The organism is Arthrobacter sp. Bi83 (assembly GCF_918698095.1).
Taxonomy (GTDB): Bacteria; Actinomycetota; Actinomycetes; order Actinomycetales; family Micrococcaceae; genus Arthrobacter.
This window is the reverse complement of sequence record NZ_CAKKLY010000017.1, coordinates 1-86,148: the sequence shown is the minus strand read 5'-3', so window position 1 is coordinate 86,148 and position 86,148 is coordinate 1. Positions and strand designations below refer to the sequence as shown.

Below are 86,148 nucleotides of genomic sequence, written 5' to 3'. Positions count from 1 at the left end.
CCAATACCCCTGACCCCCCAGTTCCCCCCTTCATGACCCCATAGGGGGGATGGCGTGCCGAGATTTTCACAGGAGAACCGGCGGATAGTGGCGGGAGTCAGGCAGTGAAGCCGCTGAAAGGGGCGCTCCGATGAAGAAGCTGTTACTCCTAAGCCTTCCCCTGATAGCCATTGCCGGATTCAATGTCTGGAGCGAAGCCCTGGCCGAACCGACCCAGATCCAAAGGCCCGGCATTGTGGTGCCCAACGTGACCGCCATGGGCCCGGCGGCAAACGCGGACATACCCGCTGGCTCCACGGCGATGCCGGTTACGGCTTTACCCAAGCCCACCCGCGCAGCGCCGCCCCCGGGCCGTAAACCGGGTACCGCCGGCAGCAATACCGCTTTGGTCGCTTTCGTCGTGCCGGCCGAGCCCGCTCTGGCTGCTGTAGTCGGGTCGGCGGTCCCCCCGGCCAGCGGGACCAGCATCCCAGACGACAAGGGCGGGCTCAGGCGCGGCGGCGATGACGGGGCTGCCCGGCGCGGCGGCGGAAGCGAGGACAGGCCTGCCCGGCGCGGCGGCGATCACCACGGAGGCCGTGATGACGGCTAATCTCCCGGATCCGCTGGAGCGCGAATCGCAAGCCTCGGGACCCCGACTCCGCCAACTCGAAGCACCTGCCCGCCCACGCACACCGTGGGGCAGCCCGGACGGCCGTCGGGATCGGACGGTGATGCGACAGCAGGTCATCGATCTCATCCTGGACATCATTTCGGCCACGGATCCCCAATCCGCCGTCAGGCTCCGGCTGGTGCGCCATCTGGCTGCACACCCCGGCTGCCCGGAACAGGCCCTCCTGCGCCACCTCCTCGAGAGTTCGCGGCACTCATGGCCTCATACCGCATCCCCTATTGAAGATAAGTAGGCTTATGATTTATTCGGCTGCCATTTCCGGCGGCCCCGCGGGCTGGGGCAGAATGCCCCAGCGGCGGGTACCGGTCGGCAACGTAGGGAAACCATGATGGATTCGCTGGGCAGCAAGGTTGGTCGGCTGCGCGTTGGCACGCGACTTCTTGCCGCCGGTCTCGCGGTTGCCGCCCTGGCCGGCTGCGCTCCAGCCGCCCCGGACCTGGACTCCAAGACCGGCACGGAACTGCAGGCCCAGGTCCTGGCCGTCAGCACGGCGGCTGCGAACGAGGATCCTTCCACCGGGCTCCGGATCCTCGATGAGCTGGCCGAGCACCTGACCCGGGCTGCGGCAAATGGTGACGTGTCCTTCAAGCGGCACCAAAGCATCATGAAAGCCATCGACGCCGTCCGGGCTGACCTCCGGGCGGCGGTTACGGCCAAAGCCGCCGCCAGCACGGCTGCAGCAAAGAAAGCGGCTGCGTCCAAAGCGGCCGCAGATAAGGCCGCCGCCGCCAAAGCGGCAGCGGAAGCCGCCGCAGAGGCGGCCGCGGCCCAAAACGCCACCGCCCAAAACGCCGCCGCCCACCAGGCTCCCGCCGCCCTGACTCCCCAACCGGCCGTGACCACGCAGCCCGCCACCGACAACCGGGCCAAGGGCTCCAACAAGGGCAAAGGCAAGAAGGGTGGCTGACTCTCCCGGCGTACGATACCCGTGGGCCGAGGCGCTGCCTGCCGGCGCCAGCCTTGCCCTGGCGTCAGCTCCGGTGGTGGGCGATCAGCCAGCCAGCCATCTGCTGGGCGCGTTTGGACGCCAGGAAGTCACCCTCGGTGGCCGAAATGATGGAGCCCTTCATCAGAATGTGCCAGGAGCGGGCGAACTCCTCGGTGTCGCGCAGGCCCGCTTCCTCCGCAAGCGCCTGGAGGTGGCCGCGGATCCGGGCGAGGTAGCCGATGCTGGCTTCCCCCAGCGGATGCTCGGGGCCCATCTCAAGGAGGACGTTGATGAAAGTGCAGGCCTCGAAATCATCGCGCTGGAACCAGTCGCCGAACACGTCAAAGATGGCGAGCAGCCGTTCCTCGGGGCTGTTCCCGCGGCTCCGGGCTTCGGCGACAATGAGATCCACGGTCCATACCTGATCTCGGAGGGCCAGGAAGGCAAGAACCAGTGCATCTTTGGACGGGAAATGCCGGTAAAACGTGGATTTGGCCACGCCGGAACGCTCAATCAGCTCGTTGATGCCGACGTCGCGGATGCCACGGCGGGAAAACAGCTCGTAGGCAGTGGAGAGTATCCGGTGCAGGGGTTCGTTCTGCGCAGCACGAACACCTTGGGGCAGCAAGGTGCCCTCCGTGGTATCAGGTGTGTTCATTAGAGAAATACTCTACCTTGGGACTGGCCGAGACAGACTTGTCTGTCCTATTGTTTCTATCAGGATGAAGTGACGTCTTCGGGGCAACGTACCCCTGAGGGCGCCGCCGGCGGTACTGCAATGAAGCAGAGAAGAGGAGCGCACTGATGGACGATGACGACATCCGGGCCGTGGAAGAAGCCGCTGCCACGCTGGAATCCGAGAGTGCAGAGCACGAGCCTGCAGCGGTGACCCTGCAAACAGCCGTGGCGGCAGCGGTGACGCACGGCAAGCCCATCCGGGACGTCGCGGCCGCGGCCCACATGACAGCACTGGAAGTCCTTGACGCCGCTGACGCTGTCACGTACCCGCGGCAGGCGCTCCAGCCCTGGACCCTGGCCCAGTAGTAAGCCTCCCGGCGAACATTGGACCAGCCGACATTTGCCCGGTAAATATTGACCCGGTGAAAAGCTGATCCGATCCTGAGGAAATCCCGCGCTAAGCCTGATCCGCCCGCGCCACCCTTGATCCATCAGCCTGTTGGGAACGGCTCCCTCGGGGAACGCATTAAGAGCCGCAAGGAAGCGCGGGCACCATGAACAACGCAGCAACTCTCGAAGAAGTCACCGAGGTCGGGGGAGTTATCACGGATCCTGAACCCGTGGACTTCCACAGGCTCGGGCTCGCCGGCTGCATCGACCGGCTAACGGCACCGCTGCGCCGCCAAGGCACCTGCGCCCACTGGGAGACGCCCCATCACGGCGTGGAGATCTCGGCAAGCTGCGCCATCCTGCTGTACCAGTCTGCGCAGGAAGCCCTGAGCCACACGTTCCGGCACTCGCATGCCACCGACGTGACGGTAAGGCTCGCCGCCGTGTTCCACGGTATCCGGCTTACTGTTGCGGACAACGGCTGCGGATCGGGTCCCCGGTCGGCGGGGCACCGGACCGTGCACGCGGCGGTGCAGGAAGCCGGCGGGACAGTAGCCGTCGACTCGGAACCAGGATTGGGCACGGCAGTGACCGTGACGATTCCCCTGGACTGATCCGCCGGCTGAAGCGCCGGACCCGCTCACGTCCGCGCCGGACCTCGCCTAGGATTCTTTCCATGACAACGCGCAACGCCCAGCCGCCCGCGCTCCGGGCCTTCGACTCCCCGGAAATCCGGCAGGCCGTGGCCGAACTGCGCCTCCGGCTGTCCAATGGAACGCGGACCCTGCTCGGGGTGGCCGGTGCCCCCGGCTCCGGAAAATCCACGTTCTCCGCCCGCCTCGCGGAAACCATGGGGCCCGGATTGGCGCTCGTGGTTCCCATGGACGGGTTCCACCTGGGGAACGCCGTCATCGACGGTACGCCCTTGAAGGAGCGCAAGGGCGCTCCGGACACCTTCGACGTCGGCGGCTACTTCTCGCTGCTGCAGCGGCTGGCGCGGCGGGACGAAGACGTTGTCTACGCACCGGACTTCCGGCGCTCGATCGATGAACCCGTCGCCGCGTCCATCGCGGTTCCCGCGCGCGTGCCGCTCATCATCACCGAGGGCAACTACCTGCTGTCCGACGAGCCGCAGTGGCGCCACGTCCGGTCCCAGCTGGACGAGGTGTGGTTCATCGACACTCCCCCGGATCTGCGCCTTTCGCGGCTCGTGGAGCGGCACATCCTCTTCGGCATGGACCGCGCCGCGGCTGAGGCCTGGGCCGGCGGATCCGACGAAGCCAACGCTCGGCTCATTGAAGCCACCCGGCACCGCGCCGACCGCGTTATTCCCTGGTTCTGACCGCGTGGGCGGGACAGTCCCGGCCTACTTTTCCTCCGAGTCCCACATGCCCGACTCGTCCGCAGCTTCTTCCGGTTTGTGCTCAGCGTCCGGGGCGCCGCTTCCCACGTAGCTCGCCGGCACGGTACCGGCCGCCTGGGTCAGCTGCTCTTCACGGATGTTCCCCGCTTTGCCCGCCTCAGGGTGGGGCTGCCGGGGATCGACGGCGTCCGGGTCGCCGGGGCCTTCAAGGCCCGCGGATTCGTGCGTCGGGTTGTTGGGGTCGCTCATGGAACTGCCTTTCACTCGGAACTGCCGATCATGCGCCGCCTCAAGGCCCGCGCTTCAAGAAACGCCGCGTGCCCTTGGCGGCAGTGCAGCGGAACCAGTCTATGTGCGCCCAGGTCCGGTGCCCTGGGTTCTTCGGAGGGAGCTGACGAGAAGCCAGGCAGTCCAGACCACGATCAGCACGATCCCCGCCAAAGTCGGCACGGTGTTGCTGCTGGAAAATCCTTCTGCGCCAATGACCCCGCCCTGGACAACGTAGGCCACGCCGGACAAGGCCATGAGGTAGCCCACCGCCCTGGGAATCCGCCGCGCCGTCCGCACTGCGAAGCCGAGGAGCACGAGGGCGGCGCCCAGCACAAAGCTCTGGTAGCTTCGCATTCCCCACTCGAGCCACCGAATGTCCTCAGCCGCGGCGAACCGCAGGGCCTTCTCCGGCCCCTCCGCCGCGATCCAGGCATCCACCGAATGCTTGAGCGCCACGCCGTCCACCGCCTGGAGCCCGCCGTAGAGGGCAAGCGCTGCAGCCGCCGCCAGTGTTCCGAGGCGCGCCGTCCAGGGCGCATGGCCCGGCACGTCGTCGAGTGTGGTTCCCAGGACAAACAGCCCGGCTATGAGGACCGCCATGCCCGCGAACTGGCCCAGATGGACGCCGATCCACAGGTCGCTGGCCGCATACTCCGTGAAGGCGGCTACGTGGTCATTCGCGCTGGCACCCTCCGGATGAAGGATGCCGGCCGCCAGGGAGAGCACGACGCCGGCAAACAGCAGGCTTGCGGCCAGCCGGAAGGATGCTGCAGGTTCAGTCCGACCGGCTGCTCCCGGACCTTCCGCCGGAAGAGCGCGCCCGCGGGGGGCGGCGCCGTCGTCGTCATTCTTTTCCATGGAACTCACCCCCAACCGGAGGATCCCTGCTTTGCCAGTAGGTTACGCCTGTCGGTCGCAACAGACCATGCCCTGTAGATCCGGCGCCGTCCGCCGGCGTCATCCTCGTACTCTGTCCGTAAGGAGTCAGGCCTTGGCCGGTCAGGAACGCTATAGTCTTCACCATGCAGTCGGGTCTCATTTATCTGATCGGCCCCTCGGGCAATCCCAACTTTGGCGACGAATTCATTGCCGCCGCCTGGCTCAGGTATTTGGCGGTCGAGCGGCCCGACGCCGAGGTTTGGCTGGATTGCCCACAGCCAGGCCTCGCGCAGGTCCTCTTCGACGGGCTGCATCCGCGGCTGCGCGTAACGAACACGCTCTGGCGGCTGGTTCACGAAAACGCCGACGTTCCCATCGAGACCTCGGCGGACACCATCAGAGCCCGTGTCACCGGGCTCGGCTCCCCGTCCTACGATCTTGGCCTCCTCAAGTTGCGGGAAGCCGAATCGCTCCACCTCATGGGCGGGGGCTACATCAACGAGAACTGGTCGCACCATGCGGGACTCGTCGTCGCCATGCGCGCCGTCCGCGACCTGACGGGTGCACGACTCGTCGCGACCGGCCAGGGACTCATGCCGCTGGTGACCTCCGCGCCTGCCGAGATGCCCCTGTTCCAAGGATTCAGCCATGTCACGGCGAGGGATGAAGCCGGGGCAGCGGCCTACCGAGTCGACCGCGGGTTGGATGACGCGTTCCTCGGGGTGGCCGGGGAAGTCGCCCGCGCCCGGGGAGAGGCTGCGCTCTACGTGTGTATTCAAAGCGACACCGCCGATCCGGAGCGGTTCGAGACAGCCGTCGCGTTGGCGCGCACTGCCGTGGAAGAGGCCGCCGGCGAGGGCCGCAAGGCCTTCTACATCGAAGCCATTCCCGGTGGCGACCGCGCGGCCTACGAGCTTATGGCCGATCTCATCCCCGAGGAGCGGTTCCTGCCGTTCTCACACATCTGGACCCACGGCCTTCCGCTCTCGGACAGCCAGACCTGGATCACGAGCCGCTTCCATTTCCATCTCCTCGCTGCCGCCGCCGGCGCGCGCGGCATCGCCGTCGGCATGAAAGAGGGCTACTACGACGTCAAACACGAGTCGGTGGCCGCGCTGGGAAGCGGGTGGTCCCTCGCGATGGGTGCTGACGAGCCCGGGATGCCGCCGCACCGCGGATCCCTGCAGGCCGGCGTGGCGGCGCTCGTGTCGCAGAAGCACGCAGAAGCCGCGAAGGTCTACCCCCGGGCGGAAGACCAGCCAGGCTCACGTTCCGCCAATGCCGCCAAGCTCTTTGGAATCACTCTGGGCACGTCCCGGAGGAACAAGATCCGGCACGGAGCAAACTGACCGGACATGCTCGACTGGCTACCCGAGCTGGCACGCCCGGCCCTGACTACCCTGCTCCTCCTGGCCGCGTTTTTCCTCCCGGGAACCCTTGCGCTCCTCCCGCTAAGGACGGGATGGCCTGCCGCCGTCGCGCTGGGCCCGGCCGTCACCTTGCTGCTCTACATGGCGGGAACCTTCGCGGCGGCGGCCTTGCACCTCCCGTGGAACCCGGCAACCGCCGTCGGACTGGCTGTTCCGCTGGTCCTGCTCCCCTGGCTCATCGGCAGGCGCTATGCATTCCGCACACCGCTGGTGCCGCCCGCCCTCCCTGCATCCACGAAGGTCGGCGTGGGTGCCGGCCTGGCCGTCGGCTCGGTCCTGACCTGCCGGGCGCTGCTGCGCGGCATCGGAAACCCGGGGACAGCGTCGCAGGGGTGGGACCCGATCTTCCACCTGAATGCCCTTCGATGGATCCAGGAATCGGGCAATGCAACGCCGTGGGGCATTGCCCCCATCTTCGGAGCCGGCAGGCCGACCTATTACCCCTCCGGCTGGCACAGCGCGGTGGCCCTTTTCCCTGACGTGACCGCAGCGGCAAATCTGTCCTCCGTCGTCATCGGCGGCATCATCTGGCCGATCGGCCTGGCTTTTCTGGCATCGGCGGTCGTGCCGCGGCATCCTGCAGTCTGGGCGCTGACGCCGCTGCTGGGTGCCTCCTTCATCAGCTTCCCGTTCGCCCAGCTGCTGCGCAGCGGGCAGTGGCCCAACGGCCTCGCCACTGCCCTGGTTCCTGCCACCGCGGCGGTGGCCATACTGCTGCTGCGGCGGCTGACCTCCGGAGAGCGCGGCGTGACCACGCGCGGACAAAATATACTTCTGGGCGTCGTCTGCGCGGCGGCCCTGGGCGGTTGCGTTGCCGCCCATCCGAGCACCATCTTTGCCCTGGCAGTTGCTGTTCTTCCGTTTGTGGCGGCTGGCCTCCTCCCGCTTTTCCTGCGGGGACTCCGCCGCCGGCCCTGGATCACCGGGGCCGCCACTGCCGGGGCGGTCCTCGCTGCGGTGCTGTTATATTCGGCCTTGGCCGGCTTCAAACTGCTGGCGGGCGTCATGGCGTATCGCCGGGCGGTCCGGGCAGTGATTCCTGATTCCGTTAATCTTGCGCTGTTCGATCTTCCGCAGTTTCCCGCCCTCCGTACCCCGTCCCCGGATGACTTCAACCTCGTGGTGGGCCTGCTGGCCATCGTCGGCGCGATCATTGCCGTCTTCGTTCGGGAAGCGCGTCCGCTTGCCGTCTCGTGGTTGGCGTTCGTGGTGCTTTACGTGCTGGCGGCCGGACCCGAGAACGGCCTCAGGTGGCTGACCGGCTTTTGGTATAAGGACACGCAAAGGATCGCTCCGTTCATCGCCATGGCCGGGAGCATTCTGGCCGCGCTGACCATCGTCGTCATCACCGGGACCGTCATCCGGGCCGTGTCCGCCAGGTGGCCCGACGCCGCCGTATCCGGGCGGTGGAAGGTGCCGGCGGCTCTTTTCACCGGCTGTGTCATGGTCATCACCGGCGCGATCTATTTCAGTTCGGCGGCTTACCGGTCGGTTGACCGGGTCGCTGTGGCTGCGCAGAACTACGCCGTCTCCGCCAAGCCAGGCAATGGCGTCCTGTCCAGCGGCGAACAGGCGTTCATCCAGCGTGCCGGAGCCCTGCTTCCCGCGGATGCCGTGGTGATCGGGGATCCCTTCAACGGCGAAACGTATTTCTATGCGCTCACGGGAAGGCACGTCGTCTACACCCAGCTGGGCGCTGCGACGGCTTCGAGCGCAGCCAAAGAGCTGCTTCGCACCGGCTTCAACCGCCTGCACACTTACAAGTCAGTCTGCGCCGCCCTGCTCAAGGTGGGGGCGACGCACTTCTACCAGGACATTGCGGGCGGCTCGCACGGGAGCGCCAGCCTGAAAAGTTGGCCCGGCTTCTACAACGTCTCCACGGATCAGGGCTTCGAGCAGGTCGCTGCGGACGGCGGCCGGGCGCTGTACCGGATCACGGCCTGCCGGTAGGCAGGTTTCCGGCAGATACCCCGCCTGAGGATTTCGGCTGCCAGCCAAGCGCCGGCGCGACGTGCCTGGCGATCGTCCCCAGCATCTTGGCGTTGTACTCGACGCCCAGCTGGTTCGGAACAGTGAGCAGGAGGGTGTCGGCCGCCTGCACGGCGGCGTCCGCGGCCAACTGCCCGGCAATGACGTCAGGCTCGCCGATATAGCTCTTGCCGAAGCGGGCCAGGGCGCCGTCGAGGGCGCCCACCTGGTCCCGGCTCTCGCGCAGGGCACTGAGCCCGAAGTATTGACGATCCTCGTCATCGGCGAGGGGCAGCACGCTCCGGCTCACAGAAACTCGCGGTTCGCGGCTGTGACCGGCTGCCGCCCACGCCTCCCGGAATAATGCAATCTGTTCGGCCTGGAGTTCGTCAAAGGGCACGCCGGTGTCCTCCGTGAGCAGGGTGGAGCTCATCAGGTTCATGCCGAGTTGAGCGGCCCAGACGGCGGTCTTGCGGGTTCCGGCACCCCACCAGATCCGCTCTCCCAGCCCCTCCGAGCGCGGCTGGATAGGCAGCAGGCCGGTGGCCCCTCCGGCGTACCGGGGATCCGCTTCCACCACACCGGCACCGGCCACAGCCCTGCGGAATTCCTCCGCGTGCCGGCGGGCCATGTCCGCATCGGTCTCCCCGTCGCGCGGGAGATAGCCGAACGCCGCAGCACCGTTCTTCGCCGGCTCGGGTGAACCCCTGCTGATGCCCAGCTGCAGCCGGCCGCCGCTGATGAGGTCCGTGGCGGCCGCTTCCTCTGCCATGTACAAAGGGTTCTCGTAGCGCATGTCCACCACTGCGGTGCCCAGTTCGATCCGGCTGGTCCTGGCCGCAATGGCCGCGAGCAGTGGGAACGGGGAGGCCTGCTGGCGGGCGAAATGATGCACTCTAAAGAAGGCGCCGTCGATGCCGAGTTCCTCGGCCGCGACAGCCAGGTCGATCCCCTGCAGCAGGGCATCACGCGCTGTCCGCGTGTGCGAACCCTGGACCGGGCCCCAGTGGCCGAAGGACAGGAAGCCGATACGTTTCATGACCTCTGCAACGCTTTCGCGTCCGCTGCCATTCCTGCCGGAAGGCGCCCTTGGACGGCTTTCCCGCCGGGCGTTCGATCCGGATAGGTTGGTACCACCGGTAGAGGACGACCGTTCTCACCAGACCGAGAGGACTGCTGACATGGCTTACATCACCGTTGGACAGGAAAACAGCACCGACGTCGAGCTCTACTACGAGGACCACGGCACCGGCCAGGCGGTGGTTCTCATCCACGGCTACCCTCTGGACGGCTCGTCCTGGGAGAAGCAGACGGCGGCCCTGCTTGATGCGGGATACCGGGTCATCACCTACGACCGGCGCGGCTTCGGCAAGTCAAGCAAGCCCACGACCGGCTACGACTACGACACCTTCGCTGCCGACCTGGATACCCTCCTCAACACCCTGGACCTCAACGACGCCGTGCTGGTCGGATTCTCTATGGGCACCGGCGAAGTGGCCCGCTACCTGTCAATGTTCGGTTCGGCACGGGTAGCGAAGGCCGCCTTCTTCGGTTCCCTGGAGCCGTACCTCCTCCAGTCCGACGACAACCCCACCGGCGTCCCGCAGTCCGTGTTTGACGGCCTCGCCGAGGCGGTCAAGGCGGACCGTTACGCCTTCTTCACGGAATTCTTCAAGAACTTCTACAACAGCGGGACCTTCCTGGGAACACCCCGCCTTAGCCAGGAGTCCGTGAATGCCAGCTGGAACACGGCCTCAAGTGCGGGAGCCTTTGCCTCCCTGGCGGCCGTGCCCACGTGGATCACCGACTTCCGCGCCGACATCCCCAAAATCGATGTCCCCTCGCTGATCGTTCACGGCACAGCGGACAACATCCTGCCGATCGACGCCACCGGCCGGGAGTTCAGGAAGGCCCTGCCGGACGCGGAATACGTGGAGATCGACGGCGCCCCGCACGGCCTGCTCTGGACGCACGCAGCCGAGGTCAACGAAGCCCTGCTCGGCTTCCTTGGCAGGTAGCTCTATAAGGCCGGCAGGCAGATAAGAGCGCATAACGGCCGACGACGCCTAGGCCGTCGTCGGCCGTTCGCATTTGCCTCCAGGATCGCCCGCAACCAAAATCGGTGGAAAGAAGCGCTCAAACCGAGAGTCGGGCGTAAGATAATGAAGTACCGGATCCAAGGACAAAGCCTTGAAAATGAATCCGGCCCCTGGTCTCCCGTAGCTTACGGGAGCCCTTTTTAATAACGGGACACAAACGGCTGACTCAGCCTGCCAACGCAACGGGATCTGCCGGTGCTGCCCGTCCACAAAAAAATTTTGCATATCAATGCAGGAGTAGAAATGACTACAACTCCGACGATCCGAAGCCGCCATTCCTTCTCGGCCCGGTTCGCAATGATTACGACAGTTTCCTTGGGACTGCTTGCCGGCCCCGTTGCCTTTGCCAGCACGGCGACGGCAGCAGCGCCCCGCCATTCGAACGGGGACAACTGTAGCGTCACGGCCTACAGGCCGACTGCGGACCACGGAAGGAACAACAACAGGGACAAGAAGGACAGCAAGTCCGTTGATGTCAAGTTCGCGTTCAAGATCCACTGCGACAAGGGAACCCGGGTTTACTTCGAGCAAAAAATGTTCAAGGAAAACGGGCGAGACCATCGCATCGGGTCCGACAAGGGCTGGGTCTGGGTCGGCAAAGACAGCGACGAACATGTCTACAACGTGGAGAAGGTTCGTGCTGACCGCGGCGACAAGTTCGTCAAGGTGTTCCATGAAGTGAAGATCCAGTTCAAGAACAACGACAAGAAGCGCGATTCTTGGGGGTCCGACCGTGACACGAGCCCCACGGCTTACATCCGTGTCGACAACGGGCGTAGGTAACAGTCCGCGAGGGCTTTCCCACTGACTGTTTAGCGACTGGGAGGACGACGGCGGCACGCAAGTGCCGCCGTCGTCCTCTGTCTTTGTGCCTGCAAGCTAAAAGCGAACCTGCTACTTCACAGCGAACCGGTGGTGAAGTTCCAGCTGTACGTCGTCAGGCTGTTGCCGGCGAGGTCGCGGACGGCCTCCGGTCCACCCGTGACGGTAACGGTGTAGCTGGTCCTGGCGGCCAGCGTGGCGGACGGGTTCAGGATCCATTGGTTGGTGGTTCCGTAGCGGGAGACCGTCGCGGCCATCTTCGCGCCGGTGACCGAGTTCTTGACGTAGATGGTGCCGGTGCCTGCACCCTGGATGGCTTCGCCGAAAGTCACAGCGATATTGCTCGACCGCCGGACCAGGGAGGCGCCGGGACGGGGGCTCATCCCGGTGATCACAGGCGCCGGCCCCGTGGTGAAGGTCCAGCTGGTCGTGGCCAGCGGAGTACCCGCGGCGTCCCGGACGGCTGCGGTTCCGCCGAGCAAAGTGGCGGTGTACTTCGTGTCATTGGCAAGGCCGGACGCCGGGTTCAGCGTGGCCGTGCGCGTGCTGGCACTGTAGGTGACCGCCGCCGGGATGACGGCGCCGCCGGGGCTTTTCAGCATGAAGGAACTGCCGCCGATTCCCTGGACGGCTGTGCTGAAGGTGGCCGTCACGTTGCCGCTGACGGCCACGCCGGTGCCGTTGGCGCCCGGCGTGCGGGCGGTAACGGTTGGGACCGTGAGGATGCGGGCGGAGGGGTCCGAGTACAGCAGGCGGTTCGGTGTTCCGGCCCCGCTGCCCGTGATCGCCGCGGGAGTGGAGCCGGAGATCAGCCGGGCCGCCACCGCCGCGGGAGCCAGATCCGGCGAGCGCGACAGCACTGCAGCGGCCGCGCCGGCCACATGCGGCGACGCCATGGAGGTTCCGCTCATCGAGGCAGTCGCCGTCGCCGAGGCGATCCCTGCCGACGTGATTCCCACGCCCGGCGCGTACAGGTCAACGCAGCTGCCGAAGTTGGAAAACGAAGCCTGCCGGTCCGACGAGTCACTTGCGGCGACGGTCAGTGCGTCGGGCACCCGGGCCGGGGAGCTGTTGCAGGCATCGGTGGCGGAATTGCCGGCTGCAACCACCGCTGTGACGCCGTCGTTGAGTACGCCCTGTACTGCCGCGTCCACCATGGCGCTGGCGGTGCTGCCGAGGCTCATATTGGCAACGGCGGGCGTCCCGGCCTGGTGGTGGGAGGCCACCCACTCGAGGCCTGCGATCACGTCGGAGTTGAAACCGGATCCGCTGCAGTCCAGGACACGCACGGGAATGATGGTGGCGGCCTTCGCAACACCATAGGTCTTACCGGCGATGGTGCCGGCGACGTGCGTTCCGTGGCCGTTGCAGTCACCTGTTCCGCGTCCGTCGGCCACGGCCGTCCATCCCGCAGCGACGCGGCCGCCGAACTCGCTGTGGGAGGCGAGAACGCCGGAGTCTATCACGTAGGCACTCACGCCGGAGCCCGAACCAGCCGACGTGTAGGAACCGGACAGGGGCAGGGCGTGCTGGTCGATGCGGTCCAGTCCCCACGGGGCTGGCTGCTGGGTTTCGGCGGCCGTCACGGGGGCATCAATTTCGACGGCGGCCACCTGCGCGGAGCTCTTCAGCTCTGCGGCCTGGGCGGGCGTCGCTGTCACGACGGCGCCGCGAAGCGCCTTCGAGAATGTGCGTCCGACGGCGATGTTCCGCGAGCGCAGGGTCTTGGCTGCCCCCGCGACGTCCGTCCCGGGGGCATAGCGCACGAGGTAGCGGGCGGCTCCCCCGGCCGACCGGGAAACGGGCACAGTACCCGCGGTTCCCGCGGACACTCCCGCGGTGGTCACCGACAGTGCTGTCAGCAGCAGCGTGGCGAGGGCAGAGCGGAGGAAAGAATCAGAACGAATTTTGGGTTCCTAGGGACGCGGGGTCTGGCGACGGAATCTGGCTAAATCCAGTGTATTTTCCGGTGCCGCGAGAAGCGCCGGAGCTGTCTCTAACCTTCGGCGAAACTTGGAGTGCTGGGGAAAAACCGGCGTAATCCTGCGCGATGGCCGGCAGGGCGGCAGCCACCCTGCCTCTTATCCGCCGGTCCTAGGTCGATTCGCGGATGACCAGTTCGGTGGGGATGGTGATGGCCGCCGGGCGCTGACCCTCAATGACGGCCAGCAGGAGCCGGACCATCTCGTCGCTGATCCGTTCGAACGGTTGCCTCACGGTGGTCAGCGCCGGGGCCGCTTCCGACGACACATTAATGTCGTCGAACCCCGCGACTGCAACGTCTTCGGGCGTCCGGAGTCCGGCTTCCTTGAGCACGTCCAGGGCCCCGAGCGCCATGAGGTCGTTCCCCGCGAAAACCGCGTCCAGATCCGGGACGCGGTTCAGCAGATCCCGCATTCCCTTCGCCCCGCTTTCCCGGCTGTAGTCCCCGTGGACAACCAGGCTTTCGTCGAAGTCAGCGCCCTGGTCTGCCCGGTAGGCCTCCAGCCGCCGGATGCCTCCCGAGGTGTCCTGCGGCCCTGTGATCGTGGCGATCCGCTTGCGCCCCCGCGAGCGCAGGTGCTTCAGGACGTCCAGTGCACCTTCGTAGTCATCCGCGGCAACGTAGCCCATCTTCTTTTCGAATCCGAGCGGAACCCCGCAGGCGATGGCAGGAACGCCGGCGGCGATGATTTCGGAGATGATGCCTTTCCGGCTGCCGTGCGAGGAAACCAGGAGGACGCCGTCGACGTGCCCGGCGGTGAGGAATTCGGTGGCTCGGCGCTGTTCATCGTCCGTGCCGGCCATGATGAGGACCAGCGGGATGTCGTGCACGGCGAGGGCGTCGGCTGCGCCCCGCATGAGCACGGCGAAGTTCGGATCTTCGAACAGTCGGTCGTGGGACTCGGTGAGCAGGAACGCCACGGAATTGGCACGGTTCGTCGCCAGGTTCCTGGCGTGCGGGTTGACCCGGTACCCGGTCTTCTTGATGGCGGCGTTGACGGCGGCCAGGGCCGCGGGGCTGACCCAGTGTCCCCCGTTGAGCACCCGCGAGACCGTGCCGCGTGACACGCCGGCTTCGGCCGCGACGTCGTCGATCTTGGGCCGCTGCTTCATCGGGGGGTGAGTCATGGTTCAAGCCTAACTAGGACTAGGCCTTCACGGCGCCGGCTGCGAGGTCGACCCGCCAGTACCGCTGCAGGAAGAGGAACATGATGACCAGCGGAATGATTGAGAGCAGAGCGCCGGCCAGGACCAGCGTGTAGAGGGCAGGCGCCGACGCGCCCTGGTTGAGCAGGCCGTTGAGGCCTACGGTGATCGGGAACAGGTGGTCATCGCCGAGCATGATGTAGGGCAGCATGAAGTTGTTCCAGATGGCGACGAACTGGAACAGGAAAATGGTGACCAGGCCCGGCAGCATCATGGGTGTGGCGATCCGGTTGAAGATGTACATTTCCCGGGCGCCCTCGGTGCGGGCGGCCTCGATGACGTCGCCGGGGACCGACGCTGCGGCGTAGATCCGGGCAAGGTAGATGCCGTAGGGGCTGATGATCTGGGGCAGCAGCACGGACCAGTAGGTATTGGTCAGCCCGGCCTGGGCGAGCATCAGGTATTGCGGGATGGCCAGGATGACGCCTGGAACCAGGACTCCCATGAGCAGGACCTTGAAGATGCCGTTCTTGCCCGGGAAGTCGAACTTGGCCAGGACGTAGCCCGAGAGTGCGGAGACCCAGGTGGAAACGACGGCGCCGATGCCTGCGTAGAGGGCGGTGTTGAGCATCCAGCGCCAGAACAGGCCGTCTCGGTATGCCGTGAGTTCGACGATGTTGTCCCAGAGGTGGGTGCTGGGGGCGAGGGTGAAGGTGGAGAACAGCTCCGTGCCGTCCTTGCTCGCGGCGGCCAGGACCCAGAAGACGGGGAAGAGGCAGTACAGCGCGCCCAGGATCAGGATTCCGGTGGAGAGGAAGCTGGGCTTCTCCCGGGTCCCGGTATCGCGGCTGGCCTGGGCGCGGACGGCCATGGGGCGGGTGGCGGTGGTGCTCACGGTCAGTTCTCCTGTCCGAAGGCCCGCTTCTGCACGATGCGCAGGAACAGGAAGGAAATAAGGAAGGTGGCCGCGGCGATGACGATGCTGGTCGCGGCGGCAGAGAAGACGTCGTTGCGGGTGAAGGCGTCCCGGTAGACGAGCATGAGCGGCGACCAGCTGGTGGACAGACTGTTGGCCAGCGGGCGCAGCGTGGTCGGTTCGGCGAAGACCTGAAGGGTGGCGATCATCGAGAACAGGGCGGTCATCACCAGCGAGGGGGCGATGATGGGAATCTTGATCCGCAGCGCCGTCTGGATTTCCGAGCAGCCGTCGAGCTTGGCGGCCTCATAGATTTCGCTCGGTACCGCCTTCAGGGAGGTGTACATGACGATCATGTTGAACCCCACCCCGCCCCACAGGGCGATGTTGCAGATGGCGAATGTTACAAGATTGGGGTCCAGCAGGGACGGGAGCTCCAGGCCCATCTGGCGGGCCAGGAAGTGGAAAGGGCTGACGCCGGGCAGGTACAGGAAGCCCCAGAGCAGGGAGCTGATGACGGCCGGCACGGCGTAGGGCAGGAAGATCGCGGTGCGGGAGAAGTTGCCGGCCCGGGTGCGGCGGGAGTCAAGCAACAGGGCGAACAGCAGCGCGAATCCGAGCATCAGCGGGATGAGGATGACACCGTACAGCAGCACGCGCAACACGCTGGCGGTGAATTCGGGGTCGGTGAGCGAGCTGATGTAGTTGTCGAGGCCGGCGAAGACCTGGCTCTGGGAGCCCTTGCCCAGCCCCAGCCCGCTGACTTTCTTCTTCTGGAAACTCAGCACCAGGGTGTAGACGATCGGTGCCGCCATGAAGACGAGGAAAAGGACGATGCCGGGGGCGAGCATCGAGTACGGGACGAGCACCCGTGATCTGAAGTTCCTTGCCCGCCTGGGTTCTCCGGCGGGTGCGGTCTTCGCCGCCGGGCCGGGCCTGGTTACGGTCATTGCCACGGGTGCACTTCCTTGGTATCGGTAGTCGGTGGTGAAAGGCTTCCGGGAGGACGCGGCGCGCCCTCCCGGAAGGTCATTACTTGACGGTGAAGCCTGTCTTCTTCAGGTCGTCCACGGTGACCTGCTGCATGTTGCTCACGGCATCAAGGAAGGCACTCTTCTGCTTGGACTGTGCAGCCTTGGCGAACTGGTCGTTGTAGGCGTTGAAGGCCACGTTGACATTCGGGCCATAGGTAAAGGAGCCGACGTTCTGGGCGGCGTCACCGACAACCTTGTAGAAGTCGGGCTGGTTGCTGAAGAACTTGGGCGCCTCCGTCAGGGCCGATTCTGCCCCGGCAGAGTCCGCCGGGTAGATTCCGGTTTCGGTGACCAGGGCCTTGACGGCCTCAGCGTCCGTGTTCAGCCAGGTGGCGAATTTCGCTGCGGCGTCGAGATTCTTGGACTGCGCGGTCACCGCGGTGGAGGACCCGCCCCAGTTGCCGGTGGCAGGGTTGGCGGCGTCCCACTGCGGCATGGGCGCAGCTTTCCACTTGCCGGCCGTTGCACCGGCGTTGCCCGCGAGCACGCCCGGGCCCCAGGCGGCACTGAGCCAGCCGACCTGCTTGCCGGTGTTCAGTGCGGTGTTCCATTCGGGGGTGTACATCGGCTTGTTGTCGATGACGCCGTCTTGGACAAGGCCGCCCCAGTAGCCTGCCACTTTCTGGGTGGGCTCTTCATTCACCTTGACGCTCCAGGCGTCTCCGTCGATGCCCCACCACGAGGCTCCGGCCTGCTGGGCCATGCCGGTGAACCAGCCGGCATCGTTCGAGGAGAACGTGCCAAGGTAAGCCTTGGGGTCAGCGGCGTGGACGGCCTTGGCCGCTGCAGCATACTCGTCCCACGTCTTGGGAACGGCGAGGCCGAGCTTCTCGAAAACGTCCGCACGGTAGTAGAAGACCATGGGGCCGGTGTCCTGCGGTACCGAGTACAGGGCGTCGCTGCCCAGGGTCACCGAATTCCAGACCCCCTCCGGGAAGTGGCTCTTGGTTTCATTTGCGGGCGTCTTGGACAGGTCCGCCAGAGCGTCGGCGGCCACCAGGGTCGGGATCTTCTGATACTCGGCCTGGATCAGGTCCGGTGCGCCGCTGCCGGCCTTGACCGCGGTGAGCAGCTTCGTTACGGCCGGGTCGCCGCCGTCCTGCTTGTTGACGGTGACGTGGATGTTGGGGTTCTTCTTGTTCCAGATGTTGACCACCTTGTCCAGGTTCGGCGCCCAGGCCCAGTAGGTCAGTTCCACCTTCTGGTCAGGGTTTGCCGCGGCTGATGCCGTGGGCGAACTGGCCGGAGCTCCGCCGGAGCACCCGGCGGTGAGCATTGCGGCTGCGGCGAGCACTACTGCTGCGCCTGCACGAAATGACGTACGCATTTCGTCCTCCTTGTCGAAAAGCTTGAATTATCCGTCTGCATTATTGCCGCTCATTCGATCGAGGGCCGCATGACTGTGAGCGGTTCCAGTAATCCATAGAAGTGTGATCCATGTCAACAGCCAAGCTGTCCTAGCCACGTAACTTTCGGCCGTGATACAACTGGGAGCGCACACAGTTCTAAGGAGATCAAGAGATGACAGACGTCCTACAGCGCACCGCCCCCCGGAGCGTGCCGGCACCCTGGCTGGAGCGTCCGGCCGGGCTCTGCTACGGCGGGGACTACAACCCCGAGCAGTGGCCGCGGGAGGTCTGGGCCGAAGACATCGCACTCATGCGGGAAGCCGGGATCAACCTGGTCAGCATCGGCATCTTCTCCTGGGTCCTGCTGGAACCCCGCGAGTGCGAGTACGACTTCGAATGGCTGGATCACCTGATGGGCCTGCTCACGGACGCCGGAATCAGCGTGGACCTCGGCACCCCCACCGCGGCTCCGCCGGCGTGGTTCTGGAAGAAGTATCCGCAGGCCCGCCCGGTCACCCGGGAAGGAATGGCTTTGGGCAGCGGGTCCCGTGGCATGGCAAGCCCCAGCTCACCGGAGTACCTGCGGGCCGCCACCAGCATCACCGAACAGCTCGCCCGCCGCTATGGATCCCACCCCGGAGTGGTGCTGTGGCACGTCCACAATGAATACGGCGCACCGGTCAGCGAGTCCTACGACGACTCTTCAGTTGCGGCCTTCCGGGACTGGCTGCGCGCCCGCTACGGCACTCTGGAAAAACTGAATGAGGCCTGGGGCACCCTCTTCTGGGGCCAGAAATACGGTGAATGGGACGAGGTCGACGCTCCCAGGGTGGCGGCCAGCGTCAGCAACCAGGCGCAGCGGCTGGACTTCAAACGCTTCACCTCCAATGCACTGCTCAAGTGCTTCATTGCCGAGCGCGATGTGATCCGCCGGCACGCCCCCGGAGTGCCGGTCACCACCAACTTCATGGCAACCAACTGCCTTTCGCCGGACTACTGGGCGTGGAGTCGGGAGGTAGACATCGTCGCCAACGACCACTACCTCGTGGCTGAACGCACCGATAACCATGTCCTGCTTTCGATGGACGCCGACCTCACCCGCTCCCTCGCCGGTAACCGCCCGTGGATGCTGATGGAGCACTCCACCGGCGCGGTGAACTGGCAGGGCCGGAACATTGCCAAACGCCCCGGCGAGCTGGCGCGCAACAGCCTCTCCCACGTGGCCCGGGGCGCGGACGCCGTCATGTTCTTCCAGTTCCGCGCCTCCCGGTACGGTGCCGAAAAGTTCCACTCGGCCATGCTCCCCCACGCCGGAACCGGCACCCGAATCTGGCGCGAAGTCCTGGACCTGGGCGACGACCTGAACAAGCTGTCGTCCGTCAAGGGCTCAACAGTCCGGGCACGGGTTGCGATCCTCTGGGACGTGGAGTCCTTCTGGGCCCAGGACCTGGAATGGCGCCCCAGCAGCGACCTGGACCACCGCGAACGCATCGAGGCCTACTACTCCGTGCTGTGGAACCAAGGGATCACCGTCGATTTCGCCCATCCGGAAGCTGACCTGTCCGCCTACGACCTGGTCCTCGCACCTGCCCTCTATCTGATCGGTGAGAAGGCGGCCGCGAACCTGCGGGAATATGTCGACGGCGGCGGGCACTTCCTCGTCTCCTACTTCTCCGGAATAGTCGACGGCAACGACACCGTCCCGGCGGGCGCATCCCCGGGTGCCCTGCGCGACATTCTCGGACTGGAAATCCATGAGTTCCTGCCGCTCCGTGAGCAGGAGACGGTCAGCCTCAGCGGCGGCTCGGGCTCCGGCACGGTCTGGGCCGAGGACATCCACGTCGGCTCGGCAACGGTGGTTTCGCGCTACGTAGACGGACCTGCGGCCTCGGGGCCGGCAATTACCCGCAATGCCTTCGGCCGCGGCACCGCGTGGTACGTGTCCACCAGGCTCGACGACGGTGACCTCGCCGCCGTCGTTCTTGACGCCGCCGGCGCCGCCGGCATCGCAACGGCGCCCCAGCCCCCGCAGGGGCTGGAGGTCATCACGCGCAGCACCCCGACAGACCACTTCACGTTCCTGATCAACCACTCCGACGCCGACGCCGAGTACCCGGCCTCCGGCACGGACCTGCTCACCGGAGCAGCGTTCGAGCACACGGCGGTCGTCCCCGGCGGCACTGTCAGCGTCATCCACGCCCCGGAAGGAAACAGCTAGGCACCACAGACCGCCGGCCCGGATCCAGCACGATCCGGGCCGGCTTCCACACGTCGAGGAGGACGAGCAATGAAGAGCACCACCCCGCACAGCACCATCAGAAACAAACAGGCACGGCGCGTCATACCCGCGGCCGCCGCCATGGCACTGGCCGCCGGCACGCTGCTGGCCCCCGTTCCGGCGTTCGCCGCCGGTACAGTCGCCAACGCCGGCTTCGAATCGGGGTTCAGCGGCTGGACCGTGGCCGGTCCCGCAGGATCGGCGAAAACGGAAGGCGGCGGCAACCAGTCCGCGAGCCGCCTCACCCACTGGCTCGGTTCCGCGGGCACCGCCACCACCTCCCAGACCCTCACCGGCCTGACTGAAGGCTGGCGGACCTTCCGCGCAAACATCAAATCCGGCGGACCGGCGGGCTCTTCGAAGCTGGTCCTCACCGGCTGCGGCACCGATGGCTCCACGGTGCTGCCCTCCACCGAAACCGACGACAAGTGGCTGTCTCTGGCCGTGAGCGCCTACGTCAGCGGCGGCGACTGCACCCTGCGGCTGAGCACCACGGGTGCCGGCGCCTGGGCCAGCATGGACAACGTCACCTTCACCGGCGGGCGCGTCGAGCGCGCCATCCGTGGCACAGACCTTTCAGGCGTCCCCAAAAACGAGGACAACGGGGCAGCCTATTCCACCGCAGACGGCACGGCCGTGGATCCCGTCACGGCCTTCGCCGACGCCGGCGCCAACGTCGTCCGCCTCAAGGTCTGGGTAAACCCGGCAGACGGCTACAACGACAGCGCCCACATGGTCGCAATGGCCCGGCGCGCCAAGGACGCTGGCATGAAGGTCCTCGTCGATTTCCACTACTCCGACCGCTGGACGGACCCGGGCGCGCAGGGAATGCCCGCAGCGTGGAAAGGGTTCACCCCGGCAGCTCTCGCAGATGCCGTCTACGAGCACACACGAGACGTCATGTCGGCGCTCAAGGCTGCCGGAATCACTCCCTACGCCGCGCAGATCGGCAATGAAATCAACCCCGGGATGATGTGGCCGTACGGCCAGACCTGGGACGTCAACCCCAACGACTCCGTAAGCGGCGCACAGTGGGACAACCTCGCAGCCTTCCTCACAGCCGGATCCCGCGCCGTTGCCGAAGTCAGCCCGGACACCAAGAAGATCCTGCACCTGACCAACATCAACAACGGCATCGGCGGACTGACGTGGTGGTTTGATGAAGTCACCGCCCGCGCGGTGCCCTTCGACGTCATCGGCTTGTCCTACTACGGTTACTGGCACGGCACGCTCGCTGACCTGCAGAACGCCGTCAGCACCCTCTCTGCGCGGTACAGCAAGGACGTCCTGGTGGTCGAAACCGCCTACCCCTTCACCCTGGCCGACAACCCGAACTCGCCCTATGACAACGTCATCAAGAGCGCAACCTCGCTGGTCAAGGGCTACCCGGCCACGCCAGCCGGCCAGGCGGCCAACTTCCGCGCAGTCCAGGACGTCGTGGCCTCCGCGCCCGGCGGCAGGGGCATCGGAACTGTCTACTGGGAGCCGGCCTGGACGTCCGTGGACGGAAGCGGCTGGGATCCCGAGGATCCTGCGTCGGGCAACGCCTGGGAGAACCAGGCCCTGTTTGACTACAGAAACAAGGCCCTGCCGGCCATGGCCGCCTACGCGGCAGATCCCGTGGCCCGCGCAGAGCTGACCGCCTTACCGGAGCCGGCTGACTTCGGCAATGTGAAGATCGGCTCGCGTGCCACCCGCCCCGTAACTTTGCACAACAGCGGAAGCGCCACGTTCACCGGCACCATCAGTGCTGCTGCGCCGAAGGGCTTCGACTTCAGGCCGTCCTCCCCGGAGGCCATCGCCATACCGCCCGGAGAAACACGGACCGTTGGCAACCTCACGTGGCACGCCACGAAGTTCGGTGCCACGACCGCCGGGCTCACGCTGACGGCAACTCCTGACTCGTCGGGATCGGCCGGGCAAGCAGCAGGCGTGGCCCCGTTCGGCGGCGACGTCACGGTCCCCCTTACCGGGACAACCGTGAAGCGCACCCAGGACTAAGCAGAAAGGTATCCCACCATGAACACCACCACCGCCCAACCCGTCGAAGTGAAGGTGGACAGCGCCCGCCACGTCGAAGAGCGGCTAAATTCCGTGGTCCGGGACCTCCAGATGGTCGCTTCCCGCACCCACGACAAGGGCATTCTGGTCACGTGGCTCAGCCCCGGGCATTACACCGTTTCACTCAGCGACGACGTCCCCTACGGCCTGACCCGCGAGCTGGTCCACTAAAGAACGAGCTGGTCCACTAAAGAAGAGGGCAGGCCTGCGACCCAAAGAGCCGCAGGCCTGCCGTTCCCCTGTAGTGCAGATCCCCGAGGATTCAAGGGATGGCCCTTGGGCATTTCCCGGGCTTCGGATGTCTGCGCCACCGCCGCAATGAGGATGGAACACGGCCAGTGTGGACGGGGCAGGTTCTGGAAAACTTGAGGATTTCGCTGCCTGGCGCCTGACCCCACCCAAATTGGGTATCGGACAGATCAGTCTCTTTCGGCCCGGGCGGCGGGATGGGTAGGCCTCCGCCGCTACCCTAGATCCAGTTGTTGCGCTTGAACGCGACGTACAGGATTATGCCCATGCCGACCATCAGGCCGATGGCCATCGGGTAGCCGAAAACCCAGTCGAGTTCAGGCATGGAGTGGAAGTTCATGCCGTAGATGGTGCCGATCAGCGTGGGCGCGAAGAGGATGGCCGCCCACGAGGAAATCCTCTTGACTTGCTCGCTCTGGGCGAAGCTGGACTCAGTGAGTCGGCGCATTTCATCATTCTGCCGCTGCGCCACGAGGGCAGCATTGACCGCGAGCGCATTCTGGAGCAGGGCGCGAAAGGACGCGATCCGGTCGTTCAACCGCAGGACATGATCCAGGACATCCCGGAGGTGGTCCTGCAGTTCCGGGCCGGGGTGGTGGTCGGGCGTACCCGTCATGAGCGCCTGCAGGATGCCGGCCAGCGGCCCGGTGGCGCGCTGGACCGTGATGACCTGGCGGGAGAGCTCATAAATCCGCCGGGAGACCTCCGGGTCCGCGCCGAAGAGTTCGTCCTCTATTTCATCGATGTCGTTCTCGAGGCCGGCGGCCACGGGCTCATATTCGTCCACCACCTGGTCCAGGATGGCGTACAGCACCGCATCCGGCCCGAGGGCGAGGAACCCGGGCTGGGATTCCATGCGCCGGCGAACCTTGGCCAGGTCCGGCGATTCGGCATGGCGGACGGTCACCACGAAGTCGGGCCCAATGAAGATGTGGATCTCGCCGAACTCCACCTTTTCCACGTCATCGAGATAGCGGGCCGGGCGCAGCACCATGAACAGGGTCTCGCCGTAGTGCTCCAGCTTCGCCCGCTGGTGGCCGGTCAGCGCGTCCTCGACTGCCAGCGGGCTGAGATCAAATTCGTCGGCCACCGAACGTAACTCCGGCGCATCCGGCCGGTAGAGACCGATCCATGCCATTCCCTCGCGCTGGCGCAGCAGGAAATACGTCTCCTCCAGCCCCTCAGGGTCCGCCGTCCGGCGGCCTTCGACGTACACAGCGTTGTCGACAATGGTCACGGCAGCGACTCCTTCGTTGGACCGGCACCCTTGGCTGTGACGTTATCCCTTCCCCGGGGCGGTGCCAACACTCCTGGCACACCGGGCGCGTATGGAAAGCGTTAAGAAGCGTATGGAAACCGTTAAGACCCGCCCCCGCCGGGCCTGGCCCGTGCTGTCATGAAGCAAGAGGACGCCCCGGCCGCCGTGGCCGCAGGCCGATCCTCGGCAGGAGCCGATTTGGATGAACACCACCCCTCGCCCGGAACCGGGCCCGCCGGCCATCCCGGGCAATGCCGGCCACGCGCAGGATTTCGTCGCCGTGGATGACAGCGGAGAGTTTTCCTATCACCGGTCTGAAGAGGAACTCCTGCCGGCATTTGAGTACGTGGGCGAAGCGGCGTGCATCATCGACCGCAGTGGCGACGAGCGGCGCCTGGCCCTCGCCCCGGACCGCCGCCTCGTGCTGGGGCCGGCAACCGGTCCGGTGGAGTTCCACTGGCTCCGCCAGGCTTGGCTGGCGGCGCAGGACGTGCATCCGGACGCGCTTCGGCTTCGGCGTTTTTACCCCGAAACCCTGACTGATCTGCTGCAGGACCTGTTCGAAACGCTCGCCCTGGAAGCGGGCCCGGCCGTGGGTTACTGGACCGTGGTCATCGAAGGGGTCGCATCGCACACGCCCGACCTGCAGGAGATCGATCGCAGACTTTCCCACGGGGACGAGCTGGACGACGTTCATGTCCAGGATCCCTTCGGCCACACCTACCGGCCCGTCCGGCGACGCAGGCACTGGTATCTGCCGGCCACCGCCGGATTCATTTGTTATGTCGAAGTGCGCAACGCCCGGAGAGGCTCACATGACCACGCTTAGCAGACCGCCGTTGGATCCTTCGGCGCCCAGCCCGGGGGCCAGGGAAAAATTCAGGAACTGGCTGCTGTTCGGCCTGCAGGACGCCAAGGGTTCACACCAAGGCCCAGGCGCTGTGGGCGATTCCCATCTGAAGAAGCATTCCTGGTGGCAGGTGATGTGCCTGACCGGTGTGGACTATTTCTCCACGCTGGGTTACCAGCCGGCCATCGCCGCGCTTGCGGCCGGCGTGATTTCCCCGCTGGCCACCCTCGTGCTGGTGGCCGTGACCCTGCTGGGCGCCCTGCCCGTATACCGCAGGGTAGCCGGTGAAAGCCCGAGGGGCGAAGGGTCCATCGCGATGCTGGAGCGCCTGCTGCCGCGCTGGGGCGGCAAACTCCTCGTCCTGGTGCTGCTGGGCTTTGCGGCCACTGACTTCATGATCACCATGACCTTGTCGGCTGCCGATGCGACAGCGCACGCGATCCAGAACCCTTATGCCCCCGGCTGGCTGCAGGGCAACAGTGTCGCTGTCACGTTGGTCCTGCTGGCGCTGCTTGCCGCGGTATTCCTCCGCGGCTTTAAGGAGGCCATCGGCGTCGCGGTGGCCCTGGTCGCCATCTATCTGGGCCTGAACGTGGTGGTGGTCGCCTCGACCGTCTTCGAAGCGTTGACCCATCCGGTGGCCGTGGGCGACTGGTGGCACGCCCTGACCACATCGCACGGAAGCCCCGTCATGGTGGTCGGCATTGCCCTGCTGGTTTTCCCGAAACTGGCCCTGGGCCTGTCCGGCTTCGAAACGGGCGTGGCGGTGATGCCCCAGATCCAGGGGCGGCCAGGCGACACCGAAGAGCATCCGGCGGGCAGGATCGATGGCGCCAGGAAGCTGCTGACCACTGCCGCCGTCATCATGAGTTCGTTCCTGGTCACCACGAGCTTCACCACGGTGGTTCTGATCCCTGCCCAGGAGTTCGAGCCCGGCGGACAGGCCAACGGCCGGGCCCTGGCGTTCCTGGCCCATGAATATCTGGGGAACGGATTTGGCACCCTTTATGACCTGAGCACCATCGCCATCCTCTGGTTCGCCGGCGCCTCCGCCATGGCAGGGCTGCTGAACCTCGTGCCGCGGTACCTTCCCCGCTACGGTATGGCCCCGGGGTGGGCCAGGGCGGTTCGGCCGCTGGTGCTGGTCTTCACGCTGATCGGGTTCCTGGTCACCATCCTCTTCAAGGCCGACGTCGATGCACAGGGCGGCGCCTACGCCACCGGCGTGCTGGTGCTGATGACCTCGGCAGCGGTGGCGGTCACGCTTTCGGCCCGCCGCCGCCAACAGCGCAAGCGCACGATCGGGTTCGGAGCCATCGCAATAGTGTTCATTTACACCACGGTGGCCAATATCTTCGAACGGCCCGAAGGCCTCCGGATCGCCTCGTTCTTCATCCTCGGCATCATCGTGATCTCGCTCCTGTCCCGGATCCGGCGTTCCTTTGAACTGCACGCCACCCACGTCCACCTCGACCGCCAGGCGCTGGAATTCATGTCCTCCAACCTGGACGGGCCGATCGGCATCATCGCGCACGAGCCGCTGCGCCTGACCGCGGAAGCCTACCGGGACAAGCTGACCTCTGCGATCGAGGTCAGCCACCTGCCGCTGGACTACCAGGCGTTGTTCCTGGAGGTGATCGTGGACGATTCCTCGGACTTCGAAACGGCCCTGGAGGTCCGCGGAATCGTCCGGCACGGCTACCCGGTTCTTGAGGTGCACGGGCCGGTGGTGCCAAACTCCATCGCCTCGGTGCTCCTGCATATCCGGGACGTGACCGGACTGATGCCGCACATCTACTTCCGCTGGACTGAAGGCAATCCTGTGGTCAATCTGCTCCGGTTCCTGTTTCTCGGAGAGGGCGAGATCGCACCTGTCACCCGCGAGGTCCTGCGCGAAGCGGAGCCGGACGTGTCTAGGCGCCCGTGGGTCCACGTCGGCTGAGCAGGGGACCGGGTCAGAGACGTGTCAGATTCGGGCGTGCTGGCCGCGGCTGAAAGGCCGGCCGAACGACGCCGCACCGAGAAATTCAACGGCCACGAACGGCTCGGCACCCACCACCCATTCGTCGTGGCCTGGCGGAATGGCGTAGGTGTCATTGGCGTGGATGATGGACTTCTGGCCGTCGGGTGTGGCGATTTCCAGCGTGCCCGACAGGCAGAATCCGAGGTGGTTGTGTTCGCAGAAATCTGTCTTCTCCGTGTGTTTGGAGCACACCGACCACTGCCAGCCCGGGGCGAGAATCAGCCGGGCGACCGAGTAGTCGTTCACACTCACGAGATCCACCTCGGCTTTGTCCGGATACCTTTTCTTATCCGGGACGTCGAAGGATTTAACGGCAAAAGCAGTAACGAAATTAGCGGTCATGGGACGCTACCTGGGGACTAAGTTGAGACCTGATGTTGTGGTGCTCCGGAGCGGAGCAAAGCTGAAGGTTTGCGGACTGCAGACCGAGGCCTGAATGTGCGAACAGCCCGCAAGTGCTGCTGCCCCCTCCAGCGCACGCGCGTGCAACAGATCCTTGTTGCCGTAGTTCAACGTTAGCCCTCCCGGGGCCTAAGTCAATGGGGAAAAATCGGTCAGGCATCCCGAAGGGCGGGGCTGTCCCAGCAGTGTTAAGGCAGCGGTTGCCGTCAGTTCACTACCAGTCGGTAGCGTCGCCCCGGTCCGAACCAACGAGAGGCCCCTCCCCAATGAGCACCACCCGCACCCGCACCATCGTCGCGGCCGTGATCGCGGCCGCCTTCGCAGCGTCGGCCATCGGCGGCACGGCTGTCGCCCAGGCCTCCCAAAACCCTGGAGACCAGAATCCCGGCAATGCCGGCCACCACGGGGCGGACACCGCCGTCGCAGACGCCTTCACCGCCGTCGACCGCAACACCGCCTGGCAGCTGACCAGCAGGCTGAAACTGGACTTCCCGACGTTCCACACCGAGGGGATAGCGTTCACGAAGGACCACATTTTCCTGTCCTCGGTGGAGATTATCGAGCCCACCGTGAAGTTCCCGAGCCCGCAGGGCGGCTACGACCGTACGCCCGGCAAGGGAATAGGACACCTGTTTGTCATGGACAAGGCGGGGAAGCTCCAGAAGGACATCGTCCTGGGCGAGGGCGCCATGTACCACCCGGGCGGCATCGATTTCGACGGCACCAACGTCTGGGTTCCGGTCGCGGAGTACCGCCCCGACAGCAGCTCGATCGTGTACCGCGTTGACGCCCGCACGCTGGACGTCCACAGGCAGTTTGAGGTCAAGGACCACTTCGGCGGCATTGTCATGGACAAGCAGACCGGCCACCTCGTAGGCAATACCTGGGGTTCGCGCCGCTTCGCCGAGTGGAACCTGAAGGGCAAGGAGCTAACCTCCTGGCAGAACCCGGACAACTTCATCGACTACCAGGACTGCCAATACGCGGCGAGTTCCACGATGTTGTGCGCCGGGATAGCCAACCTGCCCCAGACACCTGCCGCAGGAGGTCCTTCCGCGACGTACGAGCTGGGCGGCATGGCACTGATCGACATCAACACCCACAACACACTGCACGATGCACCGTTCCAGCGGTGGAGCGCGGGCGGCCACGTCGCGACCCGCAACCCGTTCAAGATGACGGCCGAGGGGAACCACCTCACCGTGCGGGTGGCCCCGGACAATGGCGAAGAGGGCAATGGGACCGAAATCCTGACCTACGAGGCGATGGTGACGCCCCCGCACTAAGCATCACAGCGCGAACGAACACTCGAGACCCTTTTCCAAAGGGCAAGCGGACGACGGCGGGGCGCACCCGCCGTCGTCCGCTGTCTTTTAGCCGATCCCTTCTGAGTCAGTGGAAGGGAGGGGCTGAACCCTTCCCGCGTCATGAGAAAGAAATCTTTGATGTGAGCCTCTTCACACGGTAGCCTCATTAAAAATGTAGCCTCACTAACAACTTGTGATGCTCGCTAAGCAACATGAGGCGTCGCCGTCGGATGGAGATCAGCGTGGAAAATACGCAGCATAAGGCCAAAGGCGGCCAAAGCGCCCGCGGCAAAGTAACCGAGGTAGAAGCCTTCGGCATCGAACAGATCCCGGAGAAGCACCGGAATGCCACCGCTTTTGATCTGTTCAGGGTCTCGTTCGGCGGCGCCAACACGTTTTCCACGGCGTTCCTTGGAGCGTTTCCCATCCTCTTCGGCCTCTCCTTCTGGCAGGGTCTCGCAGCCACGGTCCTCGGCCTGGCTGTCGGGGCGCTCCTGCTGGCGCCGATGGCCGTTTTCGGGCCGACAAACGGTACCAACAACGCGGTCTCGTCGTCCGCCCACCTTGGCGTCCACGGCCGGGTCGTGGGGTCGTTCCTCTCGCTCCTGACCGCCACCGCGTTCTTCTCCATCTCGGTGTGGAGTTCCGGCGACGCTCTGGTGGGAGGCCTCAACCGCCTGGTTGGCCTGCCCCAGGACATGGGTTCCTTTGCCGTGGCCTACGGGCTCTTCGGGGTTCTGGTGCTGGCTGTCTGCATCTACGGGTTCCGGTTCATGCTGCTCGTGAACAAGATCGCCGTCACGGCGGCCACCCTCCTGTTCGTGGTCGGATACATCGCGTTCGCCGGAGACCTGGATCTGAACTTTGCCGGCGCCTTCGGCGTGGGCCTGGACGGCCTGGGCGTAGCCGGTTTCATCCCGGCGTTCATCGGGGCCGCCCTCATCGTGATGTCCAACCCAATTTCCTTTGGCGCCTTCCTCGGCGACTGGGCGCGGTACATTCCCACGAACACCCCCAAGCGCAAGGTCATGGGGGCCGCCCTCCTGGCACAGCTCGCCACCCTCGTACCGTTTGTCTTCGGGCTCGCCACCGCCTCCATCATCGCCACCAAGGCACCGGAGTTCATGGATCCGGCGGCCCCCAACTATGTGGGCGGGCTCCTGGCAGTCTCCCCCGCCTGGTACTTCGTCCCGCTGTGCGCGATCGCCCTGATCGGCGGCATGTCCACGGGTGCGTCCTCGCTGTACGGAACCGGACTGGATTTCAGCAGTGTCTTCCCGCGCTTCAACCGCGTGCAGGCCACGGTGTTCATCGGCGTGCTGGCCATTGCGTTCATCTTCGTGGGCCGTTTCGCCTTCAACCTCGTCCAGAGCATCTCCACCTTCGCCACGCTGATTGTCACGTGCACTGCCCCCTGGATGGTGGTGATGATCATCGGCTTCATCACCCGCCGCGGCTGGTACGACGCGGAGGCCCTGCAGGTCTTCAACCGCCGCCAGACAGGCGGCCGCTACTGGTTCAACCATGGCTGGAACCTGCGCGGAATGCTGGCGTGGCTGCTGAGCGCCGCGGCGGGACTGTGCCTGGTCAACATGCCCGGCCAATTCCAGGGCCCGTTGGGCAACCTCGCTGGCGGCGTGGACATCGGCCTCCCAGCCTCCTTGGTCCTTGCCGCGGTGCTCTATCTGGGGCTGCTCTGGATCTTCCCCGAACCCCGCGCCGTGTTTCCCGAGGCCGGTCCGCGCTGGATTCCCAGCCGGAACGTTGCCGTGCCTCCGGTGACGGACAGCGCCGGACACGTCGTTGCGCCGGGGCACCAGGATCTGGATCTGAACCTGGATCTGGACGAACTGGCGGTCCGACCGTGACCTGGATGGATCTGAGCGTCCCGCTCCGGACGGGGATGCCCGTCTATCCCGGAGATCCCGAAGTGCGGATCACCCCGGCGCTGACGGCCGACGGCGACGGCGCCAACGTGCTTGCCCTCGCCCTCGGCTCCCACTCGGGAACGCACCTTGACGCACCGTTCCACGTCCACGATGCCTTCCCGGCACTCGATGCGCTGCCGCCGGCCCAGTTCAACGGACCCGTGGAACTGGTCGACGTCCGCTCCGCCGGGCCGGGCGGCGTTATCACTGCGGAACACCTCGCCGGCATCCGGCCGGCGGCTCCCGGCGACGGACGGGCAGGGCATCCGGACCGGATCCTGTTGCTCCACACGGGCTTCGCCAGCCACTGGGGCTCGCCAGAGTACCTGGACCATCCGTGGCTCCACGCCGACGCCGCGCAGCTGATCGTGGACCGCGGCTACCGTACCGTCGGGCTGGATGCGCTGAGCGTTGACAGGACAGCGGGCCAAGTCTTCCCGGCACACCACATCCTGGCCGCGAACGGGTGCGTTATCGTCGAAAACCTCACCGGGCTGGAACAGATTGAACGGGCAGCGGCTGGGGGCGCCGGCGTCGAGGTTTTCCTCTTTCCGCTCAGCATTCCCGACGCCGACGGGGCACCGATCCGGGCCATGGCACGTCTTGCCGGGACTGCGCCGCTGAGCCGGGCGGAGGTCCAGGATGCCGCCGACCGGCTGGTCGCTGCCTTCGCATCGACGGATACCGAGCGCTACTTCGCAGCGTTCAGCCCATCGGCCACGTTCATTTTCCATCCGGAGCCTGAGTCGCTGGGTTCCCGAAGCGAGTATCGGGAGGTGTGGGAGACCTGGGTGGGTTCGGGTTGGAAAGTCCTCGATTGCCGCAGCAGCGAGCAGAACATCCAGATGCTCGGCACTACGGCGATCTTTACGCACCGCGTGGCCACACTCGTCCGGACCGGACCCGGCCCCAGAACCCTGGCCAGCGATGAACGGGAGACCATCATATTCACCCGGACCGAGACCGGCGACGTGGTTGCCGTGCATGAGCACCTCTCGGCCGTTCCAGCGGCGGCCGAGGACAGCTGACCGCGCAGTTACTGGAAGTCAGCCAGCCACAGGTCCGGGCCGAAAACCTCGTACTGGATGTCTTTTTAGGCAATTCCTGGAGGTCGGCGGTCACCCGGGCGATGAAAACAGGGCTTGTCGGGTCCGGCAAAAGCGGACACGACGGCGGGATCCACCCGCCGTCGTCCTCTTGCGTTACCCGGCACTGGCTGTCGGCTACCAGCTACCGGCCGTAGATCTTGACGAAATTCCGCAGGATCTTCATGGGCTCTGTTGCCGTGAAGGTCCGGGCAGCCTCCATCAGTTCCTCAGCAGATTCGGGCGGGAAGTACCCGGCGTGGCGGTAGATGTCGATCCTGGTCACGAGGCCTTCGGCATCAAGCTCGGGATGGAACTGCGTGGCGTACAAGTTCTTCTTGATCCGGAACATGTGCACCGGGCAAGCCGCCGAGCTTGCCAGCAGCACCGCATGGGAGGGAAGGACCGTGCAGCCTTCCTTGTGGCCGGTGAAGGCGGTGAACTGTGCCGGCATTCCGGCCAGCAGCGGGTCCTCCAGGCCCTCCGGGCTCAGGCTGATGGTCACGCCGCCCAACTGCTCCCCGTAGGTCCGGTCAATCACCGCGCCCTGGTGCAGGCCGAGGGTTCCGACTCCGTAGCAGGCGCCCAGGAACGGGAAGTCCTCGGCCACAACCCGGTCCAGCAGCGCCGACAATTCACGCTCCACCCGGCGCTGGGACTCTGATTTATGGTCTGCGGGGTCGCTGGACGTGAACGGGCTGCCGCCCACGATTACACCGGAATAATCGTCCAGGTCGAGATGCGGGAGCGGAGCCTGCTCCATCCGGATCCGTCTCAGCTGGTCCGGCTCCAGCCCGCCGTAGCGGAGGTAGGCCTCGTACTCATCCTCGGCGGCGGCGTCTTCGGCCCGCGAGGCGAGCAACAGAAACGGCTTCATGCTCACTTCAGCAGCGCCACGTCAGAGACAAGATCGATATGCTCCAACATCGCCGCTGCTGCGGCCGCGGAGTCCTGGGCCCTGATGGCGTCGGCGATCTTGCGGTGGGAGGCGAGTGACTGCTCCGGCCTGCCAGGCTGCCCGAGCGATTCGAGCCGGGTTTCCAGGATCATCCCGGCAATGAACGTCATGAGCTGGGCAAGAACCGCGGAATGCGCGGCGGCAGTGACCGCCTGGTGGAAAAGCTCGTCGCCGCGTGCGCCCTTGGCACCCGAGGCCACTTCTTCTGCCATCGCGTCCAGCGCGTTCTCGATGGCCTTCATGTCAGAGTCGGTCCGCCGGGTGGCCGCCAGTTCCGCCAGTTTGACCTCAAGCGTGCTGCGCGCCTCCACGATCTCGGGGAGCCTGCTGCGGTGCTCGCGGAGGCCTTTGATCACGGACGGGACGTTGGGCCGGTAGACCAGCACCGCGCCGGTGCCGTGCTGGACGTCGATCACACCGAGCACCTCGAGGGCCACCAGCGCCTGGGCAAGCGTTGCCCGCGAGACACCCAGCCGCTCAGCCAGGTCGCGCTCTGCCGGCAGGGTGTCGCCCGGTCCCAGCTGGGCGGACTCGATGAAGTCCATGAGTTGCTCCACCAGTTGCTCGTAGAGCCGCGGCCGCGAGAGACGGGAGATCTGTTGCGTTGCTGCTTTCCTGGGCATGCGCGTCCTTCCGGCGTCGTCGTCAACCCCAGCCTAGCGGAGAACTATTGACAAAGTCACCTAGTGTCTAGGAGGCTAGGCCAGTGAGCCAGTAAGCCACGTCACATCCAATCTCTTGATCCGGAGGAACAACGATGTCCGCTCCCGTACTGTCCATCATCATCCTGGCGGTGATGTTCCTGCTGGCCACGGTGCTGCCCCTCAACATGGGTGCCCTGGCTTTCGTAGGGGCGTTCGTCCTGGGATCAGTCGTGCTGGGGATGTCCACCAACGACATCCTTGCCAACTTCCCCGGCGGCCTGTTCCTGACGATCGTCGGGGTCACCTACCTGTTCGCCATCGCCCAAAACAACGGCACCATAGATCTGCTGGTCAGGGGCGCCGTCCGGCTCGTCGGCAGCAAAGTGGCCCTCATCCCCTGGGTCATGTTCGCCATCACCGCCCTGATCACCGCCGTGGGCGCCCTGTCGCCCGCCGCCGTCGCCATCATTGCGCCGATCGCCCTGAGCTTCGCCGCCAAGCACAAGATCAACCCGCTCATGATGGGCATGATGGTCATCCACGGTGCCCAGGCCGGCGGCTTCTCCCCCATCGCCGTCTACGGTGTCACTGTCAACGGCATCATCGCCAAGACGGACCTGCAAACGAACCCCATGGCGATCTTCCTGGCCAGCTTCGTCTTCAACCTCGCCATTGCCGTGGTGCTGTCCATCGTCCTTGGCGGCAACAGGTTCCGCTCCACGAAGGCCGGCCGCCTGGTGGAACAGGCCGCTGAAACCCGCATGTCCGTCAGCGTCGGTGCCCGTGCGGCCGGCGTCACGCTGCAGGGCTCCGGCTCGGACATCTCCCCCGCCGGCGTCTCCGCGAAGGGCACCAGCACCCCGGGTTCCGCCGCTTCCGGCGCCGCCGCTTCCGCCGCACCGGCTGCCGGGAACGGTGCCCGTGCCAACGTTCCCCAGCTTGTCACCATCCTCGGTCTGGTGGCCCTCGCCGTCATTTCCCTCGGCTTCAAGGTGGACGTCGGCTTCGTCTCCATCACCATCGCCATCATCCTGGCCCTCGTGTCCCCGGCCGCCCAGAAGGGCGCCGTGAACAAAATCAGCTGGTCAACCGTCCTGCTCATCTGCGGCATGTTGACCTTCGTGGGCGTCCTCGAGGAAGCCGGCACCATCAAGTTCGTTTCCGACAGCGTGTCGAACATGGGCATGCCGCTGCTGGCAGCCCTGCTGATCTGCTACATCGGCGGCATCGTCTCGGCCTTCGCCTCCTCTACGGCCATCCTCGCCGCTCTCATCCCGCTGGCAGTTCCCTTCCTGGCCAGCGGCGAGGTGGGCGCCGTGGGCGTCATCGCAGCGCTGGCAGTCGCTTCCACGATCGTGGACGTCTCTCCCTTCTCCACCAACGGCGCCCTGGTTCTGGCCAACGCACCGGAAGACGTGGACAAGGACAAGTTCTACAAGCAGATCCTCGCCTACAGCGGCATCGTGGTTGCCGCCGGACCCGCCGTCGCTTGGCTGGTCATGGTGGTCCCGGGCTGGATGTAGCCCGGAACCGGAACGCCACCCCTGCAGCAAAGCCCGTACAGCAAGTAAGGAAACCCCGCATGAGCACTGATTTCACGCCCCAGGCAGAGGGCCCCCTCTCGGGCTACCTCGTGGTGGACCTGAGCCGCGCCCTCGCCGGGCCCCACGCCGGAATGATGCTGGCCGACCTCGGCGCGCGCGTCATCAAGGTCGAGAACCCGGGCACCGGAGACGACACGCGCGGCTGGGGGCCGCCGTTCGTCGGCCCCGAGGACGATCCCCAGGCCACGTATTTCCTATCGTGCAACCGCAACAAGGAATCCATTGCCCTCGACCTGAAGAGCGACGACGGGCGGACGGTCCTGCGCGAACTGCTGGAACGGGCGGACGTCGTGATCGAGAACTTCCGTCCCGGCGTACTGGACCGGCTGGGATTCTCGGCCGCCGAGATGCACGCGCTGAATCCGGCGCTGGTGGTCCTGTCCATCACCGGTTTCGGGCACGACGGTCCGGAGTCCCGGCGAAGCGGCTACGACCAGATCCTGCAGGGCGAAGCCGGGCTGATGTCCCTGACTGGCTCCGGCCCGGACGATCCCCAGCGGGTGGGCGTGCCCATCGCGGACCTGCTGTCCGGCATGTACGGCGCGTTCGGCACCCTCGCGGCACTCCTTCAACGCGAACGCACCGGCCAGGGGCAGATAGTCCGCACGTCCCTTCTTGCGGCACTGATCGGGGTCCATGCCTTCCAGGGCACCAGGGCCACGGTCGCGGGTGAGGTCCCCAAGGCGCAGGGCAACCACCATCCGTCCATCGCGCCGTACGGCCTGTTCCACTGCCGGCAGGGCAGGGTCCAGATCAGCGTGGGAAGCGAAAAGCTGTGGGCCACGTTTGCCTCGACCTTCGGGATCGACGCCACGCGGCCGGAGTTCGCCACCAACGCGGACCGGGTGCGCAACCGCGAAAAAGTCATCGAAGAGGTCGAACGGGTATTCTCCGACTTCGAGGCCGAACCGCTGCTCGGCAAGCTCAACGAGGCCGGAATCCCGGCGGGCAAGGTCCGGACGCTGGACGAAGTCTATGAGTGGGAACAGGTCCACTCGCAGGGGCTCGTGATCGACGTCGAGCACAAGATCCTCGGGAACGTAAGCCTGCCGGGGCCGCCGCTGCGGTTCTTCAGCGCGGCCGACACCGCCGAAACAACGCTGAAGGCGCACACAGCCCCGCCGCTGCTGGATCAGGACGGGGACCAGATCCGGCAGTGGCTGGGCCTGGCTCCGGCAACCCTCGGCAGCTCAGGTTCCGGGCAGGAAGGCCGCTGAGAATGCTGACACAACAGAAGGTGCGGCACCTGGGCGCCACGGAGCTCATTGCCGCCGTGATCGATCCCGGCTCCTACCGGAGCTGGGACACCCCGGTCTCGGACCCTGACCCGGGTCCCGAGTACCGGCTGGAACTGGCGGCGGCCCGCGAGAAGACGGGGGTGGATGAGTCCGTCCTGACCGGGGAAGGCCTCATCCGCGGCCGCCGGGTGGCGGTTATCGTCAGCGAGTTCCGATTCCTGGCAGGCTCCATCGGGCTTGCCGCGGCGGAGCGGATCGTGAACGCCGTCGAGCGGGCAACCCGGGAAGGACTTCCACTGCTGGCCGGACCCGCCTCCGGGGGCACGCGCATGCAGGAAGGGACCATCGCCTTCCTGTCCATGGTGAAAATCAGCGCGGCGGTCCGGGCGCACCGGCAGGCCGGACTGCCCTACCTCGTCTATCTGCGCCATCCCACCACCGGCGGAGTCATGGCCTCCTGGGGCTCGCTGGGCCACATCACGGTGGCCGAGCCGGGCGCCCTGCTCGGCTTCCTGGGACCACGGGTTTACGAGGCGCTCTATGGCACACCGTTCCCGGAAAACGTCCAGGTCGCCGAAAACCTCTTCGACAAGGGCCTGGTGGACGCGGTGGTCCCGCCCTGGCAGCTGTCCGACGTCGTTGACCGCGCCTTGGGCATACTTGTCACCGGCCCGCATCCGCGCGTCAGTCCGCCGCGGACCCTGTCCGTAAAACCCTCCGGCGCCGGCGCCTGGGAATCGATCGAAATCTCGCGCAACCCGCGGCGACCGGACCTGCGGCAGCTGCTCGCGTACGGGGCCAGGGACGTGCTGCCGCTCAACGGCACCGGCCAGGGCGAAAAGGATCCGGGACTGCTGCTGGCGCTGGCCCGCTTCGGCCAAAAGTCCTGTGTGGTGATCGGCCACACCCGGCCGCGGCCCTCACAGCAGACGGCCATGGGACCGGCATCCCTGCGTGAAGCGCGCCGGGGCATGCGGCTGGCCGAGGAGCTGGGGCTACCGCTCCTGACGGTCATCGACACCGGCGGCGCCGCACTGTCCAAGGAGGCCGAAGAAGGCGGCCTGGCCGGCGAAATTGCCAGGTCCTTGCACGACCTCATCGGCCTGAACTCCCCCACGGTATCCGTGCTGCTCGGCCAGGGGGCCGGTGGCGGGGCGCTGGCCCTGCTGCCGGCAGACCGGACCATCGCGGCCCAGCACGCCTGGCTGTCCCCGCTCCCGCCCGAAGGCGCGAGTGCCATCGTCCACCGGAGCACCGACTTTGCGCCGGCCATGTCCGAGGCCCAGGGCGTCAGCGTGGCATCCCTGTACGCCAACGGCCTCGTGGACCACATTGTGGACGAACGCAGCGACGCCGCGCTCGAAGGCAAGGCCTTCTGCCAGCGCCTCGGGCAGGCCATCGAGTACGAACTGTCCACCCTGGCGTCCGCAGGGATCAGCGAACTGCTGCCCCGGCGGCTGGATAAGTACCGCAATCTGGGTGGCCTCGTGGCCGAGGCCGCCAACCCGGCCTGACCAAAGGTGCCGACCGGACCGTCCCGCCCGGACCGGCCCGGCCTGCACCTGCTGGCCGGGCCGGCAGGTGCTCGCCGGCGCTTCCTGGCCGGACGTCAGAGCGTGGCGGGATCAGAGCGTGGCGGGATCGGTGTTGGCGCCGCACAGGATCACGGCAACCCGCTCGCCCGCAGCCGGGACGTAGGCACCCGAGCTGAGGGCGGCATAGGCGGTGGCTGCACCGTGCTCCACCACCATGCGGTACTCCGCCCACAGCTGGGAGCGCGCGGCGACGATCTCGTCGTCGGACACCAAAACGCTCCGGACGCCCGTCCGCACGGCCACCTCAAAGCCGATCGTTCCAATCCTGCGTGCGCCGAGCGAGTCTGCGGCGATTCCCGAAACAGCCACATCCACCGGCTTCCCGGCCGCCAGGGCGGCATGAAGTGTCGGTGCGCTGGCGGGCTCCACGCCCACCACCCTCGCCCGGCCTTCTACCGCGGCGGCGATGCCGCCCATGAGTCCACCGCCGCCGACGGCGACCAGCACCGTGTCCACGTCCGGCACCTGTTCGAGGAGTTCCGAGCCGACAGTGCCTGCACCGGCCACTATCTCCGGCTGGTCGTAGGCGTGGCAGTAGACGGCACCCGTCTCACCCGCATAGGCCATCGCGGCATCATAGGCCTCCGCGTATTCCGCGCCGCGCTGGATGACTGAAGCCCCCGTCTCCCTGAGCTTCCTGACCTTCACCGCAGGGGCGGACTCCGGAACGAAGACCGCAGCCGGCACTCCCGCCCTGGCGGCGGCATAGGCGTTGGCGAGGCCGGCATTGCCACCGGACGCCACGACTATGCCGACGTCGTCCTTCAACTCGCCGCGCTCCCTGCAGGCCAGCACGCGGTTAAAGGCCCCCCGGGCCTTGAACGTGCCAGTGTGCTGCATGAACTCGCACTTCAGCCAGACCGCACCGGGAAGGCTTCCGGCGTCGGCCGCCATGACCGGCGTGCGACGCACCAGCCCGGCAATCCGCGCTGTGGCTTCATCAACGTCGGCTCGGGTGATCATCAGTGCTGTACCTCGTTCGCTCGGGCCGGACTGGCAGGAGCAGGCGCCAGCTGAATGCGCCTGCCGACGCTACGCTACCCCGTGGCCCCGAGGGCGGGTTTTCGTGGTGGATGAAGCGGCCTTCACGTGGCGGTGGATCGGGCCGCGGCATTCCGCAACCCGATCCATCCCGGGGTTGCCGCTAGCGGACGGGGTTGCCGAGTTCGCGGAGCGGGATTTTGTTGGTTTCGCGGGCCCAGAAGGCGCCGGCGACGGCGAGCAGTGAGGACGCTGCAACGATCCAGGCGGCGGGGCCCCAGTTCGCCTTTTCGGCGCCGACGAGGGCGGTGCCGAGCAGCGGGGTGAAGCCGGCGCAGAGGATGCCCACCTGCAGGCCGATGGCCATGCCGGAGTAGCGGACCTTGACGTTGAACAGCTCGGAGAACCAGGCCGGGTAGATGGCGTTGGACATCGCGTAGGTCCCGGCGGTGATCAGGGTGCTGGTGAGGAAGATCATCGGAATGTTGCCGGTGGAGATGACCGAGAAGTACACGAAGATCATCGCACCGGAGCCGAGGACGCCGGCGATGAAGATGGGTCGGCGGCCGAACCGGTCGGAGAGGTGCGCCATGAGCGGCTGGGTGAACATGGCCAGGACATTGCCGGCGATGCTGACCCAAAGCATGGTGGAGGCAGGGACCCCGACGGACACGGCGTAGGCGAGGCCGAAGGACTGCATGAAGGTGTTGGTGACGGTTTCGAAGGACATCAGGGCCACCTGGAAGAACTGTGCCGGGTGGGTCTTGAACATCTTCGCGAACGGGAGTTTCACGAGTTCGCCGTGGTCGTGCTTTTCCTCAAAGACCTCGGGCTCGTCGAGGGAACGGCGGACCAGGTAAGCGACGATAAGCACGATGATGGACAGCCAGAACGGAATGCGCCAGCCCCAGGCGAGGCGGTCCACTTCGCTCATCGCGGCCACGGGCAGGAACGCCAGGGAAGCTAGGACGATGCCGGCGGAAATGCCGCTCATGGCGAAGCTGGCGAAGAAGCCGCGGCGCCCTTCCGGGGCTTCTTCGGTAGACAGGGCCGAGGCGCCCGCCGTTTCCGCGCCCGCGGAGAGTCCCTGCATGAGGCGCAGCAGCACCAGCAGGGCAGGCGCCCAGTAGCCGGCGGTGGCGAAGTCAGGCAGCGCGCCGATGAGGAACGTTGCCGATCCCATCAGTACCAGCGTCAGCACGAGGGTGTTCTTGCGGCCGATCTTGTCGCCCAAATGGCCGAAGACCACCGCGCCGAACGGCCGCGCGACATAGGCCACGCCGAAAGTGGCGAACGAGGCAATCAGGGCCACGGTGGGGTTGCCGGCCGGGAAGAAGATCTTGGAGAAGACCAGCGAGGCCGCGGTGGCGTAGATGAAGAAGTCGTAGTACTCCAGCGCGCCGCCCAGGAACGCAGCCAGGGCCGCCTTCCTGGCCCGCTTGAGCTGCACCGGGTCTGCCGTGGCTGTGGAGCCGTTTACGAGGTTGGTCATTCTGATGGTCCTTCCACACTGAAAGACGGTGGTTTAGATGGGTGGGAAATGCAGTTTTGTTCGACTAGCGAACTTCTGTGCGTTATGCGACTAGAAATAGATTACCGCACGGTGAGGGACATCACAATGACTCCGATATGCTCGGTGCAACCCTGTTTGCTTCAGCACCCGCAGGGTGCCCGAGTGTTTTCTAGGGATTGCAGGAGTTCATGGAGGAGCATCCGACGTACTTCGTGAAGTCGGTCGAGAAGGCCTTTGACGTGCTGCGGGCCTTCGCCCCGGATACGCCACGCCTGACCGTGACTCAGATCGCCGCGAAGGCGGACATGACCCGCGCCTCGGCCAGGCGTTTCCTGCTGACCTTGACCGATCTCGGCTACCTGCGTGCCGACGGCCCCCACTTCACCTTGACGGCCCGCTCACTGGAGGTCGGCTCCTCATTTCTTGCGAACCTGTCTATCCCGGACATTGCCGAGCGGCACCTGCGGTCCCTGGCCGCAGAACTCAATGAAACTACCTCTTTGTGCATTCTTGACGGCACGGAGGTGGTCTATGTCGCCTGCATAGCGTCACCCAGGCTTCTCAATGTCTCTATTAGCGTGGGAACCAGATTTCCCGCCTGGGCCACCAGCATGGGGCGCGTGCTTCTGGCGGCACTGTCGGACCCGGAGCTGAATGCCTACTTCGACTCGGTTCAGCTGCAGCGCTTCACCGAGCGGTCGATCGGAAGCCTCGACCAGTTACGGTCCGAAGTAGACCTGGCCAGGGCGAAAGGGTGGTCCATGGTTTCGCAGGAACTGGAAGAAGGCCTGCGTGGCGTCGCCGTGCCCGTCTGGTGCGGGAGCGGCGTTGTTGCAGCGGTGAATGTCTCTTTGCAAACCCACCGCGCGCCCCCGGACACCATCGAACAGACAGTTGTGCCCCTCCTGCAGGAGGCTGCCCGCCAGATCGGCCTGGATTACGACGGCCGGACTGCAGGCAGGCGCACCACCGCCTCAGCGTGACAGTTTTTCGGCGTCGGGCTCCAGGTCGCCGATGTGCCCGGGCGCATTGGCCGCTAGGACCCGCTGGACGAACGCGCAGTACTCCTCCATGTAGTGCCGGAGGAACGCGGCGGTGGACTCGTCCTTGACCTCCCCGTCGGCTCCGAAGACCTCGGGATTGAACTTCACATAGGCCTCGGGGGCGTTGAGCTGGGGAGCGTCGAGGAAGCTCAGCACGGCGCGCATGGAGGACTGCATCACCGCGGTGCCGATGCTGCCGGGTGAGGCGCCGATGATCCCGGTGGGCTTCCGCGCGAAGGAGTTGGTCCCCCAAGGGCGTGAGCCCCAGTCGATGGCGTTCTTGAGTGCTCCCGGAATGGAACGGTTGTATTCAGGGGACACGAAGAGGATGCCGTCCGATCCGTCAATGGCTTCCTTCAGCGCCCGCGCTTCCGGCGGGAAGTCGGCGTCGTAGTCGTAGCTGTAGAGCGGCAGGTCCCTGATGGGAATCTCCGTGAACTCCAGCTCCTCCGGGGCGAGACTGATGAGCGCCTTGGACAGCGTGCGGTTGATCGAACCGCTTGCAAGGCTTCCGACGAAGTAGCCGATCTTGTACGTTGCCATGGTGATGATCCTTCCCAACAGCCGGCAGGAACCGGCTGGCCGACGGTGCTTTGGACATTGCTTCGGGCGCTGCTGTGGGCGGTGAGTGGATGGTGCGGGCACGACTCAACACACAGTTCAGCACAGAAGAATATCCGCGGCCAGAGCGGAGGGAAGGTTCTTGACAGTCCGCGAATGCAGGAGCTAGATGAACATTAGGTGATGACCTACAGCACACAACGCCAGCAGAGGAGCGGCAGTCATGACTGAGAACCTGGAAGGGATGCAGCGCATCCACAGCGAGGCCCCTGCCGAAGGGGATGAAACGGCCGACCCTACTGACATCCGCATGCACTCGCAGGACCCCGCCGAAGGCGCGGACATCGCGGACGCGCCCCTCAAGAAAACTTAGGGGGCATTGCCAACAAAGCGGACCGCCGCCGTCGGGCCGTTCCCCCGGGGCGAAACGGCAGCGGGAACTGGCACCCGTGCCAAAACCTGAGCTGAGAGAATAGCCGCATGGACGTCGCTCTGGGACTGCTCGTGCTGGTGGCGGTGGTGTGCGCCGGCAGTGCGCTGGGCAGGAAAATCAACGTTTCTGTTCCGTTGCTGCTGGTCCTGGCCGGAGTGGTTGGTTCTTTCCTGCCCTTCGTTCCGAGAATCGAGCTGAACCCGGAGCTGGTCCTGGTGGGGCTACTCCCGCCGCTGCTCTATGCGGCCGCCCTGCGGACATCCCTCTTTGACTTCGGCTCCAACCGCCGCGCCATCGCGCTGCTGTCCGTGGGGTACGTCATCTTCGGCACCATCTCCGTGGGATTGGTTGTCCATTGGCTGTTTCCCGAGATCCCGCTGGCTGCCGCCATCGCCCTGGGCGCCGTGGTGGCGCCGCCGGACGCCGTGGCGGCCACCGCCATCGCCCGCAAAGTGGGGATGCCGCGCAGGATCGTCAGCATCCTGGAAGGCGAATCGCTGGTTAATGATGCCACCGCGCTGGTGTGCCTCCGCGCCGCCGTCGCGGCGCTCTCCGGAACTGTGTCCGCGGCGGAAATCGCCGGAGACTTCATCCTGGCGGCAGGCGGAGGACTGGTGGTGGGCCTCGCGGCGGCCTATGTGCTCACCCAGCTCCGGCTGCGGATCCGCAACGTCGCCATCAACACCTCGACGTCGTTGATGGCACCTTTCGTTGCCTACCTTCCGGCGGAGGCGATCCACGCCTCCGGTGTGCTGGCGGTCGTGGTCACCGGCCTGATTATGGGCACCAAGGCGCCTTCCATGCCGAACGGCGCAGCCCGGGTGAGCCAGCGGAGCAACTGGGACACTGTGCAGTTCCTGCTGGAGAACTCTGTGTTCCTCCTCATCGGCCTGCAGGTCCGGACCATCATCGACGGCGTCCAGGACGATTCCCTGGGCTCTGCCCGCATCTGGGCAGGCTGCGCGGTAATCCTGCTGGCTGTGCTGGTGCTGCGGCCGGTGTGGGTGTTTCCCGCAACCTACCTGCCCCGGCTCATTCCCGCGGTGGCCCGCACGGATCCCGCGCCGCCGTGGCAGTTCCCCGCCATCATTTCCTGGGCCGGGATGCGCGGCGTGGTGACGCTCGCGGCGGTCCTCACGCTGCCGGAGGCCCTGGAACACCGGTCCGTGCTGATCTTGGCTGCCCTCGTGGTGGTGGCCGGTACCTTGGCCGCGCAGGGATTCAGCCTGCCCGCCCTGGTCAGGTTCCTCCGGGTCCAGGGCCCGGACCAGCGAGAGGATGCCCTCAGCCAGGCCTCGCTGATGCAGCAGGCCACGGCCGCGGGAGTGGAGAAGCTGCACGAACTGCGGACGGAGGATGATCCGCCTGAGGTGGTGGCGATGCTCAAGCGGCGGACGCAGGAGCGGGGGCTGGCGGCGTGGGAACGGCTGGGCCGGCCTACATCGGAAACGGCCACCCCCAGCCAGCGGTACGCCCAGCTGCGGCTAGCCATGCTGGAGGCGGAACGTGCAAAAGTGCTGGACCTGCGGCGAGGCGGCGAGTACGCCCACGAGGTCCTCAGCGAAGTCCTGGAACGGCTGGACGTTGAAGAGTCCATGCTCGACGCCACCCTCGACGAGCAGGACGTCACCGGCTCAGCGCGCACTGCCCGGCCCGGCGGCGGCTGCGATCACCTGGAATCGGCGCCCGACCCCGCAGTCCCGCGGAACCCTTACTGCGAGGCGTGCGTCCGCGAAGGCACCCCAACCGTGCACCTGCGGATGTGCCTGGAGTGCGGGAACGTGGGCTGCTGCGATTCCTCGCCCGGCACCCATGCCTCCAGGCACTTTGAGGAGACGGGCCACCCGGCCATGCGCAGCATCGAACCTGGCGAGGGCTGGCGCTGGTGCTATGTGGACGACCTGCTGGGGTGACCCCTGAAACAGGTACTCATACTCCTTTCCGGAGGGCCGGACGGCCTGCTGGGCGTGAGCTTCTAAAAAAACAGGTACTAACACTCCCGTAATCCGGCGTTAACATAGCGGCGTGAGACTTGATACATAGAGTCCACGCGACAGAGAGTCCACACGACTGGCCTTTCGCTACTGGGGGCAGCTACTCAACGAGGAGTCACGCAGGCATGAACAGTCATGAGCACCGCAATTCCCAATACGTCCGTCCGCTCGACCAAAGCCGCGAGCGCCCCGACCTGAGAAGCGTCCACGTCCGCGAGGACGTGGCCCGTTCGGGACGGTGCGGCAACGTCCATATGGCCACCGGCCGGACCTGCATCCTGCCGGAGCGCCATCATGGTTCCTGCGAATTCGTGGGGCCGCACGAGGCCGAGGGCATCGCAGGTCACTAGAGGGCATCCGCGTTCTACGTAAGAGAACGACGGCGGGCGGTCCCGCCGTCGTCCGTTCCCTAGCGGGAAGAACCGGCGCCGAAAGTCAGGCTGGGCTCATCCAGTGTGGCGAGGGTCAGCACGGCCTCCTCGACCGTGTCGTGGTCCTCAAGGTCGCGCTCTATCCGGCGCAGCGCCACGGCCACTTCGCGCTCGGGACGGTCACCCGTCATGTCCACGGCCGCCACCACGTATAGCTTGCGCGGCCCCACGAATTCGACATGCAGGTACGTGATCCGCTCGATCTCCGCGTGTTCCAGGATCCGGCGCCCCATGGACTCCTCGATGTCGGGGCTCACGCCCTGTCCCACGAGGAAACGGCGGTTCCTGTCGATCAGGACCACGGCAACGACACCGAGGAGGAGTCCCACGAGGATGGATCCTGCGGCGTCCGGAAGCGGCGATCCAGTGACCTGGTGGAGGAAGATCCCGCCGAACGCAATGACCAGGCCAATGAGCGCTGCCGAATCCTCCGCGAAGACGGCACGCAGGGTGGGATCGGAGCTCTTGAGCACCTGCTCCAGAGTGTTCCGGTCGAGATCCCTTGCGGCCTTCCGCGCCTGCCGGAACGCCTGGATGAAGGACACACCCTCCAGCACGAACGCGGCCGCAAGGACGGCGTAGGCGATGCCAAAGTCACCGGCCGGCTCTGGCGCGAAAATCTGCTGCACGCCGTGCATGATCGACACCACCGCCCCGGCCGTGAACAGGCCGAAAGCCGCGAACATGGACCAGACATAGGCCTCCCGGCCGTAGCCCATCGGGTGGGCCTTGTCGCGCTTTTTCTTCGACTTTTTCTCGGCGAGCAGCAGGAAAATCTGGTTTCCGGTGTCCGCCCACGAGTGGGCGGACTCGGCGATCATTGACGCTGAGCCGGTCAGGAGCGCGGCAATGGTCTTGGCGACGGCAACGAGAAGATTCGCCACGAAGGCGATGATCACGGTCATGCGCCCTGAACCGGCTTCCCGGATCCGATGGTGTGGGCCATGAAGCCCACCGTACCCAACACGGCTCCCGCCACCTAGGGCCGGGCCATTCTCAGGTGTCTGTGCAGTCCGTTCGGCCCGGTCATCTGCCGAATCCGAGGCCCTCTGAGGTCAGTCCGCCGGCAAGTTCCGAAGCCGTCGAGAGGACCCAGCGTTCGCCGTCCTGTTCGTAGCAGACCACCACAGACGCCTCCGCGTCCCGCGCGGCATCCATGGCAAGCAACAGTGCGTCCTCCATGTGGCGTGCGTGCTCCAGCCGTTCGGCCAGGCTGCCCAGGAGGTCGCTGTTGTCGATCAGGAAGTGTGCTTTGCCTTCCACGATGACCTTCAGCGAATATCCCTGTTCCTCATGGACGGATCCGCGGGTCGAGGCAATTTCCGTGACCTTATCGGCACGAACCAGGCTCTGGCTGATCGTGCGGATCCACACGTCACCCATGGAAGCTCCTTTGGTCGTGAGGAACGGGAGGCAGTGTCCTACGAAAGAAACGCTAGTCCTTGCAGGTCCGCTTGTAAGCCCCCAATTAGCCGATACTGCCTAATTTGGGGGACCCTTCAGACCCAAACAGGATTTCCCCAAGCTCTGACAGCGTTTTCCCCAAGCTCCCTCGTGGATATTGGAGCGCACCAAAGAAGCTCCACTCGGGATGGAGCGGTGCCGGCCCACATACGGGCCGGCTTGCGGCAAGGCCGGGTGAAAATGCTCCGGCTTCCGCTCTGCAGCTAGGCGGCACGGCTCTCCTTGGATGCCGCAGGTCTACTTTAGGGGGACACATGTTTCTCACGTTTTGGCGTTTTCGGCGGGCTATCACGCCCCACGCCTGGGCAATGGGCGGCGGCGCACTGCTGGTTATTTTCGTCGCCGCAATGGAAGTGGCGTTGCCCTGGCCAATGAAGATCATCGTTGACGACGTGTTGCAGCCCCGGGGCAATTCCAAGCCGGATCCGACGGCGGCGTACCTGGGGCTCGCCGGGCTCGGCCCGCTCCAGTTGCTCCTTCTCGCCGCATCGGCGCTTCTCACCATGACAGTGATGAATGCCGCGGCGGATTATCTGGGGACCCGGATCCTCAACGGCGTCGGCGAAAAGACCATGGCGGCCATCCGCGCCGACGTCTTTACCCACCTGCAGCGGTTGTCCCTGTCATTCCACGACAAGCAACGGCTGGGGGACCTGGTCACACGAACCACCACGGACGTTGATTACGTCCGCTCGCTCATGGTGTCCATGCTTTCCGTGCTGCTTCCCAACGTGTTCATTCTGGGGTTTGTCACCACCATCTGCGTACTCGTCGACCCGGCGTTCGCGTTGATCGGGATGGCAGTGGCACCGTTGCTGTTCGTGACGGTGCTCTTCTACCGGCGCCGCATCAAGAAGGCCTCCCGGGAGGCACGCAGCAAGGACAGCGACATAGCGGCGGCGATGTCGGAGACGTTCGCGTCCGTGCGGGTAATGCAGACCTACACCAGCGAAGCACGCCATGAGGAGGACTTCCGGTCACGGAATGACGGACGGATGAACGCAGGACTGAGGGTCATACGGCTTCAGTCATTGTTCTCGCCGCTGGTCGATGTCATCGCGACGTTGGGAACAGTACTGGTGCTCTGGATCGGCGCCCAGCGGGTGCTGGATGGAACCATGACACTCGGCCTGTTGCTGGTGTTCATCGCATACCTCAAGGCACTGTATTCGCCGATGAAGTCCCTGGCGAAACTGACAACCGTGATCAGCCGCGGCCAGGCCAGTGCCGAGCGCATCCAGGAAATCCTTGACACGGCGCCGGCCGTCTTCGACAAGCCGGACGCCCGCCCTGCCCCGCGGCTGAGCGGCGGCGTGGAGCTGCGTGGGGTCAGCTTCGGCTATCAGGGGCAGCACGATGTCCTGCACAGTATTGACCTCACGGCCGAGCCGGGCAGCCTGGTGGCCATCACGGGCCCCACGGGTGCCGGAAAATCGTCGCTGGTCAGCCTGATTCCCCGTCTCTACGACGCCACACAGGGGTCTGTGCTTCTCGACGGGCTGGACGTGCGGGACCTGCAGCTCGCCACCGTCCGCAGGCAGATTTCCATGGTGCTGCAGGAATCCATCCTGTTTCGCGGGACGATCTACGACAACATCGCCTACGGATCCGAGGGAGTCACCCGCGAGCAGGTGTTTGCGGCGGCCGAGGCGGCCCATGTGGACGAGTTCGTCCGGAACCTCCCGCAGGGATACGACACGCCGGTGGCCGAGCGCGGCGTTTCGCTCTCCGGCGGACAGCGTCAGCGCATCGCGATCGCCCGCGCCCTCGTGCGGAACACCCCCATCGTCATCCTCGATGAACCGACGTCGGGCCTGGATGCGATTTCCGAGCAGTACGTCATGCGTGGGCTCGACCGGCTCATGGCCGGACGCACAGTGATCGTCATTGCCCACAGGCTGTCCACGCTTAAGCGAGCCGACCACATTTACGTCCTCGACCACGGCCGGATTGTGGAAAGCGGCCGCCACGGGGATCTTGTGGCATCCGGCGGTCTCTACAGCCGGCTGGATGAACTTCAGCATTCACGGGAAACCCCGGCCCTGGCCCTGGTACAAACGGAGGCCAGCGCATGAGCACGCTCAAGCCCCCCACCTACGGTGCATTGCCCTGGCGGATCGGTCGCAAGGGCGCCCTCGAAGTCCTCCTGATCCACCGGCCTGCCCATGACGACTGGTCCATCCCCAAGGGCAAAGCCGAGCCGGGAGAATCCGGCAGGGAATGTGCGGCACGGGAAGTGCTGGAGGAAACCGGCTTTGAGTGCCGTCTTGGCGCGGAACTGCCCAGCATCCGGTATGAAGACAGCAAGAACAGGATCAAAACCATCCGTTACTGGGCAGCGGCGATGGAGTCAGGCAGCTTTACTGCCAACGACGAGGTAGACGCGGTCCGGTGGCTGTCTCTTCCGGCAGCCCTGCGCACCTTAACGGAGCCTCGGGACCGTCCTGCCATCATCTCCCTGGGCACCCAGCTCCAGATGCAGCTGGGCGTGCGCCCGGTGCCCGACCTGGAGAAAATGCTGCTCCTCGTCCGCGGCGCGCAAGTCACCAAACGAAACGAAGAGGGCAGTTCAGATGACGGCCGGATGCTGGCTGAGAATGGTGAATACGCCGCCCGAACACTGGCTGCTTTGGGGTCGATGTTCAAAATAGATCGGGTTGTGTCCGCCCCTTCTGCCCGGTGTGTCGAAACCGTCGCCGAGCTTGCCCGGCAGGAGTCCCTCGAAGTGGAGCGCTCAGACCACCTGACCGGGGGCAGCATCGCAGCGACCCTCGACCTGGTGGCAGAGGCCCGCGGGACGGGAACCGTGCTGTGCACGCATGAGGGCGTGATGGCGGGCGTTGTGGAGCACCTCATCCGCAACGACCGCACGGTGCTGAGTAAACGCTTCCGCGTCCGCAAGGGATCGGCCTGGGTGGTGACCGGCGACGACAGCCGCTACCACTCCGCCTACTACCTCCCGCTGTCTGCATCGGACTTCGGCAGCGGATCATAGCCCCGTGTCCCGCCATTGCGGCGGGGCGTACGCTCGGTTTGTGGACATTGTCGAATTCCTGTCCGAGCGCATCACCGAGGATGAGGCCGCGGCCCGGAAACTTCTCAGTGACAGGACCCTTTCCAAATCGGGCCAGTGGTACGAAAACCGCCTGCTGCTGGAGTGTGCGGCAAAGCGAAGAATTATCGGCATCATCGAGGCCGCCCGGCAGACGGCCTTGGCAACGCTGGTCAGCAACCCGTACGGGGATGGCTCCCAGTGGATTCCGGAGGCCCTTGAATGGACCACTCTGTCCCTGAACGCCCTGGCTCTCCCCTACGCCGACCATCCTGACTTCGAGCAGGACTGGCTGACCACCGGCCGGGCTTAGCCGGAGCCACTCCAGAGACGCCGCCACCATGGCCGCCGGGGTTCCGGCTCGGACAGGTCGGCATCGGCAGCGGCGACGGCGGACCGCCGCTCCTGCCAGCGCTGCACCTCGGCGTCGGCGTCGCGGGTCTTGGTGATCACGGGCGGGCCGCCCTGGAGCTGGCGCCGGGCATCGATGACGCGGGCGTTGAAGTCCTCCACGATGTCCCGCACCTGCTTCTCCGAGTACTGGGAATCCAGCCGGGCGTCCAGCTCTGCGTCCTCGGTCCGGAGGAGGATGGCCTTCGGTCCCATGCCGGTGATGTTCTCGCGCTGGATCAGGCCCTTGACCCACCAGTCGGGGTCGTATCCCTCCCCCAGGCCGGGGATCGGCTTGCCGGCGTATTTCAGGTTGTCGAACTTGCCCTGGGCCATGGCGTCCCGGATCAGGTATTCAACCCTGGCGGCGTCAGAGACCTTCTTGCGTTTCTGTCGCTCTTGCTCCTCCGCGGCGTCAAGCGCCGCTTCCTCCTCGGCCGTGATGCCGGCACCCCGAACGGCGCGCATCTCAGACAGCCGCTCCATCCTGCGCTTGAACTCGCCGGCTGCCCCGCCGCTCATCGTTCACCACCGTTCTCGTCCGCGAGTTGTAGCCCTGCCTTCCAGTATTCCGGCGTGCTGCGTGCCTTTCAATGGCACTGGCAGGAGCGGACGGCCAGGAGACGACGGCGGGAGGCATCCGCCGTCGTCCTCTTGCGTGGCGCGGCACTTGCGTAACGGTGAAATATCTGCGCGCGAACCGGTGTTGGCCCGGACATGACAACAATAGGAATCATCGGAGCAGGACACATTGGAAGCCAGGTTGCCCGCAAGGCGGTGCAGGTCGGCTACGACGTGGTGATCAGCAACTCCCGCGGACCGGAAACCCTGGCGGACCTGGTGGCTGAGCTGGGTCCCCGCGCGCGGGCCGCGACGCCCGCCGAAGCGGCGGCGGCTGGAGATATCGCCGTCGTCACAGTGCCGCTGAAGAGCCTCCGGGACATCCCCGTGGAGCCACTTGCGGGCAAGATCGTGATCGACACGAACAACTACTATTGGGAGCGCGACGGCCGCATGCCGGCCCTGGACAACGGCGAAGCCACCACCTCGGGGCTGGTTCAGGAGCACCTCTCCCAGTCAAAGGTAGCCAAGGGATTCAACCACATCCTGGCCAAGGACATCACCACCGACGGGACGCCGGCCGGCACCGCCAACCGCCGCGCGCTTGCCACCGCCAGCGACTTCCCGGAGGCCAGCGAGCTGGTGACAAAGCTCTACGACGAATTCGGCTTCGATACCGTGAACGTCGGCCCGCTGTCCGAGAGCTGGCGAGTGGAACGGGACCGCCCGGCCTACGTCGCGCGTCAGACCGCCGCCGAGCTCACCGCGAACCTGGCACGCGCACCGCGCACCATCTGACCAAAGGCCGCGTTGCCGTGCGGCACCCACGGGGCAGACGACGGCGGGACCTCCCGCCGTCGTCGTCCAAACGTTTGATGGGGGCTGAGATCCCCCTACATGGGATCAGGCCAGTTTCCGATTGCCTCGCGCGCGGGGACGGTAACGCCGCCCGGGGGGTCGCCGGCTGCCTGCGCGCCTTTAGCGGCAGCGCCGTCGGCACGCGGCGCCTGCCCGGTGGTATCCGGCACCTCCTGGCTGGCGGTGGCAGAGTCAGAGGTGGCGGGAAGCTCGGACCTCATATTTTTCATGACTGGATCGGTCCCTCCGGCACGTAGGTGGCGGCCGCCCAGCCCAGCGGGTGCAGACAACTCAAGCTGCGTGCACACACCCGGCCACCCGATGCAATAACACTACGGCGAACCCGCATCTGGATGAACCCGTAAGCGGTACCCGACTTTTCGATGCCGCCGATACTTGCTCCCTTGGGTTCGCGGCGCCGAACAGACCGCGCGGATCTACGCAAAACCTGCGGCTTCCCTGCGGCTTTCCTGCGACGCGGTTGCTAGTGTGACTCATCACACGGTGCCGCAACCACGTTTCCATGGGGGAAGAACATGCTTGATAACTCCGCTAGTCCAGCGCGTTCAAAAGCCGGCCGGCGGCCCACCGGGCTCAACTGAGGAACGAATGCAGCGTTCGAACCCCGGCAGGTGGGAAGATCCGTCCCCGGACCGTGTAGTCGTGTCGGCCGACGGCAGGCCCGTGCAGGTCCGGCGGTCGGCCAGCGGGCGGATCCCGCAATGGGCCCTTGACGAGGCCCTGGGAAATCTGGAGGAACCCTTGCCGTGGCGTTCGGGCCCGATGCCCGGACACAACATATATCCATACCACCCGGGCAAGCGGCCTGGCGGAATCCGCCCATGGCGCCGATGGCTGGCCATCGGATGCAGCCTCGTCCTGCTGGCGGGCCTGTACTTCACTCCGGCGTTGTTCGAACGCTATGTGCTGCCGGCCGTCCTCCCCTATCTCCCCGGCGCTCCGCTGCCACCCCCAGGCGTTGAAGCCTCCGACATTCCGCTGGGCCAGGCGCCGGCGGGCAGTGGGTCTCGCGCCTACAAGCTGCAGGAGTCCCCCGACCCCGGCCAGCCGTTCGCGGCCTACGATCCATGCCGCCCCGTCCACTACGTGGTCCGGCCGGATAACGCGCCGCCCGGGGCAGACCGGCTGATCCAGCAGGCCGTCATGGAGGTGTCAGCCGCAACCGGGCTGCGGTTCGTCTACGACGGCAGCACCACCGAGGCGCCCAGCGAGGAACGCGAGTCCTACCAGCCCGATCTGTACGGCAAGAGGTGGGCCCCGGTCCTGATTGGATGGTCCACTCCGGAGGAAAGCCCCGACCTGGCTGGGGACGTGGACGGGCTGGGTGGAAGCGGCTATGCCTACACTCCTGGCCGACCCTACGTCCTGGTCGCGGGCCAGGTGGAACTTGACGCCCCTGACCTCACCGAGATGCTGCAGTGGCCCGATGGTTCCGCCCATGTGCGTGCCGTCATCATGCACGAGCTCGGCCACGTTGTGGGACTCGACCACGTTGACGACCCGAAGCAGCTGATGTACCCGGAGGGTTCGGACATCACGGGATTCGCAGACGGTGACCGCGCCGGTTTGGCTCTCCTCGGCGCTGGAGCGTGCGTTCCGGAGCTGTGACGGACGCCGTCATTGGCCGCTGTCCATAGTGACAGGCTGTTAATTCCCTTTTTCCAGCGAATCTTCAGGAACGGTTCTTAGCTTTTATTACAGGCTCAGTCAACCGCGCGGCTGTCTGATCCTGCCGCTAGGAAAGCCCCCGAGATCCGCGTATTCGCAGGAGCGGGGGTCTTTCCGCGCCTGCGCACACCCTGTCAACACGCTTCCAGAGCCAGCACGGAGCCAGCACGGAGCCAACCTAGGAATACCTTGGCGCCGTCAGCCCCCGAGGGGGCCTGTTCGGGTCCCCTCTCCTGTTCAAGGTTTTCCGGAGCGAGCCGCCTCACGATGAGCGCGTCCTATCCCCTTTGAAACAGCAGGTGTGCCATGAAAACCTCAGACACAAGATCCGGCCCTGCAGCAACTGCAAAGCACGCAGGCCCCGCCCCCCAACCGAACCACAGCCACCGGCGCAGTCGCAGCGGCACGCGGTCCGGAACCTTCCGGCTCATCAGCGCCGCCACAGCCCTCGCTTTGCCGATTGCCGTGGGCCTCCCCGTGGTCAACGCAAACGCGGTGGTGGCGCCGGTGGGCCAGGGTTTCACCGTTACAGCCTCAGACCTGGCCTACATCCTCAAGCAAATCAAGATCGCGGAAGCCCACGTGGCCAACACCACCTCCGAGACCGGCCCCTGCGGGGCCCTCGTCGGGCCGGGCCCCAACCAGATCCCAGACGCGCTGACCTCCTATGGCCTGCGGACAGTCGACGGTTCATGCAACAACCTGATCAACGGCCGCGAGACCTTCGGCGCCGCTGACCAGAAGTTCCCCCGCTACACCACGCCGGTCTTCAATGATGCAGACCCCGTTCCGCCAGGTTTCGGTCCGGCCGGCCCGACCTCCTACAAGCAGAAGACAGGCAACGTCTTCGACAGCAAGCCGCGTGACATCTCCAACCTGATCGTGGACCAGACCTCCACCAACCCCGCCGCCGTTGCCGCAGCAGGCTTCCCCGTCCGGACCCAGGGCAATGTTGGCGTCCACCCGTGCACCACCGACCCCGATCCCCTGGCAACGCCGCCCGTGGACGGCGTTCCCGCCGGATGCGTGCCGTCGCACAACACGCTCTTCATCCCGAACGTCACCACCGACGTCGGGCTGTCGCCACCGTACAACTCGATGTTCACCCTGTTCGGCCAGTTCTTTGACCACGGCGTGGACCAGACCGTCAAGAGCGGCGGCAACGTCTTCGTGCCGCTCCGGGACGACGACCCGCTGGTCGCCGGACCGGACCACGTCTTCGGCAACGCGGATGACCTGCCCGCCAATCAGCGCTTCATGGTGCTGACCCGGGCGCAGAACCAGCCGGGCCCCGATGGGGTCATGGGCACCGCCGATGATGAACAGAATGCGACCAACACGGACTCCCCGTACGTGGACCAGTCCCAGACCTACACCTCCCACCCCTCCCACCAGGTGTTCCTGCGGGAATACGTGGACAACGCAGACGGCAAGCCGGTCTCGACGGGCAAGCTCCTCGGCGGGGAAGCCGGCACCAAGGCCGTTAACGGCATGGCCACCTGGGCCACTACCAAGGAGCAGGCTTCGAAGCTTCTTGGTATCCAGCTGCTCGACAAGGACGTGCTGAACGTCCCCCAGATCGAAGTCGACCCGTACGGCAAGTTCGTCCCCGGTCCCGCACGCGGGCTTCCGCAGTTCGTGACGGCAACGGGACTGGTTGAGGCCAACCGCGCCGACAATGGCAACCTGGGCACTCTGGTCCCGTCGAACGTGCTCTACTTCGACACTCCGTTCCTGACGGACATCGCCCACAACGCGGACCCGTCCCCGCAGGACACTGACCACAACCCATCCACCCCGCCGGTGGCTCCGGTGCCTGACGCGGACAACGTCGCCTCGGCCGATTTCGCCAGCCAGCCTCCGGGCACCTATGACGACGAGATGCTGAACGCGCACTTCACCGCCGGCGACGGCCGCGTCAACGAAAACATCGGCCTGAGCACCATCCACCAGGTTTTCCACTCCGAGCATGACCGTTTGGTGGAGGACTTCAAGAACACCCTGACCAACGACACCTCGGTCAAGGGCGTCGCGGCACTGGCCGAGTGGAAATTGGCTCTGGGCACGCCTGACGGCTGGAACGGCGAGCGCCTGTTCCAGGCCGCCCGCTTCGTCACCGAGATGGAGTACCAGCACCTGGTGTTCGAGGAATTCGCCCGCAAGGTCCAGCCCGCGATCCAGCCTTTCCACGTCTACCACACGGACATCAACCCGGCGATCCACGCCGAGTTCGCGCACGCGGTCTACCGGTTCGGCCACTCGATGCTGACCGAGACCATCGCCCGCACCAACCCGGACGGGAGCGACAACTCGATCCCGCTGCTGAACGGTTTCCTCAACCCGCCCTCGTACAGGGACGGCGGCACCGCCGGCGAGCTCACCTCGGAGCAGGCCGCAGGCGCAGTCGTTATGGGCATGAGCGACCAAACGGGCAACGAACTCGACGAATTCGTGACCGACACGCTTCGCAATAACCTGCTCGGCCTGCCCCTGGACCTGGCAACGATCAACATGACCCGCGCCCGGGAAGCCGGCGTTCCTCCCCTCAACGAGGTGCGCCGCCAGATCCACGACTCAACCGGGGACGGCCAGCTCACCCCCTACACCAGCTGGGCTGACTTCGGCCAGAACATCAAGCACCCCGAGTCGCTGATCAACTTCGTTGCGGCCTACGGCACCTACCCGAGCATCACCGGTGCAGCAACACTGGCTGACAAGCGGGCAGCTGCCAAGGCCATCGTGGACCCGGGCCCCGGCGCCACGCCTCCCACCGCCGACATGATGGACTTCATGAACAGCACCGGAGCGTGGGCCAACCAGGAGACCGGCCTGAACAAGGTGGACCTGTGGGTAGGCGGCCTCGCGGAGAAGACCAACCTCTTCGGCGGCCTGCTCGGCAGCACCTTCAACTACGTGTTTGAGAACCAGCTCACCGATCTCCAGAACGGCGACCGGCTGTACTACCTGGCCCGCACGCCCGGCATGAACCTGCGCACCCAGCTCGAAGGAAACAGCTTCGCCGAGATGATCATGCGCAACACCGACGGCACGAACACGCTGAAAGCCGACGTCTTCGCGACGGCCGACTGCAAGTTCCAGCTGAGCAACCTCGCCGGCACTCCGGAGGGCTACCTCGCTTCCGGACCCTCTGTCGCTGACGATCCTTCCACCCCTGACTGCAATGAAAACCTGCTGCTCCTGCGCAAGCCGGACGGCACCATCCAGTACCAGGAAAAGAACACCGTCGATCCGTCCGGCATCAACGGCCAGTCGGTCTACAACGGCACCGCCGCGGCGGACCGGGTAGCAGGCGGCAACGACAACGACACGATCTGGGGCAACGCAGGCAATGACGTCATTGAGGGCCAGGGCGGTGATGACGTTGCCTTGGGCGGCGACGGCAATGACCGCATCACGGACCTGTCCGGCGCCGACGTCCTCAAGGGCGGTCCCGGCAACGACTACACGAACGCCGGCATCGGCGACGACATCATGATGGGCGGCGACGGCCAGGACTTCATGAATGGCGGAGCCAACGACAATGAGACGTTCGCCGGACCCGGCAACGACTTCGTGCGGGCCGGTGACGGTGCAGACGCCGTGTTCGGCGACGGCGGGGACGACTGGATCCAGGGCGGCTCAGGCCAGGACCTGCTCCAGGGCGACCACGGCGCACCGTTCTTCGACGACCCTGCCCAGACCAAACCGGGCAATGACATCATGGTGGGCCAGGTGGGCGAAAACGACTACGACGCTGAAGGCGGCGACGACGTCATGGCCGCCAACGCCGCTATTGACCGGTTCGCCGGCGCCGCGGGATTCGACTGGGCGATTCACCAGTACGACACCGTCGGGGCCAACGATGACATGAAGATCAACCAGAACCTGGCGGGCGTCCCCCTCCAGCTGGTGGTCAACCGCGACCGCTGGCAGGAAACGGAAGCAAACTCCGGTTCGGCGTTCAACGATGTCATCAAGGGCGACGACGTAGTGCCCAGTGCCGTGGGCGGCGCAGGCTTTAGCGGCTGCGACGTCCTCGACCAGACGGGCATCGACCGCATCGCCGGCCTCGGTAACCTCCTCCCCGCTCCGAGCACCCCGCTCGCCCCGGTGGAAGCGGCATCCGCCATGGGGGCCTGCCCCCTCGACGGACCAGTCTGGGGAGACGGCAACATCCTCCTCGGCGGCCTCGGCAGCGACAGCATCGAAGGCCGCGGTGCCAACGACGTGATCGACGGTGACCGGTATGTCCAGGTACGCATCAGCGTGCGGACCAACCCGGCCGACCCGGCCACTGAAATCGGCAGCACCGACCTCATGGAGCACACCTACCAGGCGGGCAACACCCACACCCTGGAAGCGGACGTCGCTGCCGGTGTCATCGACCCGGGCAACCTGGTCGCCGTCCGGGAGGTCATCACACCAACCGCGGCGGACACCGCAGGCAACATCGACTCCGCGGTCTTCTCCGGACCGCAGGCCAACTACACCGTTACCACCACCGGCGGCGACGGCACCGTTGGCTCGGCGGGGTCAACCACCACGGTCACCGACAACGTCGGCGCCGATGGAACGGATACGCTGCGGAACATCGAACGGCTTGTCTTCTCCGACACCGTTGCCCCCGCGGCCCCGATCATCGGCCTGGCAGCAGCAGCAGGAGCGGGCCAGGCTACGGTCAACTTCACCCCCGGGGCTGGCGGCGTTGCCACCGGCTTCTCAGTGAAGGTCGTGGACGCAGCCGGCGCCCAGGTCGGTGCCCTTCGCACTGCACCGGCCGGCGCAACGAGCCTGGTTGTCACCGGGCTGACCAACGGAGCCGCGTTCCGGTTCCAGGTGTCGGCAACGAACGACCTCGGCACGAGTGCCTTCTCCGCTCTGTCCAATGCCGTGACTCCCAGTGCAGCGGTAGTCGCCGCAGCACCGGTCATGGGGGCCGTCACTCCGGGCAACGCCCAGGTCACTGTCAACTGGTCCGCGCCAGGGCCGGTCGCCAATGCCTCTGCGGTCACCGGATACGTTGTACGCACCTACGTCGGCACGAGCACCACGCCGACGCGCACGACGACGGTTGCCAACGTCACCAGCACGGTGATGGGAACCCTGATCAATGCAACCGGCTACACCTTTGATGTTGCGGCGATCAACTCCGTGGGCACCGGCCCGGCCTCCGCCCGGTCCGCACTGGCAACGCCGCGCACGGAGTTTGTGGCCCCGACGGTGACGGCCAGGACACCTGCCTCAGGTGCCCGCTCGGTCAGCCAGTCCGGAAACGTGACAGCGACATTCAGTGAACCAGTCGCAAATGTCAGCACCGGCACTGTCGTCCTGCGGCTCAACGGTTCGGCGACCCCGATCCCCGCCGCAGTGACGTACAACAACGCCACCCGGACGGCGACGCTGAATCCGAACGGGAACCTCCTGCCGGACCGTACCTACACGGCATCGATGTCCTCGATCCGTGACACGGCCGGCAATACGATCGCGTTCACGTCGTGGCAGTTCACTACGGGACCGGCACCCACAATGGTTTCGGTAACTCCGGGCATCAACGCCACGGGGGCCCGCCGCAATGCCAACATCACGGCACGGTTCAGTGAGAACGTCACCGGCATCTCGGCGGCGACAGTGACGGTCACCCGGGTATCCAACGGCGCAGGGGTCACGGCGGCTCTCGGCTTCAGCACGGCGAACCAAACCCTGACCATCAACCCAGGCGCCACCCTCCTGGCCAACACGCAGTACCGGGTCACGATAACCGGCGGCACAGGAGCCGTCCGCGACCTCGCGGGCAACCCGTTCGTCACCCGCACGTGGGTGTTCACCACGGGATCCGCCCTCTAGGCACCAGCGAGGGGCCTCATCACAAGAGAACGACGGCGGGAACCTCCCGCCGTCGTTCTCTTGCGTCTGGTCACATGTGCTCTGTCGGGGCTTTTCGATCCGGAGTCGCCTCAGGTTCCCCGCTGCGGTCCAGGACCTGCCACACGATCACCGATCCGGTGACGGCGGCGGCCACGATACCGGCGATCAGCCATGCGGTCCTGGAGGCCTGGCGGGTGGATCGGAGTTTCCGCTCCGCGCGGCTTAAGGCCTCCCGGACCTGGACACCGTCCACACCTCTGCTTAATCTGGTCATTTCCACCTTCCTTGACTCTGGCTGTTTTCGGTCAGCCTACTGGGCCGCTGAAAATATCCAAATAATAACCGGGATGGAAGGGTAAGCCGCCGGGCTCAGACCAGGCGCGGATGGCCCTAACGGCCTCGTCAGGCTTGTGCCGGGTTGTGCCACCAGCCTTCCCAAGCGGTGGACGTCAGCTGACCCTGGGGGAACTCAGCGACAGCACTGGTTTCGCCGGATTGACGGCTTCCATCTTTCTGGCGGGAACTGAGAAACAGGCTCAAGCTACTCCGAAGCATTGTTATTCCTTTCGATGCGTCACGCGGATCACGTTTTACAAGTAGGAATTAGCGTAGCCAGAGCTTGTTTCATGGCGTCGACTGAACGTTTCAGCTTTGTATCCAGAAGCTCACATGCCACCGCAAGACGACGGCATGTGGCTCCGCTCCAAAGGCACTTGACGCTTCAACTTTCTGGATGTAGATTTAGTTGTAGCTTCAAGTATTGATCCTCCAGCAGAACAGAATCTGATGAAAACCCTCCTGGCCCGCATATTCGGAAAGAAGACCACCATGACGAACATCACCATCATCGGCAACGGCAACATGGCCCGAGGCATCGCCACTCGCGCCCTGGCCGGAGGCCAGAGCGTAGAGATCCTCGGGCAGGACGCCGCCAAAGCGCAGGAACTGGCCCGCGAACTCGGCGCCGGCGTCACCTTCGGCACCACCGCGGACGCTCCGCAGGGAAGCATCGTGGTCCTGGCCGTCCCGTTCGAGGCCGCAAAATCCGTGGTCACCGCCTTAGGCCACACCCTGGCCGGCAAGACCATCGTGGACATCACCAACCCGGTGAACTTCGAAACCTTTGACTCCCTGGTGGTCGAGCCCGGCACCTCCGCGGCCGAGGAAATTGCCAAGCTCGTCCCGGCAAGCTCGAACGTGGTCAAGGCCTTCAACACCACCTTCGCCGGCACCCTGGTCGCCGGGGTATCGGGCGGCCGGCCCCTGGATGTCTTCGTCTCCGGAGACAACGCCGACGCCAACGCTGCTGTCAGCAGCTTCGTCAGCGCCGGCGGCATGCGCCCCCTGGTTGTCGGCCCGCTCAAGCGCGCCCGCGAACTCGAAGGATTCCAGTTCGTCCTCATGACCATGCAGGCCAACCCCGAGTTCGCCGACTTCAACTGGGACACTGGGCTGCAGGTCACCAAGTAGAAGCAGCCGGCGCAAGATCGCCCCGCTGGGCCGTAACACGTCCGGCGGGCGACGGCGACGCGGGACTAAGATCCACTGACGACGGAAATCCTCAAAGGATTATCAATAGTGCTCATGACCCTGTCGGTTACTTCGTCGATCCGGCCGAGGCCGTCAACCTGTGTCAGGATGCCGCGCTCCACATACTTCGCCACCACCGCTTCGGTCTGCCCGTGGTACAGGTCCAGCCGGTGCCGGATCACGGCTTCGGTGTCGTCGCTGCGGCCGGTTTCCTTGGCACGGCCCAGCAGGCGGGTGACCAGTTCCCCGTCGTCAGCCGTCAGCTGCAGGACGACGTCCAGTTTGTGCCCGCTGATGGCGAGGATCGAGTCAAGGTAGCCCACCTGCGCTGTCGTGCGGGGGTAGCCGTCAAGGAGGAAGCCGTGGCCGACGTCATCCTGGCTGAGACGGCTGCGCACCATCTCGTTGGTGACGCTGTCCGGAACGAAATCCCCGTTGTCCATGTACTTCCTGGCCTCAACGCCGAGGGGCGTCTCCCCTTTGACGTTGGCGCGGAAGATGTCGCCGGTTGAGATCGCAACAACGCCGAGGCGTTCCGAGATCCGTTCCGCCTGCGTTCCTTTGCCCGAGCCGGGCGGGCCAATAATCAGCATTCTCGTCATTCAAGTAACCCTTCGTGGTGCCGGTGAAAACTTGTGTTTGGTCCTGAAGCAGGTCTAGAAGAACCCGAGTTTGTTCTCGGAGTGGCTGACCAGGAGGTTCTTGGTCTGCTGGTAGTGGTCCAGCATCATGGCGTGGTTTTCACGTCCGATGCCGGAGGACTTGTAGCCGCCGAACGCGGCGCCGGCCGGGTAGGCGTGGTAGTCGTTGACCCACACGCGGCCGGCCTGGATCTCGCGGCCGGCGCGGTAGGCGACGTTGCCGTTGCGGGACCAGACGCCGGCGCCGAGCCCGTAGAGGGTGTCGTTGGCGATGCCCATGGCGTCGTTGTAGTCGCTGAAGCGTGTCACGGAAACGACGGGGCCGAAGATTTCCTCCTGGAAGATCCGCATTTTGTTGTGGCCTTCGAAGATGGTGGGCTGGACGTAGAAGCCGCCGGCCAGGTCACCGTCGAGTTCCGTCTGGTTCCCGCCGGCGAGGACCTTGGCGCCCTCCTGCTTTCCGATGTCGATGTAGGAAAGGATTTTCTCCATCTGGCCTGTCGAGGCCTGGGCGCCGATCTGGGTTTCGGTGTCCAGCGGGTTGCCCTGGATGATCTTCTGGGTCCGGGCCACGGCGTCGGCCATGAAGGAGTCGTAGATGCCTTCCTGAACCAGCGCGCGGGAGGGACTGCTGCAGACTTCACCCTGGTTGAACGCGTACAGGGTGAACCCCTCGAGCGCCTTGTCGTAGAAAGCGTCATTGGACTCGGCGACGTCGTTGAAGAAGATGTTGGGGCTTTTGCCGCCCAGCTCCAGCGTGACCGGGATCAGGTTGGCGCTGGCGTACTGGCTGATCAGCCGGCCGGTGGTGGTCTCCCCGGTGAAGGCGATCTTGCGGATCCGCGGGCTGGACGCCAGCGGTTTACCCACCTCCGCACCGAATCCGTTGACGATGTTCAGAAGTCCCGCGGGAAGCAGGTCGGCGATGAGTTCGGCGAGGACCAGGATGGAAGCCGGCGTATTCGAAGCGGGCTTGAGGACAACCGCGTTGCCGGCAGCGAGGGCCGGCGCCATTTTCCAGACGGCCATGAGGATGGGGAAGTTCCAGGGGATGATCTGGCCCACCACCCCGAGGGGCTCGTGGAAGTGGTATGCGGTGGTGTCCTCGTCGAGCTGTGACAGCCCGCCTTCCTGGGCGCGGACGGCGGAGGCGAAGTAGCGGAAGTGGTCGGCGGCGAGGGGGATGTCCGCATTCAGGGTTTCGCGGATCGGCTTGCCGTTATCCCAGGTTTCGGCAACGGCCAGCAACTCCAGGTTCGCGTCGATCCGGTCGGCAATTTTGTTCAGGACAGCGGCGCGTTCGGCGGCCGAAGCCTTGCCCCACGCCGGGGCGGCCTTGTGGGCTGCGTCCAGTGCCAGCTCTACGTCCGCTGCTGCGCCGCGGGCCACCTCGGTGAATTGCTTGCCGTTCACGGGTGAGACGTTCTCGATGTATTGGCCGGTAGTGGGAGCCACCCATTCGCCGCCGATCCAGTTCTCGTAGCGGTCCTTGAACTGGACCTTGGATCCTTCTTGGCCGGGCTGTACATAAACAGTCATGGTTACTCCTCTGGAAAATCAGACGTCTTCGTCCTGCCCCCACGCTAGGGGACCAGAGGTTGCGACCAGGCTGCAAGGGCGCCTGACGGCTGCTATTCAGACCGCCATAAAGGGGCAAAACGCAAGCGAACGACGGCGGGAAGTCCCGCCGTCGTTCGCTTGCGTTTTGCGTTACTGACCGTCCGTGATGAACCGGGGTCAGGCTTGGGACTTTTCGGTGAGGATGGACCGGTAAATTCCAGTATGGTCCAGGTCGCCGTCACCTGCCGCGATCATGACTTCGAACGCATCCCGGACGCTTGTGGAGAGCGGCAGCTCCAGGCCGGCGTCCTTCGCAATCTCCGCAATGAAGCTGAGGTCCTTGAGCTGGTTTTTCGCGGATCCTCCGCCTTCAAAGTCCGCGTGGATCCAGCGTCCTCCCTTTTGCCGGAGCACCTCTGAGTTGGCCAATCCGCCCGCCAGGATGGATTGCACCTTCTGGAGGTCAAGGCCGGTGGTGGCGGCCAGGGCCATCGCTTCGGCCAGGGCCGTGACAGTGGCGGCGACAACGATCTGGTTGCACGCCTTCACTGTTGACCCCGCGCCGGTCTTGCCGAACAGGACCACCGTGGAACTGTAGAGCTCGAAGAGCGGCGTAAGGCGGCCCACGACGTCCGGTGGGCCTCCGACCATCGTGCTCAGACGCCCCTCCTCCGCCCCGATGGTTCCGCCGCTGAGGGGTGCGTCGAGGACGGTCAGTCCGTAATCGCGCCGGCAATCCTCGGCAAACTCTGCGACTGCCACCGGCGACACGGTCCCGTGAACCACCAGGACCGGGTTCCTGATTCCGGCAGCTTCCCACCCGGCCAGCAGGCCGTTCTCCCCGGGGAGGAGGGCCGCGACCTGGGGCAGGTCAGGCAACACTGTGAGTACCACCTCTGCGGCGGCGTCCGCCGGGGAACCGGCGACCCTGCCGCCGGAAATGGCTCTGGCCTTGGCTGCCGTGCGGTTCCAGAGCGTCAGCGGAACGCCGCCGCTGAGGATGTTCCGGGCGATCGGTGCCCCCATCGGCCCGGTGCCGCACAGCGAGACGGAAAACGGGAAGCCGGGCAACTGCTTCTGGGTGTTGGTCGGTGTCGTCATGTGGCTTAGAAGGGGATGAGTCCGGCGAGGGCGGGCAGGAAGGTGCTGAACCACGGGACGGCGGCAAGCACAAGCAGCCCCAGGAAGACCGCGATGAGGTAGGGCCAGAAGTGTTTGAGGCTCTTTTCCACGGTTTCGTGTGCGGTTGCACAGGCGACGTAGAAGCCGACTCCCGCCGGTGGGGCGAATGAGCCGATGCCCATGGAAATGATCAGCACCATGGCGTACTGCACCGGGTTGACGCCGAAGTCGGTAGCGATCGGCAGGAGCAGCGGCGCGAAGATCAGGACCGCCGGAAGGCCCTCGAGCAGCTGGCCCATGATGATCAGCAGCACAACGGTGAACAGCATGAACAGCACGGGTGAGTCACCAAGGCCGGACATGAGGTCATGGATCTGCTGGGAGACGCCGGCGAGGGCAAGCGTCTGGGCGAGCGGGGACGCGGCGGCGATGATGAACAGGACCATGCCCGCCGTCGTTGTCGTTTCCCGCAGGGTGTCGCCTAGGAGTTTCTTGCTGCCGCGCCGGTAGGCGGCGGCGAGGATGAAGGCGTAGGCGACGGCCACAGAGGACACCTCGGTGGGTGTCGCGAAGCCACTCAGGATTCCGACCACCATGCCGACAGGGAGCAGGAGGGTGGGAATGGCGAAGAACGTCGCCGATCCCCGTGCGCGCCAGGTGGCCTTGGGGCTGGCGACGCCGCCCTGCTTGCGGGCCCGGAAGAATACGAGACCCATGACCACGAGGGCCAGGAAGGCTGCGGGAACGAATCCGGCCAGGAACAGGGTGGTGGTGGAGATGGTGGTGATGGATCCAAGGATGAGGAGCACAATGCTCGGCGGAATGGTTTCGCCCATGATGGCCGAGGCGGAGAGCACAGCGACGACCTCGCCGCGGGGGTACTTGCGTTCCTCGAGCATGCCGCGCATCGTGGTGCCCACGGCGGCAACGTCCGCCACCTTGGAGCCGGAGATGCCGGAGAAGATGTACATGGTCACGACGACCACCTGAAGCAGGCCGCCGCGCAGGTGCCCGATGAGCGCGTCGACGAGTTTGGCCAGCGGAAGCGTAAGGCCGGCGGAGTTCATGACTGTGCCGGCGAGGATGAAGAACGGGATTGCCAGGAGAACGAAGCCCTTGGCCCCTGACGCCATCCCGATCGGGATGGCACTGACCTCGGAGATGCCGCCAAGGTAGAGGTAGATGCCGGACGCCAGCGCCAGGACGAACGCAATCGGCAGGCCAAGAAACAGCAGAACAAAGAGCGCAACGAGCACGACGGCGAGGAGGGCGTTGGGTGAAACGTAGTAGAAAAGGGGCTGGGACACCAGCACGGCTGCGGCCAGGATTGCTGTAATGCCTGCGGCCACGAGAACGGTCCGGCGTTCCTGCCGCCAGAGTTTCAGGACAGCGAACCAGGCGATGAGCACCATGCCGATCGAGAACGGCAGCGAGACCCAGAAGACCGGCAGCTGAAGGATCGGTGTCTTCTCTTCGATCTGCTGGACGAGGGTCGGCACGAACAGCGCAAACGCTCCCGCGCTCATGACGAAGACGAGGCAGTCGACGAGGGCGGCCAGGTACGGCTTCCAGCTCGCCGGCAGGCGCATGATGAGCGCCTGGACGGACATGTGCGCACCCTTGGGATACGCGATGGCACCGCCGATGAAGGCGATGGTCAGCAGGGCGATTTCAGATACTTCCTGGGTCCAGAGCACCGAATCACCGGTGACCACCCGGACCGTGATGTTCAGCAGGATGACGACGAGCTCGGCGAGGATCGCCGCGCCCACAATCCCTTCCAGGGTCTTGTCGAGCCAGACGGCCCCGCTCCAGCGCGGTGCGACGTGCCCGTGGTGGAGGATTTCTTCCGCGTCAGACGGAAGGACCTCTTCGAGTTCCCTGGGGGCGAGTGTGTGTTCCATGTTCTTCCAGACTGTCAACGTTGAGAGCGGGGGTGTTCGGCTGAGGGCCGGAGCGCGGGAAAGCGCTCCGGCCCTCAAATGCTGTTACTTGGCGGCGGCAATCGCCTGATCGAAGAATTCCTTGCCGATGAGCTCGGAGAACACGGGGTAGAGGCTCTTGGAGACTTCCTTGAACTGCTCCAGCCCCGCGGCGGACGGCTCGTTGGCCTTCATGCCCTTGGCTGTGAGTTCTGCCAGCTGCTTCTCGGACTGTTCCTTGTCGTAACCGGTTTTGAACGTTGCCGTCTCTGTCGAGGCATCGGAGAGGGCTTTCTTCTGCTCTTCGGTCAGGGAGTCCCATTTCTTGGAGGAAAGAGCGAGGACCCAGGCATCGTTGATGTGGTGCGTCAGCGAGACGTACTTCTGCACCTCGGAGAACTTGTTGGTCCAGGGCACCTCGATGGGGTTTTCCTGGCCGTCGATCGTTCCTGTCTGCAGGCCGGTGAAGACCTCGGAGAACGCCATGGTCGTGGGGCTCGCGCCCAGCTTCCCGAAGAAGTCAGTCCACAGCGGGTTGCCGGGGACGCGGATTTTCAGGCCCTTGAGGTCGGACGGCTGTTCAATGGGCCGCTCGGAGTTGGTGATCTGCCGGCCGGTCCGGGTGAGGAAGGACAGCGCGACCGTGTTCTTCTCTTTGAGCTTTTCCTTGAGGACGTCGCCGGGCTTGCCCGTCAGGAACGCCGCTTCCTCAGCCGTGTCGTCGAAGAGGTAGGGGATGCTGATCGCGTTCATTTCCGGCACCACGGACGCATACACGGAGGTCGAGAGGATCAGTGCGTCCAGTGAACCGCCCTGCAGCCTGGTGACTGCCGCGTTCTGGTCTCCGCTGAAGCTCGTTCCGTTGGGAACGACCGTGACCACGACCGAGCCGTTGGATGTCTTCTTCACCTGGTCGGCGAAGTGCTGGGCGGAGACGCCGACGGAGGAGGTGAGCGGATCCGGGATGGAGAGCTGGATCTTCGCCACGGGGCCGCCCCCGCCGGGCGCTCCGGACGCGCAGCCGGCGAGGACTGATGCGGCAAGGGTGCATGCCAGCACTCCGGTGAGGGCGCGGGTCTTGGATTTCATGTGATGCCTTTCTTCATTGGAAGGAGTCTGGTTCCGGAGGCGTGAAACGACATGGTCATCTCCTGGCCGCGCCCGGATGGTAGAGCAGAGGGGTCAGACGCTGACGGCGGCGTCCGCTACTAGCGCTTCGGTCTCGCGGCGCAGCTCAAGGGCCTGGGACAGCGATTCGTCCATGATGACGTCTTCCCACCGGACAGTTGCGCCCTTGGCGATGTCGGCACGGAGTTCCACGTGGTGGGCGAGGGCCACCGGCAGGGCGCCAATGGCTACGGAGTGCTTAGCGGACACAAGCTTGCCCCACACCGTGAAGCCGCCTTCGCCGTCGAGGAACTCGCCTGCCTTGAGATCCTTCTTGGCGGTCGCAACGACGTCGCCGAAGAAACCGACCGGGGAACCCGTCGCGATGCCGCGAAGGGCCGCGTTGGCGATGGACATATTGAGTTCGAGGCCCACGTAGTGGTACGGGCGGTACAGCGCTGCGTACTGGCCGGTCGGGTCCGGGTGCCACGGGTATTCATTGAAGCAGCCGGAAACGTACCCGTTGGTGGCCTTGACGACGACGAACACGCCCTCCTGGGTGTTGTGGCTGATCCAGCTGCCGTCGCGGTTGACGCTGGACATGACGTCAACGCTTCCCTCGTGGGCCAGGGCTCCGCCGACGTCGGCCGGGCGGCAGATCGTGGCGATTTCCTCCACGTCACCCGGGGTGAACGACAGCCCGTTGTCGGACGGGGTGAGGCCGGCGCCGTTGGCGACGGCAGCCATCTCGATGGAGGCCTTGGTGCCGTCGCGGAACGAGGTGTGCATGTAGGGATTCAGCTGCCCGGAGTCGGTGAGCTCCTTGGAGAACTCCCAGTTCTCCCAGACGTTGTCCGGGTTCATTTCGTGATAGTGCTCAAGGTACTTTGCTCCCTTGCCTGCACACACGACGTCGAAGCCACTGGTCCGTGCCCAGTCGACGAGTTCCATGATGAGGGCCGGCTGGTCACCGTAGGCCATCGAGTAGACCACACCGGCTTCTTCTGCGCGCTTGGCCAGGGCCGGACCGGCCAGGGCGTCTGCCTCAACGGTGACCATGATGATGTGCTTCTTCGTTTCAATGGCGCGCAGTGCGTGCTTCACCCCGACGATGGGGTTGCCCGTTGCCTCGACGATGACGTCGATGTCGACGTCAAACAATTCATCCGCATTGGCAACGATCGTGGTCGAGCGGTTCTTCAGTGCCGTGGCGATGTCAGGGGCGATCTGGTTCTGGGGCCACCCGACCAGCTCAAATGCGCCTTCAGCGCGCTTCACATTGATGTCGGCGATCGCGACGACGTGGATGCCCGGGATGTTGTTCGCCTGGGCCAGGTACATGGTGCCGTAGCGGCCAGCTCCGATGAGTCCGACTCGAACCGGGCGGCCCTGCTGCTCGCGGTCGCTAAGAAGTTTGTGGAGGTTCATGGGGATCTCTCTGGTTGACGTTTCGCGCCGGAGAGGAGCTCTCCACCTCAGGTGGAGCAACTTCTTCGTCGCAGGTTGAGCTGTTTTCGGGACCGAGTGGAACCGGTACCACTTTTGTACCAGTCAGTGTTAGGCTGTGTCAACAGTCACAACGGAACGCAGTCGAAGGTTCCTCCGGCAAGGATCACGGGGCGGATGAACAACCCTTAGTGACCTGCAGCCGCTAGAGGACCTCAAGGAGGAGAAGTGAAGAAGGCCCCAACTATTCGCGATGTCGCGGCGGCGGCGGGAGTATCGGTCTCCGTGGTGTCCCGGGTGCTGAATCCCGAATCTGGGCCAGTTGCGCCGGCGAAGCGCGAACAAGTGTTGCGCGTGATCGGGGATCTTGGCTATCGGCCGCGGGCCGCTGCACGTGAGCTCAGTGCCGGCCACGCCCTCACCGTTGGGCTTGTGGTTGCGGATCTCGCCAACCCCTTCTTCGCTCAACTTGCCGACCGCGTCGTGTGGGAAGCCCGCAGCCATGGGGTGCAGGTGGTGGTTATGACCACCCAGGAAGACCCCCACCTTGAGGCCGAATCCTTGGACACACTGCTGGACCGCTCCGTGGGCGGCGTCATCGCCACCCCGACTGGAGGGAACATCGAGAAGTGGGAACGGCTGCGGGACCTGGGCGTAAACGTCGTTTTCGTCGACCGCACCATCGCGGAACTTGAGGATGTGGACGTCGTCAGCATCGAGAACTCCGACTCAGCCCGCCGCGCCACCGAGCACCTCATCGCCCTCGGCCATACGCGCATCGGCCTCATAACCGGCCCCGCCAGCACGTCGACCGGCCGCGCGCGGATCCACGGCTACCGGACAGCCCACGAAAACGCCTCGATCACGGTCGATCCCATGCTGGTCCGGGACGTGCCGTTCCGCGGGGACGGAGGTGGCGACGCCGTAGGGTCCCTCCTGGCGCTTCCGGACAGTCCCACTGGACTCATCGTGGCGAACACCGCCCAGGTGCAAAGCTCGGTCCGGCGCCTCGTTCAGGTCGGCGTGCGGATACCCGATGACCTGTCGGTCATCGTCTTCGACGACAATCCGTGGACCGAACTGACGAACCCACCGCTGAGCGCGATCCGGCAGCCCATCGACATGCTCGCGGTGCATTCCCTCGAACTCGTCCTCGGACGGATGCAGGGCCGGCTCCCGGCCGGCGCCCGAACCATCGAGGTCAAGGCGGACTTCGTGCCGCGCAACAGCTGTGCCCCACTCATCCGGTCCGTCGCAAGTTAAGGAAACCCCCATGCCCGTCATTGTTACTGCTGTGTTCACGCCGAACGAAGGCGCGTTCGACCACGTCGTCGCGGCCCTCTCCCCCGCAATTGCCGAGGTGCACGACGAACCAGGCTGCCTGCTGTACGCCATCCATGAGGACCCGAACGGCCAGATCCTCATGATTGAAAAATGGGAAACCGCGGAGCTGCTCGACGCCCACGGCGAGGGGGATGCCGTCAAACGCCTCAACGCTTCGCTCGAGGGGCTCCTGAAGGAGCCGGTAGAAGTGACGCGCCTGGCACCGATCGCGGCCGGAACCGAGCACCAAGGGGCTCTCTAGTGAGCCCCGTCAGCGTTGTCATGGGAGTATCGGGCGCAGGAAAGAACTCTCCGTAAGAAAAAGTCACCGGAAGCAAATGGCCAGAGGATGACGGCGGGAATTCCCGCCGTCATCCTCTGGCCTTTTGCTTTGCTGCAGGGAAATATTGCCCTCCCGGCACCGTGCCAGCCGCTGGTGTGGTGAACCTCACCAGCGATCCGCTTGAGACGTCAGCGCTCCGCCGTGCATGATGAAAAGGAAGGGCTGAGAACACGATTTCCCAGCCTGCATAGCCCTGAACCTCGCTCCTGCGGGAAGAGGATGCAGTGGCGGAGAAGCAAAATTAAACCCAATCTGGTGGACGCAACGAGGCCAAACCAGTGAGCTCGCCGAGCTGAACAAGGTCTCTGAGCGTTCATGGATTGACCCGTTCCGGGTTTCGCGCTGATGCGAAAGCCCGACCGAATTTATGAATGAAGGCACCGAATAATGACGTTCGAAACCACTGACTCTGTAACGCTGAAGATCTGGGACCGGTCAGCACTGGACCACACGCTGGAAAAGGCCGTGCACGACCTGTCGGCAAGGGCCAACGCCCCCAAGCACAGCATCGCGGTCACCTGCAGCGGACCCAACACCTTCACTGTCAGCCTGAACCGCAACGCTGCCCAGGGCGCCGCTCTCTAGGAAGCTCCGCGACCAAACGCCAGAGGACGGCGGCGGGACCCCCGCCGCCGTCCTCTGGCGTTTGCGTTACTTCCGGTTGCTGGCGTTTGCTTTACCGGTTTGAGCCCAGCGGCGGTCAGGCGTGGGACTGCTCGGCGAGAATGCCGTCGATCTGGCCGGCGGCCTCCTTCATGCCTTCTTCCATGCCCATCTCGACCATCTTGTCCATCTGCTCCTCGGACTCGAACCTGGACTTCACGGTCATGCGCGTACGCCCGCCGATGTCCTCGAGCGTGACGGCCGCATGGGTGGTCCCCATGGCTTCGACGGGCGCGCCGCTGTCGTCGGCAAAGCCGTCGTCGAACTCGAGGCGGTGGGGTGCCTCGATGGCGGTGATGCGCCACCAGCCGCGGGCCTTCTCGCCGTCGGGCCCGGTCATGTAGTACGCCGCCTCTCCGCCGGGAGAAAACTCGTGCTTCTCGAATGTGGCCGGCCAGGTGTGCGGACCCCACCAGCGCTCGAGCTGCCGCGGGTCTTCCCATATCTGCCAGACGCGTTCGACGCCGGCGTCGAACTCGGCAACGAGGATAAAGCTGAGCGTCTCGGGACTCTTGGTGGAACTGATAACCGTCATTGCGGAACCCTTCCTAATCTTCAGCGAGCATGTCCGCGATCCGCCCGGCGCGCTGCCGCCAGATCGCCTCGTACTCATCCAGCAGCCGCCGGGCCCCCTGCAGGCCTTCGTGATTGCCCCGCACGATCTGCTGCCGTCCGCGCTTCTCCTTCGTGACCAGGGACGCGCGCTCCAACACCGCCACATGCTTTTGAACGGCGGCGAAACTCATGGCGTAGAGGCCCGCCAGGCCGGACACCGAATACTCCCCCACCGCTACACGGCGCATGATGTCCCGGCGGGTGCCATCCGCGAACGCCTGGAAAAGGCGGTCGAGTTCGGCCTCACTCATCTGATCTACAACCATTTGGTTGTAGAATATGCGCGCGGTGGAGGGGTGTCAATGGGCAGGCCCTGTTAACGCATGAGGGCGACGGCGGAGATTCCCGCCGTCGCCCTCATGCGTTTTCTTTGACCGGCGTGCCGCCTTAACGCTTGACGGCGTCGAGCTTCAGCATCTTGGCGATGACGCCGTCCAGCTCGGAGTCGTCGAAGATCTTCTTCCAGTCGTCCTTGATGATGGTGTCCTTGCCGTACTGGATGGCGATTTCGCACGCCTCGGAGAACGGGTTGGAGCCGCGGAGGGCGTTGGTCAGGGCGATCTGCACGTGGCCGAACAGCATGGCCTTGGCGGCTTCCTCCGGAACCCCGGCCGTGTGCACGGTCTCGTGCAGCGCCTCGTTGAGCAGCGTGCCGATCATGCAGGCCACGGTCTCCACGAGGGTGGGCTCGAGGATGGCGAGCTGCTTCACGGTGACCCAGTGCACGTCGATGACGGGGGCGTAGATCGTACGGATGACGGCCTCGGCCGAATCGCGGGTCGCGGCCGGCGTGTCCTCGTCGATCGCGGCAACCACGTTCTGCGGGGCGCCCTCGCCGCCGAAGGTGTCGGCCCATTCTTCCTTGGTTGTGCGCTCCAGGAACACGGACGGGTGGCACGGGTGCGCGACCGCCTGGACGACGTCATCGCGCTTGGCCAGCAGCCCGGCGTAGGCGGCGGCCGGGTCCAGGGTGAGCAGGATCGCGCCGGCCTTCATCTGGGGCACCACGCCTTCGGACACGATGCCCAGAACGGTGTCCGGGACGGCGAGGATGACCACGTCGGCGCCCTGGACGGCGTCGTCGGTGGAGGTGATGTCACGGCCTTCGGCGCGGACGCGGTCCTGGCCCGCAGGGGAGTTCTCGCTGTAGAAGACGGTGTGGGCGCTCTTCTGGAGGTTCCGGGAAACGCGCATCCCCATTTTGCCACCGGCTCCGATGACGGCGACGGTCAATTGTTCTGCTGACATTTCACTTGCTCCTTAGAAAATCGATGCTTTGCTGGGTCCACTGGTTTTCGAGGCGGATGGTTTCCGCCTCGGAGTCCTGCCACGGCAGCCAGTGTTCGACGATCTGGTTGATGTTTCTTTCTTTGGGCTGAAACTTCCCGGCCATGTAGTCATAGTCGAGAAGGCCTTCGCCGAGGGCCGCGCCGGAGTACGTGAAGCCGACCCAGCCCTCCTTGCGGCTGAACGCAAAGTCTTTGATGTGCATGTTGAGGACGTAAGGCGCGACGGCGTCAATCACCTCACGCGGCAGCTCCAGCGCCGCGACTGTGTTGGCCGGGTCGCTGCAGATGCCCAGGTACGGACTGTCCACGCGGCGGATCACGTCCAGGATGCGGGAGGTGGGTACCTGCTCGTAGGTTTCCACGGCGATCTTCACCCCGGCTGCCTCGAATTCCGGCAGGACCTCGGTGAAGATTGCTGCCGCCTCGTCCGCCGTCGGGGTGTGGCCCGGGACGTTGAACATGGTCCGCAGCAGCGGCGACCCGAGGATCCCGGCGATGTGCAGGAACTTGCGCAGGTGCTCCGGTCGGATGCCCTTGGTGCCCAGTTCCAGCGCGACGCCAAGGCGGTCCGCGGTGGCACGCACGTCCTTGAGTTCCGGGTCCGTCATGGATTCCAGCGGGGCGTAGTCGCAGATCTGGAACAGTTCCACGCCCAGGGCCGCGGTCCGCTCGAGCGCCTGGTGGATACTGAGCGGCTCAGAGACCTTGTCCGAGAGCTGCCAGAAGAAGGCGTAGCTGCTCAGGCCTATTGTTGAGCCCGGGCCTATGCGGCTCATGCCGCCACCTTCTTCGCGGTGAGCCGTGCCGCGGCCTCATCCAGGATGGTCTTGAGCGCTTTCGGGTCGTGGGCGAAGCGGCCCAGGAAGAGGCCAGCGACCGCGGAGTCCAGCTGGCCGATCAGGCCGGGCCCGGCGCTGCCGCCGTAGATGACCCGGCTGTCGGCCTGTCCGGACAGGGAACGCAGGTGGGCGTCCAGCCCGCCTATTACGGCGCTGATGTACTGCGGGGTGGCAGGTTCCGGGGCGCCGATGGCCCATTGCGGCTCGTACGCCACGATGGTCCGGCTGGCGGAACCGAGGGACTGCGCCCGGTTCAGGGCGGCGTCGATCTCTGCGCTGCAGCGGGTGACGGCTTCCTCCACGGAGCCCTGCTGCAGCTCGCCGACGCACAGCACGGGGGTGAGGCGGTTGCGGTAGGCCGCCGCGGCCTTGAGCCCGATGACCGTGTCGTCCTCGCCGAAGATCCTGCGGCGTTCGGCATGGCCCACCTCTGCGTACCGGCCGCCGAGTTCAGCAACGGTCTTGCCGCCGACCTCGCCGGTGTAGGGCCCTTCATCTTCCCAGAAGATGTCCTGGGCGCCTGCGGCTGCTCCGGCGGTCCCGAGGATCCGGGCCGCTTCGGGCAGTACCGGCAGCGTGGGCAGCACGAACAGCTCGATGTCGCCGCTCTGGACCGCCGGGTGCGCGAACGCGATGGTGGCCACCTCGCGGCAGTATTCGAGGGTGCGTTCGTAGCCGAAGTACATTTTCAGGCTGACGCCGATGATGGCTTTGGGAGGTGCTGTTCCGACGGCGCTGGCCGAAGGATTCTTAGCAGGAAGTGACACCTTCGTAGTCCTTAATCAGGGTGACCTTTTCGGCCGAGGCGGAGGTCTCGTCAAAGGTGTAGGTGAGCCATTCGCGGGCGAGCCGGCGGGCGAGTTCCAGTCCGACGACGCGCTGGCCGAAGGTGAGGACCTGGGCGTTGTTGCTCAGGACGGAGCGTTCCACCGAGAAGCTGTCGTGCGCGGTGACGGCGCGGACACCGGGGACCTTGTTCGCCGCGATGGCCACGCCAAGGCCCGTGCCGCAGACGAGCAGGGCACGGTCGGCCTTGCCGGCCGCGATGAGTTCGGCGGCGGCGATGGCCACGGACGGGTAGGGGGTGTGGCTGGTGGCATCCACCCCGACGTCGGTCACGGATTCGACCAGCTCGGAGGCCTCCAGGTCAGCCTTCAGGGCTTCCTTGTATTCGAATCCAGCGTCGTCGGCTCCGATGACCAGGCGCAGTTTGGCGCTCATGCGTTCTCCTTAATGGTTGTCTGTTCGATGAGGGTGTTGTGTATTGCCCGGACGATCAGTGCCATGGACACCGCTCCGGCGTCCGGCGTGCCAAGGCTCTTCTCGGCGTGCGGGCGGGCTCGGCCCATGAGGGGCAGCAGCCGGGCGGTGTCTTCTGCGGCCTGCTGCGCAACGGTGGCGGCGGCGCCCCAGGCGTCGGTCAGTGACTGCCCGGCATTTACGCCGGCTGCCAGTGCGTCGCGGAACGGGACAAGGACATCCACCAGGGTCTTGTCCCCGGGCTTGGCCTTGCCGAAGTCCATGATCGCGGCCGCGGCGCCGGCGACTCCGGCGGCGACAGCTCCGGCGTCGGGCGCGTTGCTGTCTCCGATCGCGTCACCGACGGCCTGCAGGGCCATGCCCCAGAGGGCTCCCGAGGTGCCGCCGGCTTTGTCGGCCCAGGCGTCCGCCGCGAAGTGCAGCGTGGTGGCTGCCCCGGCACCGCGGGCGACGGCGTCGCGGGCTCCGTCAACAGCGGCGCGGACGCCGCGTTCCATGCCGATGCCGTGGTCGCCGTCGCCGGCGATGGCGTCGATCCGGCCCAGTTCATCGGCGTTGGCGTCCACCACGTCCTTCGCGGCGCCGAGCGCGGCGAGGATCCGCACGGCGCCGGCGCGGGACTCCGCGGTTGCGTCAGGGATGGAGAGTTTGACGTCGGCCAGCTCGCCGCCGTCGGACGCCTCCAAGACTTCGGCCGTGACTGCGCCGCGGCGGAAGGCCGGGGCGTCCGCGGGGGCGTTCCAGAGTGACTCGAGTTCGTCGTCGAGCCAGAACAGGGTCAGGGAGGTGCCGGCCATGTCGAAGCTGGTGACCAGTTCGCCCACCTGCGGGTCCACGGCCTCCAGGCCCGCTTCGGCCAGAAGCTGGGCGACGCGGCGGTAGACGACGAACAGCTCTTCGTACTTGACGCTGCCCAGGCCGTTGAGGATGGGGACCACGCGGCGCTTACCGGCCGCGGTGCCTGCAGTGGCTGCGTCGATGGCGCCGTCGGGGATTTCGGTGAGGAGCTTGGCGACCAGCAGTTCGGCGAGGTCATCCGCCGTCGGGATGTCCGTTTCGCCGATGCCCGGCTCGCCGTGGATGCCCATGCCGACGGCCATGCGGCCCTCGGGGACGGAGAACAGCGGGTGGTCGGCGCCGGGAAGGGTGCAGCCGGTGAAGGCCACCCCAAAGGAGCGGGTGCGGTCGTTGGCGCGCTCGGCGATTTCCATGATCCGGTCCATGGTGTAGCCGGCCTCGGCGGCCGCGGCGGCCACCTTGAACACGGTCAGGTCCCCGGCGATGCCGCGGCGCTTGGCGCGTTCGGCCAGCGGGGCGGAGGAGACGTCGTCGGTGACCGCGATGCTGCGGCAGTCGATGCCCTCCTTGCGGAGGCGTTCCTGGGCCTGGGTGAAATGCAGGACGTCGCCGGCGTAGTTGCCGTAGCCCAGCAGCACGCCTGCGCCGTTGTTCGCGGCCTTGGCCACGTTATAGACCTGCTGCGCGGAGGGCGAAGCGAACAGGTTGCCCATGGCCGCGCCGTGGGCCAGACCCTGGCCGACGAGCCCGGCGAAGGCCGGGTAGTGGCCGGAGCCGCCGCCGATCACCAGCGCCACGGTGTCCGGGGTGCTCTTCGTGTTGCGGACCACGCCGCCGGAGACGCGCTTCACCCAGCGGCCGTGGGAGGCGACAAAGCCTTCGATCATTTCGTCAGCGAAGGCTGCTGGTTCATTGAACAGGCGGGTCATGGAAAGCTCCTGAAGTGATTGCTCGCCCCGGTGATTGAGCCTGTCGAAATCGGTCTCGACAGGCTCGACCACCGGTTAGTTGAATAATTGCGATTACGGCGTGCTTACGGCTCGGCGTGGTGTCCGGCTCCCGCAGGGTCCAGGGCCTCGGCCGGGATTCCGTCGCTGACCTTGCCGGAGCGGCTCAGCACCAACATCAGGATCGCGGAGAGGAGCATGAAGCCGCCCACCACGAACATCGGTACCGTGTAGCCGCCGGTCCAGTCCTTGAGCCAGCCCGTGATGTAGCCGGCACTGAAGCCCGCCAGGTTGCCCACGGTGTTGATGAGGGCGATGCCTGCCGCGGCTGCGGCGCCGGTCAGGAACTGGGTGGGCACGGTCCAGAAGTTGGGCAGTGCCGCGAAGATGGACATCGCCGTGATGGTGATGACGGCGATGGTGGCGGCGGGTGAACCGGCGAACAGCGCCAGCGGGATGCTCAGCCCGCCGATAAGGGCGGGAAGCGCGATGTGCCAGGTCCTGACGCCGCGCTTGGTGGCGTCCTTGGACCAGAAGTAGAGGGCAGCCGCGGCCGGCAGGTACGGGATCGCGGTGATGAGGCCCTTCTGGAGCACGTCGAACTTAGTGCCGTAGAGGCCTTCGAAGCCGGCGATGATGGTGGGCAGGAAAAAACCGAGGGCGTACAGGCCGTAGATGAAGCCGAAGTAGATAGCGGCGAGCATCCAGACCCGGCCGTTGCCGAAGACAGTGCGGACGCTGACGTGCTTGTTGCTGGCGGCGGTTTCCTTCTTTTCCTTCTCCAGGGCGCCGGTGAGCCAGGTCTTCTCGTCCTGGGTCAGCCACTTGGCCTTGGCCGGGGAATCGGCCAGGTAGAACCAGGCGATGACGCCGATGATGATGGCGGGGATGGCGACACCAAAGAACATGACGCGCCAGCCGGCGAGGCCGAAGAGGCCGTGCTGCTGGATAAGGAGGCCGGCAAGCGGGGCGCCGATAACCGTGGTCAGCGGCTGGGCCAGGTAGAAGAGGGCCAGAATCTTGCTGCGGTGCCGGGAGGGAACCCAGAGGCTGAGGAAGAGGATGGCGCCGGGGAAGAACCCGGCCTCGGCAACGCCAAGAATGAAGCGGAGGATGTAGAGGTGCTCGACGCCGCCCACCCAGGTGAAGAGCAGGGAGACGATGCCCCAGCTGACCATGATACGGGCGAGCCAGCGGCGGGCACCGAACTTGTGAAGGGCCAGGTTGCTGGGGATCTCCAGCAGGATGTAGCCGATGAAGAAGACGCCGGAGGCGAAACCGAACTGCGCGGCTGAAAGGGCCAGATCCGTGTTCATGCCGTTGGGACCGGCGAAGGAGATGGCCGTGCGGTCCAGATAGTTGATGAAGAACATGAGGGCGACAAACGGCACCAGCCGGATCGCCACTTTTCTGATTGCAGATCTTTCGAACACTGATTGGGTGGTGTCCACATTGACTCCTAGATGTTGGTCTCCCGGCAGCTTCCTGCACTGGATGCCGTTGGGATGTGTCTCAATGCCTAGTTGCGGGAAGCTGGCCGGTATCCGACTAGGCGAGTGATTAAAACCATAGAGCCATTTTGAGAATTGGTCAACCGGTTGACGTGTTGTGGTTTTCGCTTGTTCTTGGCCTTTGCGGTCACGCCTGGTTGCTACGCTTTGACTGTGTCCGCAAACTCCGCCGCCTCGACGGCAAAAATCAGTGCCGCGCTAGGTTCCATGGAGCAGGGCTCGGTAGTGTCCGAGGTCGCTGAACGCCTGCTGGCACATTTCACCAGCGGTGAGATCGCCCCCGGTACGCGGCTCCCGGCAGAACGAACCCTGGCAGCTTCTCTCGGCGTGGGCCGCTCTGCAGTCCGCGAGGCCCTTGCGGCTCTCGAGATCCTGGGAATCGTCATTGTCCGGCCAGGTTCCGGAACCTACCTCCGCGACGGCGTCTCCGAGCTGCTCCCCCGCACCCTCAGCTGGGGTCTGATGCTGGGCGCTCCACGGACGCGCGAACTGGTGGAGCTTCGCAGTGGACTCGAAGTCCAGGCCGTTCAGCTCGCGTCACAGCGGATCACCGATGAAGCACTGGACCGCATGCAGGCCAATCTGGACACTATGGAGCACAACCTGGAGGACCTGCGGGCTTTTGTTGAAGCGGACGCCGCCTTCCACCGCGAGATTGCGACCAGCTCGGGCAACCAGGTCCTTGAGGAGCTCCTCCAAAGCATCCGTTCGCTGCTGCGCATCTGGGTGGACCGCGCCCTGACTGACGAAGGGCACGCGGCCGCGGCTTTGGCCGAGCACACCGCGATCTTCCGCGCGCTGCAGTCCCGGGATGAGGCCGCCGTCACGGCAACCATGCGCTCCCATATGGATACCGCGGCCAAGCGTCTTTTGGCCGGCTACGACGCCGACCGGGCTGAGACCGGAGAGTAGCTCACCCCTACCGCCAAGGCGGGCGACGGCGGGGCGTTACCGCCGTCGCCTTACGTTGCCCGCGGACTTACTGCAGTGACGCCCAATCTCCAATCTGCGATAGGCGAAATCCCCAATACGCCACATTGTCCAGGGGCTGCGCTACGGTTAGCACCACAATCAGTTTTTCCTCAGGGGGACAAATGGAATTTTCCGAAAGACTCAATGCATTGGCCGCAAAGGTGCGCCAGCAGCGGGAGGTCATACAGACGGAAGAAGCCACGAAGAATGCCTTCGTGATGCCCTTCATCTCGACCATCCTCGGCTACGACGTCTTCAACCCGCTTGAGGTCGTACCGGAATACATCGCCGACGTCGGGCTCAAGAAGGGTGAGAAGATTGATTACGCCATCGTCAAAGACGGCGAGATTCAGATTCTCATTGAGTGCAAGAAATCGACGGAACCAGTCAAGATCGAGCACGCATCACAGTTGTTCCGCTACTTCGCGGTGACCAACGCCAGGATCGCAATTCTTACAAACGGCGAGATCTATCAGTTCTTCACCGACCTTGACGCACCGAACAGAATGGACGCCAAGCCGTTCCTGGTTCTTGATCTCAATGACATTGACGACTCGCTGGTTCCTGAATTGCAGAAGCTGACAAAAGAAGTCTTTGATCTGGACTCCATCATCAATGCCGCAGGTGAACTGAAATACATCGGCGAGCTCAAGCGGACCTTGGCTGCACAGTTCAAGGAACCCGAAGACGAATGGGTCAAGTTCCTCACGGCCCGCGTTTACACGGGGCCCTATACACAAAAAGTGCGAGAGCAGTTCACCACATTGGTGGTCAAAGCTACAAAGCAATTTCTCAATGATCAGGTCAATGAGCGGCTGAAGAAAGCTCTGGGCGCTCCAAACTTTCCCCAGGCTGACGACACCGCAGCTGCGGCAACAGTCACAAGTGCGCCTGTTGCAGAAGCCGACCTCGCTGAAGCGGACGGCATCGAGACAACCCTGGAGGAAATGGAAGGTTACCAGATCGTCCGGGCGATTGTGTGCAACGAGGTGAAGCCGGCCCGAGTCGTCCAGCGCGATGCCAAGTCATACTGTGCGGTACTGCTGGACGACAACAACCGCAAACCGATCGCGAGGCTGCACTTCAACCGCAGCCAAAAGTACATCGGCATCTTTGATGCCAACAAAGAAGAAACCCGGGTGCCCATCAGTTCTCTGGAAGAGATCTACGAGCATGCCGAAGCCCTTCGGACGAGTGTCACGGGCTACCTTGGGGCGTCCAACTGACGTCTGAGCTCGCAGGAGCCTCATCAAGTGATCGCGCAGCACAGACGACGGCGGGCAAGTCCCGCCGTCGTCCGTAGTGCGCCATCCGCGGCAAGGCGCCGCCAGCGAGGTAAGCCGCGAGCGCCGCTAGCTCTGGCCTGAAGACACTGCCGCAGCGAAGGCAGTGATGTCGGCAGCGGCGGCGCTGTTGTCGAAGTCAACCTGGCGGGCATCCTGCCATTGGCAGGAGTTGGCCTGCGCCCCGGCCCAGAAGGTTTCCCAGTTGGCCAGCTTCCATTCGTCCCTCGGGTAGCCCCTGTGTATCAGCCGCTGGCGGAGTGCTTCACCGGCGAGCCTGACATTCACCACCACCAGGTCCGCCGCGGGCCAGTTGTGGCGTACCCGGACCTTGGACAGGTAGTCCTTGTCTGCAAAGAACTTCCCGAAGGGCGCGTCCAGGACCACCGAGTTGCCGGCCATGAGGTTGTCCCGCGTAAGGTCCAGGATGGACTCATACTCAAGGGGCATGATGACGTTCTGGTAGAACTCGTTATTGTCCCGTTCGTTGGGGTCCGAGTTGTTGAGTGTCAGCAGCAACTCGGTGAACCGGATGGTGGCAGTGTCCTTGTCTATGTACGCCGCCCCGTACCGCTGGGCAATGAGCCGGCTGACACTGGACTTTCCGGAGCCAGCCGGGCCGATCACAAAGAACACTTTGGGGGTGGTGGTTTTCAACTGCCTGTTCTTCCTTGAACCTGGGAACCGTGATCATTGCCGGGGCTAGACCCGGGTGACGGCGCGGCGGTCTTTGACGAATATGCCGTATGACAGTGCTCCGACGATCAGCAGCGCGCCACCGATGAGGAACACCAGCGTGTAGTTGCCGCCGGTCTCGTTCAGGATGTAGCCCGTGACGATCGGCGCCACAGCTGCACCGAGGAATCCGCCGAAGTTTTGGATCGCGCCCAGCGAGGCCACCTGGTTGGATTCAGCGATGTCCGCTGCCAGAGTCCACAGCACGCCAATGGGAACCTGGGCCGCGAAGTAGCCCACGGAGAGCAGCACAATCGCCAGAGCCGTGTTCTCCACATAGGCCACCGGCAGGACGGCCGCAGCCGCCAGCAGCGCGCCTCCCACAATAGGAATCTTCCGGGCCGTGATGGCGGGGATGCCGCGTTTGATCAGCTTTCCGGAGAGAATGCCGCCGGCCAGGACACCGATGATGCCGCAGAGGAAGGGCAGACCGGCTAGCCACCCGATCTGGCTCAAGCTGAAGCCGCGAGCCGTCTGAAGGTAGCTCGGCAGCCAGGTGAGGTAGACCCATACCGTGTAGAAGATGCCGAACGCGCCCAGGACCATGAACCAGGTGTTCTTCTGCTTGAGGAGTTCACCCCAGCCGGCCTGCTTCTCCTTGGGCTTTTGCTCATCCTCGAACTCCTGACCCTTGATGATGAACTGTTCCTTCATCGTGGGGTCGCGGTAGATCCGGAGCCAGACGAGCGCAATGACGACGCCGAGGGACCCGATGACAACAAACATGCCCCGCCAGCTCATGGTGAGCATGAGGAAGGTCAGCAGCGGCGGCGCAATCGCGTTGGCAATCTGTGAGCCGGTGTTAACGATTGATACGGGAAGCGCGCGCTCGGTCTTGTTGAACCATTTGTCGGCCACTTTGAGCCCCGAGGTGAAGAACGGGGATTCGGAAATGCCCAGTGCGACGCGTGCAGCGTAGAGGAAGCCGAAGGAGTTAGCCAGCGACGACAGCATGGACACAACGGACCAGAGCCCTGCTGCCCAGGCGAACATCCGCTTGGGCCCAAACTTGTCCACCAGGTAGCCGGCGGGAAGGTTCGCGATGGCGTACGGCCAGGAGAACGCGGACAGCAACAGACCCATCTGCAGGGTGTTGAGCCCGAATTCCTTGGCGATGGTGGTGTTGGCGATGCTGAGGTTGTTGCGGTCCAGGTAGTTGATGATCCCGCCGACGACGAGCAGCGCGATCAGGTACCACCTGATCTTCACGCTCTTCAGCGGCTTCGCCTCGGGCGATTCGGTTTCTGCTGAAGCTTGGCTCATGCAGCTCACTCCTTTGTGTTCTGGTTGACAGGGTGCCGGGCGGCAGTTTCTGTCGGTTTTGGGGATGGTTGCCCGGCGTTAGCCCCGGGCGTCACTGATTGCTGTGAGGAACGTCCGCGCAGCGCGGGCGACAAGCCCGTAGTCGCCGTCGTTCTGGGCTGCTTTGGTGACAAAGCTTCCGACGCCGACAGCTGTCACGCCCGCCGCGAACCACGCGCCGACATTCTCAGGCGTCACTCCTCCGGACGGCATGATTGGAGCCTGCGGGAGGGGCGCCAGAATTGTTTTCACGTAGGCCGGGCCGCCGAGTTCGGCGGGGAACAGCTTGACGATGTCCGCCCCGGCCTCGAGCGTGTTGAGCACCTCGGTGGGGGTGAACGCGCCGCTGGCGGTGACCGCCTGGTACCGGTTGGCAGTGGCGATCATCTTGGGATTCAGCTGCGGGCTGACGAGCAGCCGCGCCCCTGCCGAAACCGAAGCATAGGCTGCTTCGGCGTCGAGCACGGTGCCGGCTCCCACAACAATTCCCTGGTCGCCGTACTTATCGGCGAGGCGTTCTATGACGCCAAGCGCACCGGGAACGGTCAGCGGGATCTCGACGGCGCGGATGCCGCCGTCGATGGCGGCCTCGGCAACCCGGTAGGCCTCGTCGGCCGAATCCAGCCTGGCGATCAGCAGGGCGCCGGTTCGGACAATGGTCTCTAGGACTTCAAATTTGTTTAACATCAATTAAGAAATTACCCCAAATATTCACAAATCGGAACAGTATGTGAAAACTTGTTAAGATAGTTTCAACGACGTCCCGAAGGAGTTCCGCGTGAGTCCCACAGCACGGCCACTGATCCCCGAGCAGCGCTACCAGGAGATCCTCCGTCTGCTCCGGCGCGAAGGCGTCCTGAGCATCCGCAGCCTCACGGACTACATGAACGTCTCCCACATGACAGTCCGGCGGGACATCACCGCCTTGGAAGATCTGGGCCAGGTGGTCTCCGTTCAGGGCGGCGTGCGCCTGGCGGAATGGACCAGCCAGGAGCCGCCCCGGGAGCGCGAATTCAGGGCACAGCTGGAACTCCCGCGCAAGCAGGCAATCGCAGAACTCGCTGCGCAGTTCGTGGAGGACGACATGGTGGTGTTCCTGGATGCGGGCACCACATGCCAGTCCGTGGTCCCCTACATTGGCGGGCGGAAGAACGTCACGGTGGTCACCAATGACTTCTACGTGGTGACGAGCCTGTTCGCCTATCCGAACATCGAGACGATCCACACCGGCGGCGTGGTGGATCCGTCCAGCGCGTCCAGCTGTGGCCGCATCGCGGCTGAGGCCATCAAGTCCATCAACATTGACCTGTTCTTCCTCAGCACCGGCACCTGGAACATGTCCCGCGGTGTCACCACGCCCTCCATGGACAAGGTGGAGGTGAAGCTCGCCGCGCTGGAGGCGTCGTCGTCGTGCTTCCTGCTGGCCGACAGCTCCAAGTTCGGCACCGTGTCAAAGTTCAACGTGGCCCCCATTGAGAAGCTGGATGCCGTGGTAACGGACGACCAGCTCCCAGGGGAGATGCAGGAGAACATCCGCGACCTGGGGGTTTCCGTGCACGTGGCGGCGCTGCGCAAGGAAGCGACAGCCTAGAACGGAGCCTACGGCGGACCCGCTGAAGCAGAGGACGACGGCGGTGCGCACTGCCGCCGTCTGGTCCGGGTTGGTACGCAGACCAATAAGCTGCCGCTGGATTTAGGCTCGCTTCCATATTATCCAGGGATTGCTCTGGATAGCATTGGGTGTCCGGACAGAGCCGTCCGGACGGACGCCAATGTCAGAAAGAAGCACATGGCCGCAGCTACAGTGGACGACATCCTGTCGGATCTCCCTCTGGGTTTCGCTAGCCTCATTCTTCGGCCCTCCCGCGCCGATTCACCAATCGAACGCTTTCTCATCGTCGACGCCGACGACGAAAAAGCCGAAGGCAGGGGCGCGTTCGTCCTGCTGATCGGGGTTCGCGGGCGCTCTGCTTTGCCGGCGCTGCGGCGCCTGCTGAAAAATCCTCCGCTCGTGCTGGCCGTCAAAGGCAGCCCCGAGGACCTGGGCGAAGCTGAAGAACTGCTCCGGGCGGCAGGAACAGGTCTCCTTCTGGTGGACCCGGCTGCGGACTGGGACCGGCTCCTGTCCATCGCGAAGGACCGGATCCAGCCACCCAGCTACCAGAGCGAAGTGCTGACCCTGCTGGAGGAAGACCTCTTCGCCATCGCCCAGACGACGGCCCGCCTGACCTCGAGCCACGTGGTCATCGAGGACGCCGCCAACAAAGTCCTGGCGTACTCGACGGTGTCCAACGACATCGACGAGCTGCGCAAGGCGTCGATTCTGGCCCGCCGCGGTCCGCGCAAATACGAACTCCTCCTCAAAGATCTTGGCGCCTACCGGGAACTGCATCGGACTCGCCTTCCTGTCAGGGTCCCGGCCAGGCCCCAGGACGGCCTGCGGGAGCGCGTCGCCATCAGCCTGTTCGCAGGCGACCGCATTATGGGGTACATCTGGCTCCAGGAAACCGGCGAAGGATTCGGAGCGGACGTTGACTATGTCCTGACCGGATCAGCCGCCCGGGCGTCAGCCGAGCTGATCCGCTACCGCAACCAGCAGTCCGTGCACATGCGCGAGGACCGGATTGCCCGCGTCCTCTCGGGGCCTGCAGAAGCGGCGGCAACCGCTCACAGCGCGAAAATTCCCGCTGACCACCCAACCGCCCTGATCCTGATAGGAATGTCAGCCGCTGAAGCACAGGCAGACGATGCAGCTCTCAAGCACGGGGAGCTGGCCAATCTCGCGTCCATCCATGCGGCTGCCTATAAACCGTCAGCCATCGTGGGACAGTTCAAGGGCGACACCGCGGTGATCATCCCGGCACTTCAGTCCGCCAACGCCGAAGCCGGGCTCCGGAGCCTTGCCGAGGCCATCGTCAGGGACGCCGGTAAGCACCTGGGCATCAGTCCGTACGCGGCAGTCGGACCAATCGCGCCCGATCTTCTGTCGATTCACTCCGTGACCGGCAAAACGGAGGCATTGCTCGGCTGCATGCGGCGGTCAGGGAACGCCCCGGTGGCCACCCTGGACGAATTTGAGGTGGAGGTCCTTTTTCGCGAAGCAGTGGAGAACTTCACAGCCTCGGACTTCCGCCACCGCAGTCTCTGGGCCCTCCTGCGCGGCGATCACGAGCTCGCCGAAACCCTTCGGTCGTACTTCGAGGCGTCGCTGGATGTTGCCGAATGCGCACAGCGGATGAAGCTCCACAAGAACACTGTCTATTACAGAATCAGCAAAGTCAGCCGTGTCACCGGCCTGAACTTCAGCGATCCCCGCCATTCATTGGTCGCTCTCCTTCATATTCAGGAGTGGGCCGGCACACATAAGGAGCACGTGGCCAAGCCATGATGACAGCACTCGATTCGCCGCCTCTTGGCCTGGTACTGGATGACATTGTCCGCCGCCACCGGCCCCGCAGTGAAGCAGGGTCACTTCCCGCAAATATCCCCCACCTGTCGTCGCTGCCGTTTGACCGTTTCGGGATTGCCGTCGCCACCGTGTCCGGGGACGTGTTCAGTGCCGGCGACGCCGATCTTCCCTTCTCGATCCAGAGCATCTCGAAGGTCTTCACGCTGGCCATGGCGCTGAGCGCCGGTGACCCCGCGGCGCTATGGTCCCGGGTCCTCCGTGAGCCGTCGGGGACGTCGTTCAACTCTCTGGTCCAGCTTGAGGTGGAGCACGGGATACCCCGGAACCCGTTCATCAACTCCGGCGCGCTCGTGGTGACCGACCACCTGATGGGGCGATACCCCGACGCCGCAGGCGAGGTCCTCCGCTTCCTCACCGATCAGGTGGGTCACCAGAGCGGAAGAAAGGGTCCTTTCATCGACGAGGTCGCCGCCAGGAGTGAGCTCTCCAACAGCAGCCGCAACCTGGCCCTCGCCCATTTTCTGAAGGATTTCGGAAACCTGCGCCGGCCCGCCGAGGCAGTTGTGGCGAACTACGTCAGACAGTGCTCCATCATGATGACCTGCGTGGAGATGGCGAAGGCCGGCCTCTTCCTCGCACAGGGCGGACGCGGAGCGTTTGGAGCTGTGGTCTCCCGGAGCGAGGCGAAGCGCATCGGCTCCGTCATGCTGACCTGCGGCATGTATGACGCGGCCGGCGAGTTTGCCTACCGCGTGGGCCTTCCGGGGAAAAGCGGCGTGGGCGGCGGGATTCTGGCGATCGTCCCCGGAGAGTGCTGCATCTGCGTCTGGAGTCCCAGGCTGGACTCCAAGGGCAATTCCCTGGCCGGAACGGCTGCCCTCGCCGACCTGTCCGACCGCACTGGGTGGTCTGTTTTCTGATTCGGCCTGATTTCCGGTCTCGATCCTGATTTTGTCTCTTCCGCTAAGGCCTGTGGGCTTCTTCGCGCCTACCCGCCGGAACCTTCCTTCCATTCTCGACAGCTCGAAAGGAACCAAATGTCCAACAATCCCACTGCCCCGGCTGGTCTGCACGAGGCCGACGGCGGCCACGCGCACGCCACCGAAAAGCTTCTCCACGCGGAGGACAAGGGCTACCACAAGAGCCTGAAGCCCCGGCAGGTCCAGATGATCGCGATCGGCGGCGCCATCGGCACCGGCCTGTTCCTCGGCGCCGGCGGCCGGCTCAACGCCGCCGGCCCCTCGCTCGTCATCGCCTACGCCGTCTGCGGCTTCTTCGCCTTCCTGAT

The 86,148-nt window shown here is 65.2% G+C and carries 78 protein-coding genes and 1 pseudogene; 41 read left to right on the top strand and 38 right to left on the bottom strand.

What is annotated here, in order from left to right; all coding sequences use genetic code 11:
• Window positions 1-130: 130 nt before the first annotated feature.
• The 3 genes from LQ144_RS10320 (at window position 131) to LQ144_RS10310 (ending at window position 1,580) form a co-directional block, all read left to right on the top strand.
• A complete protein-coding gene (locus LQ144_RS10320; RefSeq protein ID WP_230118613.1) occupies window positions 131-592 on the top strand; it encodes a hypothetical protein in 462 nt (153 codons plus the stop codon).
• Window positions 593-710: 118 nt separating this feature from the next.
• Window positions 711-905, top strand: a complete 195-nt coding sequence (locus LQ144_RS10315; protein WP_230118612.1) for a hypothetical protein — start codon at window positions 711-713, stop codon at window positions 903-905.
• A 93-nt stretch (window positions 906-998) separates the two neighbouring features.
• Window positions 999-1,580: a mucin-associated surface protein gene (locus tag LQ144_RS10310; protein WP_230118611.1), complete on the top strand. Its 582-nt coding sequence runs from the start codon at window positions 999-1,001 to the stop codon at window positions 1,578-1,580.
• A gap of 64 nt (window positions 1,581-1,644) precedes the next feature.
• Here the strand turns inward: LQ144_RS10310 and LQ144_RS10305 are convergent, their stop codons facing one another.
• Entirely contained in the window at window positions 1,645-2,259 is a 615-nt protein-coding gene (locus tag LQ144_RS10305) for a TetR/AcrR family transcriptional regulator (protein WP_230118610.1), read from the bottom strand.
• Window positions 2,260-2,405: 146 nt separating this feature from the next.
• On the opposite strand from LQ144_RS10305, the gene LQ144_RS10300 reads away from it, so the two are divergent.
• The 3 genes from LQ144_RS10300 to LQ144_RS10290 all read left to right on the top strand — a co-directional run bounded on the left by LQ144_RS10300 (window position 2,406) and on the right by LQ144_RS10290 (window position 4,011).
• Complete coding sequence (locus tag LQ144_RS10300; RefSeq protein WP_230118609.1) at window positions 2,406-2,645, top strand: hypothetical protein; 240 nt, start codon at window positions 2,406-2,408, stop codon at window positions 2,643-2,645.
• A gap of 188 nt (window positions 2,646-2,833) precedes the next feature.
• Window positions 2,834-3,283, top strand: a complete 450-nt coding sequence (locus tag LQ144_RS10295; RefSeq protein WP_230118608.1) for an ATP-binding protein — start codon at window positions 2,834-2,836, stop codon at window positions 3,281-3,283.
• Window positions 3,284-3,345: 62 nt separating this feature from the next.
• Complete coding sequence (locus LQ144_RS10290) at window positions 3,346-4,011, top strand: nucleoside/nucleotide kinase family protein (protein ID WP_230118607.1); 666 nt, start codon at window positions 3,346-3,348, stop codon at window positions 4,009-4,011.
• Window positions 4,012-4,035: 24 nt separating this feature from the next.
• Here LQ144_RS10290 and LQ144_RS10285 read toward each other — a convergent pair whose 3' ends face one another.
• Window positions 4,036-4,281 carry a hypothetical protein gene (locus LQ144_RS10285; protein WP_230118606.1) on the bottom strand — a complete coding sequence of 82 codons (246 nt, stop codon included), beginning with the start codon at window positions 4,279-4,281 and terminating at the stop codon, window positions 4,036-4,038.
• 99 nt (window positions 4,282-4,380) lie between these two features.
• Window positions 4,381-5,160 (bottom strand): DUF4386 domain-containing protein, encoded by a 780-nt coding sequence (locus tag LQ144_RS10280; RefSeq protein WP_230118605.1) that lies wholly within the window; start codon window positions 5,158-5,160, stop codon window positions 4,381-4,383.
• A 164-nt stretch (window positions 5,161-5,324) separates the two neighbouring features.
• On the opposite strand from LQ144_RS10280, the gene LQ144_RS10275 reads away from it, so the two are divergent.
• Window positions 5,325-6,530 (top strand): polysaccharide pyruvyl transferase family protein, encoded by a 1,206-nt coding sequence (locus LQ144_RS10275; RefSeq protein ID WP_230118604.1) that lies wholly within the window; start codon window positions 5,325-5,327, stop codon window positions 6,528-6,530.
• Between the two features lie 6 nt (window positions 6,531-6,536).
• Window positions 6,537-8,561: a DUF6541 family protein gene (locus LQ144_RS10270; protein WP_230118603.1), complete on the top strand. Its 2,025-nt coding sequence runs from the start codon at window positions 6,537-6,539 to the stop codon at window positions 8,559-8,561.
• Here the strand turns inward: LQ144_RS10270 and LQ144_RS10265 are convergent.
• The gene (locus LQ144_RS10265) at window positions 8,545-9,618 is read right to left on the bottom strand and encodes an LLM class flavin-dependent oxidoreductase (protein WP_230118602.1); all 1,074 of its coding nucleotides are present in this window, start codon (window positions 9,616-9,618) and stop codon (window positions 8,545-8,547) included. The two genes, LQ144_RS10270 and LQ144_RS10265, sit on opposite strands and share 17 nt — an antisense overlap.
• A gap of 142 nt (window positions 9,619-9,760) precedes the next feature.
• Between LQ144_RS10265 and LQ144_RS10260 the strand changes: the two genes are divergently transcribed.
• Together LQ144_RS10260 and LQ144_RS10255 are read left to right on the top strand one after the other, a co-directional pair.
• Window positions 9,761-10,597, top strand: coding sequence for an alpha/beta hydrolase (locus LQ144_RS10260; RefSeq protein ID WP_230118601.1), 837 nt, complete (start codon window positions 9,761-9,763; stop codon window positions 10,595-10,597).
• 324 nt (window positions 10,598-10,921) lie between these two features.
• Window positions 10,922-11,461: a hypothetical protein gene (locus LQ144_RS10255; RefSeq protein ID WP_230118600.1), complete on the top strand. Its 540-nt coding sequence runs from the start codon at window positions 10,922-10,924 to the stop codon at window positions 11,459-11,461.
• Between the two features lie 116 nt (window positions 11,462-11,577).
• Here LQ144_RS10255 and LQ144_RS10250 read toward each other — a convergent pair whose 3' ends face one another.
• The 5 genes from LQ144_RS10250 to LQ144_RS10230 form a co-directional block, all read right to left on the bottom strand.
• Window positions 11,578-13,347, bottom strand: coding sequence for a S8 family serine peptidase (locus LQ144_RS10250; protein ID WP_230118599.1), 1,770 nt, complete (start codon window positions 13,345-13,347; stop codon window positions 11,578-11,580).
• A gap of 247 nt (window positions 13,348-13,594) precedes the next feature.
• Window positions 13,595-14,611, bottom strand: a complete 1,017-nt coding sequence (locus LQ144_RS10245) for a LacI family DNA-binding transcriptional regulator (RefSeq protein ID WP_230118598.1) — start codon at window positions 14,609-14,611, stop codon at window positions 13,595-13,597.
• 19 nt (window positions 14,612-14,630) lie between these two features.
• Window positions 14,631-15,500: a carbohydrate ABC transporter permease gene (locus LQ144_RS10240; protein WP_230118616.1), complete on the bottom strand. Its 870-nt coding sequence runs from the start codon at window positions 15,498-15,500 to the stop codon at window positions 14,631-14,633.
• Window positions 15,501-15,526: 26 nt separating this feature from the next.
• Window positions 15,527-16,495 carry a sugar ABC transporter permease gene (locus LQ144_RS10235; protein WP_230118615.1) on the bottom strand — a complete coding sequence of 323 codons (969 nt, stop codon included), beginning with the start codon at window positions 16,493-16,495 and terminating at the stop codon, window positions 15,527-15,529.
• An 82-nt stretch (window positions 16,496-16,577) separates the two neighbouring features.
• Entirely contained in the window at window positions 16,578-17,906 is a 1,329-nt protein-coding gene (locus tag LQ144_RS10230) for an extracellular solute-binding protein (protein ID WP_230118597.1), read from the bottom strand.
• A 194-nt stretch (window positions 17,907-18,100) separates the two neighbouring features.
• Here LQ144_RS10230 and LQ144_RS10225 point away from each other — a divergent pair, with 194 nt between their 5' ends.
• From LQ144_RS10225 to LQ144_RS10215, 3 genes are all read left to right on the top strand, one after another.
• On the top strand, window positions 18,101-20,146 hold the full coding sequence (locus LQ144_RS10225; RefSeq protein WP_230118596.1) for a beta-galactosidase: 2,046 nt from the start codon (window positions 18,101-18,103) through the stop codon (window positions 20,144-20,146).
• Between the two features lie 69 nt (window positions 20,147-20,215).
• Window positions 20,216-22,207: a glycosyl hydrolase 53 family protein gene (locus LQ144_RS10220; RefSeq protein WP_230118595.1), complete on the top strand. Its 1,992-nt coding sequence runs from the start codon at window positions 20,216-20,218 to the stop codon at window positions 22,205-22,207.
• 18 nt (window positions 22,208-22,225) lie between these two features.
• Window positions 22,226-22,438 (top strand): hypothetical protein, encoded by a 213-nt coding sequence (locus tag LQ144_RS10215; protein ID WP_230118594.1) that lies wholly within the window; start codon window positions 22,226-22,228, stop codon window positions 22,436-22,438.
• 298 nt (window positions 22,439-22,736) lie between these two features.
• Here LQ144_RS10215 and LQ144_RS10210 read toward each other — a convergent pair whose 3' ends face one another.
• Window positions 22,737-23,753, bottom strand: a complete 1,017-nt coding sequence (locus LQ144_RS10210) for a magnesium and cobalt transport protein CorA (protein WP_230118593.1) — start codon at window positions 23,751-23,753, stop codon at window positions 22,737-22,739.
• Window positions 23,754-23,976: 223 nt separating this feature from the next.
• Between LQ144_RS10210 and LQ144_RS10205 the strand changes: the two genes are divergently transcribed.
• Window positions 23,977-24,603, top strand: a complete 627-nt coding sequence (locus tag LQ144_RS10205) for a hypothetical protein (RefSeq protein WP_230118592.1) — start codon at window positions 23,977-23,979, stop codon at window positions 24,601-24,603.
• On the top strand, window positions 24,590-26,566 hold the full coding sequence (locus LQ144_RS10200) for an APC family permease (protein ID WP_230118591.1): 1,977 nt from the start codon (window positions 24,590-24,592) through the stop codon (window positions 26,564-26,566). The genes LQ144_RS10205 and LQ144_RS10200 overlap by 14 nt, the downstream gene beginning before the upstream one ends.
• 24 nt (window positions 26,567-26,590) lie before the next feature.
• Here the strand turns inward: LQ144_RS10200 and LQ144_RS10195 are convergent, their stop codons facing one another.
• The gene (locus LQ144_RS10195; RefSeq protein WP_230118590.1) at window positions 26,591-26,989 is read right to left on the bottom strand and encodes a cupin domain-containing protein; all 399 of its coding nucleotides are present in this window, start codon (window positions 26,987-26,989) and stop codon (window positions 26,591-26,593) included.
• Between the two features lie 326 nt (window positions 26,990-27,315).
• On the opposite strand from LQ144_RS10195, the gene LQ144_RS10190 reads away from it, so the two are divergent.
• The 3 genes from LQ144_RS10190 (at window position 27,316) to LQ144_RS10180 (ending at window position 31,312) form a co-directional block, all read left to right on the top strand.
• Window positions 27,316-28,335: a DUF6454 family protein gene (locus LQ144_RS10190; protein ID WP_230118589.1), complete on the top strand. Its 1,020-nt coding sequence runs from the start codon at window positions 27,316-27,318 to the stop codon at window positions 28,333-28,335.
• A gap of 263 nt (window positions 28,336-28,598) precedes the next feature.
• Window positions 28,599-30,224 (top strand): cytosine permease, encoded by a 1,626-nt coding sequence (locus LQ144_RS10185; RefSeq protein WP_230118588.1) that lies wholly within the window; start codon window positions 28,599-28,601, stop codon window positions 30,222-30,224.
• 5 nt (window positions 30,225-30,229) lie between these two features.
• On the top strand, window positions 30,230-31,312 hold the full coding sequence (locus LQ144_RS10180) for a cyclase family protein (RefSeq protein ID WP_230118587.1): 1,083 nt from the start codon (window positions 30,230-30,232) through the stop codon (window positions 31,310-31,312).
• Between the two features lie 202 nt (window positions 31,313-31,514).
• On the opposite strand, the gene LQ144_RS10175 is transcribed toward LQ144_RS10180, so the two are convergent.
• Complete coding sequence (locus LQ144_RS10175) at window positions 31,515-32,246, bottom strand: glutamine amidotransferase (protein ID WP_230118586.1); 732 nt, start codon at window positions 32,244-32,246, stop codon at window positions 31,515-31,517.
• A 2-nt stretch (window positions 32,247-32,248) separates the two neighbouring features.
• Window positions 32,249-32,950 (bottom strand): FadR/GntR family transcriptional regulator, encoded by a 702-nt coding sequence (locus tag LQ144_RS10170; protein WP_230118585.1) that lies wholly within the window; start codon window positions 32,948-32,950, stop codon window positions 32,249-32,251.
• Window positions 32,951-33,084: 134 nt separating this feature from the next.
• Here LQ144_RS10170 and LQ144_RS10165 point away from each other — a divergent pair, with 134 nt between their 5' ends.
• From LQ144_RS10165 to LQ144_RS10155, 3 genes are read left to right on the top strand one after another with little or no spacing between them, the layout of a single operon-like run.
• Complete coding sequence (locus LQ144_RS10165) at window positions 33,085-34,494, top strand: SLC13 family permease (protein WP_230118584.1); 1,410 nt, start codon at window positions 33,085-33,087, stop codon at window positions 34,492-34,494.
• A 59-nt stretch (window positions 34,495-34,553) separates the two neighbouring features.
• Window positions 34,554-35,792 (top strand): CoA transferase, encoded by a 1,239-nt coding sequence (locus LQ144_RS10160; protein ID WP_230118583.1) that lies wholly within the window; start codon window positions 34,554-34,556, stop codon window positions 35,790-35,792.
• Window positions 35,793-35,794: 2 nt separating this feature from the next.
• Window positions 35,795-37,327, top strand: a complete 1,533-nt coding sequence (locus tag LQ144_RS10155; RefSeq protein WP_230118582.1) for an acetyl-CoA carboxylase carboxyltransferase subunit alpha/beta — start codon at window positions 35,795-35,797, stop codon at window positions 37,325-37,327.
• 111 nt (window positions 37,328-37,438) lie between these two features.
• Here the strand turns inward: LQ144_RS10155 and LQ144_RS10150 are convergent, their stop codons facing one another.
• Together LQ144_RS10150 and LQ144_RS10145 are read right to left on the bottom strand one after the other, a co-directional pair.
• Window positions 37,439-38,371, bottom strand: a complete 933-nt coding sequence (locus tag LQ144_RS10150; protein WP_230118581.1) for a threonine/serine dehydratase — start codon at window positions 38,369-38,371, stop codon at window positions 37,439-37,441.
• Between the two features lie 181 nt (window positions 38,372-38,552).
• Window positions 38,553-39,881 (bottom strand): MFS transporter, encoded by a 1,329-nt coding sequence (locus tag LQ144_RS10145; RefSeq protein WP_230118580.1) that lies wholly within the window; start codon window positions 39,879-39,881, stop codon window positions 38,553-38,555.
• A gap of 209 nt (window positions 39,882-40,090) precedes the next feature.
• Between LQ144_RS10145 and LQ144_RS10140 the strand changes: the two genes are divergently transcribed.
• Window positions 40,091-40,885, top strand: coding sequence for an IclR family transcriptional regulator C-terminal domain-containing protein (locus tag LQ144_RS10140; RefSeq protein WP_230118579.1), 795 nt, complete (start codon window positions 40,091-40,093; stop codon window positions 40,883-40,885).
• On the opposite strand, the gene LQ144_RS10135 is transcribed toward LQ144_RS10140, so the two are convergent.
• Window positions 40,877-41,488: an NADPH-dependent FMN reductase gene (locus tag LQ144_RS10135; RefSeq protein ID WP_230118578.1), complete on the bottom strand. Its 612-nt coding sequence runs from the start codon at window positions 41,486-41,488 to the stop codon at window positions 40,877-40,879. The two genes, LQ144_RS10140 and LQ144_RS10135, sit on opposite strands and share 9 nt — an antisense overlap.
• Before the next feature lie 241 nt (window positions 41,489-41,729).
• On the opposite strand from LQ144_RS10135, the gene LQ144_RS10130 reads away from it, so the two are divergent.
• From LQ144_RS10130 to LQ144_RS10120, 3 genes are all read left to right on the top strand, one after another.
• Window positions 41,730-41,879, top strand: coding sequence for a hypothetical protein (locus LQ144_RS10130; protein WP_230118577.1), 150 nt, complete (start codon window positions 41,730-41,732; stop codon window positions 41,877-41,879).
• A gap of 107 nt (window positions 41,880-41,986) precedes the next feature.
• Complete coding sequence (locus LQ144_RS10125; protein WP_230118576.1) at window positions 41,987-43,852, top strand: Na+/H+ antiporter; 1,866 nt, start codon at window positions 41,987-41,989, stop codon at window positions 43,850-43,852.
• Between the two features lie 206 nt (window positions 43,853-44,058).
• Complete coding sequence (locus tag LQ144_RS10120) at window positions 44,059-44,283, top strand: hypothetical protein (RefSeq protein WP_230118575.1); 225 nt, start codon at window positions 44,059-44,061, stop codon at window positions 44,281-44,283.
• A gap of 59 nt (window positions 44,284-44,342) precedes the next feature.
• On the opposite strand, the gene LQ144_RS10115 is transcribed toward LQ144_RS10120, so the two are convergent.
• Both LQ144_RS10115 and LQ144_RS10110 read right to left on the bottom strand, forming a co-directional pair.
• Window positions 44,343-45,269: a cation transporter gene (locus tag LQ144_RS10115; RefSeq protein WP_230118573.1), complete on the bottom strand. Its 927-nt coding sequence runs from the start codon at window positions 45,267-45,269 to the stop codon at window positions 44,343-44,345.
• 121 nt (window positions 45,270-45,390) lie between these two features.
• Window positions 45,391-45,747, bottom strand: a complete 357-nt coding sequence (locus tag LQ144_RS10110) for a hypothetical protein (protein WP_230118571.1) — start codon at window positions 45,745-45,747, stop codon at window positions 45,391-45,393.
• Between the two features lie 335 nt (window positions 45,748-46,082).
• Here LQ144_RS10110 and LQ144_RS10105 point away from each other — a divergent pair, with 335 nt between their 5' ends.
• From LQ144_RS10105 to LQ144_RS10095, 3 genes are read left to right on the top strand one after another with little or no spacing between them, the layout of a single operon-like run.
• Window positions 46,083-47,903: an ABC transporter ATP-binding protein gene (locus LQ144_RS10105; RefSeq protein ID WP_230118570.1), complete on the top strand. Its 1,821-nt coding sequence runs from the start codon at window positions 46,083-46,085 to the stop codon at window positions 47,901-47,903.
• Entirely contained in the window at window positions 47,900-48,823 is a 924-nt protein-coding gene (locus LQ144_RS10100) for an NUDIX hydrolase (protein ID WP_230118568.1), read from the top strand. The genes LQ144_RS10105 and LQ144_RS10100 overlap by 4 nt, the downstream gene beginning before the upstream one ends.
• A 40-nt stretch (window positions 48,824-48,863) precedes the next feature.
• Window positions 48,864-49,193, top strand: coding sequence for a DUF6221 family protein (locus LQ144_RS10095; protein ID WP_230118567.1), 330 nt, complete (start codon window positions 48,864-48,866; stop codon window positions 49,191-49,193).
• Here LQ144_RS10095 and LQ144_RS10090 read toward each other — a convergent pair.
• Window positions 49,190-49,792 (bottom strand): DUF1992 domain-containing protein, encoded by a 603-nt coding sequence (locus LQ144_RS10090; RefSeq protein ID WP_230118565.1) that lies wholly within the window; start codon window positions 49,790-49,792, stop codon window positions 49,190-49,192. The genes LQ144_RS10095 and LQ144_RS10090 overlap by 4 nt on opposite strands.
• A 195-nt stretch (window positions 49,793-49,987) precedes the next feature.
• Here LQ144_RS10090 and LQ144_RS10085 point away from each other — a divergent pair, with 195 nt between their 5' ends.
• The gene (locus tag LQ144_RS10085) at window positions 49,988-50,629 is read left to right on the top strand and encodes an NAD(P)-binding domain-containing protein (RefSeq protein WP_230118563.1); all 642 of its coding nucleotides are present in this window, start codon (window positions 49,988-49,990) and stop codon (window positions 50,627-50,629) included.
• 95 nt (window positions 50,630-50,724) lie between these two features.
• Here the strand turns inward: LQ144_RS10085 and LQ144_RS10080 are convergent, their stop codons facing one another.
• A complete protein-coding gene (locus tag LQ144_RS10080; protein WP_230118561.1) occupies window positions 50,725-50,919 on the bottom strand; it encodes a hypothetical protein in 195 nt (64 codons plus the stop codon).
• Window positions 50,920-51,298: 379 nt separating this feature from the next.
• On the opposite strand from LQ144_RS10080, the gene LQ144_RS10075 reads away from it, so the two are divergent.
• On the top strand, window positions 51,299-52,318 hold the full coding sequence (locus tag LQ144_RS10075; protein WP_230118559.1) for a matrixin family metalloprotease: 1,020 nt from the start codon (window positions 51,299-51,301) through the stop codon (window positions 52,316-52,318).
• Window positions 52,319-52,684: 366 nt separating this feature from the next.
• The gene (locus LQ144_RS10070) at window positions 52,685-58,222 is read left to right on the top strand and encodes a peroxidase family protein (protein WP_230118557.1); all 5,538 of its coding nucleotides are present in this window, start codon (window positions 52,685-52,687) and stop codon (window positions 58,220-58,222) included.
• A 70-nt stretch (window positions 58,223-58,292) separates the two neighbouring features.
• Here the strand turns inward: LQ144_RS10070 and LQ144_RS10065 are convergent, their stop codons facing one another.
• Window positions 58,293-58,517, bottom strand: coding sequence for a hypothetical protein (locus LQ144_RS10065; RefSeq protein ID WP_230118555.1), 225 nt, complete (start codon window positions 58,515-58,517; stop codon window positions 58,293-58,295).
• Window positions 58,518-59,029: 512 nt separating this feature from the next.
• Here LQ144_RS10065 and LQ144_RS10060 point away from each other — a divergent pair.
• Window positions 59,030-59,713 carry an NADPH-dependent F420 reductase gene (locus LQ144_RS10060; protein WP_290369750.1) on the top strand — a complete coding sequence of 228 codons (684 nt, stop codon included), beginning with the start codon at window positions 59,030-59,032 and terminating at the stop codon, window positions 59,711-59,713.
• A gap of 65 nt (window positions 59,714-59,778) precedes the next feature.
• Here LQ144_RS10060 and LQ144_RS10055 read toward each other — a convergent pair whose 3' ends face one another.
• The 6 genes from LQ144_RS10055 to LQ144_RS10030 form a co-directional block, all read right to left on the bottom strand.
• The gene (locus LQ144_RS10055) at window positions 59,779-60,366 is read right to left on the bottom strand and encodes an adenylate kinase (RefSeq protein ID WP_230118614.1); all 588 of its coding nucleotides are present in this window, start codon (window positions 60,364-60,366) and stop codon (window positions 59,779-59,781) included.
• Window positions 60,367-60,429: 63 nt separating this feature from the next.
• Window positions 60,430-61,953, bottom strand: a complete 1,524-nt coding sequence (locus LQ144_RS10050) for an aldehyde dehydrogenase family protein (RefSeq protein ID WP_230118553.1) — start codon at window positions 61,951-61,953, stop codon at window positions 60,430-60,432.
• 198 nt (window positions 61,954-62,151) lie between these two features.
• On the bottom strand, window positions 62,152-63,075 hold the full coding sequence (locus tag LQ144_RS10045) for an NAD(P)-dependent oxidoreductase (RefSeq protein ID WP_230118552.1): 924 nt from the start codon (window positions 63,073-63,075) through the stop codon (window positions 62,152-62,154).
• 5 nt (window positions 63,076-63,080) lie between these two features.
• Entirely contained in the window at window positions 63,081-65,000 is a 1,920-nt protein-coding gene (locus LQ144_RS10040) for a TRAP transporter large permease subunit (protein ID WP_230118551.1), read from the bottom strand.
• 84 nt (window positions 65,001-65,084) lie between these two features.
• The gene (locus LQ144_RS10035) at window positions 65,085-66,107 is read right to left on the bottom strand and encodes a DctP family TRAP transporter solute-binding subunit (protein ID WP_230118545.1); all 1,023 of its coding nucleotides are present in this window, start codon (window positions 66,105-66,107) and stop codon (window positions 65,085-65,087) included.
• 93 nt (window positions 66,108-66,200) lie between these two features.
• Window positions 66,201-67,553, bottom strand: coding sequence for a Gfo/Idh/MocA family oxidoreductase (locus LQ144_RS10030; RefSeq protein ID WP_230118543.1), 1,353 nt, complete (start codon window positions 67,551-67,553; stop codon window positions 66,201-66,203).
• 246 nt (window positions 67,554-67,799) lie between these two features.
• Here LQ144_RS10030 and LQ144_RS10025 point away from each other — a divergent pair, with 246 nt between their 5' ends.
• The 3 genes from LQ144_RS10025 (at window position 67,800) to LQ144_RS10015 (ending at window position 69,822) form a co-directional block, all read left to right on the top strand.
• Window positions 67,800-68,834: a LacI family DNA-binding transcriptional regulator gene (locus LQ144_RS10025; protein ID WP_230118541.1), complete on the top strand. Its 1,035-nt coding sequence runs from the start codon at window positions 67,800-67,802 to the stop codon at window positions 68,832-68,834.
• A 10-nt stretch (window positions 68,835-68,844) separates the two neighbouring features.
• Window positions 68,845-69,156: a putative quinol monooxygenase gene (locus tag LQ144_RS10020; protein WP_230118539.1), complete on the top strand. Its 312-nt coding sequence runs from the start codon at window positions 68,845-68,847 to the stop codon at window positions 69,154-69,156.
• A 468-nt stretch (window positions 69,157-69,624) separates the two neighbouring features.
• Window positions 69,625-69,822: a hypothetical protein gene (locus LQ144_RS10015; RefSeq protein ID WP_230118537.1), complete on the top strand. Its 198-nt coding sequence runs from the start codon at window positions 69,625-69,627 to the stop codon at window positions 69,820-69,822.
• A 115-nt stretch (window positions 69,823-69,937) separates the two neighbouring features.
• Here the strand turns inward: LQ144_RS10015 and LQ144_RS10010 are convergent, their stop codons facing one another.
• The 8 genes from LQ144_RS10010 to LQ144_RS09975 all read right to left on the bottom strand — a co-directional run bounded on the left by LQ144_RS10010 (window position 69,938) and on the right by LQ144_RS09975 (window position 77,099).
• Window positions 69,938-70,435 (bottom strand): SRPBCC domain-containing protein, encoded by a 498-nt coding sequence (locus tag LQ144_RS10010; RefSeq protein ID WP_230118535.1) that lies wholly within the window; start codon window positions 70,433-70,435, stop codon window positions 69,938-69,940.
• A gap of 13 nt (window positions 70,436-70,448) precedes the next feature.
• Window positions 70,449-70,781, bottom strand: a complete 333-nt coding sequence (locus LQ144_RS10005; protein ID WP_230118533.1) for a metalloregulator ArsR/SmtB family transcription factor — start codon at window positions 70,779-70,781, stop codon at window positions 70,449-70,451.
• A 121-nt stretch (window positions 70,782-70,902) separates the two neighbouring features.
• Window positions 70,903-71,763, bottom strand: coding sequence for a phosphogluconate dehydrogenase C-terminal domain-containing protein (locus LQ144_RS10000; RefSeq protein ID WP_230118531.1), 861 nt, complete (start codon window positions 71,761-71,763; stop codon window positions 70,903-70,905).
• Between the two features lies 1 nt (window position 71,764).
• Entirely contained in the window at window positions 71,765-72,580 is an 816-nt protein-coding gene (locus LQ144_RS09995) for a TIM barrel protein (protein WP_230118529.1), read from the bottom strand.
• Window positions 72,577-73,410 (bottom strand): triose-phosphate isomerase family protein, encoded by an 834-nt coding sequence (locus LQ144_RS09990; protein WP_230118527.1) that lies wholly within the window; start codon window positions 73,408-73,410, stop codon window positions 72,577-72,579. The genes LQ144_RS09995 and LQ144_RS09990 overlap by 4 nt, the downstream gene beginning before the upstream one ends.
• Complete coding sequence (locus LQ144_RS09985) at window positions 73,394-73,864, bottom strand: ribose-5-phosphate isomerase (protein WP_028270688.1); 471 nt, start codon at window positions 73,862-73,864, stop codon at window positions 73,394-73,396. Before LQ144_RS09985 ends, LQ144_RS09990 begins: the two co-directional genes overlap by 17 nt.
• On the bottom strand, window positions 73,861-75,630 hold the full coding sequence (locus LQ144_RS09980; protein WP_230118525.1) for a dihydroxyacetone kinase family protein: 1,770 nt from the start codon (window positions 75,628-75,630) through the stop codon (window positions 73,861-73,863). The genes LQ144_RS09985 and LQ144_RS09980 overlap by 4 nt, the downstream gene beginning before the upstream one ends.
• 104 nt (window positions 75,631-75,734) lie before the next feature.
• Window positions 75,735-77,099 carry an MFS transporter gene (locus LQ144_RS09975; protein ID WP_230118524.1) on the bottom strand — a complete coding sequence of 455 codons (1,365 nt, stop codon included), beginning with the start codon at window positions 77,097-77,099 and terminating at the stop codon, window positions 75,735-75,737.
• A gap of 213 nt (window positions 77,100-77,312) precedes the next feature.
• Here LQ144_RS09975 and LQ144_RS09970 point away from each other — a divergent pair, with 213 nt between their 5' ends.
• Together LQ144_RS09970 and LQ144_RS09965 are read left to right on the top strand one after the other, a co-directional pair.
• Window positions 77,313-78,071 carry a FadR/GntR family transcriptional regulator gene (locus tag LQ144_RS09970; protein WP_230118522.1) on the top strand — a complete coding sequence of 253 codons (759 nt, stop codon included), beginning with the start codon at window positions 77,313-77,315 and terminating at the stop codon, window positions 78,069-78,071.
• A gap of 182 nt (window positions 78,072-78,253) precedes the next feature.
• Window positions 78,254-79,357 carry a type I restriction endonuclease gene (locus LQ144_RS09965; RefSeq protein WP_230118520.1) on the top strand — a complete coding sequence of 368 codons (1,104 nt, stop codon included), beginning with the start codon at window positions 78,254-78,256 and terminating at the stop codon, window positions 79,355-79,357.
• A 126-nt stretch (window positions 79,358-79,483) separates the two neighbouring features.
• On the opposite strand, the gene LQ144_RS09960 is transcribed toward LQ144_RS09965, so the two are convergent.
• The 3 genes from LQ144_RS09960 to LQ144_RS09950 all read right to left on the bottom strand — a co-directional run bounded on the left by LQ144_RS09960 (window position 79,484) and on the right by LQ144_RS09950 (window position 82,138).
• Window positions 79,484-80,071, bottom strand: coding sequence for an AAA family ATPase (locus LQ144_RS09960; protein ID WP_230118518.1), 588 nt, complete (start codon window positions 80,069-80,071; stop codon window positions 79,484-79,486).
• 45 nt (window positions 80,072-80,116) lie between these two features.
• Complete coding sequence (locus LQ144_RS09955; RefSeq protein WP_230118516.1) at window positions 80,117-81,412, bottom strand: MFS transporter; 1,296 nt, start codon at window positions 81,410-81,412, stop codon at window positions 80,117-80,119.
• A gap of 78 nt (window positions 81,413-81,490) precedes the next feature.
• A complete protein-coding gene (locus tag LQ144_RS09950) occupies window positions 81,491-82,138 on the bottom strand; it encodes a hypothetical protein (RefSeq protein WP_230118514.1) in 648 nt (215 codons plus the stop codon).
• Between the two features lie 91 nt (window positions 82,139-82,229).
• Here LQ144_RS09950 and LQ144_RS09945 point away from each other — a divergent pair, with 91 nt between their 5' ends.
• The 4 genes and pseudogenes from LQ144_RS09945 to LQ144_RS09930 form a co-directional block, all read left to right on the top strand.
• Complete coding sequence (locus LQ144_RS09945) at window positions 82,230-83,042, top strand: DeoR/GlpR family DNA-binding transcription regulator (protein WP_230118512.1); 813 nt, start codon at window positions 82,230-82,232, stop codon at window positions 83,040-83,042.
• 198 nt (window positions 83,043-83,240) lie between these two features.
• Window positions 83,241-84,839 carry a helix-turn-helix domain-containing protein gene (locus tag LQ144_RS09940; RefSeq protein ID WP_230118511.1) on the top strand — a complete coding sequence of 533 codons (1,599 nt, stop codon included), beginning with the start codon at window positions 83,241-83,243 and terminating at the stop codon, window positions 84,837-84,839.
• Window positions 84,836-85,780 (top strand): glutaminase, encoded by a 945-nt coding sequence (locus LQ144_RS09935; RefSeq protein WP_230118508.1) that lies wholly within the window; start codon window positions 84,836-84,838, stop codon window positions 85,778-85,780. The genes LQ144_RS09940 and LQ144_RS09935 overlap by 4 nt, the downstream gene beginning before the upstream one ends.
• A gap of 117 nt (window positions 85,781-85,897) precedes the next feature.
• Window positions 85,898-86,148: pseudogene (locus tag LQ144_RS09930) on the top strand (L-asparagine permease); the annotation flags it as partial.

Coding starts and splice junctions, on each gene's coding strand:
- LQ144_RS10215 (WP_230118594.1), top strand. CDS start 22,226: ATGAACACCACCACCGCCCAACCCGTCGAAGTGAAGGTGGACAGCGCC.
- LQ144_RS10030 (WP_230118543.1), bottom strand. CDS start 67,553: ATGAACCTCCACAAACTTCTTAGCGACCGCGAGCAGCAGGGCCGCCCG.
- LQ144_RS10000 (WP_230118531.1), bottom strand. CDS start 71,763: ATGTCAGCAGAACAATTGACCGTCGCCGTCATCGGAGCCGGTGGCAAA.
- LQ144_RS10165 (WP_230118584.1), top strand. CDS start 33,085: ATGTCCGCTCCCGTACTGTCCATCATCATCCTGGCGGTGATGTTCCTG.
- LQ144_RS10155 (WP_230118582.1), top strand. CDS start 35,795: ATGCTGACACAACAGAAGGTGCGGCACCTGGGCGCCACGGAGCTCATT.
- LQ144_RS10150 (WP_230118581.1), bottom strand. CDS start 38,371: ATGATCACCCGAGCCGACGTTGATGAAGCCACAGCGCGGATTGCCGGG.
- LQ144_RS10105 (WP_230118570.1), top strand. CDS start 46,083: ATGTTTCTCACGTTTTGGCGTTTTCGGCGGGCTATCACGCCCCACGCC.
- LQ144_RS10065 (WP_230118555.1), bottom strand. CDS start 58,517: ATGACCAGATTAAGCAGAGGTGTGGACGGTGTCCAGGTCCGGGAGGCC.
- LQ144_RS10170 (WP_230118585.1), bottom strand. CDS start 32,950: ATGCCCAGGAAAGCAGCAACGCAACAGATCTCCCGTCTCTCGCGGCCG.
- LQ144_RS10295 (WP_230118608.1), top strand. CDS start 2,834: ATGAACAACGCAGCAACTCTCGAAGAAGTCACCGAGGTCGGGGGAGTT.
- LQ144_RS10130 (WP_230118577.1), top strand. CDS start 41,730: ATGACTGAGAACCTGGAAGGGATGCAGCGCATCCACAGCGAGGCCCCT.
- LQ144_RS10160 (WP_230118583.1), top strand. CDS start 34,554: ATGAGCACTGATTTCACGCCCCAGGCAGAGGGCCCCCTCTCGGGCTAC.
- LQ144_RS10015 (WP_230118537.1), top strand. CDS start 69,625: ATGACGTTCGAAACCACTGACTCTGTAACGCTGAAGATCTGGGACCGG.
- LQ144_RS09935 (WP_230118508.1), top strand. CDS start 84,836: ATGATGACAGCACTCGATTCGCCGCCTCTTGGCCTGGTACTGGATGAC.
- LQ144_RS10010 (WP_230118535.1), bottom strand. CDS start 70,435: ATGACGGTTATCAGTTCCACCAAGAGTCCCGAGACGCTCAGCTTTATC.
- LQ144_RS10205 (WP_230118592.1), top strand. CDS start 23,977: ATGAACACCACCCCTCGCCCGGAACCGGGCCCGCCGGCCATCCCGGGC.
- LQ144_RS10235 (WP_230118615.1), bottom strand. CDS start 16,495: ATGACCGTAACCAGGCCCGGCCCGGCGGCGAAGACCGCACCCGCCGGA.
- LQ144_RS10225 (WP_230118596.1), top strand. CDS start 18,101: ATGACAGACGTCCTACAGCGCACCGCCCCCCGGAGCGTGCCGGCACCC.
- LQ144_RS10005 (WP_230118533.1), bottom strand. CDS start 70,781: ATGGTTGTAGATCAGATGAGTGAGGCCGAACTCGACCGCCTTTTCCAG.
- LQ144_RS10050 (WP_230118553.1), bottom strand. CDS start 61,953: ATGACTGTTTATGTACAGCCCGGCCAAGAAGGATCCAAGGTCCAGTTC.
- LQ144_RS10285 (WP_230118606.1), bottom strand. CDS start 4,281: ATGAGCGACCCCAACAACCCGACGCACGAATCCGCGGGCCTTGAAGGC.
- LQ144_RS10040 (WP_230118551.1), bottom strand. CDS start 65,000: ATGGAACACACACTCGCCCCCAGGGAACTCGAAGAGGTCCTTCCGTCT.
- LQ144_RS10110 (WP_230118571.1), bottom strand. CDS start 45,747: ATGGGTGACGTGTGGATCCGCACGATCAGCCAGAGCCTGGTTCGTGCC.
- LQ144_RS09955 (WP_230118516.1), bottom strand. CDS start 81,412: ATGAGCCAAGCTTCAGCAGAAACCGAATCGCCCGAGGCGAAGCCGCTG.
- LQ144_RS10120 (WP_230118575.1), top strand. CDS start 44,059: ATGAACAGTCATGAGCACCGCAATTCCCAATACGTCCGTCCGCTCGAC.
- LQ144_RS10190 (WP_230118589.1), top strand. CDS start 27,316: ATGAGCACCACCCGCACCCGCACCATCGTCGCGGCCGTGATCGCGGCC.
- LQ144_RS10180 (WP_230118587.1), top strand. CDS start 30,230: ATGGATCTGAGCGTCCCGCTCCGGACGGGGATGCCCGTCTATCCCGGA.
- LQ144_RS10055 (WP_230118614.1), bottom strand. CDS start 60,366: ATGCTGATTATTGGCCCGCCCGGCTCGGGCAAAGGAACGCAGGCGGAA.
- LQ144_RS10100 (WP_230118568.1), top strand. CDS start 47,900: ATGAGCACGCTCAAGCCCCCCACCTACGGTGCATTGCCCTGGCGGATC.
- LQ144_RS10255 (WP_230118600.1), top strand. CDS start 10,922: ATGACTACAACTCCGACGATCCGAAGCCGCCATTCCTTCTCGGCCCGG.
- LQ144_RS10265 (WP_230118602.1), bottom strand. CDS start 9,618: ATGAAACGTATCGGCTTCCTGTCCTTCGGCCACTGGGGCCCGGTCCAG.
- LQ144_RS10085 (WP_230118563.1), top strand. CDS start 49,988: ATGACAACAATAGGAATCATCGGAGCAGGACACATTGGAAGCCAGGTT.
- LQ144_RS10125 (WP_230118576.1), top strand. CDS start 41,987: ATGGACGTCGCTCTGGGACTGCTCGTGCTGGTGGCGGTGGTGTGCGCC.
- LQ144_RS09965 (WP_230118520.1), top strand. CDS start 78,254: ATGGAATTTTCCGAAAGACTCAATGCATTGGCCGCAAAGGTGCGCCAG.
- LQ144_RS09940 (WP_230118511.1), top strand. CDS start 83,241: ATGGCCGCAGCTACAGTGGACGACATCCTGTCGGATCTCCCTCTGGGT.
- LQ144_RS10070 (WP_230118557.1), top strand. CDS start 52,685: ATGAAAACCTCAGACACAAGATCCGGCCCTGCAGCAACTGCAAAGCAC.
- LQ144_RS10280 (WP_230118605.1), bottom strand. CDS start 5,160: ATGGAAAAGAATGACGACGACGGCGCCGCCCCCCGCGGGCGCGCTCTT.
- LQ144_RS10140 (WP_230118579.1), top strand. CDS start 40,091: ATGGAGGAGCATCCGACGTACTTCGTGAAGTCGGTCGAGAAGGCCTTT.
- LQ144_RS10245 (WP_230118598.1), bottom strand. CDS start 14,611: ATGACTCACCCCCCGATGAAGCAGCGGCCCAAGATCGACGACGTCGCG.
- LQ144_RS10230 (WP_230118597.1), bottom strand. CDS start 17,906: ATGCGTACGTCATTTCGTGCAGGCGCAGCAGTAGTGCTCGCCGCAGCC.
- LQ144_RS09985 (WP_028270688.1), bottom strand. CDS start 73,864: ATGAGCGCCAAACTGCGCCTGGTCATCGGAGCCGACGACGCTGGATTC.
- LQ144_RS10060 (WP_290369750.1), top strand. CDS start 59,030: ATGAAAACCCTCCTGGCCCGCATATTCGGAAAGAAGACCACCATGACG.
- LQ144_RS10035 (WP_230118545.1), bottom strand. CDS start 66,107: ATGAAATCCAAGACCCGCGCCCTCACCGGAGTGCTGGCATGCACCCTT.
- LQ144_RS10320 (WP_230118613.1), top strand. CDS start 131: ATGAAGAAGCTGTTACTCCTAAGCCTTCCCCTGATAGCCATTGCCGGA.
- LQ144_RS10200 (WP_230118591.1), top strand. CDS start 24,590: ATGACCACGCTTAGCAGACCGCCGTTGGATCCTTCGGCGCCCAGCCCG.
- LQ144_RS10290 (WP_230118607.1), top strand. CDS start 3,346: ATGACAACGCGCAACGCCCAGCCGCCCGCGCTCCGGGCCTTCGACTCC.
- LQ144_RS10260 (WP_230118601.1), top strand. CDS start 9,761: ATGGCTTACATCACCGTTGGACAGGAAAACAGCACCGACGTCGAGCTC.
- LQ144_RS10300 (WP_230118609.1), top strand. CDS start 2,406: ATGGACGATGACGACATCCGGGCCGTGGAAGAAGCCGCTGCCACGCTG.
- LQ144_RS10135 (WP_230118578.1), bottom strand. CDS start 41,488: ATGGCAACGTACAAGATCGGCTACTTCGTCGGAAGCCTTGCAAGCGGT.
- LQ144_RS10145 (WP_230118580.1), bottom strand. CDS start 39,881: ATGACCAACCTCGTAAACGGCTCCACAGCCACGGCAGACCCGGTGCAG.
- LQ144_RS10305 (WP_230118610.1), bottom strand. CDS start 2,259: ATGAACACACCTGATACCACGGAGGGCACCTTGCTGCCCCAAGGTGTT.
- LQ144_RS10175 (WP_230118586.1), bottom strand. CDS start 32,246: ATGAAGCCGTTTCTGTTGCTCGCCTCGCGGGCCGAAGACGCCGCCGCC.
- LQ144_RS10045 (WP_230118552.1), bottom strand. CDS start 63,075: ATGACGACACCGACCAACACCCAGAAGCAGTTGCCCGGCTTCCCGTTT.
- LQ144_RS10240 (WP_230118616.1), bottom strand. CDS start 15,500: ATGGCCGTCCGCGCCCAGGCCAGCCGCGATACCGGGACCCGGGAGAAG.
- LQ144_RS10220 (WP_230118595.1), top strand. CDS start 20,216: ATGAAGAGCACCACCCCGCACAGCACCATCAGAAACAAACAGGCACGG.
- LQ144_RS10270 (WP_230118603.1), top strand. CDS start 6,537: ATGCTCGACTGGCTACCCGAGCTGGCACGCCCGGCCCTGACTACCCTG.
- LQ144_RS10115 (WP_230118573.1), bottom strand. CDS start 45,269: ATGACCGTGATCATCGCCTTCGTGGCGAATCTTCTCGTTGCCGTCGCC.
- LQ144_RS10090 (WP_230118565.1), bottom strand. CDS start 49,792: ATGAGCGGCGGGGCAGCCGGCGAGTTCAAGCGCAGGATGGAGCGGCTG.
- LQ144_RS10075 (WP_230118559.1), top strand. CDS start 51,299: ATGCAGCGTTCGAACCCCGGCAGGTGGGAAGATCCGTCCCCGGACCGT.
- LQ144_RS10080 (WP_230118561.1), bottom strand. CDS start 50,919: ATGAAAAATATGAGGTCCGAGCTTCCCGCCACCTCTGACTCTGCCACC.
- LQ144_RS10310 (WP_230118611.1), top strand. CDS start 999: ATGATGGATTCGCTGGGCAGCAAGGTTGGTCGGCTGCGCGTTGGCACG.
- LQ144_RS10275 (WP_230118604.1), top strand. CDS start 5,325: ATGCAGTCGGGTCTCATTTATCTGATCGGCCCCTCGGGCAATCCCAAC.
- LQ144_RS09980 (WP_230118525.1), bottom strand. CDS start 75,630: ATGACCCGCCTGTTCAATGAACCAGCAGCCTTCGCTGACGAAATGATC.
- LQ144_RS09950 (WP_230118514.1), bottom strand. CDS start 82,138: ATGTTAAACAAATTTGAAGTCCTAGAGACCATTGTCCGAACCGGCGCC.
- LQ144_RS10195 (WP_230118590.1), bottom strand. CDS start 26,989: ATGACCGCTAATTTCGTTACTGCTTTTGCCGTTAAATCCTTCGACGTC.
- LQ144_RS09995 (WP_230118529.1), bottom strand. CDS start 72,580: ATGAGCCGCATAGGCCCGGGCTCAACAATAGGCCTGAGCAGCTACGCC.
- LQ144_RS10020 (WP_230118539.1), top strand. CDS start 68,845: ATGCCCGTCATTGTTACTGCTGTGTTCACGCCGAACGAAGGCGCGTTC.